The 115,343-nt window shown below is 40.4% G+C and carries 90 protein-coding genes and 4 tRNA genes (2 of these 94 cut by a window edge); 58 read left to right on the forward strand and 36 right to left on the reverse strand.

The window, feature by feature from the left end; all coding sequences use genetic code 11:
- A protein-coding gene (locus tag HS960_RS21910) for a sensor histidine kinase (protein WP_182330630.1) crosses the window boundary here: on the forward strand, positions 1–233 show its 3' portion. Its footprint begins 1,204 nt before the window's first position; the window shows 233 of its 1,437 coding nt (coding positions 1,205–1,437); its start codon lies off the left edge, out of view; the stop codon is at positions 231–233.
- 121 nt (positions 234–354) lie between these two features.
- Complete coding sequence (locus tag HS960_RS21915) at positions 355–1,029, forward strand: response regulator transcription factor (protein WP_182330631.1); 675 nt, start codon at positions 355–357, stop codon at positions 1,027–1,029.
- 38 nt (positions 1,030–1,067) lie between these two features.
- Here HS960_RS21915 and HS960_RS21920 read toward each other — a convergent pair whose 3' ends face one another.
- On the reverse strand, positions 1,068–3,806 hold the full coding sequence (locus HS960_RS21920) for an outer membrane beta-barrel protein (protein ID WP_182330632.1): 2,739 nt from the start codon (positions 3,804–3,806) through the stop codon (positions 1,068–1,070).
- A 218-nt stretch (positions 3,807–4,024) separates the two neighbouring features.
- Here HS960_RS21920 and HS960_RS21925 point away from each other — a divergent pair, with 218 nt between their 5' ends.
- Both HS960_RS21925 and HS960_RS21930 read left to right on the forward strand, forming a co-directional pair.
- The gene (locus HS960_RS21925) at positions 4,025–4,567 is read left to right on the forward strand and encodes a TetR/AcrR family transcriptional regulator (protein WP_153844414.1); all 543 of its coding nucleotides are present in this window, start codon (positions 4,025–4,027) and stop codon (positions 4,565–4,567) included.
- 315 nt (positions 4,568–4,882) lie between these two features.
- Positions 4,883–6,589: a glycoside hydrolase family 3 protein gene (locus HS960_RS21930; RefSeq protein ID WP_182330633.1), complete on the forward strand. Its 1,707-nt coding sequence runs from the start codon at positions 4,883–4,885 to the stop codon at positions 6,587–6,589.
- A gap of 92 nt (positions 6,590–6,681) precedes the next feature.
- Here the strand turns inward: HS960_RS21930 and HS960_RS21935 are convergent, their stop codons facing one another.
- Positions 6,682–8,229 carry a glycoside hydrolase family 10 protein gene (locus tag HS960_RS21935; RefSeq protein WP_153844412.1) on the reverse strand — a complete coding sequence of 516 codons (1,548 nt, stop codon included), beginning with the start codon at positions 8,227–8,229 and terminating at the stop codon, positions 6,682–6,684.
- 215 nt (positions 8,230–8,444) lie between these two features.
- On the opposite strand from HS960_RS21935, the gene HS960_RS21940 reads away from it, so the two are divergent.
- From HS960_RS21940 to HS960_RS21970, 7 genes are all read left to right on the forward strand, one after another.
- Positions 8,445–9,872, forward strand: a complete 1,428-nt coding sequence (locus HS960_RS21940) for an L-serine ammonia-lyase (protein ID WP_153844411.1) — start codon at positions 8,445–8,447, stop codon at positions 9,870–9,872.
- Between the two features lie 76 nt (positions 9,873–9,948).
- On the forward strand, positions 9,949–10,761 hold the full coding sequence (locus HS960_RS21945) for an MBL fold metallo-hydrolase (RefSeq protein ID WP_153844410.1): 813 nt from the start codon (positions 9,949–9,951) through the stop codon (positions 10,759–10,761).
- Positions 10,762–11,147: 386 nt separating this feature from the next.
- Positions 11,148–11,864: a DUF4198 domain-containing protein gene (locus HS960_RS21950; protein ID WP_182330634.1), complete on the forward strand. Its 717-nt coding sequence runs from the start codon at positions 11,148–11,150 to the stop codon at positions 11,862–11,864.
- A gap of 126 nt (positions 11,865–11,990) precedes the next feature.
- Positions 11,991–14,408, forward strand: a complete 2,418-nt coding sequence (locus HS960_RS21955) for a TonB-dependent receptor (protein WP_182330635.1) — start codon at positions 11,991–11,993, stop codon at positions 14,406–14,408.
- A 29-nt stretch (positions 14,409–14,437) separates the two neighbouring features.
- Positions 14,438–14,770, forward strand: coding sequence for a hypothetical protein (locus tag HS960_RS21960; RefSeq protein WP_153844407.1), 333 nt, complete (start codon positions 14,438–14,440; stop codon positions 14,768–14,770).
- Between the two features lie 10 nt (positions 14,771–14,780).
- The gene (locus tag HS960_RS21965; protein ID WP_120335131.1) at positions 14,781–15,059 is read left to right on the forward strand and encodes a hypothetical protein; all 279 of its coding nucleotides are present in this window, start codon (positions 14,781–14,783) and stop codon (positions 15,057–15,059) included.
- 6 nt (positions 15,060–15,065) lie between these two features.
- The gene (locus HS960_RS21970; RefSeq protein ID WP_159727482.1) at positions 15,066–16,709 is read left to right on the forward strand and encodes a PepSY-associated TM helix domain-containing protein; all 1,644 of its coding nucleotides are present in this window, start codon (positions 15,066–15,068) and stop codon (positions 16,707–16,709) included.
- 240 nt (positions 16,710–16,949) lie between these two features.
- Here HS960_RS21970 and HS960_RS21975 read toward each other — a convergent pair whose 3' ends face one another.
- Positions 16,950–18,365, reverse strand: coding sequence for an aminotransferase-like domain-containing protein (locus HS960_RS21975; protein ID WP_153844405.1), 1,416 nt, complete (start codon positions 18,363–18,365; stop codon positions 16,950–16,952).
- A 2-nt stretch (positions 18,366–18,367) separates the two neighbouring features.
- Complete coding sequence (locus HS960_RS21980) at positions 18,368–18,739, reverse strand: hypothetical protein (RefSeq protein ID WP_153844404.1); 372 nt, start codon at positions 18,737–18,739, stop codon at positions 18,368–18,370.
- Between the two features lie 173 nt (positions 18,740–18,912).
- Here HS960_RS21980 and HS960_RS21985 point away from each other — a divergent pair, with 173 nt between their 5' ends.
- Both HS960_RS21985 and HS960_RS21990 read left to right on the forward strand, forming a co-directional pair.
- Positions 18,913–20,490 (forward strand): Na+/H+ antiporter, encoded by a 1,578-nt coding sequence (locus HS960_RS21985; protein ID WP_182330636.1) that lies wholly within the window; start codon positions 18,913–18,915, stop codon positions 20,488–20,490.
- Between the two features lie 75 nt (positions 20,491–20,565).
- Positions 20,566–21,204 (forward strand): NAD-dependent epimerase/dehydratase family protein, encoded by a 639-nt coding sequence (locus HS960_RS21990; RefSeq protein ID WP_153844402.1) that lies wholly within the window; start codon positions 20,566–20,568, stop codon positions 21,202–21,204.
- A 19-nt stretch (positions 21,205–21,223) separates the two neighbouring features.
- Here the strand turns inward: HS960_RS21990 and HS960_RS21995 are convergent, their stop codons facing one another.
- The 6 genes from HS960_RS21995 to HS960_RS22020 form a co-directional block, all read right to left on the reverse strand.
- Complete coding sequence (locus tag HS960_RS21995; RefSeq protein WP_153844401.1) at positions 21,224–21,772, reverse strand: YcxB family protein; 549 nt, start codon at positions 21,770–21,772, stop codon at positions 21,224–21,226.
- A 25-nt stretch (positions 21,773–21,797) separates the two neighbouring features.
- Positions 21,798–22,655 (reverse strand): nucleotidyl transferase AbiEii/AbiGii toxin family protein, encoded by an 858-nt coding sequence (locus HS960_RS22000; RefSeq protein ID WP_153844400.1) that lies wholly within the window; start codon positions 22,653–22,655, stop codon positions 21,798–21,800.
- A complete protein-coding gene (locus tag HS960_RS22005; RefSeq protein ID WP_153844399.1) occupies positions 22,652–23,290 on the reverse strand; it encodes a type IV toxin-antitoxin system AbiEi family antitoxin domain-containing protein in 639 nt (212 codons plus the stop codon). The genes HS960_RS22000 and HS960_RS22005 overlap by 4 nt, the downstream gene beginning before the upstream one ends.
- 96 nt (positions 23,291–23,386) lie before the next feature.
- A complete protein-coding gene (locus HS960_RS22010) occupies positions 23,387–25,078 on the reverse strand; it encodes a HEPN domain-containing protein (RefSeq protein WP_182330637.1) in 1,692 nt (563 codons plus the stop codon).
- A 23-nt stretch (positions 25,079–25,101) separates the two neighbouring features.
- Positions 25,102–25,644 carry a hypothetical protein gene (locus tag HS960_RS22015; RefSeq protein ID WP_182330638.1) on the reverse strand — a complete coding sequence of 181 codons (543 nt, stop codon included), beginning with the start codon at positions 25,642–25,644 and terminating at the stop codon, positions 25,102–25,104.
- A gap of 297 nt (positions 25,645–25,941) precedes the next feature.
- The gene (locus HS960_RS22020) at positions 25,942–26,703 is read right to left on the reverse strand and encodes a hypothetical protein (protein WP_182330639.1); all 762 of its coding nucleotides are present in this window, start codon (positions 26,701–26,703) and stop codon (positions 25,942–25,944) included.
- 190 nt (positions 26,704–26,893) lie between these two features.
- On the opposite strand from HS960_RS22020, the gene HS960_RS22025 reads away from it, so the two are divergent.
- From HS960_RS22025 to HS960_RS22035, 3 genes are all read left to right on the forward strand, one after another.
- Positions 26,894–27,310, forward strand: a complete 417-nt coding sequence (locus HS960_RS22025; RefSeq protein WP_182330640.1) for a hypothetical protein — start codon at positions 26,894–26,896, stop codon at positions 27,308–27,310.
- A gap of 28 nt (positions 27,311–27,338) precedes the next feature.
- The gene (locus HS960_RS22030) at positions 27,339–27,719 is read left to right on the forward strand and encodes a hypothetical protein (protein ID WP_075994501.1); all 381 of its coding nucleotides are present in this window, start codon (positions 27,339–27,341) and stop codon (positions 27,717–27,719) included.
- 218 nt (positions 27,720–27,937) lie between these two features.
- Positions 27,938–29,158, forward strand: a complete 1,221-nt coding sequence (locus tag HS960_RS22035; protein ID WP_153844394.1) for an SH3 domain-containing protein — start codon at positions 27,938–27,940, stop codon at positions 29,156–29,158.
- A gap of 182 nt (positions 29,159–29,340) precedes the next feature.
- On the opposite strand, the gene lipB is transcribed toward HS960_RS22035, so the two are convergent.
- The 10 genes from lipB to HS960_RS27065 all read right to left on the reverse strand — a co-directional run bounded on the left by lipB (position 29,341) and on the right by HS960_RS27065 (position 41,983).
- Positions 29,341–30,036, reverse strand: coding sequence for a lipoyl(octanoyl) transferase LipB (gene lipB / locus HS960_RS22040; RefSeq protein ID WP_153844393.1), 696 nt, complete (start codon positions 30,034–30,036; stop codon positions 29,341–29,343).
- A gap of 60 nt (positions 30,037–30,096) precedes the next feature.
- Positions 30,097–31,287: a GTPase HflX gene (gene hflX, locus HS960_RS22045; protein WP_075994499.1), complete on the reverse strand. Its 1,191-nt coding sequence runs from the start codon at positions 31,285–31,287 to the stop codon at positions 30,097–30,099.
- A 510-nt stretch (positions 31,288–31,797) separates the two neighbouring features.
- Positions 31,798–33,903, reverse strand: coding sequence for an ATP-dependent DNA helicase RecG (gene recG, locus HS960_RS22050; protein ID WP_153844392.1), 2,106 nt, complete (start codon positions 33,901–33,903; stop codon positions 31,798–31,800).
- Between the two features lie 36 nt (positions 33,904–33,939).
- A complete protein-coding gene (locus HS960_RS22055) occupies positions 33,940–34,653 on the reverse strand; it encodes a hypothetical protein (RefSeq protein WP_153844391.1) in 714 nt (237 codons plus the stop codon).
- Between the two features lie 45 nt (positions 34,654–34,698).
- Entirely contained in the window at positions 34,699–35,109 is a 411-nt protein-coding gene (locus HS960_RS22060; protein WP_153844390.1) for a hypothetical protein, read from the reverse strand.
- Positions 35,110–35,342: 233 nt separating this feature from the next.
- On the reverse strand, positions 35,343–37,013 hold the full coding sequence (locus HS960_RS22065) for a RagB/SusD family nutrient uptake outer membrane protein (RefSeq protein ID WP_153844389.1): 1,671 nt from the start codon (positions 37,011–37,013) through the stop codon (positions 35,343–35,345).
- Between the two features lie 10 nt (positions 37,014–37,023).
- The gene (locus tag HS960_RS22070) at positions 37,024–40,083 is read right to left on the reverse strand and encodes a SusC/RagA family TonB-linked outer membrane protein (RefSeq protein WP_153844388.1); all 3,060 of its coding nucleotides are present in this window, start codon (positions 40,081–40,083) and stop codon (positions 37,024–37,026) included.
- A gap of 433 nt (positions 40,084–40,516) precedes the next feature.
- The gene (locus HS960_RS22075; protein WP_227550068.1) at positions 40,517–41,449 is read right to left on the reverse strand and encodes an EamA family transporter; all 933 of its coding nucleotides are present in this window, start codon (positions 41,447–41,449) and stop codon (positions 40,517–40,519) included.
- A 3-nt stretch (positions 41,450–41,452) separates the two neighbouring features.
- Positions 41,453–41,839 (reverse strand): RidA family protein, encoded by a 387-nt coding sequence (locus tag HS960_RS22080; protein WP_153844387.1) that lies wholly within the window; start codon positions 41,837–41,839, stop codon positions 41,453–41,455.
- 12 nt (positions 41,840–41,851) lie between these two features.
- Positions 41,852–41,983, reverse strand: coding sequence for a DUF6728 family protein (locus tag HS960_RS27065; protein WP_310889281.1), 132 nt, complete (start codon positions 41,981–41,983; stop codon positions 41,852–41,854).
- Between the two features lie 147 nt (positions 41,984–42,130).
- Between HS960_RS27065 and nagA the strand changes: the two genes are divergently transcribed.
- The 3 genes from nagA (at position 42,131) to HS960_RS22095 (ending at position 45,611) form a co-directional block, all read left to right on the forward strand.
- Complete coding sequence (gene nagA, locus HS960_RS22085; protein WP_153844386.1) at positions 42,131–43,237, forward strand: N-acetylglucosamine-6-phosphate deacetylase; 1,107 nt, start codon at positions 42,131–42,133, stop codon at positions 43,235–43,237.
- A gap of 94 nt (positions 43,238–43,331) precedes the next feature.
- Entirely contained in the window at positions 43,332–44,957 is a 1,626-nt protein-coding gene (locus tag HS960_RS22090; RefSeq protein WP_182330641.1) for a glycoside hydrolase family 10 protein, read from the forward strand.
- Positions 44,958–45,056: 99 nt separating this feature from the next.
- Positions 45,057–45,611 (forward strand): acyl-CoA thioesterase, encoded by a 555-nt coding sequence (locus HS960_RS22095; RefSeq protein WP_153844384.1) that lies wholly within the window; start codon positions 45,057–45,059, stop codon positions 45,609–45,611.
- A 15-nt stretch (positions 45,612–45,626) separates the two neighbouring features.
- Here HS960_RS22095 and HS960_RS22100 read toward each other — a convergent pair whose 3' ends face one another.
- Positions 45,627–46,274 (reverse strand): DUF6266 family protein, encoded by a 648-nt coding sequence (locus HS960_RS22100; RefSeq protein WP_153844383.1) that lies wholly within the window; start codon positions 46,272–46,274, stop codon positions 45,627–45,629.
- A gap of 595 nt (positions 46,275–46,869) precedes the next feature.
- On the opposite strand from HS960_RS22100, the gene HS960_RS22105 reads away from it, so the two are divergent.
- The 21 genes from HS960_RS22105 (at position 46,870) to HS960_RS22200 (ending at position 77,263) form a co-directional block, all read left to right on the forward strand.
- Entirely contained in the window at positions 46,870–50,028 is a 3,159-nt protein-coding gene (locus HS960_RS22105) for a SusC/RagA family TonB-linked outer membrane protein (protein ID WP_159727466.1), read from the forward strand.
- 7 nt (positions 50,029–50,035) lie between these two features.
- Positions 50,036–51,808, forward strand: a complete 1,773-nt coding sequence (locus HS960_RS22110; RefSeq protein ID WP_153844381.1) for a SusD/RagB family nutrient-binding outer membrane lipoprotein — start codon at positions 50,036–50,038, stop codon at positions 51,806–51,808.
- A gap of 58 nt (positions 51,809–51,866) precedes the next feature.
- Positions 51,867–52,523: an N-acetylmuramoyl-L-alanine amidase gene (locus HS960_RS22115; protein WP_159727464.1), complete on the forward strand. Its 657-nt coding sequence runs from the start codon at positions 51,867–51,869 to the stop codon at positions 52,521–52,523.
- Between the two features lie 524 nt (positions 52,524–53,047).
- On the forward strand, positions 53,048–56,125 hold the full coding sequence (locus HS960_RS22120; RefSeq protein WP_182330642.1) for a SusC/RagA family TonB-linked outer membrane protein: 3,078 nt from the start codon (positions 53,048–53,050) through the stop codon (positions 56,123–56,125).
- Between the two features lie 4 nt (positions 56,126–56,129).
- On the forward strand, positions 56,130–57,710 hold the full coding sequence (locus HS960_RS22125) for a SusD/RagB family nutrient-binding outer membrane lipoprotein (protein WP_182330643.1): 1,581 nt from the start codon (positions 56,130–56,132) through the stop codon (positions 57,708–57,710).
- An 18-nt stretch (positions 57,711–57,728) separates the two neighbouring features.
- A complete protein-coding gene (locus HS960_RS22130) occupies positions 57,729–58,532 on the forward strand; it encodes a DUF4397 domain-containing protein (RefSeq protein ID WP_153844377.1) in 804 nt (267 codons plus the stop codon).
- Positions 58,533–58,534: 2 nt separating this feature from the next.
- Positions 58,535–59,536, forward strand: coding sequence for a phosphodiester glycosidase family protein (locus tag HS960_RS22135; protein WP_182330644.1), 1,002 nt, complete (start codon positions 58,535–58,537; stop codon positions 59,534–59,536).
- Between the two features lie 548 nt (positions 59,537–60,084).
- Positions 60,085–61,329 (forward strand): exo-beta-N-acetylmuramidase NamZ family protein, encoded by a 1,245-nt coding sequence (locus HS960_RS22140; protein WP_202883710.1) that lies wholly within the window; start codon positions 60,085–60,087, stop codon positions 61,327–61,329.
- Between the two features lie 51 nt (positions 61,330–61,380).
- The gene (locus tag HS960_RS22145; RefSeq protein ID WP_182330645.1) at positions 61,381–64,836 is read left to right on the forward strand and encodes a SusC/RagA family TonB-linked outer membrane protein; all 3,456 of its coding nucleotides are present in this window, start codon (positions 61,381–61,383) and stop codon (positions 64,834–64,836) included.
- Positions 64,837–64,847: 11 nt separating this feature from the next.
- Positions 64,848–66,692 (forward strand): RagB/SusD family nutrient uptake outer membrane protein, encoded by a 1,845-nt coding sequence (locus tag HS960_RS22150; RefSeq protein ID WP_153844374.1) that lies wholly within the window; start codon positions 64,848–64,850, stop codon positions 66,690–66,692.
- Between the two features lie 175 nt (positions 66,693–66,867).
- On the forward strand, positions 66,868–68,727 hold the full coding sequence (locus HS960_RS22155; RefSeq protein ID WP_182330646.1) for an outer membrane protein assembly factor BamB family protein: 1,860 nt from the start codon (positions 66,868–66,870) through the stop codon (positions 68,725–68,727).
- 42 nt (positions 68,728–68,769) lie between these two features.
- The gene (locus tag HS960_RS22160) at positions 68,770–70,596 is read left to right on the forward strand and encodes a glycoside hydrolase family 9 protein (RefSeq protein ID WP_227550066.1); all 1,827 of its coding nucleotides are present in this window, start codon (positions 68,770–68,772) and stop codon (positions 70,594–70,596) included.
- 59 nt (positions 70,597–70,655) lie between these two features.
- Complete coding sequence (locus HS960_RS26955) at positions 70,656–71,291, forward strand: polysaccharide deacetylase family protein (protein WP_262889711.1); 636 nt, start codon at positions 70,656–70,658, stop codon at positions 71,289–71,291.
- A 22-nt stretch (positions 71,292–71,313) separates the two neighbouring features.
- Complete coding sequence (gene murQ, locus HS960_RS22165; protein WP_145329004.1) at positions 71,314–72,126, forward strand: N-acetylmuramic acid 6-phosphate etherase; 813 nt, start codon at positions 71,314–71,316, stop codon at positions 72,124–72,126.
- Between the two features lie 39 nt (positions 72,127–72,165).
- A complete protein-coding gene (locus tag HS960_RS22170) occupies positions 72,166–73,656 on the forward strand; it encodes a sodium:solute symporter (protein ID WP_159727456.1) in 1,491 nt (496 codons plus the stop codon).
- Between the two features lie 119 nt (positions 73,657–73,775).
- On the forward strand, positions 73,776–74,591 hold the full coding sequence (locus HS960_RS22175) for a purine-nucleoside phosphorylase (RefSeq protein WP_075994483.1): 816 nt from the start codon (positions 73,776–73,778) through the stop codon (positions 74,589–74,591).
- 113 nt (positions 74,592–74,704) lie between these two features.
- Positions 74,705–76,774: a putative porin gene (locus HS960_RS22180; RefSeq protein WP_182330647.1), complete on the forward strand. Its 2,070-nt coding sequence runs from the start codon at positions 74,705–74,707 to the stop codon at positions 76,772–76,774.
- Between the two features lie 130 nt (positions 76,775–76,904).
- Positions 76,905–76,982, forward strand: a tRNA-Val gene (locus tag HS960_RS22185).
- 9 nt (positions 76,983–76,991) lie between these two features.
- Positions 76,992–77,069 (forward strand) — tRNA-Val (locus tag HS960_RS22190).
- Positions 77,070–77,078: 9 nt separating this feature from the next.
- Positions 77,079–77,153, forward strand: a tRNA-Val gene (locus HS960_RS22195).
- Between the two features lie 35 nt (positions 77,154–77,188).
- A tRNA-Val gene (locus tag HS960_RS22200) sits at positions 77,189–77,263 on the forward strand.
- Positions 77,264–77,381: 118 nt separating this feature from the next.
- Here HS960_RS22200 and HS960_RS22205 read toward each other — a convergent pair.
- Positions 77,382–78,563, reverse strand: coding sequence for an acyloxyacyl hydrolase (locus HS960_RS22205; protein WP_159727452.1), 1,182 nt, complete (start codon positions 78,561–78,563; stop codon positions 77,382–77,384).
- Between the two features lie 260 nt (positions 78,564–78,823).
- Here HS960_RS22205 and HS960_RS22210 point away from each other — a divergent pair, with 260 nt between their 5' ends.
- Positions 78,824–81,769: a M16 family metallopeptidase gene (locus HS960_RS22210; protein WP_153844368.1), complete on the forward strand. Its 2,946-nt coding sequence runs from the start codon at positions 78,824–78,826 to the stop codon at positions 81,767–81,769.
- A 203-nt stretch (positions 81,770–81,972) separates the two neighbouring features.
- On the opposite strand, the gene HS960_RS22215 is transcribed toward HS960_RS22210, so the two are convergent.
- Positions 81,973–82,494 carry an NADPH-dependent FMN reductase gene (locus HS960_RS22215; RefSeq protein WP_159727449.1) on the reverse strand — a complete coding sequence of 174 codons (522 nt, stop codon included), beginning with the start codon at positions 82,492–82,494 and terminating at the stop codon, positions 81,973–81,975.
- A 227-nt stretch (positions 82,495–82,721) separates the two neighbouring features.
- On the opposite strand from HS960_RS22215, the gene HS960_RS22220 reads away from it, so the two are divergent.
- From HS960_RS22220 to lepB, 5 genes are all read left to right on the forward strand, one after another.
- Entirely contained in the window at positions 82,722–83,519 is a 798-nt protein-coding gene (locus HS960_RS22220; protein WP_070561294.1) for a ParA family protein, read from the forward strand.
- Between the two features lies 1 nt (position 83,520).
- The gene (locus HS960_RS22225; RefSeq protein ID WP_153844366.1) at positions 83,521–84,456 is read left to right on the forward strand and encodes a ParB/RepB/Spo0J family partition protein; all 936 of its coding nucleotides are present in this window, start codon (positions 83,521–83,523) and stop codon (positions 84,454–84,456) included.
- A 1-nt stretch (position 84,457) separates the two neighbouring features.
- Complete coding sequence (locus tag HS960_RS22230) at positions 84,458–85,180, forward strand: DUF5683 domain-containing protein (protein WP_120335101.1); 723 nt, start codon at positions 84,458–84,460, stop codon at positions 85,178–85,180.
- Positions 85,181–85,365: 185 nt separating this feature from the next.
- Positions 85,366–86,109, forward strand: coding sequence for a 4-hydroxy-tetrahydrodipicolinate reductase (dapB, locus tag HS960_RS22235; RefSeq protein ID WP_153844365.1), 744 nt, complete (start codon positions 85,366–85,368; stop codon positions 86,107–86,109).
- Positions 86,110–86,125: 16 nt separating this feature from the next.
- Positions 86,126–87,694 (forward strand): signal peptidase I, encoded by a 1,569-nt coding sequence (gene lepB, locus HS960_RS22240; RefSeq protein WP_153844364.1) that lies wholly within the window; start codon positions 86,126–86,128, stop codon positions 87,692–87,694.
- A gap of 153 nt (positions 87,695–87,847) precedes the next feature.
- On the opposite strand, the gene HS960_RS22245 is transcribed toward lepB, so the two are convergent.
- A complete protein-coding gene (locus tag HS960_RS22245) occupies positions 87,848–88,564 on the reverse strand; it encodes a pyridoxine 5'-phosphate synthase (protein WP_159727442.1) in 717 nt (238 codons plus the stop codon).
- 60 nt (positions 88,565–88,624) lie between these two features.
- Between HS960_RS22245 and cdaA the strand changes: the two genes are divergently transcribed.
- Positions 88,625–89,419, forward strand: a complete 795-nt coding sequence (cdaA, locus tag HS960_RS22250) for a diadenylate cyclase CdaA (RefSeq protein ID WP_182330648.1) — start codon at positions 88,625–88,627, stop codon at positions 89,417–89,419.
- Positions 89,420–89,508: 89 nt separating this feature from the next.
- Here the strand turns inward: cdaA and HS960_RS22255 are convergent, their stop codons facing one another.
- The 5 genes from HS960_RS22255 to HS960_RS22275 form a co-directional block, all read right to left on the reverse strand.
- Positions 89,509–90,354: a DUF2911 domain-containing protein gene (locus HS960_RS22255; protein ID WP_153844362.1), complete on the reverse strand. Its 846-nt coding sequence runs from the start codon at positions 90,352–90,354 to the stop codon at positions 89,509–89,511.
- Positions 90,355–90,590: 236 nt separating this feature from the next.
- Positions 90,591–91,883 carry a glucose/galactose MFS transporter gene (gene gluP / locus HS960_RS22260; protein WP_153844361.1) on the reverse strand — a complete coding sequence of 431 codons (1,293 nt, stop codon included), beginning with the start codon at positions 91,881–91,883 and terminating at the stop codon, positions 90,591–90,593.
- Positions 91,884–92,185: 302 nt separating this feature from the next.
- Complete coding sequence (locus tag HS960_RS22265) at positions 92,186–92,611, reverse strand: hotdog fold thioesterase (protein WP_046673622.1); 426 nt, start codon at positions 92,609–92,611, stop codon at positions 92,186–92,188.
- Positions 92,577–93,125, reverse strand: coding sequence for a DinB family protein (locus tag HS960_RS22270; RefSeq protein WP_153844360.1), 549 nt, complete (start codon positions 93,123–93,125; stop codon positions 92,577–92,579). The genes HS960_RS22265 and HS960_RS22270 overlap by 35 nt, the downstream gene beginning before the upstream one ends.
- On the reverse strand, positions 93,106–94,335 hold the full coding sequence (locus tag HS960_RS22275) for a sensor histidine kinase (protein WP_153844359.1): 1,230 nt from the start codon (positions 94,333–94,335) through the stop codon (positions 93,106–93,108). The genes HS960_RS22270 and HS960_RS22275 overlap by 20 nt, the downstream gene beginning before the upstream one ends.
- Before the next feature lie 121 nt (positions 94,336–94,456).
- Between HS960_RS22275 and gltX the strand changes: the two genes are divergently transcribed.
- Complete coding sequence (gltX, locus tag HS960_RS22280) at positions 94,457–95,977, forward strand: glutamate--tRNA ligase (RefSeq protein ID WP_182330649.1); 1,521 nt, start codon at positions 94,457–94,459, stop codon at positions 95,975–95,977.
- 217 nt (positions 95,978–96,194) lie between these two features.
- On the opposite strand, the gene HS960_RS22285 is transcribed toward gltX, so the two are convergent.
- Both HS960_RS22285 and HS960_RS22290 read right to left on the reverse strand, forming a co-directional pair.
- A complete protein-coding gene (locus tag HS960_RS22285) occupies positions 96,195–97,772 on the reverse strand; it encodes an MFS transporter (RefSeq protein WP_159727438.1) in 1,578 nt (525 codons plus the stop codon).
- A 6-nt stretch (positions 97,773–97,778) separates the two neighbouring features.
- Complete coding sequence (locus HS960_RS22290) at positions 97,779–98,828, reverse strand: HlyD family secretion protein (protein WP_159727436.1); 1,050 nt, start codon at positions 98,826–98,828, stop codon at positions 97,779–97,781.
- A gap of 380 nt (positions 98,829–99,208) precedes the next feature.
- On the opposite strand from HS960_RS22290, the gene HS960_RS22295 reads away from it, so the two are divergent.
- The gene (locus HS960_RS22295; RefSeq protein WP_159727434.1) at positions 99,209–100,018 is read left to right on the forward strand and encodes an AraC family transcriptional regulator; all 810 of its coding nucleotides are present in this window, start codon (positions 99,209–99,211) and stop codon (positions 100,016–100,018) included.
- 9 nt (positions 100,019–100,027) lie between these two features.
- On the opposite strand, the gene HS960_RS22300 is transcribed toward HS960_RS22295, so the two are convergent.
- Complete coding sequence (locus tag HS960_RS22300; protein ID WP_159727432.1) at positions 100,028–102,913, reverse strand: DEAD/DEAH box helicase; 2,886 nt, start codon at positions 102,911–102,913, stop codon at positions 100,028–100,030.
- A gap of 260 nt (positions 102,914–103,173) precedes the next feature.
- On the reverse strand, positions 103,174–103,953 hold the full coding sequence (dapF, locus tag HS960_RS22305) for a diaminopimelate epimerase (RefSeq protein ID WP_153844353.1): 780 nt from the start codon (positions 103,951–103,953) through the stop codon (positions 103,174–103,176).
- A gap of 230 nt (positions 103,954–104,183) precedes the next feature.
- Here dapF and HS960_RS22310 point away from each other — a divergent pair, with 230 nt between their 5' ends.
- The 5 genes from HS960_RS22310 to HS960_RS22330 all read left to right on the forward strand — a co-directional run bounded on the left by HS960_RS22310 (position 104,184) and on the right by HS960_RS22330 (position 108,772).
- The gene (locus HS960_RS22310) at positions 104,184–105,737 is read left to right on the forward strand and encodes a Do family serine endopeptidase (protein ID WP_153844352.1); all 1,554 of its coding nucleotides are present in this window, start codon (positions 104,184–104,186) and stop codon (positions 105,735–105,737) included.
- Between the two features lie 511 nt (positions 105,738–106,248).
- Positions 106,249–106,695 (forward strand): low molecular weight protein-tyrosine-phosphatase, encoded by a 447-nt coding sequence (locus HS960_RS22315; RefSeq protein WP_153844351.1) that lies wholly within the window; start codon positions 106,249–106,251, stop codon positions 106,693–106,695.
- Between the two features lie 71 nt (positions 106,696–106,766).
- On the forward strand, positions 106,767–107,114 hold the full coding sequence (locus HS960_RS22320) for a hypothetical protein (protein WP_153844350.1): 348 nt from the start codon (positions 106,767–106,769) through the stop codon (positions 107,112–107,114).
- A 58-nt stretch (positions 107,115–107,172) separates the two neighbouring features.
- On the forward strand, positions 107,173–107,931 hold the full coding sequence (locus HS960_RS22325; protein WP_153844349.1) for a peptidylprolyl isomerase: 759 nt from the start codon (positions 107,173–107,175) through the stop codon (positions 107,929–107,931).
- Between the two features lie 73 nt (positions 107,932–108,004).
- A complete protein-coding gene (locus HS960_RS22330) occupies positions 108,005–108,772 on the forward strand; it encodes an exodeoxyribonuclease III (protein WP_182330650.1) in 768 nt (255 codons plus the stop codon).
- Positions 108,773–108,859: 87 nt separating this feature from the next.
- Here the strand turns inward: HS960_RS22330 and HS960_RS22335 are convergent, their stop codons facing one another.
- Positions 108,860–109,924 (reverse strand): Mrp/NBP35 family ATP-binding protein, encoded by a 1,065-nt coding sequence (locus HS960_RS22335; RefSeq protein WP_153844347.1) that lies wholly within the window; start codon positions 109,922–109,924, stop codon positions 108,860–108,862.
- 295 nt (positions 109,925–110,219) lie between these two features.
- Between HS960_RS22335 and HS960_RS22340 the strand changes: the two genes are divergently transcribed.
- Positions 110,220–112,394, forward strand: a complete 2,175-nt coding sequence (locus tag HS960_RS22340) for a transglycosylase domain-containing protein (RefSeq protein ID WP_182330651.1) — start codon at positions 110,220–110,222, stop codon at positions 112,392–112,394.
- A gap of 27 nt (positions 112,395–112,421) precedes the next feature.
- The gene (hpt, locus tag HS960_RS22345) at positions 112,422–112,961 is read left to right on the forward strand and encodes a hypoxanthine phosphoribosyltransferase (protein ID WP_075994457.1); all 540 of its coding nucleotides are present in this window, start codon (positions 112,422–112,424) and stop codon (positions 112,959–112,961) included.
- 44 nt (positions 112,962–113,005) lie between these two features.
- On the opposite strand, the gene HS960_RS22350 is transcribed toward hpt, so the two are convergent.
- A complete protein-coding gene (locus HS960_RS22350; protein ID WP_182330652.1) occupies positions 113,006–113,503 on the reverse strand; it encodes a hypothetical protein in 498 nt (165 codons plus the stop codon).
- A gap of 104 nt (positions 113,504–113,607) precedes the next feature.
- Positions 113,608–114,171 (reverse strand): DNA-3-methyladenine glycosylase I, encoded by a 564-nt coding sequence (locus tag HS960_RS22355; protein ID WP_182330653.1) that lies wholly within the window; start codon positions 114,169–114,171, stop codon positions 113,608–113,610.
- A gap of 123 nt (positions 114,172–114,294) precedes the next feature.
- On the opposite strand from HS960_RS22355, the gene HS960_RS22360 reads away from it, so the two are divergent.
- Complete coding sequence (locus tag HS960_RS22360) at positions 114,295–115,269, forward strand: DUF4271 domain-containing protein (protein ID WP_153844343.1); 975 nt, start codon at positions 114,295–114,297, stop codon at positions 115,267–115,269.
- Between the two features lie 11 nt (positions 115,270–115,280).
- Positions 115,281–115,343, forward strand: the beginning of a protein-coding gene (locus HS960_RS22365) for a uroporphyrinogen-III synthase (RefSeq protein ID WP_075994453.1). It continues 708 nt past the right edge of the window; the window shows 63 of its 771 coding nt (coding positions 1–63); the start codon lies at positions 115,281–115,283; its stop codon lies off the right edge, out of view.

Consider the following 115,343-nt stretch of genomic DNA (forward strand, 5'->3'; position numbering starts at 1 on the left):
AAAATGTCCATATTCGTATTACAGATAATGGCAAAGGGATTTCCGCGGAATACCATACTCAGATTTTTGATATGTTCTTTCGGGTTCCCTCCGGTAATCTGCACGATGTCAAGGGTTTTGGTTTGGGCCTTGCTTATGTCAAGCAGGTGGTAAAAAGGCACGATGGCAAGATTACCGTCGATAGTGAGCTGGAAAAAGGAAGTACCTTCAGTATCCGATTACCGTATAAATAGACAGCATTATTTATTTTTCTGAGCAGAAATAGGGCTGTTTATCGGGCAGTAATTGGGCTAATTTATCCCAAAGATGTCTTTGAAACAAGGGCGAAATATATTTTGATTGAATGACAACGCTATGATTGAAATTTTATATGTAGAAGACGAGCCAAGTCTCGGAATGATCGTTGCCGATAGCTTGGAAGCTAATGGATTTCATGTTACCCATTGCAGTAATGGTCACGAAGCCTTGGGAGCATTTACAGCGGCTCGGCCGGATATTTTGGTCGTCGATGTCATGATGCCCGTCATGGATGGCTTTACATTGGCGACAAAAATACGCGAATCAGATACGCAGGTGCCCATTATCTTCTTGACAGCCAAAGTGCAGACAGAGGATGTTGTGAGGGGATTTCGTTTGGGCGGGGACGATTATGTTAAAAAACCGTTTAAGATTGAAGAATTGGTTGTGCGGATAGAGTCCCTATTGAAAAATAGTCCCAAGATGTTATTCGGCCAAAAGCTGATGATAGGCGACTATAGCCTCGATAGCTTAAAACATCAGTTGACTTATCAAGGTGAGGTGCTTAAGCTGTCTTTCCGGGAAAGTGAACTGCTGCGGAAGCTGTATGAACAAAAAGATAAGGTCATCCCACGCGAGGATATCATGCGAGCCTATTGGAGCCATGATAAGTATTTCACGGGACGGAGTCTGGATGTGTTCATCAGCCGTATACGGAAATACCTCAGTCAGGATGATCGGATCAAGATTATCAATGTCAGAGGGGTAGGGTATATGCTTACCGTCGATTGAGACGTGTTCCACGTGGATTGACGTCAAGGGCACTGTGGCTAACGACGATTTTTCATGCCCGATTTTCCGCCAAGCCCACGAATATGATAGGTGAAACTTAATATCGCGTAGCGTGTTATTGCATTTGATTGGGATACACGTACCCAAAGATCGTTTACCTGCTGATTGATATTTTTATTGTCGTTAAAAATATCAAATACCGTGAGATTGATTTCGGCATTCCTACGTTTGAACAATTTCTTGCCGATAGAGACATTCCATAACAAACTTGTTGTACTTGGTGAATTCAGAATGCTGCCATTGTATAGGTAGTTGAACGTTGAATTGAGTGTCCATGTTTTTAACAAGGTCAATGCAATGGAATTGCCAATGGTATGTTTATAGACCGAATAATTCGATTTCTCGCTTGCTGAGTTCTTGGAGAAGGCAATGTTTCCATTATAATCCAATCCAATGATAACGTCTTTACTGAATGCTGTATTGACGCCGACGCGTTGACTCAGGCCGTAGGTTTGCGCATTGACCTTTTCGAGATTCAATAAGGTGTAATTCTGGTTGAAATAGAGGTTATTGTTTAGGTTGAAATTAAGTTTCAATGGTTCAAAGCGGTATCCAAGGCTATTTTGCCATTTGAGGTTATAGACTCCATTGAAATTTTCGGGTCTGATATATTGCCCCCCTGGCCCGAGTACAACATCCTCGGTGATCGTAAAGGCTGAATCTGTGGTGAAAATGGTATTGGAGATTTTATGTTCAATAAAATCTGCAGTAAAGTCGGAGGTGAAGCTTCTGCCCGAGCCTTTATTGATTGATCTAAATTGTACCACAAGGTTGTGGTCATATTCTTGCTTAAGATCCGGATTCCCCGAGCTAATGCGTAGTGGATTTTGATTGTCTGTAAAATCTTGCAATTGCTCGATAGAAGGGGTATTTGTCTTTGCATTATACCGAAACTCAATCCGCGTGTCTTTATTGAAATTATACTGGAAGTTTAGATTGGGCAGCAGACTATTGAAGTGGCTTTTTGTGGTCAGCGTATTGGGAAATAATTTATCATTGACCTGTGAAGCCGTCTGATAATCTAAGCCAATCTGAAATCTTATACTGTCTTTTTTGTTAAATAAGTAGGAGATCCCACCGCTATGGTAAACAAAATCATTACGGAATTCATTGGAAAGACGGTTTTTTAATTCACCCAGCTGGCCTGTTTCGGCCAGAAATTCATAGGTCTTGCGGTCCGAATAGCGTGCCGTATTCCGAAAAGTATAATTCCCTTGCAACCGGGAATACTTACCGAGCATCTCGGTATAGGCTACCTTTGAGCGAAAGCCATTATTATCGCCAATGGAGTAATTCCTATTGTTGACGGTATCGACGCGGTTAAATACACCATCTTTATAATAAGAGTTTAGTGCAAAATTTGTTGCATGGCTCTTGTTACTGCTAAATGAACCATTGAAATTAAAACTGATCGTGCGCCCCGGTTTGTTGAGTCTCCGCATGTAAGTGAGATCTCCTCCCCAGTTGAAATTTTCTCCAAAACTGTTATTTCTACGATCTGAACTATTAAGCATCTCTGTAAGATTTAATAACGTATTGCCTTTAGAGCTGCTGTTCCTGTCGTTACTCTGATAGGAAAAATTAGGCTGAAAGTCCAGTTTTTGAATAGAATCTATCTTCCAGTTTGCGCGGATAGAGAATGCATGATTGTTGCTGTAGGTGCTATTTAATTGATCCTGATTGTTGATTTGGTTGGCCCGGTTGCCTGCCGTATATTCTGTTTTACTTTGGCTGAGGATATTATTGTCCGTATAATTGTACGTGTAATTCGCATTGAAATCCATCCGGTCATCGAAAAAACGATCCAAGTAGTTGAACCCGGCGTTGAAGCGGGTCGTCACCCCTTGTCCGGTACGTCCTCTTGTGTTTCCGCGTGGAGCAAAACCATTGGGTTGGTTGACGTTGTTGGTATTTATATCGATAGCATACTGGCGCTTGGGGTTCATTTTGGTCACCTGGGTATTTATGGCATATTTCTGATCGGGACCTACTCCCCCAGAGAGCTTGCCAAAATATGATTTTCTTTTATCAGGCTTGGTGACGATATTGATCACTTTCATACGTTTTCCGTCGTCAAAACCACTAAATTTGGCCTGCTCGGTTTTGTCATCGATAATCTGGATCTTAGCAATAACATCGGCCGGAAGGTTTTTTAAAGCAACCTTTGGATCGGTGCTAAAAAACTCCCTACCATCAATAATAATCTTATTGACAGGTTCTCCCTGTGCTTTTACGTTGCTATCGTCATCAATTTCAACGCCGGGAATCTGTTTGACCAATTCGTCAGCATCTGCAAAATCCTGTGTGACATATTTCTTGGTGTCAAACTCAAGTGTATCCCCTTTAACCTGTATACTGCTCGAAGAAATGTTAATTTCGTTCAGCACAATCTCGGCATTAGTGAGTTTAAACGTTAGATCGATTGTTTGGCCGATTAGTTTTACACGCCGAAGATCCATGCTGTAGCCCATCGGCTGTGTACTGACCAGATAATCTCCATTGGCAAGTGTACTGCTGCTGAACCTACCCAAAATATCTGTAGGGACCTGTACTTTACTGGAATCTTTTACCGCGATAATGGTGATGCTTGCACCTCTGATAGGCTGCGAAGTCGTATTATCGAGCAACTTGCCCGTAATATACTGCTGGGCTTGCGCGTTCGTCCCCAATAATAAGCAGATAGAAAAGAACAAAATGGTCCAAAGTTTGGTCTTCATCGGTCGAGGTACAAATGTGTTTTAATGTGTTGTTGACGGTTATATAATTTTATATCCCAAAAATATGGCACTATTTGTTACGAATTATTATCATTTTAGTTACAATAACCCCAAGTGAATGGAAAGATTAGATATATTTGCAGTAGAATTAAAAATCAACTGAACAAAACCGTGTAGAGATGTAGTGATATACGGGTATAGATAAAAAAAAATAAAAGATGAAAGAAAGTGTTTTGAGTAGAAAAGAGCGTATTATGAAAGAAGCATTGTTGCTTTTCTCAGATCAAGGCTATACAAATACCTCTACCAAAACGATTGCCCAAAATGCAGGGGTCTCCGAAGCATTAATCTTTAAACATTTTGGGAATAAAGATGCACTACTGGTCTATTTAATTAAATCAGGCTACCGAAAAGTTCTTACACATCACCGTGGAATGATGACCTATCGTGAACCAAAGGAATTCCTGCGTACCATGATCAATCTCCCAGGCAAGCTGGTCAGTGCAGAACCCATATTCTGGAGGTTGCAGGAGCGTTTGTCGCATCACCCTTTTTCCAAACAGCAGCACGAACAATTTATGAAGCCGGTTCAACCCATTATTCACCGTGCTTTTAAAGAGCTGGGTTATGAGAGTCCTGAATTTGAAACCGAATTCTTATTGCTGATCATAGATACTCTGTGGAAAAAAGAAGCCATTGGAGAACTCGAGAATACCATAGAGTTGGCACTCTTTCTAGAGAAAAAGTATAACCTGATTTAGATTATATTATAAGGCTAAGTTATAGACTTTTTCTAAAAACCGTTTCCTTACTAAAGTTCTTTCTGTCTGGTCAAACCGGCTATCGTGGGCTACAATTATTGGCACAGAGCTGTTTTTCAAGAGGTATCACTTCTTTTGCATATTTACTGTTTTATCGCTTCCTCAAATTTGCATGCGTCATTTTTCTGCTTTGTAACCTAACGGAATGCTGTTTTGTGCGTTTTTATATGAAATTGTTGCAAAAACAATTTCATATTGTCCGAAATAATAACGTTCTTAGTATTTCTATTTTAAATACATTATACAAACTAATTTATGTTCAAAAAACTCGGTCTGGGAATATTGGCATTAGTCGGCACAATTTCTTTTTTGAAAGCTCAGGACAAAAAAGATTTTGTGAAATACATCAACTCCCAGCATGAATGGGTAGATGCGGTATTCAATACCTTGACGCCAAAAGAAAAAGTCGCTCAGTTATTTTTGGTTAGAGCACATACAAATCTAGGTCAGAAGTATATTGACTCGGTCGCTCAGGTGATACAAGACGAACATTTGGGTGGTCTAGTTGTTTTTCAGGGCGGTCCCGTACGTCATGTCGACATGTTCAATCGCTATCAATCCCTGTCAAAGGTACCATTGATGATGACTTTTGACGGCGAGTGGGGATTAGGTATGCGTATGCCGGATTCAACCTTGTCGTTCCCATATCAGATGACATTAGGAGCCGTTCAAGATAATCAGTTGATTTATCGCATGGGTCGTGAAGTGGCCTTAGATTTCCAACGTATAGGTATGCATTTCAATTTTGCACCCGATGTGGATATCAACAATAACCCTAAAAATCCGGTGATCGGTATCCGCTCCTTTGGTGATAATAAATATAATGTAACCCAGAAAGCAAAAGCGTATATGGACGGTATGGTGGATGGCGGTATATTGGCTTCCATCAAACACTTCCCGGGACATGGAGATACAGATGTGGATTCACATTATGATCTGCCGCAACTTCCTTTTGACAAAAAACGCTTGGATACCCTGGAAATGTATCCGTTCAAAGAACTTATCAAAGCCGGAGCTCCTGCTGTCATGGTGGCACACATGAACATCCCGAGTTTAGATGATACCCCTAATATGCCATCTTCGATTTCCAAAAAGGTCGTTACCGATCTTTTACGCAACGAACTTGGCTTTAAAGGGCTAACAGTCACTGACGCCATGGACATGAAAGGTGTAAAGAAGTTTTTCCCAAATGGAGAGGCCGATGTACAGGCTATCATTGCAGGGCATGATTTACTTGAAGTGTCGGAAAACAGCAAACGTGCGATCGATTTGATATTAAAAGCGATCGAAGAGGGACGTATCGCGCAGTCCGATATTGATGCACGTGTTAAAAGAGTGCTGGCTGCTAAATTATGGCTTGGTTTGGACAAATATCAAGCAACTGCACAGCAAAATCTATACAATGATTTACATCGTGCATCTGCGGTTCAGCTCATTGACGAACTGTCAAATGCAGCGATCACTGCATTGAACTCTACCGAAAAATTAAAATCATTCAAAAAGGATTTACCTACTGCTATTATCAATATCGGAATTACGGCTAATCAGACTTTTCAGAATGAATTAGCGGGTGCGCTGACCAATGAAACACAGTATTTCGTCACAGACAGCATGAGTAAGGATGATATCAAGCGTATTACCAAAGAAATCAAGAAAAATAAACAATTTATTATCGCTGTGCATGACACGAGACTTCGTCCGCGTCCGACCATGGTATTGAATAAAGATGTTCAGGGCTTGATGAAGAAATTTGCAAAAAAATCGATCTTGACCTTATTTACCAATGCTTATGCTTTGGATGGTTTCGAAGCAACGAAAAAAGCAAAGACAATTTTGCTGGCTTATCAAAATGATGCCTTCATGCAGAAAGCAGCAGTAAAAACGATTTTGGGGCAAAATACGCCGAAAGGAAAACTTCCAGTTACGATCAACAAAAAATTTAAATACGGACAGGGGAAATAACGTATTATAAAATCACACAAACAGGATGCCTCTTCCGAAAATGGTCCCATTGCATTAGCAAAGCCATTTAGGAAGAGGCATTTTTTAAACCTTTAAATTTCTTCGTTAGCACTCCTGCTATCTGACGGCTTACTTTCATTTTTCATGCGATCAATAGCTGTAACGACATATTTATACTGTTGATGCTGCTTGATATCGTCATCGGTATATTGAAGCTTATCGCCATCAAAGGTGATAAAGATGATTTTTCCAGGATCCTTAATGTTCACTTTTTCATCGAGGTTGAACCGATAGATCACATAGCCATAAGCAGACTCCCCATCAGTGGCCACATCTGGTTTTTGCCAAAATAAGGTGTTCATTTTAGCATTGGCCGAATTTTTAACCAGAAGACCGAAAGGGGCATTGGGTGGGATACTATCTAGCCACGGCATTGTGGGGGGGAGAGCTGGTGTGCGATACAGATCATTTCGCATGGAATCCTGCAGTCCAACAAGATTGTCCGTGAGTGATTTGGAACTGAAATAAATACTTCCCTCCACATCGTGCTCCTCTCTTAAGTGGCGTACCTGTCTGGGAATTTGACTGCGGTCTGTCCAGCCGATTTTATTTTCTGTAACACGATAAGCCCCATGCCCCACATAAAAGTGACGGCCATAGGTGTGTTTCTGCCACCAGTCAACTAAGATCTCATATGCTGCAGCGCGATTTTTGAAAGGAAAGTAGATCTGGGGATTGATGTAGTCTATCCAACCTTCCTGCATCCATTTTACACCATCAGCATATAGTTCCCGGTAAGCACTCAGACCACGGGTATCTGAGCCAGCGGTATTATTTTCTTTGTTGTCCCATACGCCACAGGGGCTAATGCCATATTTTACATAAGGTTTTATCTTTTTGATGGCAACACCAAGATCGTGTACCAGTACGTTGACATTGTTGCGTCGCCAGTCGTCAATTTTCTCGATCCCGTTGTTATATTGACCAAAGGTAATCTGATCCGGTACCGGTGTATTTCTGCTATCAGGATAGGGGTAAAAATAATCATCGAAATGAATACCATCTACATCGTAGTTTTTGACCACATCCATTATCACATCAATAATATATTTACGAACTTCCGGAATACCTGGGTTGAAAAGCTTCTTGCCAGCATAGGTGAAGAACCATTCTGGGTGGCGCTTGGTAATATGGTCATCCGAAAAATGGGCCGGATTTAATGTTGTCGAAGCACGATACGGATTGAACCAGGCATGTAGTTCCATGCCTCTTTTGTGTGCCTCGGTGATCGCAAATTCCAGGGGGTCATAAAATGGTGACGGAGGCAGGCCTTGTTTTCCGGTCAGGTATCTACTCCAGGGTTCTCTGCCCTTTGCATAGAAAGCATCGGCAGCAGGACGCACCTGCAAAATAATTGCATTCAGCCCCGCGCTGCGGTGCTGGTCCAGTAAATCAATAAACTCCTGTTTTTGCAGTGCGACATTATTGCCCGCTTTGACAGAGGGCCAGTCTATATTACCTATGGTTGCAACCCACACTCCACGAAACTCCCGCTTAGGTAGTTGTTGGGAATACGTTCTAATCGAAAATAAACAGATAACAATGGTAAAAAAAGAATATAAATATGTTTTTCCCGTCATTCTATAAATTATAGCCAACAAAGATAGGGAAGCATTTCTTACTTTTTCCCTAAAAAATGTAAGATGTTTGTTGGATACTTGTTAAAAGAACCTGAGCTTGGTTTTCAAATTGATAATAATGCAAATACAGGTAACATTGTACTTTATTTGTGCTAATTTAGATGCGGTTTTCACAAAAGCAATGGCTTGATCAGCTAACCGCAATAAAAAAGATTATGAGCAAAGAACAAATATCCGTTTTTGACATGTTTAAGATTGGTATCGGCCCCTCGAGTTCGCATACCTTAGGACCTTGGCGCGCTGCCCAGCAATTTACCGCTGTGCTCAAGTCAAAAGGCCTATTACATGAAGTCGAACAAGTCAAAATTCTGCTATATGGTTCTTTGGCCAAAACCGGTGCCGGGCACGGTACTGATATTGCCGTTCTACTGGGGCTAAGTGGAGATGATCCGGTCACCTTTGATGTCAATAGAGTGACACCCAAAGTCGAGCATATCAAGGCTGTCGGCGAACTCGAAGTCGCTGGCGAACGAATGATCCCATTTTCCTACCAGGAAGATTTATTGTTTTTATATGCCGAAAGCTTGCCTTTCCATCCCAATGCCGTTACCTTTCAGGCCTTCCTATCAAATGGAAAGGCAATTACCGAAACTTATTATTCTATAGGTGGCGGTTTTGTGGTGCAGGAAAATGATACGGAAAGTGTCCTGTCTGAAGTAGATCTTCCATTCCCTGTCGATACTGCACACGAACTCTTGCATTGGACGATGAAAACGGGGCTGAAAATCTCCGAGCTGGTCCTTGAAAATGAATGTGCATGGCGTGAAGAAAGTGAAACCGTAGCAGGTGTATTGAATATTTATAATACAATCCATGAATGTATTTACCGGGGCTGTCACACCGGAGGGACATTGCCTGGGGGGCTAAACGTTGAACGTAGAGCAGCCAAGCTAAATAAGAAATTAATGCAGGGACGCAGTTATCAAGATTATGAGTCCTGGGTAGCGGCCATTCGTGAGGGCGGCCAAAACTTTCAATATATTCTTGATTGGGTAAGTTGTTTTGCACTTGCCGTAAATGAGGAGAACGCCTCTTTCGGACGTGTGGTTACAGCGCCTACCAATGGAGCTTCGGGCGTTATCCCGGCTGTATTGCAATATTATATTACTTTCCACGACGGTATGCGTGAGAATAGAATTATCCAATTTATTCTTACGGCATCTGAAATCGGTTCAATATTTAAGAAAAATGCAACGATCTCTGCTGCAATGGGTGGCTGTCAGGCAGAAATTGGCGTTTCATCAGCGATGGCTGCCGGTGCGCTGACAGAAGTGTTGGGTGGATCGCAGCGCCAGGTTCTGATGGCTGCCGAGATAGCGATGGAACATCATCTTGGATTAACATGTGATCCAATTGGTGGGTTGGTTCAGATTCCTTGTATTGAGCGTAATACAATGGGAGCCATTAAGGCAATTACTGCTGCGCAATTAGCACTGCAATCGAACCCAGATAAGGCAAAAGTGAGCCTGGATACTGTGGTTAAGACTATGTGGGAGACCGCTTTGGATATGAATGCTAAATATAAAGAAACAGCAGACGGTGGACTTGCCGTCAATATTCCATTGAGTTTGCCGGAATGTTAATGACTGTCTGAGTTTTCTTGTTTTTCGTATCTTTGCCGCGGTAAAATAGATATATTCTTATAAATAGCGTAAACGAATGAAATATTGTGCAATCGCCTCCGGAAGTAATGGAAACTGTTATTATGTCGCTAAAGATGATTCGGCTATTTTGATAGATGCTGGAATCAACAGCAAACATATACACCTTCGGATGTACAATCTGGGGCTTTTACCGACTCAGATCAAAGCAATTTTCATTACCCATGAACATTCTGATCATATCAGAGGCCTATCAGTATTTGCCAAAAAATATAATCTACCGGTTTATATCACCAAGGGGAGTTACGATGGTACCCGATTACATTTGCCAGCTCATTTGGTTCATATCATAAGTCACGATGAAGTCGTTGAAATCGGAGGGCTCAAAGTTTACGGTATTCCCAAATATCACGATGCCAAAGAACCCTGTAGTTTCCTTGTTTCAGATGGAACATACAATATTGGTGTACTTACAGATATTGGGCGACCTTGCGAAAATGTGCAGCATGTTATTCAACATTCGGATGTATTGCTCCTGGAATCAAATTATGATGAGGAGATGTTGCGTACAGGACGCTATTCGTATTTTCTGAAAAATCGGATTAGCAGTGGTTGGGGACACCTTTCAAATCGTGTTGCCGTCGAACTGTTTAACGCCTATAAAACAGATCGCCTTAAACATCTTATTCTAACTCACCTCTCCGGCGAAAATAATACGGTCGATCTGGTTCAGCAGACTTTCGAGCCACACTGCGAACGTATCCAGCTTCATGTAGCGACACGTTACCAGGAAACGGAATTATTCGACCTGAAACTTGTGCTAGAGAATCCTGTAACATCCTTTTCAATCCCTTCCGCACTCTCTTCCTAGCGTAAAACGCACTTTTTGTTCGCTGTATTTCTTCAGTTAAAGCGTAAGAATACTGTAAAATAAAAAAATTAGTTGATTTAAAAAGATTTCCTGTTATATTTGCTTTGTTTTTAATCAGTCTAAATAACACCTTGTGTACTTATTTGGACAAAAAGAAACAAAAACACCATGTAATAGACGGCAATCTATCACATGGCGTAAATCTACACACAGCGGCAACTGGATGTAGATGACTGAAACAGCACGCTGTGTCAGTTACTCCCGATATACGATATGGAAGAACTTGCAAGATAACGAATTTTATTGTTTATTCGTTGTAGAGCTCGCTTAAACCAGCAAATTCTCCCATAATAAGTTGAAGAAAACTAAACATCAATCAACATATTATGAAAATTTTAATTTCATTTATTACATTTCTTGCGGTATTACTGTGTAGTCATACCGGTCATGCACATGCCCTTTGGATTGAATCATCTTCTTATGGGACGTTAAACCAATCCCATGAAGTCAAGGTATATTACGGTGAGTTTGCAACGAATGAAAGAGATCAGGTCGACAAATGGTATTCCGACGTGAAGGACTTCTCATTAATGTTGCATGCCCCGGGAAAGGAACCCGTCAAGCTTCAGTTGACGAATAAAGGCGATCACTTTAGCGGTTCATTTCAACCTACAGCAGCAGGAACCTATTTCCTATCTATTGTTAAAGCACCTAAAGATCTCGGCGGCAAAACGAAGTATGAATTTTCTTCCTTAGTACCTGTTGTCGTAGGAAAGTCTGCAACACTTGATTATAAAGGCGTAAAAAATCCATTGCAGATTGAGTTGCTTGGTGCCACCAACGCAAAAAAAGGCCAAAGTTTACAGGCAAAGATTACCAGTTTGGGTAAAACTGTTCCCCATGCCAAAGTTTCTGTTTTTTCGGCTACTGGTTGGGGGAAAGAGTTTGTTGCGGACGAGAATGGCATACTGAAATTTGATGCAATCTGGTCAGGTCCATACGTTTTGGAAGCAAGTACGTTTGCTGAGACAGCAGGTGAACATGAAGGAAAACCCTATGCTTCGGCATGGCAGGGAAGTACAACTTTCATTATCATCAAATAACTGCAGATACAGCGCAGACAAAATAATAAAGGGTCCATCTGAAACGATGGAAACACCAATGGATCCTTGCAAAAAAAGAATATCTAAGAAATATCTACTATAAAAAACATCTACCATACTACATTCATGAATAAAACTTTATCCTTTCTGGCTATTCCTATGATTAGTTCGGTTTTTTCTGTTGCACAGGCACAGACGAACAAAATAATTGAAGGAATTCTTATCAATGAAAAATCTGAACCGATCACAGGGGCGACAGTAAAATTAACCAATACGGGTGTGACCACCAGCACAGATAGTGAGGGGCATTTCGCTTTTCATAAGCTTTCATCCAAAACCTATCATATCGAGATTAAAGCGATCGGTTACGGCAAGCACACGATGGAAGTGAACGTAAAAGATGAGACGACAAACCTTGGCCCCATCATCTTAAAAGACCAATCGCAAGCTATCGACGAAGTTGCGGTTTATGGTAAATACTATGAGCATTATAAGTTTGACAGTATCTCCGGATCGTTACGTCTTAAAACACCAATCTTAGAGTTGCCTCAAAATATACAGGTTATTTCTTCTGATTTAATGGCCGATCAACAGGTGTTCGATATTGTTGACGGTATTACGCGTAATGTTAGTGGTGCTACACGTCAGGGCCATTGGGACAACCAGTATGCGAATATCCGTATGCGTGGCTCAAAAATCCCGGCATTCCGTAACGGGATGAATATTGAAGCTTCTTGGGGGCCTACAGCCGAAGATGCGAGTATGATCGAGCGGATCGAGTTTGTAAAGGGGCCTGCTGGATTTATGTTAGCCAATGGCGAACCAGGAGGGTTCTATAATGTTGTGACTAAAAAACCGACAGGAAATACCAAGGGATCTGTGACGCTGAATACAGGTAGTTTTAGTACGTATCGTGCTGCTCTTGATTTAGATGGTAAATTGCGGAAAGATGGAAAGCTACTTTACCGTCTGAATGTAGCTGGTCAACAAAAAGACTTTTTTACAAAATATAATTACAGTAATCGGCTTGTCATAGCACCAGTTGTGACCTACAAAGTGGATTCTTTGACGAGTTTAACATTTGAATATACCTACCAAGGATCTTCTTATCTATCCAATGGTAATTATACCTTTTCTCCAAAGGGATTTGCAGATCCAGGTATCTCGAATGATTTCTTCTACGGTGACCCTTCCATGGAACCTGGTAAGCTAAGAGACCATAGTGCTTATATCTACTTGGACCACAAGTTGAATGAAAACTGGAAACTGCATGCTCAGATGGCCTATTTTAATTTTGATATGCAAGCGACGAGTACCTGGTTGAATTATATGAAAGCCAATGGCGATATGCCACGTTATTATAGTATCGGCGACGAGCATGGTGAAAACAGCTTCGGTCAGGTTTCTTTAAATGGGGAGGAATATACTGGAAGCGTTCGTCATCGGATTTTAGTGGGCGCAGATTATGGTAACAAGAAATTTTGGGGTGATTTTAGAACAATCTTAGATTCCATTCCTTCGGCTCCGCTTAATGTCTATGATCCTAAATATGGTATCCCAGGAAGTGTATTCCCAACGTTGGATCGTTCACAGAGTGTAAAGGTGCGCGCAGGAGGAAGCAACTATGTGACTTCGACAAACTACATGTCATTCTATGCACATGATGAGTTGGCATTCTTGGAAGAGAAATTACGTTTATCTCTTGGCTTACGATATACAATTAATGAGACGATAGGTAAAACGGCTGCCGCAGACAGAACTGATAAAGCATTTACCCCGCGGGTAGGTTTAAGCTATTCAATCGACAAGTCCATGAGTGTGTATGGATTATTTGATCAATCGTTTGTTCCTGTTGCTGGTACGGATTGGGAAGGAAATACTTTCAAACCGATCCGTGGAAATGATTTAGAAGCGGGTGTTAAGAAAGAGTGGATGGGTGGAAAATGGATCTCCACATTAAGTGCCTATACCATTGCGCGTAAAAATGCGCTGGTAGCTGACCCCGATCCTAGCCATGTTGTTAATGGTGTATCTTTCCAGACCCAATTGGGAGAGACTAGAAGTAAAGGTATCGAATTCGATGTCACCGGTGAAATTATTAGGGGGTTAAATGTTAATGCAAATTATGCATTGACAGATTCTAAGATCTCAAAAGATACTAAAGAAGAAAATATAGGTAATATCACGCCTAATACTGCAAAACATACTGCTAACGCATTTGTTTCCTATCGTATTCAGGATGGAAAGGCTCGTGGGCTTGGCTTTATGGGGAGTGTTCAGGGAATGTTTGACCGTGCCGTAGGAACAACAAAAGAGAGTAATTTTAAAAATTATCTCCGTACGGACGCGGGTATTAGTTATCAAAAAGGAAAATATAGCATTTCTGTTGTGATCAATAATCTTTTGGACAATCGGAAATTGTTGACTGCCGGATCTATCTCCAAAGCGAGTGCGGCTGTTCAGAAGTTAGGAGGTGTGGATTATTATTCTTATATCGTAGAAGCTAGACGTAATTTCCGTATGGGGGTTACCTATAAGTTTTAAATAAACGATCTCGATAAATTATAGAATCGATGTATAGTACATTACTAGTCGTTATACTCTTTGGAGCATACCTTTTTTACAACACGAGCAAAAAGGTGAAATTTGGCCCTAGGCCACAATGGCTGGAAAAGCTGTGCGCACAAACTAAGTTTGTGCGCACTTTGAGCATGTTGCTGCTGCTCTTTCCATTTGGCACTGTTCTCTATATGCAAGGATTTGGCGCGGGCTTTTTTGCATTTTTTGCCTATTTCATGTGCATGATGTGTCTTGTGGTCCTATTGAATCCTTATCGCTATTTCAAATTATACCCAATTGTGGGATTGTATGTATTTAGCCTTTGTGTTGAATTATTGATTTCCTAACCGATAAAATATGCCTGCTAATAAAAAATACCTCAGTACGCCCTTTCAGCGATTCCTGAAAATTACAGCCGGATTTATCGGTGGTTATGTTGTCATGATCTCTTTCCACGTCTTGGTCACACATATTTTTGAGAAAAAGGATGTTGTTGTCACGGCTTGCTTCACGGGCTATCTCCTATGGGCAGTACTCTTACTGTTTGCTTTCCTTGCAAAAAACGGATGGAAAATATGGGGGCTATATTTACTCTTGGCTGCAGTTTTTTCGCTGCCTTATTTTTTCAAAATGTAATTGACCATGAATAACCGAAATTATAATATCTATTTCAATACGCATACCATTAGTGGCATTATTATTTGCGCTATCCTTTATGTGATATTTTTTGCGGGATCATTTGCATTTTTTAGGAATGAAATCGCTGCCTGGCAGAATAATACGTCCTATAAGACCTATCGCGAAGATCACCAAAACTTTGATCGTTTGCTCGATTCGCTCAAAGGACAAACAAATTTGCATGGACGCGATATCACGTTTTATATGCACCGGGAAGGAACCTCAGCCTATGTGGGCTTGAGCGCATCTAACGATAGCATCCTCAACAAAGAAAATCTAGCAAAGGTAACTCCAGAACAGAAAGCAGCAAAACAGAAGGGCCGCAGAAGAGGTGGAGATGATGATTCAAAGAACTTTACCTATAATTTTGCAAATAAGAAGTCAGGTGACTATACTCAGAATTACGATATGGGCGAATTTCTGTTCCGCTTACACTTCATGGCTCAGCTCAATCAGGTACCCATTAGGGTAGGTATAGCTCCCTTTGGTTATCTTATTGCTGGAATTACCGCTTTTATTTTCCTATTTGCTCTTATTACAGGACTATTGCTGCATTGGGACAAGATCGTCTCAAATTTCTTCGTGTTCCGACCGTTCAGTAAATGGAAAACGGTATGGACCGACATGCATACGGCATTGGGTGTTATTGGTTTTCCGTTTCAATTTATCTTTGCGGTAACAGGCACGTTTTTGATCATTAATTCTGTCCTGGCTTTGCCGCTGAGCAAGTTGTTGTATGACGGTGATCAACAAAAAATGTATCAGGAGATGGGGGTTAGTGCCGAGACCGATTTTCCTTATACCTACAAACCTTTAAAGGCAGACATTAAGATTGCTCCATTTTTGGATCTGGCAAAATATAAATGGCCTGAATCCGAGTTTCAGCGCATTACGATCAAAAACTATGCAGATTCCAATATGCATGTTGTCATGGAGCTGGAGCCGCAGTTTAACAAGAGCTTTGCTGGATCGGGTATATTGTCTGTGAGAGCTATCGACAATAAAATTGTGGCCGAAAAATCCCCGATCAGTGATGCTACCTATGCCGATGGTGTCCGCAGTCTTTTATACCGTCTGCATTATGGTGATTATGGTGGCTATCCGCTTAAGATGGTATACTTTATTTTAGGTGTCATGGGCTGTTTGGTCATTATCTCAGGTATATTGATCTGGTTGGTAGCACGTGACAAAAACAATGTAATTCCACGAAAACGGAAATTCAATTTCTGGGCGGCAAATATATTCACAGCAATATGTCTGACCATGCTACCTGTTACAGCGCTGACTTTCATTGCCATTAAATTGAGTCCAGAGGTTAATCAGGACTTGATATACCGCGTGTATTTTTACAGCTGGCTTGTACTTTCACTGTATTATATTATACGGAGAAGCATTCGACGCACCAATCGCGAAACATTGCTGGTTGGAAGCATCTTGGCATTTTTTATTCCACTTGTCAATGGTTTTATAACCGGCAACTGGATCTGGGATACATTTCGCAATGGACAGCGTGATATTTTTGTCGTAGACTTTTTATGGCTTATGATCGGTATCATCGGTATAATCGCCTATAACAAGACTAAAAAATTCTTTGAGACTATTCGTTAACAAAGATTCTTTTCTCTCTGCGAAGTAAGTACACTTCGTTTTTTAATTCCAAGGGCGCTCACAAGGTGCCCTTGGAACGTTTATAGGGTAAGGCTTAGGAAAAATCTTTGATGCCATGTTGATCCTTGATGGAAAAGTGGTAATTTTTCCAAAGAAGGTCCCAATGATATTTCTCCTCCCATTCAGGCCGATGATGTTGATGAAATAGACTGGGATTGATTTATTTGGAGTACGGCTTTCTTAGCGTACGGCTTTGAAAAATCGCCCAAGGCGCATCAGATCCTGTGCCGTCTTTTCGTTCCAGTCCACGGCATAGTTGAGCCGAATACAATTCTTAAACTGATCGTGCTGTGTAAACATCCTTCCTGGAGCAAAACTCAACTTTTGCCTTAGGGCATAATCGTAGAGCATCGTTGAATCAATTTTAGCATCCAATTCTAGCCAAAGTACAAACCCACCCTCAGGCTGTGACATTTTTGTGTTTTCCGGAAAATGGGCCTCAATACTGTTTCTGAAATTGACATAATTGCTGTACAGTTTTTTTCTGAAGCTATTGAGGTGATGGTCGTACCTGCCGATCTGTAAGAATTTGGAAACCGCCTCTTGATAAATTGCAGGCTGCGAAATCGTCTGTATGAGTTTTTGTTTTAGGATCTTATCCTTGTATTGTCCGGGCTCAACCCATCCGAGCCGAAAACTTGGCGCCAATACTTTGGTAAATGATCCACACCACATCACCAGTCCCTCTTCATCAAAATATTTGCATGGCTTGGGCCGTGACGAACCAAAATAGATGTTTCCATACAGATCGTCTTCAATCAATGGAATATGGTGATGGGCGAGCAGTTTGACAAGCTCTTTCTTGTGTTCTTCAGGCATTAACGCGCCCAATGGATTGCTAAAGTTGGTAACGAAGCAACAGACATCAATTTTATGAATAACTTTTTTCAGGGCATCTAATTCAATTCCCGTAATAGGGTGGGTCGGAATCTCGATGGTTTTGAGCCCCAGTAGTTGAAAGGCCTGAATAAAACCAAAATAAAGAGGGCTTTCCACCGCGATGGTATCGCCAGGCTTAGTTACTGCGCGAAGGCAGCTGTAGATCGCATTCATGGCGCCCGACGTGATAATAAGATCCTCGTCACTTATTTTTCCTTCAAGTACCAATGACCATTTGGCAATTTCTTTCCGCAAGCTTGGACTTCCCTGTACCTGTCCGTATTGATCACCGTAATCATGCAGTTCATGAACCGACTCTATAATGCATCTATTGAGTTTCTGAATCGGAAGTAATGATGCGCTGGGTAAACCCAGTGAAAAGCGTGTAATTTCCTTGTCTTCCAGAGAGTGGAAAACTTTATCGATCAATGCTGCAGGATCTTGTTTCTTTTCGTCGATTTTAAACGTGGAAATAGACGGAATAGCCATCCGACGAAGTCCCGACCGGCTAACGAAATAGCCTGATTTTGGTCGCGATTCAATTAGAGATCTGCTCTCTAATTCCATATAGGCACTTTTTGCTGTATTTAAACTTACATTGTATAGCTTCTGAGCGCTCCGGACAGAGGGCAAACGATCTCCATAGACCAAAGAGCCATTTTTGATCTGATTCTCTACAATATTCGCTATTTTCTTATATAACAGTTGCTGCTCCATCCTTATGCTAATTTACTGTTTCTGTTTTGATTTAACCAGTTGTTATATCGATGGATTCCTTTTCTGAGCAATTCTTCCGAACCAAATAGGTCAATCAACTGGTGCTCGAAGAAGGATTGTACTTTTTCCGTGAATACTTTGGAGAGCGTGTCCGAAATAGGCGCTTCGTAGGTAATTTCGATCGATAACAGATTTTTTTTGCAGATTGTTACGGACGAAAAAGCTGTTAATTGATTACATTGATCGAGTGCCATAAAAGGCATGCCTATCGAGTCTGTATCCAGTTGTTTTTTGTTGAGTATTTCTTTGATAAGCGCTAAATCAGAAAGATCCACTTGTCTGATCAGATACGGTTGATTTGCAGTTGTCGCCATAAGAATAAATCTTTTTGCTAATTTAAGAAGGGTACAGGATGCTGTTTAGGTACAGACTGCTGTTAAAATAAGGGTACAGAAAAAAATAAGATGACCATGAGTTTTTTTAATTTCCATTTGAGATCTTTACACTAGGAAAAGGATATCTCTGGATCCATAAATTATGAACTCGTATGCATAGCTTGTTTCCGTTATTTATCGCGATGATCGCGATCATCGTATTGATCGAAATGTGGGCCACCAAACTACGGATAGCCTATCCCATTCTCTTGGTTCTGGCGGGGCTATTGATCAGTTTTATTCCCACTTTGCCCGTAGTGACAATTGATCCGGATGTCATCTTCCTCATTTTTCTACCACCACTACTCTGCGAGGCCTCTTGGTCTATTTCGTTTAAGGAGATGAAGAAATGGTGGCGTATTATAGGGAGTTTTGCCTTCTTGGTTGTATTCTTTACCGCACTTTCCGTTGCGGTGGTTGCCAATTATTATATACCGGGGTTTACACTAGCGCTGGGTTTTCTATTGGGGGGCATTGTGTCACCGCCGGATGCTGTCAGTACAGGGGCGATTATGAAATTTGTGAAAGTTCCCAAAGCCACTTCTGCTATCTTGGAAGGCGAAAGCCTATTAAATGATGCTTCTTCCTTGATCATTGTCCGTTTTGCCCTTATTGCCGTTGGGACAGGGCAATTTGTATGGGGACAAGCTGCGGTATCCTTTATCTGGATGCTTGTCGGTGGTGTGGGTATTGGCCTGTTATTGGGTTGGTTCTTTATACAGGCGCACAAACGCCTGCCGACAGATGCACCGTCGGATATTGCACTTACCTTGATTGAACCCTACTTTATGTATTGGATTGCGGAGCAATTCCATAGTTCAGGTGTGTTGGCTGTTGTTGCTGGAGGTCTTTTGATGTCCAGTCAGCGGTTGACATTTCTCAATAGTACGAGCCGGGTGCGGGGTCTGAGTGTTTGGGAGAGTTTTGTATTTATCTTAAATGGTATTGTATTTTTTATTATTGGATTGGATCTTCCGGAGATTGTTGACGGTCTGCGATCCAATGGAACTTCACTGCGGGAAGCTATAGGGTACGGTCTTTTGGTAACGGCAGTATTGATCCTTGCCCGTATCATCAGCTCGTATGTGGCTATGATTGCTACCCTAATTTTCCGCCCTGCTGTCGCTCCAAGGTCAAGGTCCCCTAAACAGCGTTTTCTAATGCCCCTTTTGTTGGGCTGGACCGGCATGCGCGGGGTTGTATCACTGGCAGCAGCATTGTCCATTCCTGTTGTTATGAACGGTGTGGCTGTTCCGCAGCGAAACCTGATCTTATTTATCACCTTTGTAGTGATCTTATCCACGCTCTTGATACAAGGGCTTACCTTACCCTACTTGATCAAAAGGACCAAACTATTTGAAACTTTTGAAGAAGAGCCCGAAGAGCAGGTTCGTACTCGCATGAAGCAAGGGTTAAAACATCATGTTTACCAATTTCTAAAAGATAAACATGAGAAAGAGCTGCACAATCGCGATGTTATGGACCGTATTTTGAAACATTGGGAGGAAAAGGTGAATGCGGCAGATGATTCCTGGATGAACGAAAAAACGAAAGTGATATTTATGGAGCTTTTGGATGTGCAACGGGAATATCTTCAGAAGCTAAACTGTGAGTCGACCATTGATGAGGGTATTGTTCGTTCGCAGTTATATCAACTAGACTTGGAAGAAGAGCGATTGCGACGGATTTAGCCATTTGGTTGTGTAAAACGACCGACGAGAATAATACTTGTATAACTAAATGCTCCGAAGGAGCGACGATAAAATATGAAAGTAATCATAACAGGAGCCACCGGAATGGTTGGCGAAGGTGTTTTGCTAGAATGCCTCCAAAACGAAAAGGTAACAGCTGTGCTGAGCATTTCGCGTCGTACCGCGGCTATTCAACATCCTAAATTGAAGGAACTTTTGGTGGACGACTTTACTAAACTTTCGCTATTTAGAGATGCGATTGCAGGGTATGATGCCTGCTTTTACTGTGCAGGTGTAAGTTCTGTGGGAATGAAAGAAGACAAGTACCGTTATATTACTTATGATACGACACTAGCTTTTGCAAAGTCCCTGCTGGAAATTAATCCGGAGATCAGTTTTATTTATGTGTCCGGCGGAAGCACCGATAGCACGGAGCAAGGCAAGGTGATGTGGGCTAGGGTTAAGGGTAAGACAGAGAATGATCTGGCCAAATTACCGTTCAAAAAGGAGTATAACTTTAGACCGGGGGCAATGACGACTGTTGCAGGGCAAAAGCATGCCAATCCCTTTGCTTTTGTGGCCAAAATCATCAAGTTTTTTGCCCCTTCGGCAGTACTATCCTTGCATGAGGTCGGAAGGGCAATGATACATGCTGTGGAAAGAGATGGTGTTAATAATATATTGGAGATTAAAGATATTCGCGCTTTGGCTTAAAGCGCTCGGGATTTTATGGCTATGCCCATTGCCAGTTTAGTTCCTCCCGATAGTCTATTTGAAGACGCTGACAAAGCTGCTGCAGGAAAACTTTGAATTCAGCGATATCTGATAGTTGATTTTTTGGAAAAAATAATTGGTCAGCCATTTTTAATTTTATAAAAAAAGCCGAGGACGTTTCCGTTATATATTCAAATTGGTTGAATTGATATTTAGCTTCCATTTGATCACTTTTGATTTCCAGATGATCATCTTCAAAAGTGATGGTATGGACAAGGCCGATGCGGTTTTTGAACTCTTGGCTCCTGACATATCTGGTGCCGTATTTTTTATAGTATATTCCCAGGTATTTTTGAAAAAACAGGAACGCGAGTAGGCCGACAAGGATAATTAGAATTGCCAGAAATTTTTCATAATAAAAGAAGGGAACTGCGAGGATCAGCATCAACAACAAGAAAAGTAAGCGTGCATTCTTACGGGCTTTAATGATCTGTGGAGATTTGGACATGCTAAAAAGTATGGCTTCCAATTGATCCTGTTCGGAAAGTGTTAGTTTCAGTTCTTTCATAAGATAAAAATATTAATTTTTTGGATTAGGCCCTGTCGAACTTGAGGTATTGAATTAATTTTGAAAAATACTCCTGATTCCAAATGTCGAGAGCAGTATGATCGGGAATAAACCTTACGATATCTTCTTTCACACTATTCATATTCACTGTATTTATTTTGATCTTGAGGAGATCTAGTATATCTTCTTTTGATATTGTAGATTTTTTCCAATCATTTGTGTCTTGGGCACGTAATAGGAAGTGATTAATATCCAAAGAAACACCTTTTTTTATGTACCATTCCAAATCATACCAATCTCTTCCCTTCACTCTATTTTTCCATTTTCTAAACAATAATGCGTGCATTTTACCCGCAAATAAGCTTGGCAGAGTAAAGCATTTAATATAAAAAGAGAATGGACGAAGTAGTAATTTATCTTCTGTTTCAAAACCTAATGGAGGTTTTTTGTCGACTTCTATTTTTATCTTAATGACAGGCATATTTCCCAGGCCCACCTGAGGAATGACTTCTTCTAATACTAATTCTTTCCAGACGGTGTCAGATTTCAGAAAGGCAGATTCTACGGAGGAGGTAACAGTTTTCTTTTTTTCATTTATGCTGATTGTCATTCCCAACGCTTTAAACTCATTTGTAATTGCCTCAAAATAGGGTTCAAAAGAAAAATTGGGGTCTATTGATAAAAGTGAAAAATCAAGGTCCTCGGAGTACCTATCCAATTGGTAAAAAATGCGAAGTGCTGTTCCGCCATAAAATGCAGCCTTTTCGAAAAAACCAGATCTTTGAAGTCCTGCTAATGCAACCTCTTGCATAATCTCCCGGATTGCGTCAAAGGTTTGTTGTTGATTCTGCGGATTATATTCTTTGAGCCATTCTTTTATCATAAGTTGTAGAGAGTTTTGATTAACATTTCTAAACTGTTTTTTTTCGGCGCATCAGGAATCCATGACGCTATTTCTGAAAGATTGAGTTCTTTGAGTTTTTCTTCGTCTATCCTCATATCTTCTATTAAAAAATCTATTACTTGATTTGTGCTTCGGAGAAGTATTCCAGAAGTGGTAATGATTTTGTCACATAATGCCTTTTCGGGTGAACCGATTATTATAGATTGTTTTGGGGTGAGTTGTGCCGTCTTTTGGCCAAAGGAATAATAAGGGAGGCCAACGTGAGCGAAACTAAACCTACCAATTTTTGGATTAAAAACCTTTGTCGCTTTTAGGGTAATTGAACTAATTTCATACACTTTTTCAGGAATATAGCCCCAATAAGAAAGAGCAGATTCCATAGATATATAACTGGGGCCCCATAGATGGTTTGCTATTAAAAATAACTCTGGACCTAAGATTTTACTTTTGGGGCCAGGTATATAAAATCCTCGCTTCACTGCTGTCAATATTCCCGATTTCACAAGCTCATTTATTTTGTCGTTGGGGCGCTTGTAATCCTTAAGAATGGACAAGGCTATTTGTCGCGTAATAGGTGTTTCTGCGTAATTTTCTAAAGCCTGTTTAATATCCATTTTGTTAAATATTTATATAATAATCGGAATTATTCCGATTATTTGCAAATTATTTGACATAATTGTAATTGGCTTTGTTACTTTGTAATATGCTTTCTATTCAACTTGTTCGAGCAGCTGTTGGCTGGAAATTTTCTCAAAATAGATTTCCATCTCATTGTTACATTTTTCGATAAACGTTTTGGTGAGTTCCTGTAATCTTGGGAAGGTTAGCGGATTCGCTTTGTAATTTACATTATACCTAAATTCCTGCTGTGCTTCCGTAATGTTTTTAAAGGCGTAAAGATGATCCTCATGATCTAGGCAAAATGTTGCGTAGGCATCAGGGACTATCAATTTGCAGAGTGTCATCAGAAAAGTCAGGTTGACACGTTGTGGTTTGTATTGGATGACGGAATTGATTACCCCGAGACAAGCCTGCTCCAACGCTTGCGATAGCATATAATATGTGGCCTCGATGCTTATTGACGACCTATCTTCCTCGTAGGGTAAATATAATGTGTGCGCATTATTATAGCGCGTCTTCCACTGTTGATGTACATAATCCAAATTAAGCTGTGGGGCAACGATACTTTCCAGATCGATATTTGCTATTGATGGATTTTGAAACCAGATGTCACCGGCTTTTAGGAGCGAAAGAAAAAAAGGATGACCCTTTAAAAGCTGTTTGCTGAAAGCGGCTGAGTTTTCAAGGGCCAGCGTAAGCGATACATTGTTGGGGAGCAAATCCGTAATGAGCTGGGGTAGATTATTTAGCTCGGCGTTTAAAGTATCATAAGCGACAAAAATATAGTAAGTATGCGTGATACAATCATTTTTGGCTTTTTGGAGCGCATTCTGATATTTGTGATGATCAGAATCATAACCGAAACATACTATCAGCGCAGGAGTGCAATAGCGCTCTATAGCGTTTAAAATGAGGTCTCGATAATTGGCGTTACAATAGCTTTGTTTGTATATTTCATTGTTATTTTTGCAATTTTCAAATTCGTTGTTGGCAGCTGGGACTCGGTTAAGTTTTGACTTAATTTCTTCGAACAAAAGATTGGAATAATCGTAGATCCAGTTTAATGTATTGATAGCAATTTGATAGGCTGTTTCTAATACATCTTCATCGATAAAATAGTCAAAGTGATATCGATAGTCAATGTAAGCCTTGTTGATTTTCTCCAAAGCTTGTTTGTTTTCCATGTTATCTGTTAGTGTGCCGAGCCGATCGTCGAAAGCTTTGAGATAGTTTATATGGTTTTTTAGGGAATGGGACTTTTTATCCTCAACGACAAGGATATTTTCTGCTGTTCGAAATGCAAGTTCTAAAGCTTGGTGTAGCATGAATGCTGCGTGTGCATAATTTTTATGCTCGAAATAGAAATTGTAGCCATCTATAAAAGATCGAATCTTGCCCTTTTCCTTATCGATATATGTCTTTGTTTTTTCGATGACTTCATCACTTTTATTATTTGGTAAGACAAGGGGGATATCTTGCACAGGATTCTGATAACTGCGGTTTTCAGGTTGACAAATAAGATAGGCTCGGCCTAAACCTTGATTTATTTTTTGTTGTATTTCGTGCGTGAAGTTTACATTGATATACACATTGGGATAGGAACCAACGGTTTTGTTTATCAGACTGTTTGCATCGGAAAATCGAATACCGGCATTTGACGTAAGATTGACCTGTAACATCTGATACTTTTTACTATCGTGGTCAAAAGTCCATTGGTAAATTTCATCGACGGCAACAGCACGAAGTATTGCTTCGATAATAGGGTTAATATCGGTGTTCATAATAAATTGGTTTGGTGTTGTGGTTATTTATCTATTTTTCCTTCATTTAGATGTATGGTTTTCAAAACAATTGGGAGATCTGAGAGTATTTCTTGAAGAGGTATGAGATCTTCTGAATAACTTAAAAAAGTGCAACTAAAACTTGGGTCCAAGTAGGAAAAGAGAAGTTCGTCTATAGCGGTATACCAGTCTCTGTGACTTTGGTAGCTAAACATTTTCGTTAAAAAATCGGGAGGATATACTCCTAGACGATAATTACAGGAGCAGTCAATCTCGTCGCTATGGTTTGGAAGAACATATTTTTTATTCTTTCTTAATCCGGATTTGTTAAATATCAGCCAAGCAAGATCGATCGCTTTACCGAGTTCTAGATAAGCATGCGTTGAGTTAAAATCCTTACAGCGGATCTCTTTGCATAAACACATGTTGATAAAATGCAAGAAATTTTTACTGCAAGTTTTTTTATCCTCTGAAAATTTTTTGAGGGTCAACAAGTGATTATTGAATTGGCCTTTACGGAGGTATCTAAATTCTCTCCATGTTATTTTTCTGCTTTTCTTTTTCATCTTCTTAAGTTATTTGATTATCAATTGTTTTTTTTGATTCAGTTATTTATACTACACCAGAGAGGCGCAGTTGAGCTGAAACTTTCTGAGTACCTTCGTGGACGCACAAACTAGGTCTTTATTAAGCGCTGTTTTAAGCAATATTCAACGAGCCTAATGCCATTTATTAATTCCCCTCGTAATTACTCATGCATAGTTTATTTTTCAGCTGTATTCATGAATTCGTTGCATTTTGGTTGAATAAATTATGCGGATTTCATTGATCTTTGGTGCTTTAAAAGCGTTAGTTTATTGTTTCTAAGTTGCTATTTCGCTTACGGGGATTTCTGATATGTGTGAGTTTTGGCTGTTTTCAATATCATTGCTGTTTTCCTGCACTTCTTTTTGAGCATATTTTTTATCAATACTTTCTTCTATGATTTGCCGTAATTTAGTTTTCTCTTTGGTAGACTGATGAGGTTCATCATTTATAGCTTTTACATAGCATGGAACATTTAAGGATATTCCTTCATCTTCATAGATATAATGTAGGGCGAATGCGAGTCGCATCAGCAATTCTCGTATGGCCATAATTTGATCGCCAAAATATTCGTAGTTACCTGAGTCGGATACCGTTAGATAGTGCATGATATCATCCATTGTTTCATACCATTTTTGAAGAGATTGGTATGAGAAAAACTTACTGATGGTGTCAGAAGGATCTATATGTCCGTTGGTCGTATATTCCAGTTTAAATAGATAATTGTGGTAGTCTTCTTTTGTCGAAAAGAAATTCAATGGCGTTTCTTGTATAGAGAGTTGACATTGATGAAAAATTACAAAAGCCACTTCAATCTGTTTGATCATTTGTTTGCAATGATATCCGTTTTCAGCAAAATTGTGATCTGCCATTTCGGGGACAGTTGCTGCGTTGACAAAAAGCTGAATATGATTCACCCAGTAAATAATATTTGTTTCATAGCGATAGAAATCCCTGATATAGATCATTGGATTTTTGACTATATCCTTGCTTAAATAGCGAAAATGTTTCGCTTTTAGTTTCTTTTGCGTATTTTTCATCAGATTATATGTTTTAAAGTTGATGAAACTGCTGCGTAGGGCTAATAACGATCCGTGCACCTGATCTAAAGCCTTATCGGTTTCATTTGTAAGTTTTTTTGGTTAATGTTGTGTTTATAATTATCAATAGTTAAGCTAATTTAAACACTAATTTTCGATTAAACAAATTTTATATTGATAATTATTGATTATGAGTTCTTTTTTAACGAGAATTAAAGTTATTGCAGATAGAGAAGGACTGAGCGTAACAGCCTTTGAAACTGCCGTTGGAGCTAGTAGAGGTGTATTTACACGTGCCTTAACCAACAATACAGATGTACAGGCGAAATGGTTAGTTAGTATTGTTGAAAAATATCCAGCATATTCTTCCGAATGGTTGTTAAAAGGCGAAGGCGAGATGCTAAAGCCTGTTCTTGCACAGGAAGAGGAACAAGAAGGCTATCTGACAAATGAAATTGAAGGCGTTACTAATGCCGTTGTCAATTCACTAAGACAGGTTATATCGTCACAAAATATCACAATTAAATCTCAAGAGAAGACAATTATTTCGTTGGAGCGATTATTGTCGATTCAAGAGCAGGAAATAAAATCGTTAAGAAATAAATAAACAGCCAACATTTAAAAAAAAGCTATAGGTGAATGTAAAGGAACGTGTGCTGCTTATTGCTGAAACCAAAGGGATCAGCAAAACCGAATTTTTCAAAGATGTGCAACTTTCCTATGCAAACTTTAAGGGAGGGCAGAAAAATACTGCACTCAGCTCGGATGCCATGGTTGCTATACTGTCTAAACATCCCGACATTAGTCCGGCCTGGTTACTCATGGGGGAAGGAACTATGATGCGGAAGGATGAGAGGAATGTGGTAAGTGCTCCACCTGCCGAAACAGCTCCTTCTACTGCCGAAGGCCTCGGAATTTATAGGCAGCTGGTCAATGCCTTAGAGCAAACCGTCAAGGCACAGGAAAAAACAATCCAGTCATTGGAAGGACAGGTGAGTTTATTGCAGCGCAAATAGCCACATCGTGTAGTTTAGAAACCAAATAATTTCCTCCCCAAAAAAATACCTGATTCCGGTGATTTCATTGGCCTCCTTTTTGTTTTAATTTCGTTATTGCAACGGTGCGTGTTTGACCGGCAGCCAGAAAAAGTTTCTGTTGCATTTATAGATGTCTCGTTCCCTGCGGTTGATCGCAATGGAACGACCACTAGTCATGTATTCAAAGAATTAATTTTATGTCGAAAAAAGTATTTGTTATATGCTGTCTGCTTTTAGCTTGTTTTGTGCATCAGGCACTAGCACAGCCTGCGGGTCAGCGCCCAATGTATACCTCAACATGGGGACACCTTTACCGTGAAGCAGGAAACAGTAAAGACCTCTTGGGGGTTTTCCCAACGGAGGCACCTGTCTACCTGCTAGATTCAACCAATACACAGTATAAGGTGCAGGTGAGTAATGGGGATATCGGCTATATTGACCGTCAGCCTTTGAAAAGTGCAATGTTCGGAAAAAGATCTGCCGGCGAGCCAAAGCAATATTTCTATCGTGGAACAACAGATGCCCAATGCCCACATTTCTATGTGCAGGTGTCGCAATTGCGCGTGCGTAAGGCTCCTAATACAACAAGTACCGCTGTGCGTAGGGCCGGGCTCAATGAAATGGTATGTATCGATTATGTGCCGCTCTACACAGATGGATGGGTCTACATTGGAGACCACTTTCATGAAAGTCCGGAGTATATTCAGATGAAATTTTTGGGGTCTGAACTAACGTATGACAAGGTGCTAAGAGAATATCTGGCCGTAAAAGGAAAGGACCAGGAGAAAGAGCTGGCAGCAGTTGGACGCCTGCGTGAGATCGGGTGGACCAAGTATCCCAAATTAAAACAGGCCCTTACCTATTGGAAGGAATCCTATGCTCAAGCGGGAATAGTAGATCCCAAAGTTGATATAGACTTTGAATTACTCTTGGCCAATAAATTCCAAAATGAGCTCCAGTCCGAAGTTTATGCCAAGAAACTGAAAGCGCTGAATTTCCATTTCGAATGGAAAGGAGTGTCGTTAGCTGACGGCAAGATTACGGATGCACAGATGAAGCAACTGGCTTTACAACGGGTTTCCGAAATTCCCGATATGCCCGAATGTGGCTGGGAGCCGCGGTATTACTATAAAACACCGAATATGATCGTTGCCTTCGAAGAAAACTATAAGGGGAAAGTGGTCGGTACGATGTATAAGCTGTTTTTTAGTGATGGCGAAACCATTGTCATGGGCAACGAGCGGATGGATGCCAATTACGCAGAAAAAGACTTTGTAAACCACTTTGGTGAATTGCTTTCGGCAGATTGGATTTCAACACCACATACGTACTATATTCAAAATAGCGATGCAGGATTATTTATATTCAGATTTGTTGATGGGAAACTGGCCAGCTATGAGTGCATGTATTATTGTTAATACTCCGAAATTGTGTAGGGGTCAAGTATAGACTTCCAAGCGTTTGAAAATGTCCTTCCTTTGTGATGTTAGCAAGGATTTTATTAACGAGCAGGAACAGGGATGCTCAAAAAATAAGGCCCTTTGAAGGGGAATTAAAACTCCGCTTTCAAAGGGCCTTTGGATGTTATTGAAATCTTAAATTAGACTACTTGCATTTCAAAGAGTTGTGCAATATGGCCTTTCAATTTTTCTTTCACGTCTTCCATATCGACTTCTTTGCCAAGTTCCCGCTTTAAAGACGTTACATCCTTATCGTCGATACCGCAAGGAATGATGTTGCCAAAATAGTCGAGGTCTGTGTTGACATTGAATGCAAAACCATGCATGGTCACCCAGCGTGAAGCGCGAACCCCCATCGCACAGATTTTGCGTGCCGTCGGTTTATCGGGCTCTATCCATACACCGGTAAATCCAGTATATCTCCCGGCTTCGATACCGAAATCAGCACAGGTCAGTATGATCGCTTCTTCCAGTGTACGCAGATAAAGATGTATATCGGTAAAGAAGTTGTCGAGATCCAGGATCGGGTAACCGACAATCTGTCCCGGACCGTGATAGGTAATGTCGCCGCCACGGTTGATCTTATAGAATTTGGCTTCTTTCTCTTCGAGTCCTTTTTCATCTAACAGCAAGTATTCCTCGTGCCCGCTTTTCCCTAAGGTGTAAACATGGGGATGTGCTGTAAAGATCAAGTAATTCGGGGTACTGGTTGCTGTCGCGTTGACCCTATTGTCGTGCTTAATGTCCAATACTCCCTTAAAGATGGATTCTTGTCTGTCCCAGGCTTCCTGATAATCGACAAGACCCCAATCTTGAAACTGCACCTCTTTGTTCATTTTGTATTTTTTTAAGCTGTGAATGGACATAAGGCCCATTCACAGCATTGTTTGTCAAAATTAATACAATAAATTATTGTATGGGTAACGCTCATTGTGCATCTTCACAATGATATCGTAAAGTTTTTGTTTGAACTCTTCGATATTCGTTTTATTTGTTGCTGACAGAAAGATTGCGGGATCTGAATTTTTTGCCATCCAGGAATTACGGAAATCATCCAACGTTACCTCGATCTCCTCGCCATCGTGTCCTTCTTCGACCGCCGGTTTATAAAGGTCAATTTTGTTGAACACCGTAATCACCGGTTTGTCCAGCGCTTTAAGATCCTTCAATGTTTCGTTTACCGCCTGGATATGATCTTCAAAATTCGGATGCGAGATGTCGACTACGTGGATCAGGACATCGGCTTCCCGAACTTCATCCAATGTGGATTTGAAACATTCCACCAAGTGATGCGGTAGTTTACGGATAAAACCAACGGTATCTGAAAGCAAAAAAGGAAGGTTGTCGATAACAACTTTACGTACTGTCGTATCTAATGTTGCGAAAAGTTTATTCTCGATCAATACATCAGACTTGGAGATCATATTCATGATCGTCGACTTTCCGACATTGGTATAACCTACCAAAGCTACACGGATCATCTCACCACGGTTTTTTCGTTGTGTCTCGTTTTGCTTGTCGATTGCTTTTAGGCGTTCTTTGAACAAGGAAATTTTGTCCAGAATGATCCGTCTATCGGTCTCGATCTGTGACTCCCCCGGGCCACGCATACCAATACCCCCGCGCTGACGTTCCAAGTGGGTCCACATACGGGTCAAACGTGGTAAAAGGTATTGCAGCTGTGCCAATTCCACCTGTGTCTTCGCCTGTGCGGTTTTGGCATGACGGGCAAAGATGTCCAGGATGAGATTGGAGCGGTCCAATATCTTGCGTTTCAGTTCTTTTTCAATATTACGCAACTGCGAAGGTGAAAGCTCATCGTCGAAAACAACGATGTCAATTTCCTCGGCTTCGACGTATGCTTTTATTTCTTCCAGCTTTCCACTACCGACAAATGTAGCGCGATCTGGGAAGCCCAGTTTCTGTGTAAACATGCCTTTGGTCTCACCACCGGCAGTCTGTACAAGAAATTCAAGTTCCTCCAAGTATTCTTTTGCTTTTGTCTCCGTCACACTTGGCGTGATGACACTCACCAAGACGGCTGTTTCGGGTTTTATAGCTGTATCGTGTATTTTAAATCTGGCCATTTTGTACTATTAAGTCTTTCAAGTGAAGTCGGCAGGTCATTAAGCTTTGCAATGTGCGCTATTGCCTACCTCTTGTTATACGTTCACTTTTTAATTATTTTGAATGAGCTCGCAAGCCCGGTTTTTGTTTGAAAAGGTAAATTTAAGAATTTATGCGTTTGTACACCACACAAGACTGATGCCGATTATGACATAATTCTCCATTAACCAATAAATTTCCTGTGATTTGCTTACCAGGGCAACTCAAAATATGTAAGCGTTCGGTCGCCATCTTTTGCCTAGTAAAAGAAGGGATATTTTTCTATATCATGTTCATAATGATGCAAAAGTAAATAAATTTGGTTTTATATACAAAAAAGATAAATTGTCTTCAAAAGCTAATTAACAACAATTCGTATCCTATTTATGTTGAAGAGCGGCCTTTAGATTCCAATGCGCTCTGTTTATTCACTTAAACACGTTATCGATTTATTTGCTGGCCCCGTTTTTTGTCGCGAAAATGACATGCGGTTAAGAAATCTTGTCCCAAGCAATGCCATCGGATTTTCTGGCGAGGAAGCTTCGCAGTAAATGATTCTTTTCGCTTTGTAGTGTTGGGTCTTCTTTGAAAATAGCAATGACGGTGTTACGGCATTCGGTAAGCAATGCCTGATCTGTAGCTAGGTTCGCCATCTTGAGGTCAAGTACACCCGACTGTTGGGTGCCCGATATATCGCCTGGACCACGTAGCTGTAGGTCGACTTCTGCAATCTCAAACCCGTCATTGGTACGCACCATTGTATCCAGCCTTAATCGTCCTTCTTTGCTCAGCTTATTGCCCGACATCAGGATACAGAAAGACTGTTCGGCACCACGGCCTACGCGGCCACGCAATTGGTGCAGCTGGGATAATCCAAAACGTTCGGAATTTTCAATGACCATGACCGATGCATTGGGAACATTAACTCCGACCTCTATAACGGTGGTGGCAACCATGATCTGCGTTTCATGTTTGACAAATCGTTGCATCTCAAAGTCTTTATCTTTTACGGGCATCTTGCCGTGAACAATACTGATCTTGTATTGTGGTAGCGGAAATTCGCGTTGCAAATTCTCAAGGCCTGCTTCCAGGTAAATCAGATCCAGTTTTTCGCTTTCCTTGATGAGGGGATATACCAGGTAGACCTGCCTGCCTTTGGCGATCTCCTCGCGCATGAAGCCGAACATCCTTAAACGAGAGCTTTCAAAAAAGTGAACAGTCTTGATTGGTTTACGCCCAGCAGGTAATTCGTCAATTACAGAGATGTCCAAGTCGCCGTACATGGTCATCGCTAGTGTGCGTGGAATAGGTGTGGCTGTCATGACCAACATATGCGGTGGAATGACATTCTTCCGCCAGAGTTTGGCCCGTTGTTCTACGCCAAAGCGATGCTGTTCGTCAATAACAACGAAGCCCAGGTTTTTGAACTGCACCTTATCCTCGATCAGGGCATGGGTACCAATTAAAATATCCAGGCTGCCATCTTCCAGTGCCTGGTGGATCAGACGGCGTTCCTTCGTGCTTGTGGAGCCTGTAAGTAGTTTAATATTGACGATGTCATCGCCTACGAGCTGCTTTAGTCCATGATAATGCTGTGTCGCCAGGATTTCTGTGGGGGCCATCATACAGGCCTGAAATCCATTGTCGACAGCGAGTAGCATGCTCATCAGGGCAACAACTGTTTTCCCGGAGCCAACATCACCCTGCACCAGACGGTTCATCTGCGCGCCTGTATTGGTATCGATACGGATTTCCTTCACAACGCGCTTCTGTGCGCCTGTCAACGGGAACGGAAGGCGCTCATTAAAGAATGTGTTGAATTTTTCACCGACTTTATTGAACCGCTGGCCTCTAAACTTCTGGGTATTGAGCTGTTTGTTGTTGAGCAACTTGAGCTGAATAAAGAATAGTTCTTCAAACTTGATGCGTTTGATCGCTTGGTTCAGCTCCTTTTGATCGCTTGGAAAGTGTATGGATGCGAAAGCCTGCTGCCGCGATATGAGGCGATGTTTAGTGAGAACTTCCTGGGGAAGCGATTCGCCTATAGTGCGAAATACGGTTTCCAGTGCAGTCTGCTGTAGCCGCTGTATGCCTTTGGCATCAAGGTTGAATTTTTTGAGTTTCTCCGTTGAAGAGTATACAGGCTGTAAGCTCATATTGCCGACCTGTTTTACCTGCGGGTTGTACAGGTCCATTTCGGGATGAGTAATGGATAGTTGTCCATTGAATTCACTCGGCTTGCCATAAATAATATAGGCCGAACCTACTTTCAGTGATTTTTGGAGCCATGGGATAGACTGAAACCAGACAAGTTCCATGGAGCCGGTTTCGTCCTTGAATGAACCGATAAGGCGTTTTGTCTTTTTCTCACCCACGAGCTGTAAAGAAACCAGACGGCCCAGGACCTGTGCTGCCATCATGTCTGGGTGGAGTTTCCTTATTTTATGGAATTCCGTACGATCGATATAACGGAAAGGATATTGCGTCAGTAGATCACCAATGGTAAATACCTGCAACTCTTTCTTGAGCACATCTGCCTTTTGTGGACCTACACCTTTGAGGTATTCTATGGGGGTAATTAAACTTAATTCAGCCATTCTTCTAGAATGGCTAAATTACGAAAAATTTAATTTTTACGATTTATATACTTCTACAAATGGTTTTCCATCCCTGCATTGAACTGGTCTGGCCATATTTGGACAGTCCCCTTGACAGGTTGTTTTCTCCAAACGAAGCTTGTTTTCCATGAGGCGGTTATAGAGTGCTATTTTTTCTATCATCTCGTTTGATCGGATGGTTTTGTGTACGGCAATTCCTTCCATACAACAGCCTGTGCGTAAAAAATGGCTGGTCCAATCGTTTGGATTCGAGCAGGTCACGTCTTTATAGAACTCTTTTAGCTCCTTGAGTCTTTTGGGTAGTTCTGCGTTGATTTCTTCAAGCGATAGATCGTAGGCAAAACGCAGTGCGGCTTTACCGTTATAACAGACTTTCCCCACAGGTGGATTGGGCGCTGGCATTGATAGGCGTTGTGCATCATAGTACGTTTTTCCTTCACGTTCGGCTGCTTTATTTAGCTCATCTTGGAGATGATCTAATTCGAGATTCAATTTTTCGAATTGGGTTTTCAGTGAAGAATGCACTAGGTAATATGTATAATATGGACGCTGTACAATTTCAAACTCTTCAATATTTGTGCAGGGAACAGATTCAAGCAGCTTGTTGAGTTCCTGCGCCTTTGCATTGACTTGCTCATTCCAATATTCGTACGATTTAGAACTATCTTTCGAACAGGCAAAGAAGAGTATAAGTCCAATAATCGGGACTATAAAGATTATTTTTTTCATGTTTGGTTAATTAGGGTTTTTGCTATTTTTATGTGTAGAATCTGTCTATTCGTATTTAATTGTTGCCTGCCCTTCTTTGCAGATAATACCTGTTGGTTTTTGATAAGGTGTGCAATTTATTCTGGGCGCCATCATCGGCTGGTATATTTCCATCAGTTTGTTGTTGTCATTGATCATATTCTGCAATTTTGTTTTGTCTACAGATTTGTGGTAGGGGAGGTAACTTATTCCGCACACTGTCCGTATTTCCATCATTTCCCATTCCGTAGCGTCAGTACATGATTTTGGGCTAGCAAAAGCAACGATTTTGCGGTACTTCTCATTGGAAAGCGACTCAAGTTCCTTTTCTGTTTTGTCCTTGTAGGGATTTTCCAAATGTGATTCTGATTTACAGACAACAAATAGCAGGCTGCAGGCTAAGAGGGTGGTCATACCCAAAATGGAAAGATTTTTCATAATATTCTTTTTGGTTTTTTAACTAAACGGGTAATTTTTGATCTCTGCTACAGGAGGTCTCTATTAAGTTTTTGTTAAGGGAACTTGGAGTATGTCGCAGTAGCCGTGAGAAGAGAAGAGAAGAGAAGAGAAGAGAAGAGAAGAGAAGAGAAGAGAAGAGAATGCATAAAAAGAGGGCTGTCCAATCATTTTGGACAGCCCCGTTTGAGAATTTATTCCGGATGATTTCTCGCTTAGAAATTACCCTTATTTACATCCCACCAAAGTCTGGTACCGCCGTTGTCAGGTCCGCCCAACAAGGAGATTGCAGATTGTACTTCAGCTGCATTTGTATTGTATTCATTTTGTGGGAACGGTAAACGACGGATCTGTATTTTAGTATCGATCAGTCCACCACTATTGTTGACAACAACTGGGAATAGACGTGGATATCCTGTACGACGAAATTCACTCCAAGCTTCTTGTCCTTCAGGGAAGATCGCCAACCATTTCTGTGTGATAATACGTTCCAATTTTTCTTCGTTGGTAGCACCCTCATTCCATTTGATGGTCAGTGTGCTTGGTGAAGCTGCGTTATTCTTCGCATTGAAGGGATCCTCGTAAGCTGCTGCCTTACTTGTATTATCATTTAGGTAAGTGCTTAAACCTGATGTTACACCCCATTGCGTAAAGGAAGTTTCCACTCCTTTTTCATAAAGTGATTGCGCTGTTCCGCCAGCATTGTTCCAACCTCTCAATGCTGCTTCGGCACGTAGGAAGTAAACTTCAGCGGCAGTCATCAATACCGGTGCTGTTGTCGCTACGAAAGTAGGCGTTGTACCTTCGGTATTCAAAGCGGATAGTTTTTGGTATTTATCCTTTTCGATACCATCAGCTCCTGCGCGGATTCCAATGTATTTACCAGCGAAAGCCGTTGTTGTTGCATCTTTAATGACGGGCGCCATGTACTTAGAGATACGAGGGTCGTTCAATCCTGTCATATAAGACGAAAGCGTCGCATTGATACGTGTGTCAGCCCAGTTTTTGGAAATAAACCAAAGCGGGTTGCTGTAGGTTCCATCTGCCGGTACAGTGATCTTGAAGTTTTCGCTATTGCTTTCCAAGACACCGCCATTTGCTGGATCCAATGCTTTTTCAGCCTGTGTTTTCGCTAATGTTGCATCGATTTTAACCAAACGCATCGCTAAACGAAGGCGCAATGAATTGGCAATTTTCAACCAATTTTTAAATCTGACCTGATTATCTGTATTCGGAAATACCAAATCGATCTGGTCAATTTTAGCAGCCATTGGACTATCTGCTTTGTATGATTTCAATGCTGTTACAGCCTCATCAAGCTCTTTGAAGAAAGCAGCATATACATCCGATTGTTTGTCGTATGGAACGGTATTCGAAGTACCTACTTTACTATATGGAATAGGACCATAGATATCTGTCACCCGACTGGCCGCTTCTACTTTGATCACTAATGCGGAGCCCCATAGTGCTGGATATGTTTCTGCAAGTCCATTGCTTTTTAGCTTCTCAATGGATTTGATAACGTTGAGATATAAGACCTGGAACGGTTCGCCATTCCATCCATTAACCATCGCATAATTCAGGTTGTTTTGTCCGCTATTGAAAGGCGTAGGTGACATGAAAAAGCCTGAAAAAACGTCTGCATTCAAGTTTTGTTGTACCTGATAGGAGTTAGGGTCTCCAGCACCGGAAAAGTTATAGATAGACATTTGTGCATTTCTGAGAAAAAGCACAAGATCCTGTCCATCACCTTTTAAATCTTCGTCGGTAAGCCCAATATTGTTTTTATTGTATTCTTCGAAATTCTTTGTACAGCTGGTCAATGTTCCTCCGAGAAGTAACAGGGCAAGCGAGAATTTAGATATATGTTTGATATTAAATTTCATTGTTGATCGTTTAGAAAGTTGCATTTAATGTAAGACCGTAATTACGCGTAGCAGGCATCATAAAGATATCCACACCGCTCAACGAATTGCCTGTTGACATGGTTACTTCCGGGTCAAAAGGCGCTTTTTTCGAAATGTAGAATAGGTTTCTTCCTACAGCATTTACACGCAGTTTTTTGAAAAAGCTATCTTTGATATTGAAGTCATAACCAAAGGTCAACTCACGAAGCCTCACGACTGTTCCGTCATAGATATATTGGCTGCTGACAGGACCTATACCCCCAGTTGATGTATACCATTTCTCAGCATCGACGACAGAAACAGGAGTTCCATTTGGTGTAACACCGTTTACAGCAACACCACCATTTGCTCGGGCTGCTCCAGTTGCCGCAGATACGCCATAACCATCCATCACCGACTGTGTAATTGACATGACATCATAATTAAACTTGCCGTCAATCAAGAAACTTAAGTTGAAATTTTTATAATTGAAACTATTGTTCCAGCCCATTTGCCAAATTGGGTTCGAATTTCCTAATTTGGTATAGGCGTTGGTTTTTTGTGGAATACCATCTTCAGAAATAATAATCCTTCCTTCACCATCACGAACAAAATCCTGCCCGTAAATATCACCAAAAGAACCGCCTACTTCAAGTTTGGAAGCAAAGTTGTTTTGATTTTCACCAGTTAGATTAAATTCAGGAACAGCATCAGCTAGTTTCTTTATTTTATTTTTATTGTAGGTGAAGTTGACGCTTGTTGTCCATTTGAAATTGTCATTTCTAATAGCATCCAATGATACCAATGCTTCAACACCTTGGTTTTGGATATCGCCTGCATTAATCGCATATTGCTTGTTTAATGAAGCTTGGCTAGCAGCGACCTTGAAGAACTGATTCGTCGTGTTTGTTTTGTAGTACGTAACATCCACATTCAAACGGTTGTTCCACATACGCCATTCTGTACCGATCTCAAAAGATTTGGTTTTTTCAGGCTTTAATGTTTTTAAGAAAGCAATGTCATTGACTGTCAATACTGCATATGGATTCACCGTGTTTGTTAATAAACTGGTATATGGAGGCAAGTCGTTGCCCACTACCGCATATGAACCACGAACCTTGGCCATATTGACAAATTCAGGCAAGTTTAACTTGTCGTTCAATACGACGCCCAATCCCGCAGAAGGGTAAAAGAAAGATTTTGTTCCTGTGAAAGCTAAAGTACTAGACCAGTCGTTTCTCGCCGTCAGATCTAAATAGATCCAGTTGTCATAAGCTAAGTTTGCTGATGCAAATACCGATTGTAATTGTCTCCGATTAGCCGACAATGTCGAAGTCACGGGAGTTGTTGTGTTCTGAATAAAGAACTGATTGGGGATTTTTAATCCATCAATACCTGTATTAAAATCTACACCTTCGGTTTTCCAGTCTGTGATACTTGTTCCGACCAATCCAGTAATCTGAAATTTATCGCTGACATTAAAGTTCATGTTGGCAACCACATCACCATATTGTTGTGTAATGGTCGTATTTGTGTAATTATAGTTACCATTTGTTTTTCCTAAAGGATTCGGTGTGCTCGCATAGACTTTGCGGTCCCAGACCTCTGAAGTACGATCGACACTTCCTCTGGCTTGAATGCTGATCCATGGGGCAACCTTATATTTTGCGCTACCATTTAAAAGCAAACGGTTTCGGGTTGATTGAGTAGGGTTTCTATTGACGATCCACCATGGATTTTGTTGTGTTGTAGGGCTATCGCTCAGGCTGAACCAGTTTTGTTCATTCAGATTGCGACTTGTATTAAAGGTTTCGAAATTTTTGTAGTCTGCGATATTTAAGCTTCGAGGTAATAGGTAGGTTCCAACCAATGGGTTGTAATAAAACCCTGAAGTAGGTGCATTATCTAATTTTTGGGTAATGTAATTGGCACTACCTTCAACAGTCAACTTATTATCAAAAAATGAAGCACTCTCCTTAAGGTTGAAATTGTGACGCATCAGGTCATTTTCTGGAAGAATACCTTTTGCAAGCGTATTTGCATAAGAGAAGTACGTTTGATTTTTTTCGTTACCTCCAGACAATGTCAATGAATTGGTGAAGTTGCTACCTGTGCGGAAAAATTCACCTACATTATCATAGTTGGCTCCATTGGTTTTGTCGCCCCAGCTAAATACACTGGTGTTACTGTTTTTACCACCCGAACCTTGACCATATTGGTTTTGGAATTTAGGTGTTGATACAGCTTGTTCGATCTGTGCACTTGACGAGAAGTTAATCGTTGTGCGACCTTGTTTACCTGATTTTGTTGTTACCAAGATAACGCCGTTGGCTGCTTGGCTACCATATAATGCAGCCGCAGATGCTCCTTTTAATACAGAAATGTTTTCGATATCTTCTGGGTTGATCAATGAAATAGGGTCGCCACCATCACGTTGTCCACCGAAAACGTTGTCTGGCTGACTTGCCAATGTCTGGTTATTGATTGGAACCCCATCGACAACATAAAGTACCTGGTTGTTGCCGGAAGCCGATTTGTTACCACGCAAAATAACTTTTGCTGAACCACCTGGTCCAGAAGAGCTGGAAGCAATGTTAACACCGGCAACTTTACCGTTTAAATTATTCGCCAAGTTGGTGCTTTTAACTTTGTTTAATTCGTCACCACTGACCTGTTGTGTAGAGTATGTTAATGATTTTTGTGCACGGCTAATACCCAAAGCAGTAACGACTACACTTTCCAGTTGTTGGGTTTGTTCTTCCAAACTCACCGTTACTGTCGTTTCTCCAGGGCCCAATGTAACCGTTTTATTTTCGTAACCGACTGTACTGATGTTCAGTATGCGATTCTTATCGTCGACATTGATCTGAAATGCACCTTTAACATCCGTAGAACTTGCGTTGGAAGTGCCCAATACTTTGATTGTGGCACCTGGAATAGGAGCTTTGGTTTTAGCGTCTACAACCGTTCCCTTTACCTGGTTGGTTTGCGCGTGCAATAAAGATGCTGAAAAAAGCATTGTTGGAACAATACCTAACACCCTTAATGTAGAGTATAATTTGTTATTCATATAGTATATGTGTTATATTCAGTTTTTTATATACATATTTTCATAACGGTGAAATTTTTAATGAAATGGGCTAATTCCATTTAGCATTTTGGTTAGAAGAGAAGATATTGAATAATCGGGGGGCAAAATAAGTGATTATTTGTAATAGTGTGTATGCTATTCAATACCTAGTTATAGGAAGAAAGAGCGCTGTGATTTCCCTTAATAAAGATCTAATTTACTATAGTTGAGCAAAAATCAAAAATTTTATGAAACAAAAATGATACATATAAGGTGTTTTTTACTTTTAAAGCCTTGATAATTATTTTGTTATATGTTTTGTCATTTTTTTAAGTCGAGATTGTGGTACTGTCTTTCATCATCAGAAAGATGTAATCTGGTTAATTTCAGACAGTGTACTTGATTTAAGGGCTATTTGAAAATAACGAATGATCTATTGTTTTGCAGGCGTCTTCGATGTGGAAACAGTCTCCTTGATGTTTTTGATATTAAAAAGGATAATTGCAACAAATATAATTCCGTAAGCGATATATTTTATTGGAGAAACGGGTTCTCGGAAATAGGTTGCAGCCAAAGTAAATGCGATCAGTGGATTGATATAGAGCAGAACGCCAGTCGTTGTTGATGAAATGCCAATGAGTGCATACATGCTCAGGAAAAGGGGGATAATCGTGAATAGCGATGCGATAAGAACTATGGTGCCCCAAAATAGGGGCTCTGCCGGAATTGCATGATGATTGTAGATCAGTTTGGGGATCACAAACAATGCACATATACTGAGCTGGACCACCAATTGATTGAGTTTATCGAAACTCGTGGATATCCGTTGTACGATCAGATAAAAAGCGTAGCAGGTGGCAATAGTAATAGCCCAGAGAACATCATGTAACGAACCTTTTGCAAGGAGACAAACGCTGCCAAAAGCAATAAAAAGTGCTGTTTTTTGCCAGCTCGTTAGCTTCTCCTTGAGTATGAGATAGGCTCCCGCTGCAGTGATCAAGGGGCAGGTCAGGTAGGCCAATGCGGCAGACTGAATGCTGATGTGGTTGACCGCATAGATATAGGTAAACCAGTTTCCAAAGATGAACGCCGACGCGAGTAGGGTAAGGCAGGTCTGGCGGAGCTTGCCCACACGAGGTAGAAGTTGGAACTTCCGAATATCAGCTTGCATGGTTTTTCTTCGAAACAGCAACAGGTATATCCAGAGGATCAAGAGCGCAGTTATTATTCTAAAATACAGAATATCCTCGGCCGGATAGCCGCGTATCCAGCGTACAGGGATAGACATAAATCCCCAGATAAAAGGGGCCAAAAAAGCCGCGAAAAGATATTTTCCGCGGCTTGCTGTTTCGTTGCTATTTTCCACGGATTAATCTTTCCAGGCAATGACTGAAATCTCGACATTGACGTTCTTGGGAAGAGTTTTGACCGCAACACACTCGCGTGCAGGTTGGGCGTCTTTAAAATATTCCGCATATACTTCATTGACTAATGCAAAATTGCCCATATCACTTAAGAAAATCGAAGCTTTGACAACATCTTCAAAAGTATATCCGGCATTTGTCAGGATAGCTTCTACATTTTTCAACACCTGGTGCGCTTCGTCTTTCACGCTCGATGAAATTAACTCCATTGTTTCGGGAACCAGTGGGATTTGTCCAGAGACATATAATGTATTGCCGGCTTTAATTGCCTGGTTATATGGTCCTATTGCAGCAGGAGCTTTGTCTGTATTTAAGATTTCTTTTTTTGACATGGATGACAGTGTTTAGGAGGTGAAAAATATTTTGTAAATCAGGCCCAATAAAAAGATAATAATGGCCGTTGCATTAATAATATGCATGGCTTTTATATTTCCATTCGTCGGGCGATCTGCGTTACGCTTTCTAAAAAAGTACATGGAACTAAGTTACAACAGTAAATTAGAAAGTGAAAATGAAAAGATCAAAAACTTTGAAAGGATTTCTTGTAGACTATGAAACAAAATCTTGTACAAGTGACAGGTTTTTTTTGAATTTTGGTAACTTGGTAATGAAATAGAATTTATATGAATAAGATAGCATTAATTGGTGGCAGAATATACACTGGTGAGTCGATTTTGGAACAAAAAGCATTGCTGATCAGCGAAGGTAAAATTGTAGCGATTGTCAATGATCAGGAGGTGCCTGCAGATTATACCAGTTATCCAGTCAACGGGTCTACTGTTTGTGCTGGGCTGATTGACCTTCAATTGTATGGTGACGGATCGGACTTGTATTCCGCCGAGCGTAGTGTAGCCTCTTTGGAACGTATCGCCGAGGGCTTGGTCCGTAAAGGCACGACTTCTTTTATGATGACCCTGGCGACCAATACCATCCCTGTATTTAAGGATGCCATTCGGGTGGCAGAAGGCTTCCGGCATGATGCATTTATAGGGCTACATTTGGAAGGTCCTTTCTTGAATCCTAAAAAACGGGGTGCTCATCCTGCGGAATTAATTATCGAGCCTACGAAGGAAAAGATTGACGATCTTTTGGCAGGAAATCAGGTTGTCAAGATGATGACCATAGCGCCTGAATGTATAACGGACGATGTCTTAAAGTATTTGCAGGGCTATAATTTGCTGCTCAGTGCTGGACATAGTGATGCTACTTTTGAGGAAGGTACGCATGGTTATGATCTGGGGATTCCAACAAGCACCCACCTGTTTAATGCAATGTCGCCTTTACATCATCGCGAAGTTGGGTTGGTCGGTGCAATTTTTAATCACCCGACTGCACAAGCAAGTATTATTGTCGACGGACATCATGTAAGCTTTGAAGCGGTAAAAATTGCGAAACGTCAGATGGGTGAGCGGCTGTTTATGATTACTGATGCTGTAGCCAGTTGCGATAAAGATATTTATCGGCATGTGTTGAACGATGGATATTATGCTTTGCCTGATGGTACCATTTCAGGGGCTGCAATCTCCTTGCTCGAAGGGGTGAAAAATGCCGTGCAAAAGGTGGGGATACCACTCGATGAAGCGATCCGAATGGCAACGCTGTATCCCGCAAATCTTTTAAATAGAGGAGATATCGGAAATCTCAATCATGGAAGTATGGCGAATGTTATTGTCTTTAATGATGACTTTAAGCTGGAGCAGGTGATCTTCAAAGGAGAGTTAAAGCGCTGATCCATTTCGGAGAAGATTGACCGACTGCCGAGATTGACTAATATTATACGTATCTTTGTTAGTTATTTTTGAAAAAACACTATTCTATAGATTGATGAAACGTTCCCTATTATTTTTAGCGGCAGCACTTTTTGTTTTATCTTCTTGTTCATCCAAGAAAAATAAGAAACAGGAGCCTGCCAATACCACAACTACAAATGTCGAAATTGTAAAAAAAGACCCGCCTTCGGTACCTAAGCGCGAACGGGTAAAAAATACAATTGAAACAAAAGAACAGCCAGTTGCAGAAAAGAAGAAGGAAATCGTTGTCGATCTTCCTGTGTTACCGCGCGAGTTTCGCGCAGCTTGGGTGGCCTCTGTTGCAAATATCAATTGGCCGAGCAAAAATAACCTGAGTACAGCTGAACAGCAAGAGGAAGCGATCGGCATATTGGATTTTTTGAAAAATAATAATTTTAATGCTGTTGTTTTTCAAGTACGCCCATCAGCCGATGCATTTTATAAAAGTGATCTTGAGCCTTGGTCGTACTTTTTGACCGGTACAGAGGGGCAAGCACCTTCTCCTTATTACGATCCGCTTGATTTTTGGGTTGAGCAGGCGCATAAAAGAGGGATTGAACTTCATGTTTGGTTGAACCCTTATCGTGCCCACCATACCGCTGGCGGTGCCGTTAATTCAGCTTCCATGGCGCGCAAAATGCCCGAGTCGGTTGTCAAATTGAAACAGGGCTATTATTGGTTTGATCCATCCAAAAAATCTACACAGGATCACGCAGCGCGCGTGGTTATGGATATTGTCAAGCGTTATGATATCGATGGTGTGCATTTCGACGATTATTTCTATCCTTACGCAGAATATAATGGTGGTCAGGATTTTCCGGATTCGGATAGTTACAATGAATACAAACGTAATGGTGGGGATCTATCGCGCGGAGACTTCCGTAGAAATAGTGTAAATACCTTTATCGAACGTATTTATAAGGATATTAAGAAAGAGAAGAATTTTGTGAAATTCGGTATCAGTCCCTTTGGTATCTGGAAACCCGGTTATCCGTCAGGAATTCAGGGGTCTAGCCAGTATGATATGCTTTATGCAGATGCTAAATTATGGTTGAACAAAGGCTGGATAGACTATTTTGCTCCGCAGTTGTATTGGCCTATACAGCCAGCTAAACAGAGTTATACGGCTTTGTTAAAATGGTGGGAAAGTGAAAATACATTGGGACGCCACCTTTGGCCGGGCATCAATACGGTTGGCAGACGTGGTCCGGAATATGTTCAGGAAATTGTTAATCAAGTGGAGGCAGCACGGACACTATTGCCTGATAACCGGGAAGGTGTAATCCACTGGAGTTTGGCGGGACTGACCAAAAACCCGGCCATGACACAAGCTTTGGTGAATGGCCCTTATCAGGTGAAAGTATTGGTGCCAACAAGTCCTTGGTTGAATGCAAATCCTTTGTTGAAACCGACTTTGCTACTGACTCCTCAAGGTGGCAATATCTTTGCGAAATGGCAGCACCAGCAAATTGATCAGGTTTCAAAATGGGTACTATATCTCAACTACGGTGGGGTATGGCAATATGAGATTTTGGATCCGGGGGTTACAAGTAAGGACATTCCAACGACATTGAACAACAAAAAACTGCAGTATGTTGCGGTAAAAGCTGTTGACCGCCTGAGCAACGAAGGGCCTTATGCTGCTGAGAAGATAAAATAACGAGCTGTTGTATCGTCAACATGTAAAAAAGGGATATCTGAATTTTAGATATCCCTTTTTTGTTTTGAATTGTAATCTATCCAAGGTAAATTTATAGGTATGGAAGAAATCTATAAAACGGTAAGCGACTCTGTGATCCGGATGTCACAGCTGATGTTGCCCTCGAATGCTAATTTTGGTGGTAAAATACACGGCGGTTATATTTTATCATTGATGGATCAGATCGCATTTGCTGTGGCGTCCAAATTTTCTGCACATTATTGTGTGACAGCGTCAGTTGGCAAAGTTGATTTTTTGAAGCCTATTGAGGTAGGGGAATTGGTGACATTGATCGCTTCTGTGAATTATGTAGGTAACTCTTCTATGGAAGTCGGTATTCGGGTCGAAGCCATGAATATTCAGACCGGTGAAACCAAGCATTGTAATTCCTCTTATTTTACGATGGTGGCAAAAGATGAAACAGGCAAGCCTGCCCGGGTGCCAAGGTTAATATTGGAGAGCGAAAAAGATGTATTTCGTTTCTACCGCTGTGTGGTGAAGATGGAGGTCGACAAAGAAAGAGATCGTGCTATTCACGATCTGGAAACGGATTCTGCCGAACAACAGGTTTATATTAAGCAGCATTTTGATGTGAAGATCAGTCTGAATTCCTAGATCTTCCTCCCTTTCTTACCATTCAAATGTCCCTAGATATTTGCTGTCTGTGCATTCATCGCTTCCGTCTGTTTTGTAGAAAAATACATAGACGTGATAGTTGCCGACGGTTTGCTGTCGGGTTAGGGTGGCTGTCTGTGTTTTATGCGTCAGGGGATTCATGCTTTCATTTGTGAATGCGCACTCATCGGGATTGTATAGCAGCAAACGGCAATTACTTGAGCTAATGTCGTATTGCAATGCAGTATTTGCGTCATATTCCCAGGTGATTGTAAATGTTCCTGTCTCTTCATCTACCTGAAATGTATAGGTGGAAACGGGATTGGGAACCCCTTTACTCACGCGAAAGTTTTCATAATTGATGGCATAGCCAGTTGCGGTTTTTTCTGTCGCATGATTGAGATTATAGGACATGGCGTTACTATAGGCCTTTTTATCGGGGTTATAATTTTTAAATCCTACCCGTAATAAACTTAGCATTGGGGAGATAAATTTCTGGATAAGGGAAAAACGCGACCTTGATTGGATTTGATCTGCAGAAGGTTTTTTTTTGGTTTTCTTTGGTAGCCCCCTTGCATAGGTTGTATTTCCATTGGTAACAAACACCACTGATCCTGCTTTGCCCGAAAGCGTGCCATTGGCACCGTTTTTAATGACTGCCATAATATTAAGTTGATTGCTATTGATTTTTCTTTAAGTTACAAAATAAATAGGTATTGGTCAATATTAAGTTCGGCCTTTTTTCGAAATTATAACGAAGCTTAAACGGAATTTAGTCGGACTTTATTCGGTTCCAACCGAAGAAGCACCGAAGGAGTACCGAAGAAGCACCGAAGAAGTACCGAGCAATCTCCGAATACAATAGCTATTAATTAGTTTAAAATGGCGGTGTAAATCGAATAATTCCTTGCATAAGCACGCTGTTATCTGTTGGATGATGCATGCTATTGGTGATTTTGTTGTGCTAATGTTTGTTTTTTGCTATCAAATGCGGTGAAAAGGCCTTGCTAAATGCTTTTATAAGATGCTTTTGTTTTTATTTTGCTGCGATGTGCGTTTTTGTATCTGTTTTCATGTAGATTTTTGGCTTTTCTGCTGTCATATTGTGCGTTAATGTGTTTATTGTTATTTCTTTTTCAAATAATTACGCATAAGCTTGCAAAAATAGGAAGCTTTTCATACTATTGTGTGGTAATTGATATAAACCTAGGGTTGGAACCGCCCGTTATGGAAAATTATTAACAACTAACTAAAAACCATGAATAAAAAATTTCTCTTATTCTGTTCAGGGGTGATGCTGTCAACCAGTTTATGGGCACAGACCAAAACTGTAACGGGTAAAGTGACGAATGCCTCTGATGGTGGTACAATGCCTAATGTAACCGTGAGCATCAAAGGTAAATCTGTCAGTACACAAACCAAGCCTGATGGAAGTTTTACCATCAATGCGGAGCCAGGCGATATTTTGATTTTTAGAGCCGTGGGGTCTCAGGAAAGACAACAACTGGTTGGGACAAATGCAACGATAAATGTTGCGCTTTCTGGCAGTGAGGAGGCGCTTGAAGAGGTTGTTGTGACCGCAATGGGAATTAAGAAGGAAAAGAGAGCGCTCGGTTATGCTGTTCAGGATATTAAATCGGATGAGTTGATGAAGAATAAGACCGCCAACGTGGTCAATTCATTGGCAGGTAAGATTGCGGGGGTAAACGTAACACAATCTTCGGGAGCAGCAGGTGCAGGTGCGCAGATTATCCTTCGGGGCGGTACCTCACTTGAGCGGGATAACCAGCCCTTGTTTGTTGTCGACGGTATTATCTATGATAATTCAACGCCCATTGGAGGAAATAGCGGATTTGATGGAATGCAAGCAACGTCAACTTCCAATAGCAACCGTGTCATGGATATTAATCCGGAAGATATTGAAAATGTTTCCGTATTAAAAGGTCCGGCGGCAGCAGCCTTATATGGTTCACGTGCAGCGGCTGGAGCGGTTGTTATTACGACGAAACGTGGTAGTGAAGGGCGCGTTGAAATAGGCTTTTCGAGTCGTTTTTCTGCAAATTGGGCTAATCGTTTGCCTGAACAACAAGGTAAGTACAAGCGTGGGTACTATAACAGTGCTGGGACTTTAGATAACTATACAACACAATCTTGGGGAGAGGCTTTCAATTCAGGGGAAAAAGTTTATGATAATGTTGGGGACTTTTTTCGGACGGCTACCGTTTTTGATAATACAGTTAACATGACCGGTGGTAATAAGAATGGGTCTTTTTATTTGTCTGGATCACGTTTTGATCAACAGGGTATTATCCCGGAAACTGGTTATGGAAAAACGGCTTTTCGCTTTAATGGTGATCAAAAATTTGGAAAATTAAGTGTAGGAGCCAATGTGGCCTATACTTTAGCCAATACAGATAAGACTTTAACTTCGGCGGGGCTGTATGGTTCTGGCGGAGCTGGAGCAATTTCTTCAGTTTACGGCTGGTCGAGAAGTGATGATATGAAGAAATATCTGAATGATGATGGAACTAAATATCGGATGTTCGAAGGTTTGCAGGAGCTTCAGGATGATATTGAAAACCCGTATTGGACGATCAATAAAAATAAATTAACCGATAATACAGAAAGGATCACAGGAAGTATTAATGCCAATATGAATATTTTTGATTGGTGGAATGTATCTTATCGTGTTGGGATGGATAGTTATTTAACTAAAAACTCTACATTAATTGCCGAAAACGGGGCTGTTAAACAACTTTGGCAAAATGGTATGATGTCTGAGAATGATTTGAAATTCAACTATTGGTCTTCCAATTTAATGTCCAACTTTAATAAGAAAATAGGTGATTTTGATTTAGGGGCCATGGTCGGTTATTTCGCTGAAGAGACCAAGGTGAATACAAATAGAAGGATGGGGTATGATTTTGTCGTTAATAACTTCTATAGTTTTGGAAATATTGATAAAGCAAATAAGCTTTTTGATGAAGTTACCTCCAAGAAGAGGTTATATGGCCTATATGGTGAATTACGGGCTTCCTATAAAAATTTCCTTTTCTTAAATGTAACCGGTCGAAATGACTGGACATCCACACTCCCGGTTGCAAATCAGTCCTATTTTTATCCTTCTGTGGGAGGAAGTTTTGTTTTTACGGAGTTGTTGAAAGATAAAGGGCTAGATTGGCTGAGCTTTGGTAAGTTACGTGCCTCTTGGGCCCGTGTTGGTAAGGATGCTACGCCATATGCTACAAATACCTATCTGTGGACACCAAGAGAATCTTTAGGTGGAATTATTGGAACAGGAAATAGCTGGACAAAAGGGAATCCAAATCTTAAACCAGAAACTACGGGATCTTTTGAAGTTGGGGCTGAACTACGTTTCTTAAATGGTCGATTGGGTGTAGATTACGCTTATTATACCAATAATTCGTATAATCAGATCCTTTCGCCACGCTTAGGGCAGTCTGTGGGCTATATTTTTGTCTCGGTCAATGCGGGCGATATTTACAATAAAGGCATGGAGCTCTCATTAACGGGTAAACCTATCAAAAGAGAAAATTTTGAATGGGATGTTACCTTAAATATGTCTCGGAATAAGGGGACAGTAGATAACCTGATTTCTGGCGTGGACATTCTTTATGTAACGGATGTGCAAGTTGGTAATGCTAAGGCTGCGTCATTCAATGGTGGAAGTTTTATGGGTATTTCTGGATCAAAATATGCGCGCACTCCGGATGGTAAGTTGATCCTTGATGCCAATACGGGTATGCCAACTAGTGATAATGCGACGACGTATAATATCGGTAATCGGGAACCGAAATTAATTGGCGGCTTAAATAATAGTTTAACCTACAAAAATTTCAACCTCTCATTTTTGTTGGACTATCGTATTGGCGGTGATATTTATAACGGAACAGATTATGCGATGACACTTAATGGATTGAGCATGCGTACATTGGAGCGTGATGAATTGACATTGTCTGGTGTTGTGAACACTGGGACAGCTGCAGCTCCAGTTTATGAGGATAAAACATTTACATTCAATGCAAATGAATCTTATCTGGTGAGTGGAGCGCAAACAAGTGGTAAAAAGATCATTCAAGACTATTGGGGGATACACTATATAAAAGAAAGTGCCAATTTTATGACAAAAACCAATTGGTTGAGATTGCGCACTGTTTCCGTTTCTTATGATTTCGGAAATTCTTTGCTTAAAAAATCTAATGTTTCCAAAGTTATTAAAGGGTTGACAGCGACGCTGACAGGTACGAATTTATGGCTTTTGACTAATTACAAAGGATTGGATCCAGAAGCTAGTGCAGCAGGATCAGGAGTGACAGGTTCGAGTTCTGTTGGTATTGATTATAATGGAGTGCCAAGCACTGCAGGTGTAACTTTTGGTGTTAATTTAAAATTCTAAGCACATTATGAAAAAATCAAAATATTTATTGGCCTTGTTGATAGGGGTGGCTAGTCTTTCTTCCTGTAGTAAGGGTTGGTTGGATATCAATGTGGATCCCAATACACCTTCTAGTACGGTAGCATCGGTTGATAGTCGATTGGCATGGATTCAGCATTATTATTTATATGCGCAAGGTACTGCTGGTGCTAGGGCGGGTTTTGTGACACAACAGTTGAGTTTTACGAATGGTACCGCTTCCAATAGTATGATTGCTGGTTGGAACCCCATTGCTGGGATGTCGACGACACCTTATCAGTTCTTTTTTGTAGGAGCAGGGGCCAATTTCTCTGATTTAGAGATAAAAGCCAAAGCAGAAAATGCCTATCATTATATTGGTGCGATGAAGGCAATTCGTGCCATGGGTTTTATGCTGATGACAGATTGGTATGGGGAAATGCCTTATACAGAGGCATTGGGAGATGTTATCACCCCCAAATTTGATGATGGAAAAACTATTTTTGAAGGTTGCCTAAAGGAAATTGATGAAGCTATTGCTTATCTCAAGATGGAGCAACCTGCCACAGCTACAGCTTTGTCTGCGGGAGATAGCTGGAACGGTGGGGATGTTTCGAAATGGATAAAGATGTGTTATGGGGTAAAAGCGCGCTGGCTAAATAACTTATCGAAAAAATCAAGTTTGTACAAACCCGATGATATTTTGGCTGCATTAAATAATGCGCCACTATCCATCAATGAAAGTACAATTGTAAATCATGTTGATGTACAGGGGGATAATCTTGGTGATATTTTGTTTGCAGATCCAGTTAAGACTTCCATTGTTTATGATAATGTGGGGATGAATTCCAATATTTTGGTGACCAAATGGTATGAGAATTTATTGACCAATTTTGATAACAAAAATGTTGAGGATCCGAGAGCGGATAAGTTGATTCCATGGGCGGAATATGGTATTCCGAAAAAAATGGCTCGTTCTAAAGGGGTTGATATGCAGTCTGATATCCGCATGAAATCTGGTCCTATTGTCGCCTCGTATAATGCCAAAGATGTTGCTATTGAAAGTAATAATCGTTCGGTAGCTCCGCATAGTTGGTATATCAATTCAGCGAATACTGCTCGATGGGGTGATACCGTATATGTTTCGTTTAGGAGCACCTCGAATGCAAAGGCGGAGAAAACACCCGATATTTATAAATGGGACGACGGTGTTGTTGCTGCAAGTGGAACTTTTTATTCGCGCCCCGATGCACCGACTCATCTCTTAACATCTGTTGAAATGAATTTTATTAAGGCAGAGGTTTTATTTAAAAAAGGTGATAAGGCAGGTGCTTTTGCCGCTTATAAAACTGCTATACAAGGGCACATCGACCTTATGAATCTTAAGTTGGCTACTTATGGCAACGTCAATCAGAGCAAATCTCCAATGGCTCAAAGTAAAATTGATGAATTTATCAATAAAGGTATTGGAACTGCTGCAGATATTACACTGCCGAAAATTATGACACAAAAGTTCATCGCGATGTCTTTTACGCAACAGAACTGGAATGATATGCGACGTTATGATTTTAGTGCCAATGTTTATCCTGGCTGGAGCGTTCCTTATGAGTACACGGTTACTGCAGCTGCGAAAACTAAAATACCCGATGGTAAGCAATTTAGACGTGTTAGGCAAGTGTCGCATGAGATCAACTATAATGCGCAAAGCCTAATGGCATCACATCCTAATGCTTTAAGTGATGATATTTGGTCTTATCCAGTATGGTGGGATATTGCCGAATAATATAATATGTATTGTACAAAGCCGTTTTTTAACGGCTTTGTTTTTGTAATTTTAATGTATGAAATTCACTAATTATTTAACGACAGCTTTTGCGTTGCTGTGGACATCTATAGGATTCGCACAATCGCCCAAGATTATTCAAAAACCGATTACCTGGGACAAGGAGCGTGTTCAGCTCTCGTTGGATTACCTGAAAAATCGGCATGGTCTGACGCAGTCGACACCTGTTATCCATCCTAAAATGGTGGTGGTGCATTGGACGGCCAACAACAGCGTAAAAGCAACTTTTAATACCTTTAATCCTGTCAGGCTTCCGGGACGACCGGAACTGACCAAGGCCAGTCTATTGAACGTCTCTTCGCAATTTGTCATTGATCGGGATGGAACTATTTACCAGTTTCTGCCGGATTCTATTTTTGCGCGGCATACGATAGGTCTCAATTATTGCGCTATCGGTATTGAGAATATAGGTAGCCGTCAGAACCCATTGACCGATGCGCAACTAAAAGCCAATGAAGAACTGATCCGCTATCTCAGTAAAAAATACCCCATTGAATTTGTATTGGGTCATCATGAATATCAGCGTTTTAAGAAAACAAGTTGGTGGAAAGAAACTGATCCCAATTATATCACGGGTAAAGATGATCCGGGAGATAAATTTATGAATGAATTGAGATCCGAATTAAGCGATTTAAAATTGAAGAGACTACCCTAGTCTCTTTTTTTTTGTTCTCCTACTCTTCCCATAGTTCTTCCTGAAACAACGATGAAGACTCTGTACAGCGTATGGAGGTCTCTTCTGTCCAATGATTTCTAGAAATTACCTTAAGCGAAATTATGTGTATTCGAAATAGTGCGTATTGTTCACTTATTTGCTTTTTATTGCGTTTTATCTTACTTGTGTTATAAACCACTATGGTTGCGCTTCTATTCGATATATTGAATGAAAGGTCTGCTATTCTATTTTTATACTATTCTGAATATCTTGTTTTTTTGCCTTATTATTCGTTTTTATGATGGATGTGATTGGATTTGTGCTCTAAAAATAAAAATTATGTCTTGTTTTTTGCATTTTTATGCTATATTAGATCTGAAAAGAAGTACAAACCAATATTTATACCTAAAAGTAACGCATGCTTATGAACGAATAATATGCATTTTTTGCGTTTTGTTACCGTACTAGGTACGTAGCATCCTATTTTAAAACTAAACTAATCTTATTAATTAAAATTTAAAATTATGAAAAGGAGTTTGCTCATTTTTTGGGGTTTACTGTGTTTTTGTTGTGTTGCTCTGGCACAAAAAAATATTACCGGTAAAGTGACTAATGCGAGTGGATCCGGTTTGGCGGGAGTGACCGTGCGGGAGAGTGGAAAAGGAGTGCAAGCAGCAACAAATAGTCAAGGTAACTACAAGATAACAATTCCTGAAGGTGCTTCTTTGATATTCCGATATGTGGGGTATCAGTCGGAGGAAGTTGCCGTAAATGGTCGGTCGATCGTCAATGTGGTTCTTAAAGAAAATACTGCGTCATTAGATGAAGTGATAGTAACGGCAATGGGAATCGAGCGTTCCAAAAAATCTCTGGGTTATTCTACGCCGAAAGTAAACGGAGATGACGTGTCAGATACGCAACGGGAAGGTTTTTTTCAAGGCTTGCAAGGGCGTGTACCAGGTTTATCCATTAACAGTACTTCGGGTATGCCAGGTGCTTCAGCACAAATCGTGCTTCGGGGTTTTGCCTCTATCTCCGGGGATAATAATGCATTGATTGTTGTCGATGGAGTACCGATTAACAATTCGACAGTCAATGAAAATGATTTGGCAATGAATGGAGCCAACCGGGATTTGGACTATTCCAATCGGGCATTGGACATTAATCCTTCGGATATTGAAACGTATACAGTGATGAAGGGACCGGAAGCGACTGCATTGTATGGTAGCTCAGGTGCTGGTGGAGCGATAATTATCACGACCAAGAAAGCCAAGAGTGGTAAATTCGGGGTTGATTATAGCTATTCAGGAAGAATGGAGTTTGTCAATAAATTCCCGGAGCGGCAGTATACCTACATGCAGGGGCTGAATGGTAGCTATGATGGTACGTCTTCCTATGCTTTGGGTCCTAAATATAAGGATGACATGCTGTTGCATAAGGATAATGTTAAAAATTTCTTTCGTCACGGATATAATCAAAAGCATAATTTAACCTTTAATGGCGGCAATGAAAATCTAAGTTATCGCTGGTCAAACGAATACAATGATAATACAGGTATTGTTCCAAATACACGTTATACACGCTTCTCTTCAAGATTAAACTCTACCGCCAAATTTTCAAATAAATTTGAGCTCAATACGTCCTTTAATTTTATCTTTTCGGATAATGATAAGGCGAGAAAGGGTACTACGGGTTATTTGATGACTTTGATGCGCTTTAATCCCCTTTATGATGTCAGGAATTGGATAGATGAAAAAGGTAATCGCGTATTAAATACCAAGGATATTTACAATGAGTTTGATAATCCATTTTGGGATGTGTATCGGAATATTGCCAATGATAAAACTAACCGTACGATGGCTTCCTCAAATTTTACTTATAAGCCATTGTCCTGGCTGAGATTTGAAGGTGTTGTCGGGATTGATTATTCCACTACAAAAGGTGAGAGTGTTTATCATCCGCAATCTTATTCCGGTTCGGGTTCTACCACTTCACCTACAGGAGGTAAGTATAGTTCTTATCAGAATAATATGCGGATTTTGTATGGTAATGCACGTTTTTCGGCCAATAAAACTTTTGGAGATTATTCAATTAATGCATTTCTGGGGGGCGAGATTCGTGATCAAAACTCGATTACCGATTCGCAGTACGGAACAAATTTCTTTGATCCAAATTTCTACAGCATCAATAATACCTATGCTTCGACACGTCTGGCAAAAAATGTCATCAACAACTACCGCTCTATTGGATTCTTCGGACAGGCTGTGTTAGGGTATAAAACCTTGCTGTATCTGACTTTGTCGGGCCGTTTGGACGGGACGTCGCGTTTGATGCCAAATGATCCTTATTTTTCTTATCCTTCAGGGTCCCTGGCCTTTAATTTTACAGATTTAAATCCAATTAAGGCAGTCTCGGATGTGATCTCAGATGGAAAAATTAGATTTTCGGCAGGTAAAACGGGTAAAGGACCACTCAGATCCTATTTTATTAAATCAAATTATGAGCCTCAATATTCAACCGGTGGTGGATATGCTTATGGTTTTAATGGGGGAAATGATAAGTTGGTTGCTGAAATGACAAAAGAATTTGAGGCAGGTTTGGAATTTTCCTTGTTTAAAAAGTTTGTCTCTTTTGATTTTAGTTATTTTTCTAGGCTGAGTGATGGACAGATTATTTTGCCCCGATTGAGTTATGGTTCTGGCTTTGTTTTAAAAATGATGAACGGGGGTAAAGTGAAAAATGTGGGTACTGAGGTTCAGGCAATATTCAATCCGATTGTCAAGAAGAATTTCAACTGGAACCTGGTCTTCAATTTTACCCAATATAAAGGCCGTGTGTTGTCGCTGGCTGAAGATTTGCCGGAATTGTATGACTCGGATACTTGGTTGCTGAGTGGTGTGCGTTCTGCGGTATTGCCAGGTTACAGTATGGGCGCCCTCTCTGGAACGCAGTTTATGCGAAATACAAATGGTGACGTACTGATCGATCCGGCAACGGGTTTGCCGGTCGCTGGTACAGATCGCTATTACCCGATTGCTGACCGTCTGCCTAAGTTTACATTGGGCATCGTTAATAAATTCAATTACAAAGATTGGTATCTGACATTTTTGTGGGACTGGCGTAAAGGTGGAGATGTGTTAAACGGATTGGATTATAATATGTATACCCTCGGTATGTCGACGAAAACGCTAAATAGAGAAGATCCACGGGTGATAAGGGGTGTTTTGAAGGATGGATTGGAGAATTCGGAAAATCCAACGATCAACCATATTGCGGTAACACCATATACTTCCTCCGCGTATTATTTTACCAATATCGAGCCGGGTATGTTCGTGGAACGGAATATCTACACAATGAGACTGCGTGATATTACCTTAAGTTATCGGTTGCCGAAAAGACTGACGCGGTTCTTGGGTGAAAGGTCTTCACTAAAAGCGTTTTTTACAGCTACTGATCTCATTATGTTTACAAATTATACAGGATTGGATCCAGAAAGTAATTCGAATACAACTGGTATTGGAGGTATTGGGGGGTATGGGATAGACTTTGGCAATATGGCTAGACCGAAAGGGTTCAACGTTGGCGTTAACTTACAATTATAAGATTATGAAAGCAAAAATAGTCACAGCTTTGTTGTTATTGACTTTGATAATGACAGGTTGTAAAAAATTTATGGATATCAATGATAATCCGTCGTATCCACAGGATGTTAGGGCTGAGATTTTGTTGGCTCCGATTATATTTCATATGGCAAATGGTTATGCGCAGGATCAGACCATTATGAATAAGTTTAATCAATCTATTATGGGGGCTTCTGCAGATGATGCTTCAAAAATTTGGGAAAGGCATGGATTTAGGCTTCAGAGTGATGTTGGTGGCGTGATGTGGCGGATGGTCTATTTTAACCATGGTCGAAACCTGGCAAACATGATCCGGGATGCGGTAGAAAATGAGAAATATGAGTATGCCGCAATAGGTTATGCTGTTAAGGCCTGGGGATACCAAATGCTTACGGATTATCATGGTCCAGTTATTATGAAAGAGGCCCTGCGCGATCAGCTTAGCTTTACGTATGACGATCAAAAAGACGTTTATGCGCAAGTTAGAGTTTGGTGCGATTCTGCCTTATATTATATGGATCAAAAAAGTCCGCTTGATTATAGCGCTAATTTGAGCTCGGAAAAAGGAGATAACCTTTTTCGTGGTGATATGGGCAAGTGGCGCAAATTTGTTTATGGTATTCGGGCGCTTCAGTATATACATTTGGTTAATAAACCTGATTTTAAATCGAAATACGCGGATTCAGTCATCTATTACGTTGATCAATCGTTGGCATCGAATGATGACGATGCAGGCGTTAAGTTTTCGGGAGATAAGGCCGAAACCTCGAGTGTGGTGGGGCCGCTGTATGGGGTTTATACGAGTACGTACTATAGCCGTGCCGGTCAGCCTATTGTGAGTTACTTATCTGGAGGACTTAGGGGGGCGGTAACGGCGCCTTTACGTGTTGCAAGTGATCCGCGTCTCTTAAAAATGCTCAATAGGAACTTGGATAATGTGGCTGATACGGTGTTTTCCGGTGCTCTGCCGAACGTAACCAATTCGGCCACAATTATCCCTTCGATTCTCGGGAAAATTGTGGGTGGAGTGTATGAAGGGAAATTCATCTTTAGGGATAAAGCTGATTTTCCGCTGATGACTTACGCGCAATTGCAGTTGATTAAGGCGGAGGCGCTTTTCATCAAGGGGGCGTCGTCTGAGGCTTATCAGGCTTATCTTAATGCGATTCGTTCGCATATGACTTTTGTGAATAAGTATATCAATACAAATGGTGAAACAGCAATTACAGACGCTCAGGTGAAAGCTTACCTGACGAGCAGTGAAATTCCACAGACTTCAGCTGACTTAATGCTTTCTGATATTATGGGACAAAAGTATATTGTCCAATGGGGCTGGGGAGGATTGGAGCAGTGGTGTGATCTACGTAAGTATAACTATGATACTAGTATTTTTAAGCAGTATCAGCCACTCAGCGGTTCGGGCTTGCAATATCAGGCTTATTGTTATCGGGTTCGTCCCCGTTATAATTCGGAGTACGCCTGGAATGCAAAAGAATTGGATAAGTGGGGGGCCTTGGATCCGTATTATGTCACCAAGCCGACCTGGTTTGTAACAAAAGATAATTAATCCTTTAAAGATTAAAGTATGAAAAGTTTTAAAATTATATTGGGCGCCTGCTTGTTTCTTTTTGGTCTTTATTCTTGTGATAAGGCTATACAGAATTTTGGCGATGTGGAATTTATGGGTGCTGACGATGCAATTGTTAAAATTAACATGGCGTCCATTTACCCGGATGACCGTTATATGTATGTAAAGTTTGATGGTCAGCGTGTTACTCCACTTATTCGTGGTAGAGAGCCTTTCCCTGGTGGAGGCTATAATACGCGCGGTGATTCTCGTCCGGACTTTCTGAAATGGAAATCGGGTTCCGTCAATGTTCAGGTAGGTTTGCCTTATAAAACCGATAGTGGTTTGGATTCTATTATTTTATACGAATCTACAGTGAAGTTTGAAGCCGGCAAACGTTATACGTTGCATGTGACAGATACAGCAAAAAACACAAAAATGATCTTAAATGAAGAAGATTTAACCCGTCCGGATAGCACACAGGCGCGCTACCGTTTTACAAATTTAATGCCTAATGTAGAGGCTATTGATCTGTATTACGGAGCTGCAGCGGCAACTACGGAGCCGACGCAGGATTCTTTAGTAGCTAAAAATGTGAAATATTTGGAAACAAGTCCATATTTTGAACTAAATCGTATCACTGCACGGACATGGAAGATACGTAAAGCAGGGGCGCCTATAACGAATGCTTCGGTGCTGGCTTCTTATTCAAATGCCGGGGCAATTTTAGACCGAAGGTCATATACCGTGTATGCGCTGGGCTACGATGGTTTTACTTCTACCATCATGAAGCCTTATGTTTCATTTTTCTTAATTCGATGATCATGAAGGATAAAAAATATAGAAATAGATTGTGTGCAAGTGTATCGTTTTGCTTGCTGCTTTCATTGGTATCTTGTAAACAGAGAGATGATTATCCTGTTTTTGAGCAGAAGGAGCCTGTGGTTACTGTTCCGGAAGTTATCCCACCCGACAACGAGATAGGTGCGCTTGCAAAGAAGATCATGGATAAAACGGATATCATTGCGATTTTTAAATTAGATTCTACGACAACCCTGGCTGATGGAATAAAGCGTACACACGTTCGTTATATGAATAAATTAAATCAGGCCATGAGTATGCAGATCTTGGAAGTGGATCTCTCTAAAACTAATATAAGTGTTACTGCCCTAAGTCCTTTTGATGATTATTTATTTACAGTGCAGACGTTGGGAGATATGGCTAAATATAATGAGGGGCGCGCTGGGGGAAAAATTATAGCAGCGATCAATGGAGATGTGGTGACTTCCTCTGCGCCGACAGGTTCGTTTATATTTAAAAGCCGACAGTTGAAAACAACAACGACGACAGCTACATCGGATACAAGACCTTTTTTAGGTGTGAAAAAGGACGGTTCTGTTTTTGTTGGAAACAAGCCATCTGCATCATCTCCAATGGACTCATATAATTTAAATGATCTAGCTTCCTTGGTTTCTGGGGGTACCTGGCTTTTATATAAAGGTGCTGCTGTGACTTCGACGGTAACAACGGTTCAGGCTAATACTGCGGTGGGGCTAAATGCAGCTAGGAACTATCTGTATGCGGTGGTTGTGGATGGCGGCACAAATGCTTTTTCTGTTGGTATCACATATAACGATTTAGGAAAGATCATGGAGTCGATCGGATCTTCGGATGCCTTTGTTACAAATGGTGGGGCTGCGTCCGTCATGGTACAGCGTGCAGAAAGTGAAGGACAGTCCGGGTTTTTAAGCTGGAAAGTGGTAAATAGTCCGGTTGCTGTGGCAGGCGGTCCAAGTGCAAATGGGATTGGTTTTGTGTTAAAATAGATTTTATTTTTTTGTGAATAAAGGCTTTCGGATCGTTTATCGGAAAGCCTTTATACGTTATATCAATTTCATACTATGTTGGGAATTGTGTTTGCTGCGAAGTATGCTGCGTTAAATTGCGAAAAAGTAAAGGTAGTTTTTGAAATGAATGTTGCGGTTTTCTGCTGATAGGGCCCTGAAGTATGGTAATCAGCTATTTAAATGCTTAGTAGTACTGGTTTATGCGTGGTTGTATGAGGTGATTTTAAAGTAATGTATTTGTTACGTTTAGGTGTTCTAGTTACACTAATGGGTTACTTTTTTTTGTGCTTTATGTTTTGTAATTGATTGTTTGTCTTTTGCTTGTGTTTTGTTAGTCGTGAATTTTCTAGGTAAAAAAGGAAAAATTGTTTACTCGTTTCATATCCTAATAGAAAGTGAATACTTACTTTCTTTTGCGTTTTTATGACAATTTTAGTTTAAAAATCGAAAAGTTCTACTTACTTTTATCCTGATTTTCAATTATTCATGCATAAAACTGCATTTGTGCACGATCTAAAAGTCTATTTATGATGAAAACTACCTTACTAAATTTGACCTTTTTGGTTGCGGTTGTCACCTGTATTTCTTGTGGAAGTTCATTGAAGTCTGCTCAGACTAATGAAAAAGCCGGAAACAGCATTTCTGGTGATTTAACGAACAGGGTTGTTGTGCCCGGAGCAGATCAGTTAGCCTTGTATCTACCGCAATTAAAAGGTAAAAAAGTAGGGGTTATGGGAAATCAGACCTCTATTGTTGGGGCCGATAAAAAACATCTCGTTGATGTTTTAATGGATAATAAAGTTGACTTAAAATTTGCCTTTGCTCCTGAACATGGCTTCCGTGGTAATGTAGAGCGTGGCGAGAAGTTTGGAAATGATATTGATCAGAAAACAGGTTTACCACTATTTACATTATATGGTGGGAATAAGAAACAGGATTCGATTGTCAATTCCATCGATGTTATGATTTTCGATCTACAGGATGTCGGAGCGCGTTTTTACACTTACATCACTTCCTTACATCGTGTGATGGAGCTTTGTGCAAAGCATAACAAAAAATTAATTGTATTAGATCGGCCAAATCCAAATGGAGATCAGGTCGACGGCCCAGTAAGGCATGACGATAAGTTTAAATCCGATGTTTCTTGGCATAAAATAGCAATGATCCACGGTCTGACAATTGGTGAGTTGGCACAGATGATCAATGGGGAACACTGGTTGGAAAATGGTCGTCAGGCAGATGTACAGGTTGTAAAGGTGCAAAACTGGGATCACAAAACGATGTACAATTTACCGGTAATTCCCTCGCCAAGTCTACCCAACCAGCTTTCTGTACGATTGTATCTTTCATTATGCCTTTTCGAAGGAACTGATATTTCGGTAGGGCGTGGGACGGATTGGCCATTCCAGGTTTTGGGGTATACAAATCCGGTGTACGGCTCTTTTACATTTACTCCGGGTGAACGTCATGGTATGTCCAAGCATGTGGAAGGAAAAGGTGCAACGAATTATGGTATAGATCTACGTGCTTTGGATCCTGAAAAGCAAAAATTCACACTAAAATATATCTTGGATTTTTATCAAAAGACACCTGATAAATCGACTTTCTTTGCGAGGCCTGAATTTTTTGACAAGCTCGCAGGTACTGATCAGTTGCGTAAGCAGATTCTTGCAGGTGAATCCGAGGCGCAGATTCGCGCTTCCTGGTCGGATGACTTAAAAAACTATAAGCAAATGCGTAAGAAGTATTTGTTATATACTGATTTTGAATAGCAATAACTAACAATATTAACTAGAATCATTTATTTTAAAACTCTATAATCAATGAGAAAATTTGTACTATTTTCTGTTGCTCTTGGATTGAGTTTTCCTTCTGAATCCTATTCTTTTACAAAAAAAGAAAGCTCTTTGAAGAACGTTAATTCAACAAGCGTTCTTTTAAGTTCTTCTGCAAAAAGTGCGGTTCAAAATACAGTGCAAGGTACTGTAACGGATGGAAAAGGTCCAGTCTCTGAAGTGAGCGTGTCTGTAATTGGCGGTAATGCGTCAACGAAGACCAATGCGCAGGGGCATTTTAAAATTACAGCTGCCGTGGGGAGCAAGTTGCGTTTTTCATCCGTAGGTTATATTACACGAGAGGTTCCTGTGACTTCGAATTCGCTAAATGTAACTTTGGTCGATGATAATCAAACGTTAAATGAAGTCGTTGTTGTTGGATACGGTACACAGAAAAAGAGTAACTTAACAGGTGCTGTTGCGTCAGTTAATATCAAAGAGACAATGCAAGGGCGTCCTATTGCTGATGCAGGACGTGCCATGCAGGGTACGACTCCTGGATTGAGTATCGTTATTCCGAGTGGAGAGGTGGGATCTGATCCAACGATCAAAATTCGCGGTCAAATAGGTTCAATAACTGGATCCAATAATCCATTGATATTACTGGATAATGTGGAGATTCCGAGTATCAATATTGTGAATCCCGATGATATTGAATCTATTTCAGTTTTAAAGGATGCAGCAGCATCATCTATTTACGGAGCTAAAGCCGCGTATGGTGTCATTTTAATTACAACAAAACAGGGGGCTAAAACTGATCAGGTGTCAGTAAATTATTCTAATAATTTCTCCTTTCAAAACCCATTCAAGAAATACGAAATGGGGACGGTTGATGCATTGAGATATTCGTTGGATGCAGCTTTGCGCGTTGGTAGCAATTTTACTGGAGCTTTCTATAAAATAAATGAAGAAAGTTATCAAAAATCGGTTGAATGGCAGGATAAATATGGTAGCTCGGTCGGTAAAGATGATCCAACGTTGTATGGACGTGACTGGTATTATGATCCTGCAACAGGTTATAAATATGGCGTACGTACGTATGATCCATATGACTATATGGTTCGTGAGTGGGCTCCTACGCAACAACATAATTTATCGCTATCGGGTAAATCAGGTAAAACTTCTTATAATGTAGGATTGGGGTTGCTTGATCAGTCAGGTATGTTGAAGACTAATACGGACAAGTTCTCGAGATATAATGCTTCAGTACGGGTTTCTCATGAGATTAACAAATACATTACAGCGAGGGCAGGAGCTATTTATTCCCGTACGAATAAACAATATCCGTATGCAACGAATTCGACAACAGCAGATCCATGGTTATATATGTACCGTTGGAGTTCGCTGTATCCGTTTGGAAATGATGGTGACGGGGATCCAATTCGTAGTCCAGCTTATGAGACAGGTGCAGCAAACGTGGCAAGCCAGTTAAAAAACTATATGAATTTCAATGGTGGTGCTACTGTAAATTTCACGAAGAACTGGAAATTGGATTTTGATTACACATTGACCAATCAGGAGATGATCTGGAATAAGCCGGGTACACGTTTTACAGCAGGCAATTCCTGGGGAAATCCAGTGGTGAAAAAGGATGCAAATGGAAACCAGATGTATGTCGATGCAAATGGAAATTATGTGGATGCATCTGCTGCGGGCGCGATGGCTGCATATGATCTAGATTATTTCCAATATACAGCTGCAGGCTCTAATCCTGACCATTACCGTAAGGAAGATGAGAATTTCTTGCGCCATACGATCAATGCCTTCTCTACTTACAATTTAAGTTTGGATGGTGGGCATGAGTTTAAATTTATGGCAGGTTTAAACCGTGTTGCGGAACAAACTGAAAATTCTTGGACACAAATTACTAACCTGCTGGATATCAAGAATCCACAATTAACGTTTGGGTCGGGAACAGTGACTGGTTCCGGTTATAAAAAATGGGAATCTCAGATTGGTTTTTTTGGCCGGGTGAACTATGCTTATAAGGATAAATACTTGTTTGAAGCAAATTTACGTCGTGATGGATCGTCTAAATTCCCGACAAGCTTGCGCTGGAAATGGTATCCGTCGTTCTCTGCAGGTTGGGTGGTATCGCAAGAATCTTTTATGGACTGGTCACGTGAGTTCGTAAATCAATTTAAAATCCGCGGTTCATGGGGCTCAATTGGAGACCAGGCTGTTCCGAACAATTTGTATACAAGTTATATGACGAATGCCCAATCTAACTGGATTAACAGCTCAGGAAATAAGGATTGGTATGTAGGATCTCCTGCCGCTGTTCTATCTCAGGTAGGCTGGCAAGATATCCAGACCTTGGATTTTGGACTTGACGCAAGATTCCTCAAGAATAAATTGGGGCTTGTGTTTGATTGGTACCAACGCGATACCAAAAATATGCTAGTGCCGATGGAAGGTGTTGCTGCGACTTTTGGTGCTGAGGCTCCTAAAGGTAATTTTGGCGCTTTACGTACGAGAGGTTGGGAGCTTGCCGTTGATTTTAACCACCGTTTCGAAAATGGTTTGGGAATTAATCTGCGTGCAAACGTATCGGATGCAAAATCTGTTATCACAGAATACGGTACAACAACTTTAGTGGATGGATACTATAACGGTAAGACATTCGGTGAAATTTGGGGTTATGAAACGGATCGTCTATATCAAAAAAGTGATTTCGTTTATGAAAACGGGAAACTAGTTACGACAACCGTCAATGGTAAGACAATGAACAAGTTGTCTGATCCAAATGGAGCTTACCAATCTTGGGTTCAAAATTCTTCTACCTTCCTTTATGGTCCCGGTGATGTTAAGTTTAAGGATTTAAACGGGGATGGTGCTATAGATAACGGTAAGGGGACAATTTCAGATCATGGTGACCTTTCTGTGATTGGTAATTCGACGCCGAGGTATGAATATGGCTTTCGTTTAGGGGCTGATTTCAAAGGTTTTGACCTCTCTGCGTTCTTCCAAGGCGTAGGTAGCCGCCAGGTTTGGGGAAAAGGGTTCTTGGCGCAGGCCGGCTTTAATGCATCTGATGGAGCAATGCCTGCAGTTATGTCTTCAGATTATTGGACTGAAAATAATACGGGTGCATTTTATCCTGCAGCATACAGCAACGGTGGAACCGACAATATTAATAATATGCAGGTACAAAGTCGCTATTTGTTGGATATGTCCTATTTGCGTATTAAGAACTTAACCTTGGGTTATACCCTTCCGAAAGGAACGTTGAGTCGAATCGGAGTAAGCAATTTACGTATATACACTGCTTTGGAAAACTTCTTTACATGGGATAAACTTAATGGCTTACCTATCGACCCTGAAGCTGTTGTTGGGGTGAATATGTTTGTTGATCAGAGCTTGAATAATTACAATAGTGGCCGTATTGGTGTTGGAACGCCAACGTTCAAATCTGCTTCTTTTGGCGTTCAATTGACATTTTAATTGAAATTATCATGAAAATTAAAACAAAATTCTTATATATATTATTAGGTTCCTCAATGGTGTTATCAAGCTGTAACAGCTTGTTAGATCGCCCGTCTTTGGATCAGATTACAGATGGTTCGGGGCTTTATTGGAGGGATGAAAATGACCTAAGGTTATTTGCGAACGGTTTTTATACGCAATATTTCAACGGCTACAATAGTTCCTTTACGACGGATTATACGCCAGTAAGGGGGTATACTTTTTCAGACGATTTGACTTTTAGTGGTCAACAAGCTAATTTTGAAAATGCTATACCTGATACGCGTTCATCCACATCTGAAGTTGCGGCATGGCTTGATACGTATGCAGGTCCCACATGGAATTATTCGTGGGTTCGCAAATCCAATATTTTCTTGAATAGAATAGAGACTATTGCTAAGCCGAACTTAACCACAGCTCAATATAATCACTGGACTGCTGTTGCGAAATTCTTTAAAGCTTTTGAGTATTCTAGGTTGGTCTCTGTTTTCGGGGATGTTCCATATTTTGAATCTGAAGTATCTGCTTCTGATTTTGATACGCAATATAAAGATCGTGATAATCGTGGTGTCGTGATGGATCATGTGTACGATGACTTTGTATATGTATTGCAGAATATGAAAGCCGATGATGGTGCAAATGTGTTGAATAAGTATATTGCAGCGTCTTTTATATCACGTTTGATGTTGTTTGAAGGTTCTTGGCAGAAATACCACGGTCTTGATCAGGTAAGAGCAAAGAAATATTTGGAGCTTGCTCAAAGTGCAGCGGAGGTTGTTATGAGTTCAGGGAAGTATTCATTTACTGCTGATTTCAAAAGTTTGTTTTCTTCCCAGGATTTAGCTACCAACAAAGAAGTGATTATGTATCGTAAATACGATGCATCCGTTAGTGTGCTGCATGCAATCGGATCTTATCAAAATGGCATTGAGGCACAGGCTACAGCTCCAAATTTAAAATTGATCAAGGAATTTATCTGTATTGATGGTAAGCCTTATTCTTCATCATCACTTGCCAGTGCGGCTGATTTTTCGTTGAGTAAGTTGGCGACCTCTCGTGACCCGCGTTTTGAGGCTTCCTTTGATACGGATTTGAACTCCAAGGCTTCAACATTTGTCTATGGAACAAAGTATGTCGCTCGTAATGGCTATAAGATAACAAGTGCAAATCCTGATTATTCTAAGTGGAATTCAAATACCAATACATCAGACGCTCCTGTTATTCGTTATGGAGAAGTTGTGTTAAACTGGATTGAAGCAAAGCAAATTTTAGCCGAGAACTTTGGTGGTGGAGCTGTTACACAAACAGATCTTGATAAGTCAATCAATGCAGTAAGAAATAGGCCGCTTGACGAAGCTGCTATAGCTAAAGGAGTGACAAAGACTGCGCCGTTACAGATTGGTTCAATTGCCAATGATCCAGCTAGAGACGCAGATGTAACGCCACTAATGTGGGAAATACGTCGTGAGCGCCGGATGGAATTCGTGTTTGAATACTCGCGATTGCTGGATTTAAAGAGATGGAAAAAGCTGGGTTATATGGACTTTTCTAAAAGTACGGATTATTTCACAGGAATTTGGGTTGACGTAGCAAAACAGGCTCCAGATTTCTTAAAATCTAACTATGTTGGCGTCACCAAAGTGAGGAAAGCGGATGGAACCGTAGTGACTTATAATGGTTCTAATGCTGCTGATATGGTTGGTTTTATAGTGGTTCAAAATGCAGCAAATAGAAATGCCGTGGATGATAAATTTTATTTAGCTCCAGTGGGTAAAGCGCAAATTGTTGACTATGAGCAAAGAGGGTATAAATTAACACAAACTAAAGGGTGGTAATTTAATCCACATATTATGAGGCCTTGTCTATGTTTTTAGACAAGGCTTTTTTATGCCCATGATAGCCGAGGCTGTCGAAAACAAACCTAAATCTACATCTAAAATACTTTGCATAAAAACGCATTTTTATTTTATTATTATGCATAAAAACGCTATTTTTAAGAAAACATTACGCATGAGGTTTCCAATTATCACCTTTTTTATTGCATTATCCTGCGTTTTTAACGTTGTGATAGCGCAGCAGTCCTTCAAATTTGCCCACGTAACAGACACGCATGTCGGTGGTGCAACAGGAGAGGAGGATTTGCGACGTACTGTAAAGGACCTGAATACATTGAAAGATATTGATTTTGTTATACTCTCCGGAGATATCACTGAGTTTGGTGCTGATCATGAGTTAAAGCTTGCAAAGCGCATCTTAGATAGTTTGCAGCTGCCTTGGTATGTGATTCCGGGAAATCACGATGGAAATTGGTCTGAAAATGGAGCCAATACATTTCGTACCGTTTTTGGTGGTGAGACCTTTTTCTTTAAGCATAAAGGTTACGCATTCATTGGAACCAATTCAGGGCCAAATATGCGTATGAGTCCTGGCCAGATTCCTCGTGAAAACCTGGTTTGGATGGATTCCATTTTTGCAGCGAATCCTGATAATCAGCTGCCATTGATCTATATTAATCATTATCCACAGGATTCATCGTTAAACAACTGGTTTGACGCCTTAAAAAGGGTCAAAACGCGGAATGTTCAATTGGCGCTTTGCGGACATGGCCATGCCAATAAATTATACGATTGGGAAGGAATTCCAGGAGTAATGGGGCGTTCCAACCTGCGTGCGAATAAAGCGGTTGGCGGTTATAATATTGTGACTATCGCCGATGGTAAAGCGAGTTATCAGGAGCGTAATCCCGGTGTAGGGATGCAGGAGAAATCTTGGGTTGTTGTCCCTCTATTTAATCATCATTATGAAAATGAAACGGTAAGCTATCCGAGACCAAATTATGCTGTGAATACCAAATATGCAGATCAGGTTAAAGTCAATTGGACTTTCGAAGATGCTAGTGATATTGGGGCGGGACTAGCTGTTTACAAAAATAGCGTGATTACATCAAATACCGCGGGCGATATCTTTGCGCTTGATTTAAAAACTGGCAAAAAGCTATGGGCATTTCGTACAGGTGGTAAAGTTTATTCTACTCCGGCTGTGTGGAAAGGGATTGTCGTGGCGGGATCATCGGATCATGCAATTTATGCGGTAGATGCCCGTAATGGCAAGTTGTTGTGGAAGGTGCAGACTGAAAAGGCGGTTTTGGGTTCGCCTCTGCTACATAATGGCGTGGCTTTTATCGGTGGTTCGGATGGTAAGTTTAGGGCACTGGACATCAAGACGGGGGCTGTAAAATGGAGCTTTGATCAGGTCAAAGGATTTGTATCGACCCTGCCAACGTATTATTTGGGGAATGTAATTTTTGGCTCCTGGAGTAATGGATTCTATGCTTTGAATGTCAATACAGGTAAGTTGTCGTGGGAATGGAATAATGGACAGGCTAATCGGATGTTTTCAGCGGCGGCATGTAATCCAGTGGGGGTAAATAATCGTGTTTTTGTAGTTGCACCGGATCGTTTTATGACAGCACTGGATGCGAAAACGGGGGCGGTCATTTGGCGGGAAAAGAAAGATACCATTCGGGTGCGCGAGTCTATGGGGTTGGCAGCAGATCATAAACTGGTTTATGTGAAGACGATGGATGGGGATCTTTTGGGTATTTCAGTTGCTGGTGATCGTATGGCTGTTGCCTGGAAGTCCAAGCTTAAATTGCCCTACGAATTGACACCTTCTGCAATTACCTCCAATGGCAAATTGGTATTTGTGCCGAGTCATTCGGGTTTGCTATCCGGGGTTGACGCAAAAACAGGCGCGGTAATATGGCAATATAAAATATCCAATGGAATGGTTAATCCTGTAGCGCTAAATGGCAGGAATACAGTGATAGCGAGTGCGATGGATGGCAAAATAGTTTCATTACAGTTTTAAGCAATCGATTGAATTGATCTTTTTGAAAATAAATGCCTTGATATGATAAAAAAATGTCTAAACTTCTTAAATTTACGTCAAGCTTTTTTGCTTGTTTTTGCATGTTTTGTTTGTAACTTTGCGAAAGCACAGCAAAATGCTTGGATTAGAATAAACCAATTGGGCTATACTCCGGCGGGCAAGAAGGTCGCGGTATGGGGCGGGAAATCAATCAGGCAGCTTCGTTCTTTTGAAATTAAAAACGCAGAAACGGGTAAAACAGTCTATGTGCATCCCGTCGGAAAAGATTATGGGGCTTATGGTCCTTTTGTTCAAAGCTTTCGTTTTGATTTCTCTTCTATACAGGATACAGGACGCTTTTTTGTTCAGGCTGGTGATGTGAAGTCTCCAACATTTCGAATTGCTCGGGACGTTTACAAAGGAGCGGCAGATTTTGTACTGCGTTATATGCGGCAACAACGGACATTGTTTAACCCTTTTCTGAAAGATAGCTGCCATACACATGATGGATTTGCGCTTTATGCAGGAAAGGTTGGAATTCCCGATAGCTCCCATATCGATGCGGGTGGAGGTTGGCATGATGCTTCTGATTATTTGCAATATGCGACAACGTCGGCAAATGCGACATTTCATCTGTTAGCGGCTTACCGCGATTTTCCAAAGGTATTTGGTGATCTAAAGCAAGCAAATGGTCTTGATGGAAAAAACGGTCGTGCCGATGTACTGGATGAAGCAAAATGGGGCTTGGATTGGTTGTTGAAAATGCATCCTAAAGCCAATCAAATGTACAATCAGATTGGTGATGACCGGGATCATGCAAGCATGCGGATGCCAAAGGAAGATCCCTATTATGGTCGTGGATTTGAAAGACCGGTGTATTTTATCGATGGCGAACCACAACAGCGTGGTAAGTTTATGAATAATACGACGGGGACAAGTTCTACTGCTGGTAAATTTAGTAGTGCTTTTCGCCTGGGGGCAATGTTGTTTGACAAAGAGGATGGGAAATATGCAAAGCTGCTTTCAAAGAAATCGGAAACGGCCTATGCTTATGCCAATATAAAACCAGGCGTGACACAGACAGTTTCTGTGAAATCGCCTTATATTTATGCCGAAGATAATTGGGTGGACGATATGCAGTTGGCCGCTGCAATGGGGTTTTCGGTGACAAAAAAAGAAAAGTTTGCACGAGAAGCCTTAGGCTACGCCCGGCAAGAAAAGATTACACCTTGGATGGTAAGCGATACTGCTGCACATTATCAGTGGTACCCTTTTATCAATCTTGGGCATTATGAGTTGGCAAAAGGATTAAAAGGACAAGATCGCGAGGAGATTGTTTCTTATTATAAACAGGGGATTGAGGAAGTCAATCGGAGAGCCGAAAAAAATGCTTTTTTTCGCGGAGTCCCCTTTATCTGGTGTAGCAACAACTTAACGGTATCCTTTGCGATCCAATGTCTCTGGTATAAAGAATTGACGGGAGATGCGCATTTTGATGAGCTAGCCCAAGCAAATTTTGACTGGTTATTTGGGACGAACCCTTGGGGCACGAGTATGGTATATGGTCTTCCATCTGGGGGCGATACACCTGTTGATCCGCATTCGGCGTTTACCTTTCTTGGAAAGCATCCGATCGATGGCGGTTTGGTTGATGGGCCCATTATGGCATCCACGTATCGCAATCTGATCGGTATCAAGTTGAATAATCCGGATAGCTATGCGGAGTTTCAAAGTGATTTGGCGGTCTATCATGACGACTACGGAGATTATAGTACGAATGAGCCGACAATGGATGGTACCGCTTCGTTGATTTATCTGCTGGCTTCAAAGGAGGGTAAGGCAATGGAGGAGCCGACCGGAAAAAAGTAACACGGGATGTTTTCGGTGCTATTGTCCGGGGCGACTCGACAAAGCGGCAGGTGGCTCTGGTGTTTACAGGTCATGATTTATCTGAGGGTACAGCTGAGGTATTAGCAAGTCTAAAACGTAATGGCGTTAAAGGCTCTTTTTTCCTGACAGGTGATTATCTCAGAACTCCAGATTTTGAGGTGTATGTCCGTCAGATGTTAAGCGATGGCCATTGGATTTCGGGGCACTCGGATAAACATCTTCTGGTGAGTGACTGGGGGAGTAGGGATGTGCTTTTGGTGAAGCGTGACTCTTTTGTCGCTGATCTAAGGGCAAATCTGAAAGCACTGGAACGTGTGGGCGTTCAAAGAGAGCAGCTGTCCTATTATATTCCTTCTTATGAATGGTATAATAGTGAAACAGTCGATTGGGCAAAAGCAGTTGGTCTAAATTCGGTTAATTATACACCAGGAATACGGACTGCAGCTGACTATACCTATCCTGAAATGGGGGCTCGTTATTTATCGTCGACAGCGATTCTCGACAATCTCTGGTCTTATGAAACTCGATATGGGCTCAATGGATTTCTGATATTGATTCACATGGGAACCGATGATCGGCGGAAAGATAAACTGTATCATCATTTGGATGATATCATTAGCATATTAAAGGGGAAAGGGTATCAACTTGTGGATGTGCCCGATTTATTGAAATAAAGAAATACAATATATACTAATAATGGTAAATACAACGGAGAAAGATTCGAATTATCAGGATTTGGACAAGATGTCTGTGCATGAGTTATTGACAAATATCAATAATGAGGATAAATCTGTGCCACTTGCTGTAGAGCAGGCTATCCCTCAGATTGAAGCATTGGTTAAAGTCACTGTGGAGAAAATGAAGGCTGGTGGTCGAACTTTTTATATCGGCGCTGGTACAAGTGGTCGTTTGGGCGTGTTGGATGCGTCAGAATTACCTCCGACTTACGGCGTTCCATTTGAATGGATCATTGGGTTAATTGCTGGTGGTGATACTGCAATTAGAAAAGCAGTTGAATTTGCAGAAGACGATTTGGAGCAGGCCTGGAAAGATATGGAAGCCTATGATATTGATGAAAACGATGTTGTTATCGGTATTGCGGCCTCTGGAACCACACCTTATGTTATTGGCGGATTAAAAACGGCAAACGAGAAGGGGCTTGTGACGGGATGTATTGTCTGTAATGGGGGGTCTCCGATTGCTGAAGTAGCGCAGTATCCGGTTGAAGTTATTGTTGGGCCAGAATTCGTTACCGGATCTACTCGGATGAAATCGGGTACAGCACAGAAACTTGTGTTAAATATGTTCAGTACCGCAGTGATGATCCAATTGGGCAGGGTAAAAGGGAATAAGATGGTCGATATGCAATTGTCAAACCATAAGCTGGTCGGTCGTGGTGTACGTATCATTATGGATCAAACCGGGGCGCTTGAAGAAGAGGCAGCGGCTTTACTTGAACAATTTGGTAATGTAAGACAGGCAATTGAAGCTTATCAGGCTACCCATTGAGTATAACCTACTAAAAATCACCTATTTTAAAAACAAACTATGTCACCAGTAATATTATTATCTTTTATAATAATCTATTTTGCAGTTCTGCTTGCAGTAGCTCACTTCACCTCGAAGGGGGCTTCCGATAACTCTACTTTTTTTGTCGCAAACCGGAACTCTAAATGGTATATGGTCGCCTTTGGGATGATCGGTACCGCGCTCTCCGGCGTAACTTTTATTTCGGTTCCCGGCGCAGTCGGTGCGTCTGAATTTAGCTATTTTCAATTTGTTCTTGGGAATGCCGTTGGTTTTGTCATTATTGCCTATGTATTGCTTCCGCTCTATTATAGAATGAACTTGACTTCCATTTACACGTATTTGGAAGAACGTTTTGGGCACACCACGTATAAAACAGGTGCTGCTATTTTTTTGGTTTCCCGTACGATAGGTTCAGCATTTCGTCTTTATTTGGTGGCAATCGTATTGCAGCATTTTATTTTTGATGCCTGGAATGTGCCTTTCGCGATTACGGTCGTTATATGTTTGGTGTTAATCTGGATGTATACAAATAAGGGCGGTTTAAAGACAATCATTGTAACGGATACCCTACAGACTACCTTTTTAGTGACTGCAGTAATTCTCTCCATCTATTTTATGGCAAAAGGATTAGATTTTGGTATTGTGGATACTTTCGAGGCTGTGAAAGAAAGTAGTTATTCCAAGATCTTTTTCTGGGATGATTTTGTAGGCAGTAAAGCAAATTTTTGGAAACAATTCTTGGGAGGGATTTTTGTGACCATTGCAATGACGGGGCTTGATCAGGATCTGATGCAAAAGAACTTATCGATGGGGACCATTAAAGAGGCCCAAAAGAACATGATCACTTTTACAAGTGTTTTTGTGGTCATTAATATTTTCTTTTTAGCTGTCGGTGCTTTGCTGTATATCTATGCGGCTAAAAACGGGATTGATGTGACTCAACTGGCAACACGCGATTATTTGTACCCAGAAATTGCATTAAACCACTTGGCAATTGTTCCTGCAATCATTTTTATGATGGGGCTGACGGCCGCTACTTTTGCAACGACAGATAGTGCGCTAACTGCCCTAACGACATCTTTCTGCATAGACTTTTTAAACTTCAATAAAAAAGAAAATCCCAATGATCCAACGCTGATCAAACAGCGTAACTATGTCCATTTTGGTTTTTCCATTGTGATGTTGTTGGTTATTTTGGTCTTTAAGCTGATCAATGATGATTCGGTCGTAAATGCAATCTTTACTGCGGCGAGTTATACCTATGGGCCTTTGTTGGGTTTATTCGTTTTTGGAATATTCACAAAATATGCGGTGCGGGATAAGGCTGTACCCTATATCTGTGTGCTTTCGCCTACCGTATTATTTTTGCTTAAAACCTATGTAATTGAGGTGTATACACCGTATGTTATCGGATTGGATTTGATCATTATAAATGGTTTTATCACGTTTGTAATGCTTTTGATCAGTTCTCCAGGTAAAGCAAGTGAAAAAGCATTGTCCCACAATTAATGCATTTCAGCTATAAAAAGTTTCTCCATTGGTGAGAAGATGTAAATACAAGTAGTGATTTTGATTTGTACGTACAGAAAAATTAAGTTAAGTTTGATATACTTAGTTTTTCTGTACGTATGTATCATAGCATAAATGAGACTACGGAATTTATCCGTAGAAAAATTGGAGATTTTGCTCCAGAATTCGGTATCATCCTAGGTACTGGTTTAGGTAAGTTGGTTGATGAAATTGAAGTCGAGTATCAGCTGATGTATTCCAATATACCTAATTTCCCTATTTCAACTGTTGAATTTCATTCTGGTAAGCTTATTTTTGGAAAGCTGAGTGGACGCAATGTGGTCGCTATGCAGGGAAGGTTGCATTATTATGAAGGTTATGATATGCAGCAGATTACATTTCCGATCCGGATCATGAAGGTTTTGGGGGTACAGAAATTGTTTGTTTCCAACGCTGCGGGATCCCTTAATCCTGATGTGAAAAAAGGTGACCTTGGAATTATTGAAGATCATATCAATTTATTGCCGGATAATCCGCTTCGCGGACAAAATTTGGCGGAGTTTGGACCACGATTTCCGGATATGAGCGAGCCTTATAACCGAAAGATGATCGAGCAGGCTCTTGAAATTGCAGCCAAACATGCTATTGCTGCGCGAAAAGTTGTTTATGTTTCTTCCGCAGGTCCAAATTTGGAAACAAAAGCTGAATATCGTTATATGCGCCTGATCGGTGGCGATGTGGTCGGTATGAGTACCGTTCCGGAGGTTATTGTCGCCAATCATATGGCTCTTCCGGTATTTGCCATTTCTGTTGTTACGGATGAGGGCTTTCATGAACAACTTAAACCTGTGTCGTTGCAGGAAATTGTCACTGTTGCGGAGAAAGCGGAACCTAAAATGACATTAATTTTGAAAGAATTAATAGCTTTGCAATAAATTACATCTTTATGTGTCACCGTTGAAGGAGAAGGTTGCTGGATTTGTGTGGTGTGAAGGGTAATTGGTTCATTCAGGTGAATTTAGCTTTTTTGGTTTTTATATAATTTTAGATGAAGTTGATCGTACGCATACTTGCCGCATGGTGTGTTTTATTTATTTATTCCGTGGATGTCATTGCGCAGAGCAAAGAAGATTGGAGCAGTGCATTGGATTCGGCTAGAGCCAAGGAGGATGGAAAGAAGGATTCCGTTATCCTGTCTGCAAAGTATATCCGATATGCGACATTGGATATGTTAAAAAAAGCTACTTATACACGGCAGATTGATACATCACATCATAACTATCAGTATTATAATCCGCAGAATTTACCATGGAATCCCAGTGTGAACCTTGGGGCCTATGGCCTTGCCACACGGGATCTATTGTTCCAGCCTAAAAAGACCATTGGCTTTCAGTCTGGTTTTACAGCGTTGGAACGTTATTTATTGAACCCCGATTCGGTCCAATATTTTAGGGCCCGGGCGAGGTACTCCGAATTGTCTGCGGTAGGATTCTTTTTTAATGACCAGGTTTTTAGAGCTCGGGTGGCCCAGAATATAAATTCCCAATGGAATATGAATGTCGATTTCCATTCTACCAAAACGGATGGATTTTACCTTGGACAGAGTTATTCAGATTTAAAGGCTTCAGTTGCTTCTTGGTATGAATCGAAAAATAATCGGTATAATTTGTTGATCAATGGGGTATTTAATCGTTTGGATGCCATGGAGAATGGTTCTATTACGGAAGATCTTCCATTTGCGCCTGGAAATAGACAATCGCCGGACCGATTTATACCAAAATTCTATGATGCGAGTAATACAAATATACCTCGGTCTAAGTGGTGGGATAATTCATTTTTCCTGAGACAGTCACTTTATTTGGGGCGATTGGATACAATTGATAAAGGTAAGCCTACGATGGAGATCCGTCCAACGAATAGCATGGCACATAATACCCGCCTCCGAAGACAGACTTACAGCTTCTTCAAGAACATGGATGACCAAAATGCAGCTTTACCATACAATAATAGGGCGTTGGCGCTAAACAATGATAAGACGCTGATCACGAATGTTTCAAATGAATTTGAATATAACTTTTTTCTCAGAGGGAAGTCGGTCTTTAAGAATGAGGTAAAGTTGAATTTGGCTTTTCAGCACGACATGAACTGGGTGGAGCAGAATCAGTTGGACTCCATGCGGTATTATAACAATACTTCAGCCTATCCTCAGCCACTGAAGAAATTGCCGGATAGCACAACATTTAATCGTTTTTATCAAAATGGAATCGCGAAAGGTGAATTGGGATATAAGTTTTCAGATCGTCTTGATTTTAGTTTAAAAGCGAATCAAATCGTATTTGGCCACAACTTTGGGGACTTCTTGTATGAAGCTAAAGCGGATATCGCTATGGGGGATAAAATCGGAAAGGTGACGTTTTCAGCTTATTCACAGAACAAATCCCCGGAGATGGTTTTCGAAAATTTGAATTATACCTACGGAAAATGGAATGATTTAGATCTTAAAAAGACTAAAATTCAGAATCTGGGGTTTCAATATGCCAATCCGATGCTTGGTTTCCATGGCAAGGTTGAGTATTTTCTGATGAACAATTATACCTATTTCGAAGAGTTGTCCAATCCACAGAACGATCCGAAGAAAGATAAATGGATTGTTCCGGCACAATTGGATAAAGCTAATTTGTTAAAGGTAACCGTTGGACAAAAATTTAAATTAAACCATTTTACCTTCGATAATCTTGTGGTCTATCAGAAGACAGATCAAAAGGATGTATTGGCTGTCCCGGAGTTGTATACCTGGCATAGTTTGTATTACAGTAACCTGTTTTATAAAGTTATTGATTATAGTATCGGTCTGGACGCAAAGTTCAATACACCCTATGCCAATCCGAATTATTCGATTGGGACAGGACAGTTTTACAATGCTTACAAACAGATTGAGTTTTCGACGTATCCAATCATGGATCTATGGGTTACAGCGAATATACAACGGGTAAATATGTTTTTGAGTTATAATTTTTTAAATCAGAACTTCTATCCGCATGGTTACTATACCGTCAGACGTTATCCGATGAATAGTGCTAATTTTAGATTTGGTATTTCTTGGAAGTTCTATGATTAAAAATTATTTCGGTGTTTCTTAGCTTGTTGTGATGTTTAAGGCATAAAATCTTGTAAAATAATTTTGAGAATAGAATTTTTAAGCTATATTTGCACACGCAATTAGGGAACGGCGTTCTTTAAAAAAGTATGGAGGCTTAGCTCAGCTGGTTCAGAGCATCTGCCTTACAAGCAGAGGGTCACAGGTTCGAATCCTGTAGCCTCCACCATACAAAGTCGGAGAATTAGCTCAGCTGGTTCAGAGCATCTGCCTTACAAGCAGAGGGTCACTGGTTCGAATCCAGTATTCTCCACCAATCCAAAACGGAGGCTTAGCTCAGCTGGTTCAGAGCATCTGCCTTACAAGCAGAGGGTCACAGGTTCGAATCCTGTAGCCTCCACAAAAGCATCATCAAATGGTGCTTTTTTTTCGTTAGGGGGTTTAGCTCAGCTGGTTTAGAGCACTACCTCGACAAGGTAGGGGTCACTGGTTCGAACCCAGTAATCCCCACGATAAAAAAAGCGTTCTTCATGAACGCTTTTTTTATGTATTGAACTCGCTGGGAAATTTGAAAGCCCCCGATCCGGTATTCAATCTGTCTCGGGAATCTCTCATGTTTATTTTCTTACTATTTCCGTTTCTTACCTAGTTTAATTCCGTAACCTGTTGTCCATTCAATAAAATCAGCTTTACCGCCATGGGCTTTAATGGAAACACCGGCAAAGAAATCTTTGTAAACTTTATAACGTACACCTACTCTTAAATACACAGGCATGCTCTCGCCATTGAATTCGTTGCGATGAAGATAGGCTCCAACATTTCCGTTGATGTATAGACGTGAATTTAACACATGATCAATGTAGAATGCTGGGCCGTAAGAAAATAAGGCGGAGAATTTCCCGGCTTTGTCGCCGGCAACCTTTTCGTCGTTTCCGCTGGCTGAATAAAATGCATCAAACCCAGCGCCAAGTCGCCATTTGTAGCCGAAATGCTTGCTGTAGTATGCACCTAACGTAGATTTAAAATATTGGCCGTCGTGTTCGCGATCAATCTGTTTGAAGCCAAAGGCATAGTTGAAATGGAGTTCCTCTGTTTTCTCCATCTGTGGAATACTTGTTTTTCTATAATCAAAAGGTTTGTTTGTTGGTGTATACGAAACAGATAGGCTCAAGGGGACGAGGTTTATCCCTGTGTTCGGTAATGCCAGGGCTCCATTGCTGAAGTGATGAAAGGCTGCGCCGGCCCCTACCTGGAAGTTTTTATTTAGGCGGTAGTTGACCTGAAGTCCAAGGTCAATAAATACATTATTTTTGCTGCCGATAAGTAGGTTGAAAGGATTGTCTTCCTCATTATAAGGATTGAATCTGCCAGAGAGACCGAGTGCAATCCGATAGTTGAAATTCCATCTCGAATTTACTTTTGGTCTAATGGGAATGGCGACAAAGCCATAGGCTGCGAAAGGTCGTCCGAGGTGTTCCTGGCCAAATGTACTGCTGTAGATCCCGATGCCGTATATTGGATAGTTGTATATTTCGTTGTAAATACTCTTTAGGGAGTCTTGAAACTGTGTTTGAAAACCGACTCTGAAATTTAGTCCGCTATAGTAAGAGTCTGCAAGGGTTTCTTTGGAGGGCTCATTGAATTTGAGTTCGCCCCCGCTTTCATGTTCAAGTTGAAATATAAGTCTCGTCTTGGCTGGGGTACGGCTTTGTAAAGTATCCTTCGGATTTTCTATTCGGGGTGTGACCTGTGCTGTGGTACGAAAGGAGAGTAGTGCCAAGGCCACAAAAGCAAGTATTCTTGATCTCATGAAATAAAACGTTAGCGTTTTTTAAAATATTTGCAAAAATAAGAATGATATATCATTGTAACAATAGTATTTAAACAGTAGCGAAATCTAGTTGTAAAAAATGCCATTTTTCAGCCACATCTTGTCGGTTAGTGGCGGGAGAAATTGGGTGACTTAACCATCAGGATGTCAAATGGGTAAATAATTATTGTTTATGTCTTTAATTGTATTGCATATAAAAAGCAATTTATCTAAGTTTGAGGTGAAAAGAAAAAGGAAATATGATTAAAAACCTATTTAGAATTACTGCTGTTACGTTTGCACTAACAACAGCAGGGTATGCTTTGTTTGCCCAAAACGCCAAATTTGATTGGAAAGAAGCATCTGAGGGGGGGTACACCTACAAGTACGTAACCAACGATCCTACCCATTCGCGGTTTTACAAGCTAAAAAATGGCTTAACTGTGATTTTGAGTCCGACCAAAAAAGAACCACGTATTCAAACTTACATTGCAACAAAGGCGGGGAGTAAAACAGATCCGAAAGATCACACCGGTTTGGCCCATTACCTGGAGCATATGTTGTTCAAAGGAACTGATAAATTTGGCTCTAAAGACTGGGCAAAGGAGAAACCTTTGTTAGATCAGATTGATGCACTCTATGAGAAATACAATGGTACAACAGACGAAACCGAACGGAAAGCAATCTATAAGGAAATCGATAAAGTATCTGGAGAAGCCGCGAAATATGCTATTGCGAATGAGTATGATAAATTGATGGCATCAATGGGAGCGGAAGGTACCAATGCTTTCACTTCATTTGAGCAGACTGTTTATCAGGAGCAAATCCCTAGTAATGTAATGGATAAGTATCTTGCTGTACAGGCAGAACGATTTAGATATCCGGTATTGCGTCTGTTCCATACTGAGCTGGAAGCTGTGTATGAAGAGAAAAATATCAGCTTGGATAAAGATAATCGTAAGGCTGTGGAGTCGATGTTTTCAGCAGCATTTCCCAATAATAATTACGGAAAGCAGACGACAATTGGTACTGTAGAGCACCTTAAAAATCCGTCTTTGAAAGCGATTCGTGAATATTTTCATACCTATTATGTCCCTAATAATATGGGGGTTATTATGTCGGGGGATTTTGATCCTACCGAGGTGGTGAAAAAGGTGGATAAGACTTTTGCTTTTATGCAGGCGAAAGAAGTTCCGGCCTATACTTTTGATGCGGAGAAACCAATTTTAACTCCTGTTGTCCGCGAGGTGAAAGGTCCGGATGCTGAATTTATGTTAATGGGATTCCGTTTTCCTGGCGCTGCGACAAAGGATGCCCGTATGCTCAATTTGATGAGTCAGATCTTGACAAATGGTTCTGCTGGTCTGATTGATCTGGATTTGGTGAAGAATCAAAAATTATTAGGTGCAGGTGCTTTTCCTTATGTGTTAAAAGACTACTCTTTGCTCCTGTTGCAGGGTAATCCTGGTCAGGGACAGAGCTTGGAAGAGGTGCAACAGCTGCTGTTGCAAGAATTGGCGAAATTGAGAAAAGGTGAATTCTCGGATGATTTGATTACAGCCATTGTCAACAATGCGAAGAAAGACGAAATCAAACAGAATGAAAGCTATGGTGACCGAGCTGAATCATTGATGGATGCCTTTACTTCGGGCCAGGATTGGGCGTCTGTTGTGGGATATTCGGATGAATTGAATAAAATCACCAAGCAAGATGTGGTGGATTTTGCTAACAAATACTTGAATGATAATAATTACGTCGTTATTTATAAACGTAAGGGTGTTGATAGTAATGTTGTTAAAGTTGTTAAACCTGAGATTACTCCTGTAACGGTCAATCGCGACGACCAGTCTGAGTTCTTGAAGCGGGTTGAAGCAATGCCAGAGGATAAAATCCAGCCGGTATGGGTAGATTATAACAAAGATATTCAGAAAGCTACTGCAAACGGTTTGCCAGTACTTGCTGTAAAGAACTCAGATAATGAACTGTTTTCGCTGTCTTATCGTTTTGATGGTGGAAAATGGAGCAATAAGTTACTTTCATTGGCTGCGGGTTACCTTGAATTTTTGGGTACAAAAGATAAGTCTAGTGAGCAATTCAGCAAGGATTTTTATCAATTGGCTTCTGATTTTTCGGTGTCTGCAGGAAATGAGGAAACCATGGTGTCGATTTCAGGTTTGAATTCCAACTTTACGGCTACATTGAACTTGATTCAGGATTTATTGCGTAATTGTGTTGCTGATCCGGAGGCTTTCAAAATGTATATTGCCCGTCTTAAAAAAGCGAGAGCAAATGCGAAAGAAAACAAGGGCGCTATCATGGAGGGTCTAAAATCTTATGCTAAATATGGCGCTAAAAATCCGTTTAATAATGTGTTTACAGATGCGGAATTGGATGCTTTAAAAGCGGAGGATTTGGTGAAGGCATTGCACGATTTGGCTAATATGAAACATACGATGCTTTATTTTGGCCCATTAACTGCCTCGGAATTTGTAGCGAAAGCGAAGCCTTTGAAACAAGGTGCTGGAGAGTATGTTCAGGCGAAAAAGGCGGTCGTGTTTGCAGAATTGCCAACAAGCAAGAACCAGGTCCTTTTTGCTAATTTCGATATGAAGCAGGCTGAAGTGTTTTGGTATAGAAGTTCAGGAATATACAACAGTGCTTTGACACCGACTGTTTCATTGTTTAATAATTACTTTGGTGGCGGAATGGGAAGTATTGTCTTCCAGACTATCCGTGAATCAAAAGCATTGGCTTATTCAACTTATGCTTATTATGGACAACCTTATAAAAAGGAAAACCATTATACAGTAGGCGCTTACATTGGGACGCAGGCAGATAAGTTTAACGATGCGATTAAAGGCATGAACGAACTATTGGATGTATTGCCTGAAAGTGCTAAGGGGCTGGATATTGCGAAAGTAAGTCTGGAAAAATCAATTGCCAGTGAGCGTGTGTTGAATGCTTCTATTTTAGGTAGTTATCTGGCGGCACAACGTTTGGGGAATGCAACTGATATTCGCAAAGTTGTCTATGAGCAAGCGCCAAAATTAACTTATGGCGATCTAAATACTTTCCACAAGAAAGAAATGAGTCAAAAGCCGTACGTTTACTGTATTGTAGCGAAGGAAGAAAGTCTTAAGCCAGAAGATCTTGCAAAATTGGGCGAGGTTAAAAAGCTGGATCTTAAAGAGATCTTCGGCTATTAGATCCAGAATTGCTTGTCTTAAGAATTAGATTAGCTTATGAAATTAAAGAAGCCTCCGGTGTTTGCCGGAGGCTTCTTTCGTGTCAGGTTTTGTGATGCCCTTTGTTTTTTTCTTATTTCACGCTACGCAATCCTTGTTTCACTGTTCACGGGGAGGATTAATTTTAGGGTGAATTCGTTATCGTGGCTACTCAAGCCAGTGTATTAAAACCGGATAATCTCCTCAATCTGTTCGTTGATGAATTGCAGCGTATCTTCTTTGAATAACTGCCCGTCGTCATTCAGTTCGTTCTGAACATTGGGTAGAAAGATCTTGAGGGGAAGCACGTGCATTCTTAAGTAGTGGCATATGCCAGTCAGATGATCGATGCCGCGGAGGTTGCCATAGCGTCCTGAAGACAGTCCGACCAATGCAACTTTCTTGTGATAAAAGCTGATCGGAAAAGTGCAGCAATCGATAAAAAGCTTGAGCGCTCCTGGTATACTTCCGTTGTATTCTGGTGCGATGAAAATAAACAGTTCCGCTTTACTGACCTTTTCTTGGATAGGTTCAAATGCTGTACTTCTTTTTCCATAAAGATCTGTTTCTAAAATGTTTGCTGGCAGATCTTCCAGCGAAAAGATGTCACTTTCAATTGACTTACGATCAAGTAATTGCTGGTAGCACTTTGCTATTTTTAACGTCTTACTATTGGGACGGTTTGTTCCGGATATTATTAAAATCATTGTGTTGTTGATACTTATAAAAAGCGCAGTTTCAAAGTGGATACATATCTTGATTTTTTGTATCTTAGCATCCTGAGGATATGTGCTTTCGATCAATCAAAAGTACGAAATATGCTGAATTTGTTTTGTTAATTTGAATTACGGATAAAAAATTTGGCAAATTGATCTTCAAAGAAGTGAAATGTGGAATAAAATGACATTTTAATTAAGAAAGGTTTTCATTCAAGATGGGAAAAGTAATTGCAATCGCAAATCAAAAGGGTGGGGTCGGAAAAACCACAACGTCAATTAATTTGGCGGCTAGTTTGGCGGTTTTAGAATATAAAACATTGTTGGTCGATGCAGATCCCCAAGCAAACTCTACTTCTGGGATTGGCTTTGACCCTCGTACAATCAGCGCAAGTGTATACGAATGTTTAGTGAATGATTTGGATCCTCGTGAGGCTATTCAGTCAACAGAAACACCAAATTTGGATCTTTTACCGGCTCATATTGATTTGGTTGGGGCAGAAATTGAGATGATCAATATGCACGAAAGGGAGTACAAGATGAAAAAAATCTTGGATCAGGTGAAACAGGATTATGATTTTATTATCATCGATTGTTCGCCTTCCTTAGGCTTAATTACAATCAATGCACTATCTGCTTCGGACTCAGTCATCATTCCGGTACAGTGCGAATACTTTGCCCTAGAAGGACTTGGTAAGTTGTTGAACACAATTAAAATAGTTCAAAACCGTTTAAATACAAGTTTGGAGATCGAAGGAATTTTGTTGACCATGTATGATGTTCGCTTAAGATTGTCAAATCAGGTGGTCGAGGAAGTGAAAACACATTTCACAGATTTAGTTTTTGATACGATTATTCAGCGAAATACCCGTTTGAGCGAAGCTCCAAGCTTTGGAATTTCTGTTATCATGCATGATGCGTCCTGTAAAGGGGCAATCAACTATTTGAACTTGGCGCGAGAGATTTTACAAAAAAACGGGCATCTTAATGAAATGAATAAAACAGTAACCGCATAATATGGCAGCACATCAGCGTAAAACAGGACTGGGAAGAGGCTTAGGTGCGCTATTAAACGATAGTGTAGAAGTTCCTGCTAAAAGTAATCAGCAAGTAGAAGAAGCTCCTCTAGTTACATCAACTGCTGTAAAAACAACAAAAGAGAATGGCAGTATCAGCCATGTTCGTGTAGAAGAAATATCTGTCAACCCTTTTCAGCCGCGTACAGAATTTGATCCGGTTGCCTTACAGGAGTTATCGGAATCGATTATTTTACAAGGATTAATTCAGCCGATTACCGTACGTAAAATTTCGGACGGTAATTATCAGTTGATCTCCGGAGAGCGACGTCTCCGTGCTTCACGCCTGGCCGGTATTACCGAAATTCCAGCGTATATCCGTACCGCCAACGACCAGCAGATGCTGGAAATGGCCCTGATTGAGAATATTCAGCGGGAGAACCTAAATGCGATTGAAGTAGCCTTGAGCTTTCAGCGCATGATTGAGGAATGTAATCTAAAACAGGAAGAATTGGGTGAGCGTGTCAGCAAAAACCGTTCTACTGTTACAAATTATCTCCGTTTATTAAAACTCCCACCTGTCATTCAAGCGGCAATACGCGATGGCGCATTGACCATGGGACATGCTCGTGCTTTGATTAATATTCCGGAGGTTGATAAGCAGCTTTATATCTTTAAGTTGATTATTGATCAAGGTTTATCCGTTCGTAAGGCGGAGGAGTTGGTTCGTGAGTTACAAAAAGGAGGTAAGAAAAAAGCTGGAAAAGATAATGCTCCGATGTCTTTTCAATTGCAGAAAATTGAAGATGATCTGGCGTCAAAATTTTCTTCTCGCGTCAAATTGAATCTGAAGAGCACAAAAGGAAAAGGAGCAATTGAGATCCCTTTTGAATCGGAAGATGATTTAAGTCGCATTCTTGAATTGTTAGATTGGTAATATGGCCAAGTTAATAAGCTTGATATTTGCGGTGTTTGCACTGTCGGTGGTACATGGACAGACTGTGGATACAATTCCTAAGAAACAAATAGCACCAGTCAAAATAGATAGCATAAAACAAAAATCGGTACAGGATACCGTAAAGAAAGAGTCTCGGAAGGAACGTAAAAAACGGGAGAAGGAGGAGGCTAAGGCGAAAGAGAAGGTTGTGTTTAAGGATTCGACACGCTTGGCTATTGAAGCAAAAAATAAACAGGCTTGGAAACGCTCTTTGGTTCTTCCAGGCTGGGGACAATACACCAACGGTGGCGTTTGGTGGATAAAAGTGCCTGCAATCTATGGTGGCTTAATAACAACCGTACTAGTTTTTGATTTTAATAACCGTTATTATAAGGAACTACTGGGGGTATTACAAGACAAAGCTCTTGGTAAGCCAATTGATCCTTATTACATCGGAATCTCAGACCAATCTATCATCCGTGCAAAAGATAATGCGCGGCGAAATCGAGACCTCATGGTGCTGCTAACCTTAGGTGTTTATGGCCTGAATGTCGCAGAGGCTTATATTGACTCGATGCTTAAATATCGCTGGAGTATTGGTGACGATAAGCCCAAAAAGACTGCTTTCTTAATTGGACCTACTTTAATGGATGCGAGTCTCGCATCGGGAACTTATTCATTTAAACCTACTGTAGGACTTAAATTGACCATGAAATTCAATTAAATCCCGTATTCCTAAAATGATATTTCGATTGGAAATGATTGTTGATCCGGGTTTATCTAATTTGTCTTTTAGTGAATATTGCATATACACGGCCAGTTTAGATTGATGTTTGTGGTTTTTAAACATGGGTATTTCATTGGAATTTTTTAATTTTAAAAATAAACTATACTTTTTTTTCTAAATATATGAACATCATTCTCTTGGGATATGGCAAAATGGGGCAGATTATCGAAAGATACGCGCTGAAAAGAGGCCATCAAATTTTTTTAGTTGTCGATGAACATAATCGTCCCAACCTGACTGCTGATGATATCAAAGGAGCTGATGTCGCAATAGACTTTAGTGTACCTTTCGCGGCACTGGATAATATGAATCTTTGCCTTGAGGCAGGTGTGCCTATTGTCGTCGGAACAACCGGTTGGTATGATCAACTGGAGGAAGTTAAGGCGAAGTGTTTGGAGGCTGATGGTTCCATTTTGTATGGATCTAACTTTTCCATCGGAGTGAACGTGTTCTTCCATATCAATAGAATGTTGGCGAAGGCCCTACAGCCATACAAACAATATGATGTTCAGGTAGAGGAGATACATCACATTCATAAACTTGATGCACCAAGTGGTACAGCAATTACGATTGCTGAGGGGATATTGGATAATAGCGATGTGAAAACCACCTGGGTGAATACTGTTATTGGTGATCAGGATGAAATTATTCCAAAACCACAGGAGCTTTTAATTGAAAGCCATCGTATCGAAGAGGTTCCGGGAACACATACGGTACTTTATAGTTCTGAGGTTGACCAAATAGAGTTTAAGCATACCGCACATAGCCGTGATGGATTTGCTTTAGGAGCTGTAGTTGCTGCTGAATGGTTGAATGGCAAAAGAGGTTTCTATCAGGTTACTGAAATTTTTGATTTTAATAAATAGTACTAATTAGTAGATTATGGGCTTAATTATATTTGCGGTTTTAACAGCAATATCGGGATATGGATTGTGGCAATTGTTTGTTAAAGCTGGCAGAAATGGCTGGGAAGCGATCGTGCCTTTTTATAGCCAGTATATTCAGGCAAAATTGACGGGAAGACCTACATGGTGGGTGATTCTATTACTAGTTCCAATTGTCAATGTCTTTGTTTTCTATAATCTTTATCTTGATTTTATCCATTGTTTTGGAAAACGCCGGTTTTGGGAGAATGCTGCTGCAGTTTTAGTGCCTTTTATTGTTCTGCCAATGTGGGCAAAGGACAATAATGTGCGTTTTTTGAATGGCTTATATGCTAAAAATTTAAAGGCTGCGAGCCAAGATGGTGTTGAATTGACAGCGGAGAAGCGTGCCGAAATTGCACTTGAATCTTATAAAGATTATAAAATTAAATATCCGTACAAGAAATCCATGGTACGCGAATGGGCAGATGCCATCGTATTTGCAACTGTGGCAGCGTCGCTTATTCGTGGCTTTCTGATCGAGGCTTATATGATTCCTACAGGATCTATGGAGCGCACCTTGTTGATCGGGGATTTCTTATTTGTAAGCAAGTTAAATTATGGACCGCGTGTTCCTAACACGCCGATTGCGTTTCCTTTTGCACATCATACGATGCCTATCACTGGAGGAAAAGCGTATTCTGAATTAATTGAACTACCTTATAAACGTTTGCCAGGATTTCAAAAGATTGAACGTAATGATGTCGTTGTTTTCAATTTTCCTGCAGGTGACACTGTTGCACTTGAAAACCAAAATTCAAGTTATTATGATCTTGTTCGAGTTTATGGTTGGCAGACTGTCAATTCTCAGTTTACAATCCAGGCAAGACCTATCGATAAGAGGGAGAACTATATTAAACGCTGTGTTGGATTGCCGGGTGATAAAATTTTCATGAAAGATGCCAAACTCTTTGTGAACGATCAACCGGGATTTGATCCTCCAGAAAGCCAACTGGACTATCTCGTATTAACGGATGGTACCCCATTAAATATGGATAGGTTACGAGAGTTGAGAATAGAAGCGGTCGGCGGGGATCAGCAGCCTGGTGTTTATCAGTTGTTCATGACAAAAGATGAACTAGCCATTGTAAAATCTTGGTCGAATGTCAAAGAAATCAGAAGAAATCCTGGTGGAGAAGGAGCTTATCCGTATGATCCACAATACAAATGGAATTTTGACAATTTTGGACCGATTTTAATCCCGAAGAAAGGATGGACAGTGGCATTAAATGCACAGACTCTGCCTATTTATGAAAGAGCTATCCGTGTTTACGAAAATAACAAGTTGGAAAAACGTTCGGATGGAGTCTATATCAATGATGTGAAAGCAGACCATTATACTTTTAAAATGGATTACTTTTGGATGATGGGTGATAATCGCCATAATTCTTTGGATTCAAGGGGCTGGGGATTTGTTCCAGAGGATCATGTTGTCGGAAAGGCCTTATTTACTTGGATGAGCTGGGACGACATTGGTACCGGACTTTCGAAAATTCGCTGGAACCGTATCTTTAAAGGAATTCATTAATAATTGCAAGTTCAGCAATAGTACCGCTATCTGTGGGGTAATAAAAAGGGCTTTCGTTTAAGAAAGCCCTTTTTCTATTTATGTCTTTTTGTGCAATTCGCTAGGTCACAATAAGCTTATTTATATAGTTCGCGCTCTTCGCCGAACATGCTATTATTTCAAACAAGCTAGATAACGTTTGATCGTTTCTTCTAGTCCTAAGTATAGAGCATCGGCGATGAGGGCATGGCCTATGCTTACTTCCAGGAGTTCGGGGATATGTTGGTTGAAATATTGCAGATTGTTGAGATCTAAGTCATGGCCTGCATTTAGACCTAAACCGACTTCACGTGCTTTTAAGGCTGCTTTGAAATAAGGTTTTATAGCGAGTTCGCTGTCAAAGCCATATTCCGTGGCAAATCCTTCGGTGTAAAGCTCAATGCGATCTGTTCCGGTTTCTGCCGCTGCCTCTACCATTTCTTCGACCGGATCAACAAAGATAGAAACGCGTATACCTGCATCTTTGAACAATTTGCACATATCTTGCAGGTAGGCTTTGTTCTTAATGGTATCCCAGCCATGATTCGAGGTCAATTGTCCTTCGGTATCTGGCACTAAGGTTACTTGTGCTGGTTTATTGGCCAATACGAGGTCAATAAATTTCTGTTCCTGGCAATTTCCTTCAATATTGAGTTCGGTCTGAATTTCTGCTTTTAAGTCAAAGACATCCTGATATCGAATATGTCTTTCATCAGGTCTCGGGTGGACAGTGATACCCTGTGCTCCAAAACGTTCACAGGCTAATGCCGCAGATACTAGATTAGGGTTATTACCACCTCTAGAATTTCTGAGCGTTGCGATTTTATTGATATTTACTGAAAGTCTAGTCATTTTCCTGTATGTTATGTTGTAAAAATACAAATAATATCTATTTTTTTTTAACTTGCATATATGGATGGAATCGACTATAGCCTGTTTAGCGGCTTTCGCCTATTGGACGTTATTGATATCATATTGGTAGCGATTATTATCTACTATATCTATAGTTTGATTAGAGGGACCATTGCCGTTAATATCCTGATTGGCGTAGCACTGTTTTATGGTGTTTACATAGTCGTTAAGCAGATGCATATGCGCTTGCTGACCGAAATATTCGGTGGTTTTATATCTGTAGGGTCCATCGCATTGATTGTCGTGTTCCAACAGGAAATCAGGCGGTTCTTACTGCACGTTGGGAAGAATATATCCATGAAGCGGAAAAAGGTTTTTTGGTCGTTTATCGGGAATAAGAAGGCTATACAAAAGGATTTGACGGAGGATATAAAACCCGTTATTGAAGCCTGTAGAAGCATGTCGCGTACACGGACAGGCGCTTTATTGGTTTTTTCAAAATATTTTGATGAGGAGTATTACCAGAGTAGTGGTGAGTATATCGATGCTCATATTTCGAAGCGTTTGATTGAAAGTATCTTTCATAAAAATAGCCCTTTGCATGATGGTGCAGTCGTTATTGTTGATTTTAAGATTATGACAGCATCTTGTGTGCTACCATTGTCGGATAGTGAGGATTTGCCGCTGCAATTCGGACTACGGCATCGTGCCGCTATTGGGGTGACGGAAATCTCGGATGCGATTGCTGTTATTGTCTCTGAAGAGACCGGTGAGATCTCTTTTGCGAAAGACGGAAATGTCAATATGAACGTTTCCCCAGAAGAACTTGAACAATTGCTAAAAGACGAGCTATAAAACTAAAAGACGAGTTATAAAAAAGGCCTTAAATGCAATGCCCCCAAAAAGTGAGATACTTTCTGGGGGCATTTTTTAGCTATAAATACCTATTTCTTTGCAGCGTTGATAACTTGTGTGTTCAATTTGATGTATTCACTATTTTTATCTGCTGTGGCAACTTCAAGACCTTTCGTTGCAGTTTCTATTGCACCTTTTTTATCGCCAGCTTTTAATTGAGCTTTTGCTTTCCAATAAAGGACGTGGGCAGCTTTAGGTTGAGCTTTGGCAGCTTCGTCAAACCAGTTTAGCGCTTTATTTAGATCTAAGTTATTACTGAAGTAATATTGGGCTGCGGCAAAATAAGGTTTTTTCTCGCCCTTCATAGCCTCGTCGATCGAAGCTAATATTTTAGCCTGTTGATTGACTTTGAGATCAACCTTTACTGACGTTTTTTCCCAAACCAAACTCAATACAGCACCTGTAGGTGTAACATTGTCAAAAGAGATGGTAAATGTCTCCACTGGAGTTGCTAAGGTCTGAGGTTTAACATTGAAGCGTAAGGCATCTTCGGTTTGTTTATAGGTATAAGCGCCCCATTGTTTTGTGTTTTTACTGATGATGATGGTCCATTCCGATTTGTTCGGTATCGTGAAAAGAGCATAGGTTCCGGCGGAAAGCTTATGTCCATTCAACTCAACATCACCTTCAAAGGTTAATGTGGTATTTGTATTTGCACCTGTGCGCCATATTTCGTTGTAAGGAACAAGATCACCAAAAATCTTACGACCGTTCATGCTAGGTCTGCTGTAATTAAGGGTTACGTTTTCAATACCTAGTCCTTGTGTAACTGTCTGTGAGCTACTTGCTGCAGGTAGCTTTAGCTGAGCAAAAGATTCGTTGGCCGTAAACATCATTGTTGCGGCAATGGCAATTGCAAAAAGATTCTTTTTCATCTGTATCATTGTTTGTTTTGTTGTGTGCTTGATCCGGTGGTTCAACGTGCTATTGACAGGCATTTCATTTGACCATACTTTCTATTTTTTCTATGAAAAAAGAAACCCTTGTTATAGAGGATCTGTCATATGTATGGCTTTTAAAGCATCTATCTCCTAAAAATAGGAAGAATTTTAAGAAAAAATGGCATCTATTTTTAGATGCCATTTTTTCTTAAATATAAGATGGATTTACGTTAATTCGTTTTGCCAACCTTATGGCCTACTATAGAGAAAAACATAATGTATAGATAGCCCGGAATCATTGCATATAAGAATGCGTGTTGAAAATCAATATGTAAATGATCTTTTAACAATCCGTAGATCAAAGGCCATATAGCACCACCTGCAATACCCATAATCATGATGGCTGACCCTGTTTTCGTGAACTTTCCAAGGCCTTTAATTCCTAGCGGGAAGATAGCTGGCCACATGAGGGAGTTAGCGATTCCTAACAAGGCAACGAATATAAATGAAGTTGTACCGGTCGTAAAAACAGAAATAATGGTAAATGTGATGCCAATGATTGTGCAAATGCGTAAGGCCATTTGTTGTGATACAAATCTTGGAATAGAAATGATACCAATAATATAACCGATCAACATACAAGCGAGTGTAAATGCTGTTGCATAGGTTGTAAAGAAAGGATCAACTTTCAGTTCGCGTGCATAGACGCCAATGATATCGCCTGCCATAACTTCGACGGCCACACAGAAGAAAATTGCCAAAGCCCCCAAGAACAAATGTGGATATTGAAATATCGATGTTTTCTTTGCTGCCACAGTTCCGCTTTCTGCGCTGGTTTCTTCTTCTGCATCCATATCGACCTCAGGCAAGTGTGTGAACTTTAAGAAAATTGCGAAGGCAACGAAAATAATTGCAAGAGAGATATACGGTGTGTGTACGCGTTGAAGAAGATCATCTAAGATCGCATTCTTTTGGACAAGATCCGCTGTTGCTTCTAATTTTGCTGTTACTTTTTGAGCATCTTTTAAAAAGAGTGTTCCGAAAAGGATAGGTACAATAATACCGGCCGATTTATTGAAAAAACCAGCAATTGAGATGCGTTGTGCAGCACTATCAATGGGGCCAATAATACTTAAGTAAGGGTTAACGGCTGTTTGTAACAATGCCATTCCTGAACCTTGGATGAAGATTCCTGTTAAAAATAGGCCATAGCTTCTATTATCTGCTGCAGGAATAAAGATCAGAGACCCTAAACCTAATATAATAAGACTGACAACTAAACCATTTTGGAAACCAATTTTTTTAATGATGACTGAGCTTGGAAGTGCTAGGAAAAAATAAGCAATGTAGGAAGCAAAGGTTACGAAGAAAGCTTGTAAATCTGTTTCGAGGTTACAAGCAATTTTTAAGAATGGAATTAAGGTTCCGTTTGCCCAGGTAATAAAACCGAGGATAAAAAATAAACCACAGCAGATGGCCATAGGGCGAAAGGCTGTTTTACCAACGTTAGGATTAGTGGTCATGTTTTGTTTTATTATATTTAGTTAAGTTATCGTTCGAGGATTGGTAAATCAGTAGGAATAAGGAATGAACAAACGATTGCGCTTCATAATTACTGATTTTTAAAGTATCCATCCTACAAGACTACTTAAATTTCTTGAATATTGGAAATAAATAAAGGCATATTTTTGGGGGATTTTGATAATTAATTGACAAAAAAAAGAAGGATAAATTGTGAAATTTATCCTTCTTTGCTTATAAATATTGTCGAATTGTAATTGGATCGAGGTGATAAATCGAGTTAGCAGGAGTCGTATAGTTATCGTTATTTTGGAACGATAGCTACTGTGAGTCTTGAGATACAATTTAATTTGTTGAAGCGATCGTACATCTTTATTTCCCAAATATGTGTGGACCGACCAATGTGTATTGGACTACATTTTGCTGTAATTACTCCACTACTTACCGGGCGTATATGATTAGCATTTACCTCAAGTCCAACTCCGCGGTATTTTTCTGGATCAACCACGAGGTTAGATGCGATACTTCCCAAAGACTCCGCCAGAACGACAGAAGCACCACCATGTAAAATACCATGTGGTTGTTTGACTTTATCTGTCACCGGCATGGTCGCTGTGATGGAGTTGTCATCAATTTCTGTCGCTTGAATCTCGAGCAGACCCGATAGGTATTTGTTGAAAAATACGTTTATTTCCTCAATGCTGTAATGCTGAAACCAAATTTTTGACATCGTCTGAGTTTAAATAGCGTTCTTGGATAATGATGCGATGATGATTGAGGTGGCCCGCAATGACATACAAGAGCGCTTTTACACTTGTTAGCCGTTCAGATGCCATCCCTTTACGTTCTAATTCAGCCTCATTAAAACTATTGAAAAGCATCATGTTCGCTTTGCGGAGAAAAGTAAATTCTTTGCTCAGGCTTTCTAAGGTGCGATCGTTGTAACGGGAATACTGAATGAGGTAGTCTTGGTCGTATCCGGCTAGCTCTTTAAGGTCGTTACGTGAAAAACGCAATGCTCGGTAAGCCATGATACGCTCATTATCGATGACGTGGCCAACAACTTCTTTGATTGTCCACTTATCTTCGGCGTATTTAAAATTACCTCTTTCCTCTGGTATCGTGTCCAGAAATGCTGGAAAGGAGAGCGTTTGTTCTTCTAGTGCATCAAACACGTTATCGACGACAGTCTCAATATAAGGCGCGTAGACTGCTGGATATTCGTCAGATTTGAGTGGCTTCATATTTTAAATTGCTTTTTAAGATTATTCGAAATGTTGTTCCTTTACCTACTTCAGATTCTTTTACAAAAATTTGCCCTTGGTGGTACCGCACCATTCTTTTTGTCAGACTAAGGCCAAGCCCCCAACCTCTTTTCCGAGTTGTGAACCCTGGCTGGAAAACAGATTCAAAATTTGATCTCGGAATTCCTTTGCCCGTATCACTAATGTCTATAAAAATTTCTTCTTTCGCAATATTTTCTGAAATATTAACAGTTATCTTTCCTTCTGTGCCAATGGCGTTTACTCCGTTTTTCAATAAATTTTCGATAATCCAATCAAAGAGTGGAATATTAAGCTGTGCTTCAAGATGTGTGTCGCCTTTTAATTCGAAAGCAATTTTATTACTGGTTCGTACGCGAAAATAATCCATGTAATTTTTGATGACATCATACAGGTTATGGTTAGTCAGCACGGGAGTAGATCCTATTTTCGAAAAGCGATCAGCGACGATTTCAAGTCGCTTAATGTCATTTTCCATTTCATTTAGGGTATCATCTTCTTCGGCATCGAATTTTATGCGAATCAATTCTAACCAACCCATCAACGACGAAATAGGGGTGCCTAACTGATGTGCGGCTTCTTTCGTGAGCCCTACCCAAACGAGATTTTGTTCGGATTTCCGGATAGAATTGAAAACGGTATAAGCAATAATGAGAAAGAGTGCAATCAGCGATAGTTGCACATAAGGAAACACCCTTAACTGTTGTAAAAACCATGAATCTTTATAATAAACACGCCATTTTTGTCCATTTTCCAATTCCAACGTAATGGGCGGATGGCTTTTCTTCATAAATGCAAGCTGTTTTTGGAAATAGGCCGGGTCATAATCGAGATGCTTTGTAACACTGTCGTTGTGTCCGGGTTTAATATTTGTCTTTGTGGAATCGAGGTTGCGCCAGAAAATAATGTCTTCCTTGTCGTCAGTAATAATTGCGGGTAAATTTAGACTATCTCTTACGGCGTAAATAAATGTAATGAATTCATCATCAACGTCGGGCATGGTCATGATATTTTTGGTACTCATGGCCCATACCTCAGCCTTCGAACGTTCGGCATGTGCAAGATTTCGAACGAGGTAATTGGTATAAACCAGCGAGGCGACAGCAATGACTGCGGCAAAGATAAGCAAGATAAATTTCCAGCGTTGCTGGGTAATCTGAGAGGGTTTCATGATTCCGTATTCGTGTCCTTAATTTGCAAATTACTGAATAAATGTCTGTTTTCTGCACTTTTATTTCATTGAAGAAGTTATGGTGCCGCCCAAATCAAAAATTTTGTGGTAATTTTGCGACATGAGTTCAGAAAGAAAAGTAAGAGTGCGTTTTGCACCAAGCCCGACAGGTGGTCTTCACCTTGGTGGGGTACGTACAGCTTTGTTTAATTTTCTCTATGCGCGTCAGCATCAGGGAGATTTTATTTTACGTGTCGAGGATACGGACCAAACTCGTTTTGTCCCAGGTGCTGAGGAATATATCAACGAATGCTTAGCATGGTGTGGTTTGACTCCAGATGAAAGCCCATTAAAAGGAGGCGAGTACGGACCTTACCGTCAAAGTGAGCGAAAACCATCTTACCGGAAATATGCTGAACAGCTGATCGAGAATGGTTATGCTTATTATGCTTTTGACACAGCAGAGGAGCTGGATGAGCAGCGTAAGTTGCAGCCTAATTTTCGCTATAGCCACGAGAACAGACTTCAATTACGTAATTCATTGAGTTTGTCTGAGGCTGAAACTCAACAATTATTGGATGCGGGCACTCCGCACACCATCCGTATAAAGATTCCAACAGATGAAACGGTATCATTCACTGATATGATCCGTGGAAAGGTTGCTTTTGATACAAATCTTGTCGATGATAAGGTATTGCTTAAGGCAGATGGCATGCCGACTTATCACCTCGCTGTTGTTGTAGATGATAAGGCCATGGAAATATCGCATGTATTCCGTGGTGAAGAGTGGTTGCCTTCGGCACCTATCCACATCTTATTGTGGGAATACCTCGGTTGGGGAGATAGCATGCCAGGCTGGGCGCACCTTCCGTTGATTCTTAAACCAGATGGAAACGGTAAACTAAGCAAGCGTGACGGCGATCGTTTGGGTTTCCCTGTTTATGCTATGAACTGGACCGATGCTAAATCTGGCGATACAACAAAAGGATTCCGTGAGATGGGCTTCTTACCCGAGGCTTTTGTCAATATGCTCGGCGTGTTAGGTTGGAATGATGGCACTGAACAGGAGCTTTTCTCCTTAGATGAATTGATTCAAAAATTTGGTGTTGACCGTATCAGTAAAGCCGGTGCGAAATTTGATTTTGAAAAAGCAAAATGGTTCAACCATGAATGGATTAAACGCACGTCGACAGAATCCTTGTTGCCACAGATCAAAACAGTATTGGAACATCATCAAGTAGATGCCAATGAAGCTTACGTGAGCAGGGTATTGGATGCTGTGAAAGAGCGTTTAACTTTTGTTGAGGACTTTTGGAGTCAGGCGTCTTTCTTCTTTTTGCAACCTGCGGAATATGATTTGAATGCTGTAAAGCCTAAGTGGTCTGCTGAAAAAACAGCATTTTTTGAGGGTATAAACCAATCATTAGAAGGATTTGATACGTGGAAAGCTGCTGAATTGGAACCTTTCTTCAAAGATGCGATTCAGGCATCGGGAATGAAAATGGGCGAACTGATGATGCCATTCCGGATTATGTTGGTAGGCGGTAAATTTGGACCAGATGTCTTTCAGATTGTTGAATTGCTCGGCAAAAACGAGGTAATATCACGTGTGAAAAAAGCACTTAAAGAATTTGATGCTTAAATAGATTAAGTACGGAATATCGAAAAGGGGTTGTCTGCATTGATTTGCAAACAGCCCCTTTTTTTGAAAGAACCTGTTTAGTTGATTCGTATTGTTTTTATTAAGGCATCAATGAGCTCGTGATACTCGGTTTATTAGGCAAAAGGAATCTCCGGTTCGCGTTCATTGCTGTTTGCGAAAGCATGAAAGTTGTATATAGGAGATTTAGCTGCCTCGTTTACAAGTATGGCATCCTTAGGCGCATGAAAAGTGTTTTGGCTGGGCCGAATAAAAATATTAGCCCTGTTATCAGCATTCCCAGGATTCCCAGATAAGTAAATATCTCCATGTTACTGATTAGTGACGCTTGCTGACTTAGGGTTCCCGAAATACTTTTGCTTGCAATACGGTTTGCTATCTGATCGCCATATATTCCGGTATATTTCTCGATTAATGTATTCCAATAGTTTATTGTCAGTGGGTTGCTTGTATTCAGTGTCTGTTCGAGTTGAATATAATGCTTTTGATTTAGTGTATAGCTGGCATTTTGAATAAGTGCAAATCCGACATTGGTACTCCAAAATCGAACGGTTGTGCCCATGAGGCCTGCATTGCCAATATGATGGGATTCTACACCTGTCAAAATATAAATAACCAGTGGTGTAAAAAGCCAGCCCTGTCCGATTCCTTGAATAAACAAAGGAAGACCGATTGCCCAGATTGTTGTATCAGGGTAAAATGTGGGTACAAATAGAAAACATGAAGTCGCCAATATCAAAAAGCCAAAACCAAAGATATATTTAGGCGATACATCGCGCAGGAGTAAGAAACCTGAACTGCCAACACCCAGTATTGTACCAAGCACATTGATGTACTGTACATCAACAATATAATGCCATGGCCACTTCCATACGGTAGCCATCACTGTGTATACATTATTGAGACAGCTGCGAATAATATAAAAGAGAAAAAAAAGTATAACACCAAAGATCACATTTTTGTATCTGAGGATCTCAAAATGAAAAAGCGGTCTTTTGACCATCCTCTGTTTAATGATGAAAAGTGCTCCGAAAATAAGGAAAAGTGCGAAGTTAATGGTGATCGTGGAGCATTCAAACCAATAGTATTTGCGACCATAAATTAAAACGTAGGCCCCGCAGCTCAATGATATCAATAAAAATAGACAGCTGGCCAGATCCAGTTGATAGAGTGGGAACTTTTTACCCAAACGATTATTGTTGAGTAACAGCAAGGCTATTGCAATCACTATCAAATGCCAATAGAGCACGACATGGATCATATCTTGCCATCCGTAGTCCATTATGCTTTCTTTGAGTAAGGATGTCGTCAAAGTTGATCCTGTAAGCATAAAGGTATATAGGAAAAAATAGGCGATCGTTCGGCTTTTGTTATGCTTAATCTGCATCATAAGCAGCGGAAGAAAGCATGCCCCTTCCAGTACACAGAAAATACCTTCGATCACGCGGAGAATACCAATAAGGAAAGGGTCTCTTGTAAGTGAAATACCGAGTAGAATCAGGATGGAGAGGCTACAGGTCAAGAGTATGTATGTCCTTACCCTAAAAAACGAAAATAGCCTTTGAAATATAAGTAAGGTAACGACAATGGCACCATACATCAAGGATAGATAATACTGAATATCTTCGGCTTCAATGTCCAGCACCGAAGCGGTAAATGCTGTATTGGAATGGAAAAGCGACATTAACATGAGGTGTGGAAACATCGCTACGATCATAAGCGGGAGTTTTATCCATTCGGGCACCCAGCTGTAGTATAAAGATTTGTTCGTACTCATGGGCGATTAGGATTGATGGGCAGCATGGATAACGACATTCATACCGGCACGTAATTTCTTCAGATCCTGTTTTGGATCAAATACAATTTTAATGGGAATTCGTTGCTCAATCTTTACGAAATTTCCGGTTGCATTGTCTTGTGGTATCAGGGCAAATTTGGAACCTGATGCCGGAGAAAATGAGTGAATTTTTCCTTTAAAACTGAGTTTGGGAAAAGCGTCTACCTGTATAGTAACTATAGTGCCTTCTGCAAGATTTTCGAGTTGAGTTTCCCTAAAGTTAGCGTTGATCCATTTCTCTTCACTAATGACATTGGCAAGTGTCTGACCTTCCTTTACATATTGTCCTGCTTGGATGGTTCGTTTTCCAACGAAGCCATCATAAGGTGCTGTAACTACGGTGTACGAAAGAAAAAGCTGTGCATTTGTTTTTGCAGCCTTTTTGATATTGATATTGGCTCTTGCCGGTAACTCGCTTGCTTTTTCTTTGTAGGTGTTTAGTTGAGCTGAATTATATTCTTCGGTTGTGGTGTGCAATTGTGCCAATGCTATATCATATGCTGCTTTGGCATTATCGTACTGTTGTTTGGTCGCAGCCTCTGCTTCAAATAAATTCTTGAATCGATTGTAATCCTGTTCGGTCTGCCATACACTTACTTTTGCAGCTTCTAATCTTGCCTTTTGAACGGAAATGCTATTGGCTGTGGCATTGGCTGTTTTGCTGATTACCTCAATATTGCTCTGGCTACTTTGGAGTTCGGCATTCGCCATATCAACCTTGGTTTGATACTCACTGGCATCTATAATTAATAAAGTGTCGCCCCGATGTACATATTGGTTTTCCTCAAATCGTACCTCCTTGATAAAACCAGAGACTCTACTGGCAATAGGTGTCAAGTATTGATCGATTTGTGCGTCATTTGTTGTTACATATTGATTGGTAAAAATGAGGTGTCTGACTAAGACGCCAATACCGGTCAATAATAATAGGCTGGCAAATATGACGAGCATTTTATTAAATCCTTTTGTTTTGTCTTTTTTATCTTCTTTATTCATTATTGTTTTGATTGCGCGATTTTAATAGCCTGCTTTATGTGCTTATAGTGTGTCAACACAGGCTAACTGTATAATTTTAGCATCAATTAAATTTGCAGTTGATTTTTTTTATTTAATCCTATGTTGTAGGGGACTTTTAAAAATTTAATTAAAGCCCGTTGTGCCAGTATTCAGTTTCGCTTATGATGTACTCGGAGTAGCAATTTTTCTGTTTTTGCATTTTACTTAAATTTGAATCCTTGGAATATCGATCAGCTCATCCGAATGCTTGAGAATATGGCCGTACAAAGATACTGTGGGATGGAAATGTTTTGTTTTGTATAGTCGGACGGATATTTGTTCGTTTGCGCCATATTGTAGAAAAAGTGTAATTTTAGATTATGGAAGAGGAAAAACTTGCAGCTATAGATGCTGACCGATATGACTTTTATGTAGACCACATGTATGTCGATCGTATCGATTCTCGCGAGTACAAACATAAAAAGGCGCGGCTGATCTATGCTGACGGTGGTATTATTCATGTGTTTACGACAACAAAGCACTGGTATTTGCCAGCAAGGTTTTATATGTGGATTCCGGCAAATACAACTTATCATCTGGAGAGCACAAGCTCTCGTATCCCGCTATATAGTTTTTATTTCAAGCAGCAGCAGCATATGCCGTCTGTACTTTCAACGCCGAATATATTTCTTAGTAATGATCTGGTACGTGAAATGTTTTTATTTGCTCAGGATTGGAGCGGAGGGGTTAGCAAAACGGCTGATTATTCAAAATACTGTCTCTTGCGTGCGATGATGGCGATTATTCCGGATACGAGTTCACCAATAGATGCTTTTCCGATGCAACATCCCTATCCTAAAAGTGAAAAGCTCAGGAGTGTGGCTAGATATCTGAACAGTAACATTGATCAGGCCTATACCATTGAACAGATTGCGGCGCAATTCGGTATGAGCAGCCGCTCATTGTCACGTTTGTTTAAAGAAGATATGGGGATTAGTTATATCCGGTTTTTAAGAGCCATACGAATTGCGAAAGCTCTGGAACTGATGTCCGAGAATAGCTACTCCATTCTAGAAATAGCTATGCGAGTGGGATACAACGAGCTGTCTTCTTTTAGCAATATTTTTACGCGTGTAACGGGTATCCGTCCATCGATATATATGGCGAAGATTAATGGATATAAAGAGTAATGTTTTTATTTAGGCCAAAAGTTCATGCAGATCTTCCTGAGATAGTGACTTGATAAAGCTTTCTTCTGTCGTGATCAGGCTTTGTGCAATCGATTTCTTTTTATTCTGTAAAGCTAATATCTTTTCTTCGACGGTATCTTTACTGATAAATTTATAGATAAACACGTTGCGCGTTTGACCGATGCGGTGTGAACGGTCTACAGCCTGTTGTTCCACAGCTGGGTTCCACCACGGATCCAGAATAAAAACATAGTCAGCTTCAATCAGATTGAGTCCCACCCCACCTGCTTTTATCGATATAAGGAATAACTTGGTATCGTTGTTTTTACGAAATTGGCTTACGGCTTCATCCCGATTCTTTGTGCCGCCATCCAGGTAGGCATAATTTGTACCTTTATTATCGAAATACTGACGGAAGATATTGAGCTGCTTTACGAACTGGGAGAAAATCAGTACTTTGTTGCCTCTTTGCATGACCATCTCAAGTGTTTCAATTACAGCTTCGAACTTGCCGGAATCACCCGAGAATTTCTCATCCACCATTCTGGGATGATTGGCTAATTGTCGGAGCTTTGTCAAGCCTTGCAACAGCGCAATTTGCGTAGATTTAGGCTTGCTGTCCAATTGTCCGTCAAGAATTGCATTGCGATATTCAGATTTGACTTTTTCGTACAACTCGGATTGTTTTTCCGTCATTTCACAATAAAGGACCTGTTCAGTTTTTGGCGGTAATTCTGTTGCCACCTGATCTTTTGTACGTCTTAATATAAATGGTTTGACAATCGCTTGAAGACGCTGTGCTTTTTCTTCATCTTTTTTCTTTTCTATGGGCTGTACAAATTCCTTTTGAAAATAGGTATAACTGCCTAGAAGTCCTGGATTGGTGAAGTGCATCTGTGCCCAAAGATCCGAAACGGAATTTTCTACAGGAGTTCCACTCAAAGCCAATTTGTTTTTGCTTTTTAGGCTTTTGATGGCTTTAAAAGATTTGGAAGTTGGGTTTTTGATATTCTGGCTCTCATCGAGGATAATGTAATTAAAATAAAAGCCACTCAAGGTTTCTTCATCAATACGGGCAATCCCGTAGGTGGTAATTACCAGATCATATTTGGCGAAAAGTGAGGCATTTTTAATGCGGTTGTTTCCGGTATGAAGGTGAATATTAAGCTGTGGAGCAAATTGCTGTGCTTCTTTTTGCCAGTTGTATACCAATGATGTTGGCAAAACCAAAAGTGAGGTACGGATATCCTGTTCGTCTTGGAGTTGTTCTTTTTGCTGTTGCAATAGGGCTAAAGTCTGTATGGTTTTACCCAAACCCATATCATCCGCAAGACAGCCACCAAATTTATACTGCTTCAAAAAATTAAACCAATTGTATCCTGCTTTTTGGTATGGGCGAAGATTTCCCTTGAAATGTTTTGGTTCGGGAATATCAGCAATTTCTTCAAAGTTGGCTAGCTTCTGTAGTTTTCGCGTAAATACCAGCTGTGTATGCTCACTAATTTCAAAGAGTAGACCAATATGTACCTTATTTAGTTTGAGCTCATGCCGATCTGCAGAAAATTGGAAGAGATGATTGTATTTTGCAAACCATTCTTCCGGAATCATGGCAATTTCTCCATTCGGTAAGGTAAATTCCTTAATGTTATTAAGAATATGGTTGCGCAGCTGGATAAATGGAATCTCATAGGGTCCAAATTTTGCGATAGCACTTATATCAAACCAATCATTGTCTTCATCAATGGAGATATCTAAGGAGGTATGACCTATGAAGAAGCGTTTTTCTTCACTATTTTGTATAATGTGGAATCCAAGTTTCTCAAGTTGTTCTTGATGGTTGTTCATCCAGTCAAATACTGAAAGCCGTTTTCCAGTATGGGTAGTTGGCGTTAATAAACCGAGTTGGAGGTCAACATCCTGTAGGCCCAATTTTTTTAAGCTTTCATTTTGTTGTTCTTCCCATTGCAAAGAGCGTTTGACACGGTGGAATATATAATGGTCATCTTCCACATTATATTCCATACGAACAGTAACTTTATTCTCGGCTCCCGCGGTAAAGGTATGCGGTCCGTACTTGAATTGCAGTTGTAATTGCGACACTCCATCTTCGATATAAATCAAATGGAGGAGCGGAATTGCTTGGTGTTGGTGGGTTTGAATTTCAAATCCTTCGGCATAGACATGATAGCGTTCAATCAGTCCACATACAAAGGTCTCGAAATATTTTTTTTCAGTGCTTCTACCGACAGAAATGTAACGTTTATTTAGGAAAGGGCTAAGCTTCTTGCCCTCAAGAGCCTGATCGAAATAATATAGGGTATTGTTTAAAAGTAACCATGCTTGTACATTGGTCAAGACAATGGCATTTTTGAACATAAACTCCAGACGCTGATTTTCGTATTTGATTGTCGGGAAATAACGTGTTTCTTCTTCGTTTCGTCGAAAATGAAATAGAACCGATGCCGCAGAGGTTGCCAATTTAATTTCTTGATCTGCTGGATAACCATCTTTGCTCATCATGAAAAGCGGTTTGTCTCCAACAGCTTCAAAAAATTGAATCATTTTTTCATCAATTTTAGGACGAAGAAGCTCATATAGCTTTTTATCGAAAACTTTGGAAAAGAAATCGACAGGTCTAATTGCTTTTTTGTAGTATTTTTTGATGAGGTGAGTTTGTTCGATTTCATCGAGCAATCGAATTAGTTTGTAATCTAATTCATCCAATTCAGCGGCGTAAGCATCGACAGTATTGCTAAATATACGTTGATAGCGTAGTGAGTAAGTCCCATTGGGATTGAGTTTGACCATGTGTGGCTCAATAAGATAGCCAAGATAGGGGTGCTCACATATAGAATAAACGATTTTATATACTGGAAATGACTTTGACTGTTGCATTAAAAATAGCGGACCTTATAAATAAAGGTATCTAATATACAATAAAATATACCATTAATCGCAATTTGCGCGTTGAAATTTTAAAAATCGGTTACTGGTGATTGCTTAGCGTTTGGTTAAAATCTAATACCTAACTACATGAAGAGCGTTGTACTCAAATATACGTGAACACCAAGGGTAGCAGGCGATATTCCAATCTTGATTTTCTTGGATGGAAAATTTGGATTGCAATTAACCTTGATCGCTATAGGAGTAAAAATCTAATAGTTCCCTTCAAAGACAAACTGTGCCGGGCCTTTTAAGAACACCTCTGTGAAATGCTTGCCCTGCTTATGGAAGGAGATATAAAGCTGTCCTCCCAATACTCGGATAGGAATATTGATATCACCTTCTAAATTTTGCTGCAAGGCGACAGCCATGGCCGCAGCAGTTGCTCCAGTGCCGCAGGCATAGGTTTCATCTTCAACACCGCGCTCAAATGTACGGAGGAAATAACCATCTCCTTCAGCTTCAATGAAATTTACATTGATGCCTTCTTTTCCATAAGTAGCGTTATTGCGAATTGCGTAGCCATCTTGGAAGACATTCTTATGCTGCAGATTTTTTACAAACTCAACATAATGTGGAGAACCTGTTTGTAACAGATAGGCTTCTCCATCCAGGGCAAAATCTGTTACATCGATCATCTGGAGATTGACAAGGTCTGCTGATAAAGAGGCATGGTGTATGCCGTCTACTGCCAAAAAGACAGTTTTGTCAGTGATAATGCCTAAGTCGTGTGCAAAAGCGACGATACAACGGCCCCCATTACCACACATGCTGCCTTCTCTGCCGTCGGCATTATAATAAATCATCTCAAAATCGTAATTTTCTCTGGTTTGTAAGAGCATTAGACCATCGGCACCAATGCCAAACCTGCGGTTACAGAGCTTTTCTACCAATGCTTCATCTGCGCGGTCAAATGCATTGTCGCGATTGTCTACTAAAATGAAGTCATTGCCTGCTCCCTGATATTTTGAAAATCTTACTTTTGATGCCATTACGTTGATTTTTAGTAACAAAAGTACGTTTTTTTGTTACAAAAAAACGGAGAAAAGTTAAGATTTGTTAAAATGATTGCATTTGTCTAGTAATTAACATTTTTTAACGTGTCGGATTTTCCGAAGGCTTCGAAATGGTATTACATTTGAACATATCCGAATAAAATCGGTAATTTTAAGAGCAAAAATTATCAGCTTATATTAAGACATTTTAAAATAAAAATAAGTTTATGAATAAGGTCGGTTTAACGCTATTAACAGCTGTTTTCGGTGGAGCGGTAGCATTAGGAGGTTACAAGCTTATTGAGAATAAGAAGTTTGATGGTATGTCTTTCGAAGACAAACAAAAGGTTTATTTTGCAAACAATCCAACAGGGGTAATGTCCTCTACAGGTAATCCTGATTTTACCCAAGCTGCGGCGGCGGTATCACCGGGTGTCGTACATATTAAGACTACTTATAGCCGTAAGGGGTCGCAGCAATCGCAGGGTTCTCCGTTCGATATGTTTGAAGAGTTTTTTGGCATGCCACAAGGTGGTGGACGTCGTCAAATGCAGTCGCAACCCGTACAGGCATCTGGATCAGGTGTAATTATTTCCGATGATGGCTATATTGTAACGAACAATCACGTCGTGGAAGATGCAGATAAAATTGAAGTGGTACTAACAGACAAGCGTTCGTTTGAAGCTAAATTGATCGGACGTGATCCGAATACCGATTTGGCTTTGTTGAAAGTGTCAGGTAAGGGCCTTCCTGTTGTCAAATTGGGTAACTCAGACAATGTCAATGTCGGTGAATGGGTACTGGCTTTCGGATATCCGCTTGGACTTCAATCTACAGTGACCGCAGGTATCATTAGTGCTAAAGGTCGTCAGATTGGTATTTTGAATGAAGGTCAACAACAACGTGGTAATCCATTTGGTGGTGGACAGGATCAAATCCCAGTAAGTTCAGCGATCGAATCCTTTATTCAAACAGATGCGGTTATCAACAAAGGGAATAGTGGCGGAGCCTTGACTAACGCTTCTGGAGAATTGATTGGTATTAACTCCGCCATAGCCTCTCCAACAGGAACATATGCTGGTTATGGTTTTGCGATTCCGGTCAATTTGGTGAAAAAGATTGTTGATGACTTTGTCGAATACGGTAATGTAAAACGTGGTTATATTGGTGTGACTTATACTGAAATAACACCTGAATTGGCCAAGGAAAAAGGTTTTACAGATGTGGATGGCTTATATGTTCAAGATGTAGTTGGTGGCGGTGCTGCAGAGGCTGCAGGTGTCAAAAAAGGAGATATCTTGACCAAGATTAATGGAAAAGTGATTACAGGTTCACCTGTCTTAAGTGAAACTATAGGTCGTGCGCGTCCTGGAGATAAGGTCAATGTTACTTACAAACGTGATGGTAAGGAAAAACAAGTAACTATGACATTGAAAGGTGAAGAATCCTTGAAGACTGCAAGTACAGGAGGAAAAGCTTCTAAAAGTGCAACGGAGATTTACAATAAATTAGGGGCAAGCTTTATTCCTGCTTCAGCTCAGAAGAAAAAGGAACTGGGTGTAAACTCTGGAGTTGTTGTGACCCAAGTGAATCGTGGTGGCATCTTTGATTATTTCGGTGTAGAGCGTGGACTGGTCATTACAGAGGTGAATGGAAAAGCGGTCAATACAGTAGATGATGTTGAAACAGCGCTTGGTGCAACGCAACGTAATATTGTACGATTGAAAGGAGTATCTCCGCAAGGTGGTGCTGTTCAATTGAGCTTCCCTGTAGAATATTAAACATTGAATTAAGAATTGGTTGATTAATATAGTTTAGGTGGTTCTAACCGTAAGGTTAGGCCACCTTTTTTATGCTTTGTGTTATTGATCGTATTTTTTATGACGATATCATTCAGCTCGCTACGCTTGGTTTAATGAAAAGAGTTTAGTCTCATTGGCTTCATTGAACTTGGTTATTGGACAGCAAAGTTCTCCGGTCTGTTTTCATTGCTGTTGGTGGATACGGAGTCAGAAGGACTTTATGGGAAAGCTAGGACACTTGGTAAGAAGTAAGTCAATTTTAAGCCGGTTGTTTCCTTAATCATTTTAGTTTAGCTATTTTGCGGAATGAAGTGCCGAAACAGCTCCAGCACTTTTTATGCTGGGCCCTTCTGGCCTTGTGATTTATTACATATTTTGCTATTGACAAGCGCGAAAGCCTGATTATGTCGGCTAATGGCGTTCTTTGCACCGTTTAGTTGGATCATAGCGTGGTATGGCTACTCTTTGATAGCTTTTAAAAATTATAGAGATGAAGATTTTAATGGTTTGTTTGGGAAATATCTGTCGTTCTCCCCTTGCACATGGTATATTGAAACAAAAAGCAGCAGATAAGCAATTAAACTGGGTTGTTGAATCGGCGGGTACAGGCGACTGGCATATTGGTGAAGCCCCCGATCGTAGAGCTATAGCAATTGCAAAGAAATATGGTGTCGATATTTCCGGTCAGCGAGCTCGGCATTTCAAACCGCAATTTTTTTCCGAATACGATCTTATATTTGTAATGGATAGACAAAACTATGCGGATGTATGCGCTCAGGTGATTGATAAGGAAGATCTGCACAAAGTTAAATTGTTTTTGGGAGATGATGTTGTTCCTGATCCGTATTTTGATGATAATTTGTTCGATCCAGTGTTTCAGATGATTGATCAACGTTGTGCAGAGGTTATTGCCAAAGGGGGGAATCCAATAGTATAACTGTATTTATCTGTGCGTTAATTTGCTTGCAAATCATCGTAAATTTATCTTAGTTTGTTTAAAACAAAAAAATGAAGGCAGCAGAAGTAAACAAGAAGTGGAGCATCCTACAGGGTGAAATTGCTTCGCTATTCGATATGGAAAAGCCTGACATCAAGGTCTGTTTATTCCTTATTGGTGTTCAGGAATTGGGGAAAGGTGCCCAAAAATTCTCAAAACGAGAAAAAGAAGAATTGATGCACATTGCGACGTGTCGTCTTTTCAGTGCTATGGGATTTTATAATCTGAAAGGTCTGGATGAAGAAGGGTGGCCACATTGGGAATTGGTAAAACCTATTCCTAACTATACTCTTTTGGAACAGGAACTGATTATGAAGTCGTTGATCATAAATTATTTTGAGGAATTAAACGTTATCTAGAAGATAACACAATTGAAAAGATAGGAAGTTCTAAATGGGAACATATAATTATTAACAGATGAGATTTTTAAAGGCTAGTTTAATAGCAGTATTCTGCTTTTTACAGGTTTTGGCATTTGCGGCTAAACCCGAGTTTAAATATGTACAGATCGTTACTGACAAGGGGACCTGTGTGCTGCGGTTGTACAATGAGACACCAAAACATCGGGATAACTTCGTGAAATTAGCAAAAAGTAAATACTACGACGGAACCTTGTTCCATCGCGTCATCCAGAATTTTATGATTCAGGGGGGCGATCCTGACTCAAGAAATGCCGTTGGAGGAGCGCAGCTGGGTAATGGAGGGCCAGGGTATACCATTCCTGCGGAGATCGAAGATGGTCTATACCATAAAAAAGGTACTATTGGAGCGGCTAGAGATAACAATCCCGCAAAAGCTTCTTCGGGTTCTCAGTTTTATCTTGTTCAGGGAAAAGTATTCACCCCTGAAGATCTCAATCGTTTGGAGCAAACACGGATGAATGGTAAGAAATTTTCGGAAGCCCAACGCCAAGCGTACACGACTATTGGCGGTGCGCCACATTTAGACTGGAATTATACTGTATTTGGTGAGTTGGTCAAGGGAGTGGATGTTATTGATCAGATTGCAGCTGTGAAAACAGATAAGCACGATAGACCAGAAGTCGACCAAAAGATGAACATGCATGTGCTAACGAGGCGAGAAGCGTTAAACTTAGAGCGGGAATTAAAGGGTCTAAAACCTCAGACTGGTATCTTTTCTAAAATCGGTGATCTGTTCTCTTCTAAGGATTATTAATGTTTTTATGAAGTCGCAAATCAGGGATTGAAGCGCTTTTTTCCCTATTATTTAGAATCTCAATACTCAAAAAATGAAAATAGTAACCTATAATGTGAATGGTTTACGTGCAGCCTTGAAGAAAGATTGGTTAGGCTGGTTGAAAACTGTAAATGCGGATGTCATATGTCTTCAGGAAATTAAAGCTACACCGGATCAAATTCCCGAAATTGCTTTGTTGGAGCAGATGGGCTATGAGCATTACTGGTATCCAGCTCAAAAAAAGGGCTATAGCGGAGTCGCCTTGTTTACGCGAATCACACCTAAGCATATTGAGTATGGTTGCGGTCATGAAGATTATGATTTTGAAGGGCGTGTTATCCGTGCTGATTTTGATCAGGTTTCAGTGATGAGTACCTACTTTCCATCAGGTACAACAGGAGATGTGAGACAGGATTTTAAATACCGTTTTCTGGAGGATTTTCAGTTATATAGCGATAAGCTTTTGATCGAAAAACCGAATTTGGTCGTTTGTGGTGATTATAATATTTGTCACCGTGCCATCGATATTCACAATCCAAAATCAAATGCAAATTCTTCGGGATTTCTTCCGGAAGAGCGCGAATGGATGGAGAATTTTATTAATTCGGGGTATATTGACTCTTTTCGCCATTTAAATCCTGATCCACACCACTATAGTTGGTGGAGCTATCGCGCAGGGGCTCGTGCAAAGAATTTGGGCTGGCGTATTGATTATAATATGGTTTCAAAACCTTTGGCGGGACAAATCAAATCTTCCAGCATAATGCCGGATGCAGTCCATTCCGACCATTGCCCGGTATTGCTGGAGCTTGCTATCTAATAATTAGATAACATTTCATAAAAAAAGGCTTTCATACGTATGAAAGCCTTTTTTTATGGTGAAGCGCAAGAGCACATTATTAACGAACTATCTCCCCTGGCTATGGATAATGGAAAGTTGCTGGGCAACTTTCTCTGCGATCGTTAAAAATGATTTCGTTACAGGATCTTCGGTATCTATGGCAACAGGGAAACCATTATCTCCTGCATCAGAAATGCCTTTTAACAAAGGGATTTCACCTAGGAAAGGAACTTTATATTCTTCTGCAAGACGTTTTCCGCCATCTTTACCAAAAATATAATATTTATTCTCTGGCAGTTCAGCTGGTGTAAAATAGGCCATATTTTCCACGACACCCAATAATGGAATATTGATGCTATCCATTAAGAACATTCCAATTCCTTTTACAGCATCAGCCAGGGCAACATGCTGCGGGGTTGTGACAATGACCGCTCCCGCGATAGGGAATGTCTGAGATACGGTGATATGGATGTCACCAGTACCTGGAGGCATATCAACAACCAAGTAATCCAGTTCACCCCAATGTGCATCGTTAAAAAGCTGCTTGATGGCCGAGGTTGTCATCGGGCCACGCCATGGAATAGGCTGGTTTGGATCAGTGAAAAATCCTATTGAAAGTAATTTCAGTCCAAATTTTTCAAGCGGTTCAATTTTAACCTGACCGTCTGGCATTTCAACTGAACCTGGTTTAGCGCCTTCAAGCCCAAACATAATCGGAAGAGATGGACCATAGATGTCGGCGTCTAAAAGTCCTGTTTTAGCACCTTTAGCATGGAGAGCAAGCGCAAGATTTGCGGCAACAGTAGATTTACCAACTCCACCTTTGCCTGAAGATACCAGGATGATGTTTTTAATACCTGAGACTTGCGCACCTTGTTTTCCGATCACATTGGAAGTCATATTGATATGAACTTCGAGGTTTTTGTCTATGAAATGGGCTATGGCGTTTCGACAGGCATGTTCAATATGGTCCTTAAGCGGGCAAGCTGGAGTAGTTAAAATGACATCGAAAGAAATTTTTTCACCTTCGATCTCGATATTTTGAATCATATTCAATGTTACAAGATCCTTTTTCAAATCAGGCTCTTCAACATAGGATAATGCATTTAATATTTGTTCTTTGGTAACCATCTATTATTCATTTGTAATCATGGATTACAAAACTACTCATTGCGGATCAATTTCATGTCATTTCTTTGTTTTTTAATGGGATTAAGATTACTGTATCGTACTCCTAATCTTTAGGAAAGATCCGTTATCCAGTACGTTTTCGTTTTCGGGTAATCAAGGTGTTTTCTAAATAATTTTGTCGGACTGTAGAAAGGGATAAAGGCCATCCTGGTTTCAGTGAATTATAATTGTATATGCAGCCAAATTTATCTAAGTTTGACTGTTGATATGCACGAATTTGCATTAAGTAATAATTATGTCCAATCGATTTATAACATCTTTTAAGTCCCGCAAATGGCGATGGCTTTATATCGCTTTAGCTGCTATTTTGGTTTTGGCGATCGCAGTAGGCACGTATGCTTATCAGAAAAGAGATGCCATGCTCATGGGAGCAATCAACAAAGCGAAAGCGAAGTTGCTTGAAAAGTATGATATGGAATTGAAGATTCAATATTATGCTTTCCAGGGGATTAATGCCGTACAGTTTAAGAATATACAGCTATTGCCCAAAAATAGAGATCAATTAGCCCAAATCAATGATTTGACAGTATCTGTTAAATTATGGCCTTTGTTATTTGGGGATGTGAAGTTAGGACAAGTTCTTTTAGATAATGGGAAGGTTTCTCTTGTTAAAAAGGATTCGATCAGTAACTACGATTTCCTGTTCAAAAAGCAGAAAAAGGATACTGTTGAAAATGATAACCCAAAGCAGAATCTGGCGGCCTTGGCAGATCGATTGTTGAAAAATGTATTTTTTAAGATTCCAAATGATCTCGATCTCAAAAACCTTGAACTTTCCTATCGTGACGACAGTACTTCACAACGCGTTGTTATTCCTTCTGCTGTGATAGACGGCGGAGATATGGAAACGAAGTTCTTGCTAAATGACCATGAGGCAGCTTGGAATCTGACCGGAACGATTGATTCAGATAATCAAGAGTGTGATCTTCGTCTTTTTTCCGATAAGAAGGAGGTAAATCTTCCACTATTACAGCGCAAATTTGGTCTTGCGGTAAGTTTTGATGAAATATCCTTCCGATTGGACAAGGCTCATAGAAGAAATAAGGAGTTACTGGAGTTGCATGGGCAATGGGGATTTAAAAATCTGAAAGTAAATCACTGGCGTATTTCTAGTAAAGATGTTATCTTTCCTGAGGCCAGAATGCAAGGTGCATTGAATATCGGAGCATGGTCGATTGAAGTAAGCAAAGAAAGTACCGTACAGGTCAAAGATTTTGTGTTTTCTCCTTATATCAAATATGTGCACAAGCCGGAAAAAGAACTCTTCCTTGCCATTCATACCGATAGGATAGAGGCTCAGCACTTTTTTGATGCCATGCCAGTTGGATTATTTCCTGGCTTAGACGGTATTCAGGTGGAGGGGCATATTCAATACGATCTGAACTTTGCTCTCGAAATCAAAAAGCCCGAAAAGCTTCTTTTCTCTTCTAAGATGGATGATAAGGATTTAAAAGTCGTCAAATGGGGGGAGGCCGATATTGCGATGTTAAATACACCATTCACGTATACCGCCTATGAAGATGGTAAGCCGATGCGGGAGATTGTTGTCGGACCTCAAAACCCTAATTTTACACCTATAGATCAAATATCTCGTTATATGCAGATTAGTTTGATCAATACAGAAGATCCATTTTTCTTTAAACACAAGGGCTTTGAGGAGAAGGCTTTTAAGCTCTCCATTGCTACAAATATCAAGGAAAAAGGATTTAAACGAGGGGCAAGTACGATATCAATGCAACTGGTGAAAAATGTTTTTCTAAATCGGAATAAGACCGTGGTGCGGAAGCTGGAAGAAATTTTGCTGGTATGGCTGATGGAACGCTCTCAGCAAGTGAGTAAAAAACGCATGTACGAGGTTTACCTGAATGTCATCGAATGGGGCAATAATGTATATGGTATTACCGAAGCTGCACGCTATTATTTTGGGAAAACACCGGCGCAATTAGGCCTTGGAGAAAGTATATTTTTGTCGAGCATTGTTCCGCGTCCTAAAAAGGGATTGAACTTTTTTGACTGGACAGGGCACCTGAAAGGGAATATGTTGCGCTATTTTAATACCTATGGTCATATTATGACCAAAACAGGGCAGATTAGTGTGGATTCAACAACTTCAAATTATGGTTTTTATGAAGTTGTTCTGCAGCCGCATCTGCGAGCAGCAAGACCAGCTGTGGTCGATTCTGTTGATGTATTTGATATGGGAGATGATCCATTGTTGTTCGATCGTCTCGAAAGTAATTCTCCTGCAGATAATCTTGAGCGTGTATCTGTTCCAAAGAAGCTAAAACAAATGGATCTGACGGAAAAGAAAGATGAGGAGGCTAGTGAGCAGGAGAAACCAAAACGATCGCTATTTGATAAGATATTGGGGCGTAAAAAAGAGGAAAAAGAAAACGACGCACATAAATAGTGCCTGTGACGAAAGAAGAATATTAGCATGAAAAAGATAGAAATTGACGGACTGCTTTTCGAACCTTTATTTGAAGAGGAGCAAATTCAGAAACGAGTGCGCTTGATGGGGATTGATATAAGCCTGCGTTATGAACATAAACAGCCTGTTTTTATAGGTGTCTTGAACGGATGTTTTATGTTTATGGCAGATCTGCTTAAGCAAATTGATGTTCCTTGTGAGATGTCGTTTATTAAGTTGGCGTCTTATATTGGAACGGGGCAATCTGAATTAAACGAGCTTTTAGGACTTGGTATTGATCTTGAAGGCCGTGATGTGATTATTGTAGAAGATATTGTTGACTCTGGGCATTCCCTGAAGTATACATTGGATGCCGTGAAAAAATTGAATCCAGCGAGTGTGATTGCCTGTGCACTTCTGGTGAAACCCGAGGCGCTGCAGTATCATTTCGAGGAATTGACCTATGTTGGCTTTGAAATAAGTAAGGAATTTGTCGTTGGGTATGGTATGGACTTTAATGGTCTTTGTCGGAATCTCCCTGATATTTATAAAAACGTAGCAGTCTAATGTACTAATAAGTGATTATTAGATTGCAACTATAGAATTTTGATCTATTCAATTGTTTGATCGTTGTATAATTCCTTTAGATTTATGCGTAAAATTTCTAAATCAGGCAAGGGTAATTTAGAGACAGTTTCAAATATTTCCTTTTCATCAAATTTAATGACTAAGACACCTTTGTTATCTTCCTCATAGCCTGATTTTTGTATTGTAAAGTCTATCTTTTCAAAATCAAATTCTTTTTGACCTCCTTTAAACCATTGGTAGTCGGCGGTGTAGTTGATTTTGTTTTTTTGAAATTCAATAATTTCAGCGCCATAGGTATTCCATAATGAAACACGGAGCATATAGTATGCTATTAATCCAAATAAGCCAAGCATGATAACACTCACAATTGTCAGCCCGCTATTGGATACATTGACAGTGACGCCACCAAGGGGTAGAATTATAGAAAATATGGTAAGTAAATAGATGAATAGTCTGGCAATTAGCGGACCTCTTTTTTCTTTTAATACCAATTGGTTTTGTTTTAGGTCGATTTGATTCATATACTGCATTTCTGTTCTTAACGGTCTGTTTTTATGGTGTAGAGAATCTGTTTTGATTTCTATAAATTAGTATTTGCGAAACCTATGCGTATTTTAATGATTAGCTATTTAAACGAACAGGTTTCGATGTGGTCGTTCACCATTCCAACGGCCTGCATATAAGCATAACAGATGGTAGAACCGAAAAATTTGAATCCCCTTTTCTTCATGTCTTTTGCTATTTTATCAGAAATAGCTGTAGTTGCAGGTACCTGTTGCAAACTGGTCCAGTGGTTGACAATCGGTTGTTTTTCGGGCAAAAAGGTGTATAAATAGTCGTAGAAGCTACCATATTCTGCCTGGATTTTCTTGAAGTGCTGCGCATTGGTAATGGTGGATTCAATTTTATTCCTGTGTTTGATGATTCCCGAATCGACCAAAAGTCTAGCAACATGTTCGTTGGTATAAGCAGCGACTTGGTCAACATCAAAATTGGCAAAAGCTTCTTGGTATGCCGTTCTTCGACGAAGAATCGTGATCCAGCTTAGACCAGCTTGTGCAGACTCCAAGATCAAGAATTCAAATAAAGTTTTGTCATCGCGGACTTGTCGTCCCCATTCTTTATCGTGATAGTCTACATATTGTGGGTCAGATCCGCACCATTGACAACGTGTGATTTCTTTGTACATGTTCTCTGAAGATTTTTTGAATGCAATATAACTTTTTATCCTAACTTTACGACCACAATTTAAGAGTTTCGAATATAGACGGTTGTTGAACATTTCATTGCCGTTAAGAGACAATTCATTTTAATGAGCGTAACTATCTTCAAATATCATTTTCTATTTGTAGTATTCCTGCTATTTTCAATAACAGGATCAAATGCACAGCGACGGACTTTACGGGCAGTTGTTCAGGACAGCAGCATCGTTAGGACGGATAGTCTAAATGTTGTCAGGGATTCTGTCGAAACGCCTAACCAAAAAGTTTTGGCGTCCTTGAACCCAGCGTTACAAGATCAATATCGGATCGTAACAGTGAACGGGGAAGGTTTAAGGGTTCATAACATTTATAATTTTGATGTACAGCAGTATTTTCAGGGTGAACTGAGAAAAAGCAATTTGGATCGGCAATATGGGACACTCAAGGCTCATCGTGAAAACTGGATTCTATTTACGGTTCTTGCATTGATCTTTGGTGTTGGGTTGATTCGGGTATTTTTTCCCTCTGATATCAAATTGGTTTTTCAGGGTTACTGGGATGATCGGGTTTTACTCTCTGTAAGCAAAGAGGATACGATTTTGACATCCTGGCCATTTATTTTTCTATTCGTATTATTCTCCGGGGCGATAGGCTTATTTGTAAGTCTATTCTATGCGTATGAATTAAATAGATTCGATTTTATTACTTTCCCCAATTATATGAAGACGGCGGGAATGGTGGGCAGTTTATTTGCGCTAAAAATCGGTTTCATCCGATTTTTATCCTTTGTTTTTGAAATTAGAAAGCTAGTAAAGGAGTATGTGACAGTGCTGTATCTGATTTATTTCAATACACTTTTTTTAATGCTTCCTGTACTATTAATTTTGAGCCTTGTACCCTTGACATCAGTAGGTATTGTGCTGCATTTGGCCATCGTTGGAGCGGCTTTACTCTTTTTCTATCGATTTCTTAAGACCGCGGCTCATATTATGTCTATGTATAAATTTTCAATTTCCTATTTAATTTTGTACCTTTGTTGCCTAGAAATAGCACCAATATTAATACTGTTAAGATTATTGAGCTAAAACTGGTTAATATGCAAACTTCAGACGTAGAAAGAGCAAAGAAGGTAAAAAGTGTACTGGTGACTTTACCAAAA

The organism is Sphingobacterium paramultivorum (assembly GCF_014109745.1).
Classification (GTDB): domain Bacteria; phylum Bacteroidota; class Bacteroidia; order Sphingobacteriales; family Sphingobacteriaceae; genus Sphingobacterium; species Sphingobacterium paramultivorum.

Bases quoted from the DNA above. Each gene is read 5' to 3' on its own strand.
- HS960_RS21915 (WP_182330631.1), top strand. From the start codon at position 355: ATGATTGAAATTTTATATGTAGAAGACGAGCCAAGTCTCGGAATGATC.
- HS960_RS21920 (WP_182330632.1), bottom strand. From the start codon at position 3,806: ATGAAGACCAAACTTTGGACCATTTTGTTCTTTTCTATCTGCTTATTA.
- HS960_RS21925 (WP_153844414.1), top strand. From the start codon at position 4,025: ATGAAAGAAAGTGTTTTGAGTAGAAAAGAGCGTATTATGAAAGAAGCA.
- HS960_RS21930 (WP_182330633.1), top strand. From the start codon at position 4,883: ATGTTCAAAAAACTCGGTCTGGGAATATTGGCATTAGTCGGCACAATT.
- HS960_RS21935 (WP_153844412.1), bottom strand. From the start codon at position 8,229: ATGACGGGAAAAACATATTTATATTCTTTTTTTACCATTGTTATCTGT.
- HS960_RS21940 (WP_153844411.1), top strand. From the start codon at position 8,445: ATGAGCAAAGAACAAATATCCGTTTTTGACATGTTTAAGATTGGTATC.
- HS960_RS21945 (WP_153844410.1), top strand. From the start codon at position 9,949: ATGAAATATTGTGCAATCGCCTCCGGAAGTAATGGAAACTGTTATTAT.
- HS960_RS21950 (WP_182330634.1), top strand. From the start codon at position 11,148: ATGAAAATTTTAATTTCATTTATTACATTTCTTGCGGTATTACTGTGT.
- HS960_RS21955 (WP_182330635.1), top strand. From the start codon at position 11,991: ATGAATAAAACTTTATCCTTTCTGGCTATTCCTATGATTAGTTCGGTT.
- HS960_RS21960 (WP_153844407.1), top strand. From the start codon at position 14,438: ATGTATAGTACATTACTAGTCGTTATACTCTTTGGAGCATACCTTTTT.
- HS960_RS21965 (WP_120335131.1), top strand. From the start codon at position 14,781: ATGCCTGCTAATAAAAAATACCTCAGTACGCCCTTTCAGCGATTCCTG.
- HS960_RS21970 (WP_159727482.1), top strand. From the start codon at position 15,066: ATGAATAACCGAAATTATAATATCTATTTCAATACGCATACCATTAGT.
- HS960_RS21975 (WP_153844405.1), bottom strand. From the start codon at position 18,365: ATGGAGCAGCAACTGTTATATAAGAAAATAGCGAATATTGTAGAGAAT.
- HS960_RS21980 (WP_153844404.1), bottom strand. From the start codon at position 18,739: ATGGCGACAACTGCAAATCAACCGTATCTGATCAGACAAGTGGATCTT.
- HS960_RS21985 (WP_182330636.1), top strand. From the start codon at position 18,913: ATGCATAGCTTGTTTCCGTTATTTATCGCGATGATCGCGATCATCGTA.
- HS960_RS21990 (WP_153844402.1), top strand. From the start codon at position 20,566: ATGAAAGTAATCATAACAGGAGCCACCGGAATGGTTGGCGAAGGTGTT.
- HS960_RS21995 (WP_153844401.1), bottom strand. From the start codon at position 21,772: ATGAAAGAACTGAAACTAACACTTTCCGAACAGGATCAATTGGAAGCC.
- HS960_RS22000 (WP_153844400.1), bottom strand. From the start codon at position 22,655: ATGATAAAAGAATGGCTCAAAGAATATAATCCGCAGAATCAACAACAA.
- HS960_RS22005 (WP_153844399.1), bottom strand. From the start codon at position 23,290: ATGGATATTAAACAGGCTTTAGAAAATTACGCAGAAACACCTATTACG.
- HS960_RS22010 (WP_182330637.1), bottom strand. From the start codon at position 25,078: ATGAACACCGATATTAACCCTATTATCGAAGCAATACTTCGTGCTGTT.
- HS960_RS22015 (WP_182330638.1), bottom strand. From the start codon at position 25,644: ATGAAAAAGAAAAGCAGAAAAATAACATGGAGAGAATTTAGATACCTC.
- HS960_RS22020 (WP_182330639.1), bottom strand. From the start codon at position 26,703: ATGAAAAATACGCAAAAGAAACTAAAAGCGAAACATTTTCGCTATTTA.
- HS960_RS22025 (WP_182330640.1), top strand. From the start codon at position 26,894: ATGAGTTCTTTTTTAACGAGAATTAAAGTTATTGCAGATAGAGAAGGA.
- HS960_RS22035 (WP_153844394.1), top strand. From the start codon at position 27,938: ATGTCGAAAAAAGTATTTGTTATATGCTGTCTGCTTTTAGCTTGTTTT.
- lipB (WP_153844393.1), bottom strand. From the start codon at position 30,036: ATGAACAAAGAGGTGCAGTTTCAAGATTGGGGTCTTGTCGATTATCAG.
- hflX (WP_075994499.1), bottom strand. From the start codon at position 31,287: ATGGCCAGATTTAAAATACACGATACAGCTATAAAACCCGAAACAGCC.
- recG (WP_153844392.1), bottom strand. From the start codon at position 33,903: ATGGCTGAATTAAGTTTAATTACCCCCATAGAATACCTCAAAGGTGTA.
- HS960_RS22055 (WP_153844391.1), bottom strand. From the start codon at position 34,653: ATGAAAAAAATAATCTTTATAGTCCCGATTATTGGACTTATACTCTTC.
- HS960_RS22060 (WP_153844390.1), bottom strand. From the start codon at position 35,109: ATGAAAAATCTTTCCATTTTGGGTATGACCACCCTCTTAGCCTGCAGC.
- HS960_RS22065 (WP_153844389.1), bottom strand. From the start codon at position 37,013: ATGAAATTTAATATCAAACATATATCTAAATTCTCGCTTGCCCTGTTA.
- HS960_RS22070 (WP_153844388.1), bottom strand. From the start codon at position 40,083: ATGAATAACAAATTATACTCTACATTAAGGGTGTTAGGTATTGTTCCA.
- HS960_RS22080 (WP_153844387.1), bottom strand. From the start codon at position 41,839: ATGTCAAAAAAAGAAATCTTAAATACAGACAAAGCTCCTGCTGCAATA.
- HS960_RS27065 (WP_310889281.1), bottom strand. From the start codon at position 41,983: ATGTACTTTTTTAGAAAGCGTAACGCAGATCGCCCGACGAATGGAAAT.
- nagA (WP_153844386.1), top strand. From the start codon at position 42,131: ATGAATAAGATAGCATTAATTGGTGGCAGAATATACACTGGTGAGTCG.
- HS960_RS22090 (WP_182330641.1), top strand. From the start codon at position 43,332: ATGAAACGTTCCCTATTATTTTTAGCGGCAGCACTTTTTGTTTTATCT.
- HS960_RS22095 (WP_153844384.1), top strand. From the start codon at position 45,057: ATGGAAGAAATCTATAAAACGGTAAGCGACTCTGTGATCCGGATGTCA.
- HS960_RS22100 (WP_153844383.1), bottom strand. From the start codon at position 46,274: ATGGCAGTCATTAAAAACGGTGCCAATGGCACGCTTTCGGGCAAAGCA.
- HS960_RS22105 (WP_159727466.1), top strand. From the start codon at position 46,870: ATGAATAAAAAATTTCTCTTATTCTGTTCAGGGGTGATGCTGTCAACC.
- HS960_RS22110 (WP_153844381.1), top strand. From the start codon at position 50,036: ATGAAAAAATCAAAATATTTATTGGCCTTGTTGATAGGGGTGGCTAGT.
- HS960_RS22115 (WP_159727464.1), top strand. From the start codon at position 51,867: ATGAAATTCACTAATTATTTAACGACAGCTTTTGCGTTGCTGTGGACA.
- HS960_RS22120 (WP_182330642.1), top strand. From the start codon at position 53,048: ATGAAAAGGAGTTTGCTCATTTTTTGGGGTTTACTGTGTTTTTGTTGT.
- HS960_RS22125 (WP_182330643.1), top strand. From the start codon at position 56,130: ATGAAAGCAAAAATAGTCACAGCTTTGTTGTTATTGACTTTGATAATG.
- HS960_RS22130 (WP_153844377.1), top strand. From the start codon at position 57,729: ATGAAAAGTTTTAAAATTATATTGGGCGCCTGCTTGTTTCTTTTTGGT.
- HS960_RS22135 (WP_182330644.1), top strand. From the start codon at position 58,535: ATGAAGGATAAAAAATATAGAAATAGATTGTGTGCAAGTGTATCGTTT.
- HS960_RS22140 (WP_202883710.1), top strand. From the start codon at position 60,085: ATGATGAAAACTACCTTACTAAATTTGACCTTTTTGGTTGCGGTTGTC.
- HS960_RS22145 (WP_182330645.1), top strand. From the start codon at position 61,381: ATGAGAAAATTTGTACTATTTTCTGTTGCTCTTGGATTGAGTTTTCCT.
- HS960_RS22150 (WP_153844374.1), top strand. From the start codon at position 64,848: ATGAAAATTAAAACAAAATTCTTATATATATTATTAGGTTCCTCAATG.
- HS960_RS22155 (WP_182330646.1), top strand. From the start codon at position 66,868: ATGAGGTTTCCAATTATCACCTTTTTTATTGCATTATCCTGCGTTTTT.
- HS960_RS22160 (WP_227550066.1), top strand. From the start codon at position 68,770: ATGATAAAAAAATGTCTAAACTTCTTAAATTTACGTCAAGCTTTTTTG.
- murQ (WP_145329004.1), top strand. From the start codon at position 71,314: ATGGTAAATACAACGGAGAAAGATTCGAATTATCAGGATTTGGACAAG.
- HS960_RS22170 (WP_159727456.1), top strand. From the start codon at position 72,166: ATGTCACCAGTAATATTATTATCTTTTATAATAATCTATTTTGCAGTT.
- HS960_RS22175 (WP_075994483.1), top strand. From the start codon at position 73,776: ATGTATCATAGCATAAATGAGACTACGGAATTTATCCGTAGAAAAATT.
- HS960_RS22180 (WP_182330647.1), top strand. From the start codon at position 74,705: ATGAAGTTGATCGTACGCATACTTGCCGCATGGTGTGTTTTATTTATT.
- HS960_RS22205 (WP_159727452.1), bottom strand. From the start codon at position 78,563: ATGAGATCAAGAATACTTGCTTTTGTGGCCTTGGCACTACTCTCCTTT.
- HS960_RS22210 (WP_153844368.1), top strand. From the start codon at position 78,824: ATGATTAAAAACCTATTTAGAATTACTGCTGTTACGTTTGCACTAACA.
- HS960_RS22215 (WP_159727449.1), bottom strand. From the start codon at position 82,494: ATGATTTTAATAATATCCGGAACAAACCGTCCCAATAGTAAGACGTTA.
- HS960_RS22220 (WP_070561294.1), top strand. From the start codon at position 82,722: ATGGGAAAAGTAATTGCAATCGCAAATCAAAAGGGTGGGGTCGGAAAA.
- HS960_RS22225 (WP_153844366.1), top strand. From the start codon at position 83,521: ATGGCAGCACATCAGCGTAAAACAGGACTGGGAAGAGGCTTAGGTGCG.
- HS960_RS22230 (WP_120335101.1), top strand. From the start codon at position 84,458: ATGGCCAAGTTAATAAGCTTGATATTTGCGGTGTTTGCACTGTCGGTG.
- dapB (WP_153844365.1), top strand. From the start codon at position 85,366: ATGAACATCATTCTCTTGGGATATGGCAAAATGGGGCAGATTATCGAA.
- lepB (WP_153844364.1), top strand. From the start codon at position 86,126: ATGGGCTTAATTATATTTGCGGTTTTAACAGCAATATCGGGATATGGA.
- HS960_RS22245 (WP_159727442.1), bottom strand. From the start codon at position 88,564: ATGACTAGACTTTCAGTAAATATCAATAAAATCGCAACGCTCAGAAAT.
- cdaA (WP_182330648.1), top strand. From the start codon at position 88,625: ATGGATGGAATCGACTATAGCCTGTTTAGCGGCTTTCGCCTATTGGAC.
- HS960_RS22255 (WP_153844362.1), bottom strand. From the start codon at position 90,354: ATGAAAAAGAATCTTTTTGCAATTGCCATTGCCGCAACAATGATGTTT.
- gluP (WP_153844361.1), bottom strand. From the start codon at position 91,883: ATGACCACTAATCCTAACGTTGGTAAAACAGCCTTTCGCCCTATGGCC.
- HS960_RS22265 (WP_046673622.1), bottom strand. From the start codon at position 92,611: ATGTCAAAAATTTGGTTTCAGCATTACAGCATTGAGGAAATAAACGTA.
- HS960_RS22270 (WP_153844360.1), bottom strand. From the start codon at position 93,125: ATGAAGCCACTCAAATCTGACGAATATCCAGCAGTCTACGCGCCTTAT.
- HS960_RS22275 (WP_153844359.1), bottom strand. From the start codon at position 94,335: ATGAAACCCTCTCAGATTACCCAGCAACGCTGGAAATTTATCTTGCTT.
- gltX (WP_182330649.1), top strand. From the start codon at position 94,457: ATGAGTTCAGAAAGAAAAGTAAGAGTGCGTTTTGCACCAAGCCCGACA.
- HS960_RS22285 (WP_159727438.1), bottom strand. From the start codon at position 97,772: ATGAGTACGAACAAATCTTTATACTACAGCTGGGTGCCCGAATGGATA.
- HS960_RS22290 (WP_159727436.1), bottom strand. From the start codon at position 98,828: ATGAATAAAGAAGATAAAAAAGACAAAACAAAAGGATTTAATAAAATG.
- HS960_RS22295 (WP_159727434.1), top strand. From the start codon at position 99,209: ATGGAAGAGGAAAAACTTGCAGCTATAGATGCTGACCGATATGACTTT.
- HS960_RS22300 (WP_159727432.1), bottom strand. From the start codon at position 102,913: ATGCAACAGTCAAAGTCATTTCCAGTATATAAAATCGTTTATTCTATA.
- dapF (WP_153844353.1), bottom strand. From the start codon at position 103,953: ATGGCATCAAAAGTAAGATTTTCAAAATATCAGGGAGCAGGCAATGAC.
- HS960_RS22310 (WP_153844352.1), top strand. From the start codon at position 104,184: ATGAATAAGGTCGGTTTAACGCTATTAACAGCTGTTTTCGGTGGAGCG.
- HS960_RS22315 (WP_153844351.1), top strand. From the start codon at position 106,249: ATGAAGATTTTAATGGTTTGTTTGGGAAATATCTGTCGTTCTCCCCTT.
- HS960_RS22320 (WP_153844350.1), top strand. From the start codon at position 106,767: ATGAAGGCAGCAGAAGTAAACAAGAAGTGGAGCATCCTACAGGGTGAA.
- HS960_RS22325 (WP_153844349.1), top strand. From the start codon at position 107,173: ATGAGATTTTTAAAGGCTAGTTTAATAGCAGTATTCTGCTTTTTACAG.
- HS960_RS22330 (WP_182330650.1), top strand. From the start codon at position 108,005: ATGAAAATAGTAACCTATAATGTGAATGGTTTACGTGCAGCCTTGAAG.
- HS960_RS22335 (WP_153844347.1), bottom strand. From the start codon at position 109,924: ATGGTTACCAAAGAACAAATATTAAATGCATTATCCTATGTTGAAGAG.
- HS960_RS22340 (WP_182330651.1), top strand. From the start codon at position 110,220: ATGTCCAATCGATTTATAACATCTTTTAAGTCCCGCAAATGGCGATGG.
- hpt (WP_075994457.1), top strand. From the start codon at position 112,422: ATGAAAAAGATAGAAATTGACGGACTGCTTTTCGAACCTTTATTTGAA.
- HS960_RS22350 (WP_182330652.1), bottom strand. From the start codon at position 113,503: ATGAATCAAATCGACCTAAAACAAAACCAATTGGTATTAAAAGAAAAA.
- HS960_RS22355 (WP_182330653.1), bottom strand. From the start codon at position 114,171: ATGTACAAAGAAATCACACGTTGTCAATGGTGCGGATCTGACCCACAA.
- HS960_RS22360 (WP_153844343.1), top strand. From the start codon at position 114,295: ATGAGCGTAACTATCTTCAAATATCATTTTCTATTTGTAGTATTCCTG.